Source organism: Streptococcus cuniculi (assembly GCF_001921845.1).
GTDB lineage: Bacteria > Bacillota > Bacilli > Lactobacillales > Streptococcaceae > Streptococcus > Streptococcus cuniculi.
The window spans coordinates 230,686-339,685 of the sequence record NZ_MSJM01000002.1; the positions used below are offsets into that span (position 1 = coordinate 230,686).

Consider the following 109,000-nt stretch of genomic DNA (forward strand, 5'->3'; position numbering starts at 1 on the left):
CTCTTCTGCGATACTTGTTCAGAAGAGCTTTTACTAATCGGAGTTGGTTTGATAACACCTAAAAAAGAGATGATGATGGTAATCGCTAATAAAGCCACTCCTAACCAGGTTAATCGTTTCTTGTTCACAGTTTTCTCCTATACGAAATGATAAAAAAGGGCTGAGGAAGCCTCCCCAACCCAACACATATGTTTGTCGCTTTTTAGCCGTGATTAAGACCAAATCCACTCTTAATAGCGAGGTCATTTTCTGTCATAATATCAGCAGTCTTATCAAGTTGAGTATTGATTTGTTGCATCAACTCCGCAAAGTTCTGCACTTTTGGTTTCAGCTCATTGAATTGGTTATCAAAGCCGTTAAATGCTTCACCTTCCCACTCACTACGAAGTGTATCTTGAAGACGTTGAAGATTATTCAAGATTTGAGTAATGTCATTTGAAGCTCTGCCATATTCTTTAGCACGAGTTTTTAGCGTTTCTGGTGATACACGAATTTGTCCTGACATAATAGTGTCTCCTTTAGTATTTTTATAGATAAATCACACAATTTCTTACAACTATTTCCAAGTTTTTCTTTTTTTTATTGTTTTTTCTACAAAATAGTTGCATAACAAAAATAGAGAAGCGATGTTACTTATTAAGAGAGAAGCGATTCGCCTGAAGTGCTAAAACGCCACTCGGCAACGTCTCTCCGCCACCTTGATCTCCGAAACAATCGCCTACCAATTGATTGAAATAGCTAGTCAGCTGATGGACATTTCCTAATTGTTCTGATAGCCTAGTGATGGCTTGACCTGTCATTTGACTTGAGATTGTTGTTATTACATAGTTGAATTCCTGCATGATGCGCTTGATCTGAATTTGGATTGTTTTTTGACTGGCAACAATCTCATCCAAATCAAAAGCAGTATAGACTCCTTCCTCAATAATTGCCTTTAATTGAGGCTTTAGATGTTGCATATCACTTTTGGCCGAACGTGTTATCTCGATTGCTTCTACAACCTTGTCCGTTAACGGTGGAATCTCTTGATATGCAGAGCGAATAGTTACCGACGTTATCGAACCATATAATCTCACTAATTGACCCCAATAGGTCCGTGTGACAACAGGTTCATCATCCACCATCTTTTTCTTATCTACGTAAATGTCGATGTCGAAAGAGTCTTTCACCGCGTCAACCGTCTGATTAAAGGATGTCAACTGTTCAGTCCATCTCTCTAAGGAAGCCTGAACTTGTTGAAAGGCATCTGAAAACGCAACTGCTACTTCCTTAGCATACTGATTACTCCGCTTTTCGACTTGCTGATCAAAGGCCTGTAAGACATCTTTCACATCATCAAAAATAGCAGATTCTTCCAGGTAGACTTGGTAAGAGGCTGGGACATTTTGAACAGAAAAATCTGCCATGTTACCGCCACTTGACAGTTGTCCCTGCAACCATTCATCCATTCCTTTAAAGTTATTGGCTAAACTCAAGGTTAGACGAGATACATTTTCGACCGCCGTTTGTAATTCTTTAAGATTTTTTTGCTCTACTTCCAATACTTCTGTCAGAGATTGGCTAATCCCATCCTTTTTTCCTTCCCGTAATCCCATTCCTTCAAAAATGGTTTCACTCTTCTTTTTGAGTCTTTTCGCACTTTCTTCTAAGACCGCAGAAGACTTGAGAGCCGTTGGTGTAGGATTTATCGGAAAACCATTTTGGAAACCGCTTGTTTTCTCATCTGTCAGCTGTTGTGCTAGTTGCTGACTAGTTGCCGCAAGTCGAGATAGCATGCTATTGTAGGAGGAAAGTTCCAAGTAAGCACCACTAGCAAGGTAGGCTGGATTTGAAATCGTATTGACCAATGTTTGAGGAGAAGATAGATGATCAAAGATATGCTGTTTACTCATCATCTGCCCCAGTGAATCATGAAGCCGATAGAAGACCTCCGTTAGTCTGGTTTCCTTAAAGCGCTGAACAATACTTTCTTCTACTTTTTGCTTTCGCGTGTTAAAATCCCCTGCAATCTTTGTGTTTTTCTCTTGGCACAGTTGACACACTCGTATCATGGCTGGAATCTCTATCATAGCCAAGATATTCAAATTACTCGAGAGCATTCGTAAACTATCTGGATTAATCTTGATTGTCTTACCACCCGCAAGAATGAGATTGCCACTAGAAAGGAACAAATTCCTAGGCTCTACATTTTCAGGACTTAAGTGAATATCCTCCACTCCATCTCCGTCAATATCAATGCCCGCCTGATAATTCTTCTGGTCAACAATGAAGCCATATTTGTCAATGAGATTTCCGTGAGCATCAAACTCCCACGTTGAAAGCCCATGGTAATACAAAATAGCAAATATCCCTGCATCCTTATACGAATCTACATAACGCGCTATACCTAAGGGATCTCCACCATAATTCCCGACCCAATCTCTCGTATTGCGATAATTAACAAGGATATCTGTATGGGCTTTGGCCCAAGCAATTTCTTCTTCTGTCAACATATTAGCAGGGCTCGGTCCATTAAAGACTGTTGAAGCCCATTTATTTTTTATCGCAACTAAGGTAGCGAGATAAGCTCCTAGGGAATGACCTGTCGTAGAGATAGTGGCTTGAGGATATGTTCTCTTGATGTCTGCGGCGAAATCAAGAGCCGTGTCAATTTGACTATCCGTTGATAAGCGAGGGGCTGTCTCGAAGTAATTTTGACCGCCGATAATACTATTTAAGTCCGTCTGTCTATCTTTTCCATCGCTAAAATTAGTCCCAGCATAAGCAATTGTAATCTGGGAATAATCCACTTCCCCGTTCACAACTGGCGCAACCGCCATGGCTTGCATGCCATTGGTTTGGTTGTCTGCTACTTTTAACACTCTGAATCTACCTATAGATTTATCTTTATAATTATAGTAATAGTCCTTGCCTACTTTGGGATGGTATTTAACATCGCTTCTACTACTGTCTACCCAATAACTTTGTTGTGATAAAAGGTTCAATTGTTCATCAGTTTTTGCCATACTAATCCCCTAAATACTTTATTTTAATTTGCGATAAATCAATCTCTCCTTCTAAAGCAATATCACGTTCAATTGATTGAAATCTATCAATAGGATTTAAACCGATAATTGCATCTTTTTCCTCCAGTTCTTTTAGTTGCCTTATGGAAAGAGTTGTTTCTAGACTTTCGTCTCCATTTAATTGAATATTCAGTAAATAAAAACCTGTTTTTTTATCTTTCTTAAAGTCCATAAATTCTACTGAATCAATTTCATATCCTCTTACAATCCATCTAACAACGTTATCTTGTTGTTCTTTAGTCAATGTTTCCTTTTTCATACCACACCCTCCTAATATACTGATTACCCAAACAACGAATAAAATAGATTTCAGTCATTTCTTCATGCTAGCTACCTCCTGTACTTTACGACTATTATTCAATAGTTTCAGTGAAAACACATAAAATAAAAGTGCTATAAATTATATATAAACAATTTTAAACAATGGAATTATATTGTGTTTCTCTGTCGCAAAAAGCTGAACAGAACAGTCCCCCATTAACCTGTTCATAAACTTCATATCTATCTATTCGTAAAAATAATTCAAATATAAAGAAAAAGAAATATTTTTGCTCAGAAATCAAGAATTTACTATCATTGATTACTCACTATATTTTATGCTTCCTATTCTCATGCGTTAAAAATTAAAATTTGTATACTCTATAAAAAAAGAGCGGGGTAGAAGAAAATCTGCTTCTATCCCGCTCCTGTGGACATATATTGTAAGGTATCTTGCCATTTCAAAGCTGATACTGGTATTGTCGGATGATTGTAGTTGAGATTTTACAACCACACCGACCACACATCGGCTTACTGTACTTTCTTGTACTGATGTGGATGGCGCCAGTAGCGTCTTGAACAGAGGTCACTACAAAATTGAGTTCGTCTATCTAAGGCTCCCTCGATTGTCGTAACTGTTTCATGGCATCTTTTACAAATAAATGTTCTACTTTTGTAGTAATTAATTGGTGTTATTTCTTTCATTGAGAATACCTCCAAAAGAAATTATTTTTTGTATTTTTTACCTTTGCCAATACCGATAAATGATACAAGTGCCAATCCCAAGACCATCAATCCTGAAACAAGTCCCGTATTAGCGCTTTCTCCTGTTGTAGGTAATTGCTTGTTCTCCGTTTGAGGTTGAACTTGAGGGTGCACCTGGGTCTGTGTTGGAGGTGTTGGAGGTGTTGGAGGCGTTGGTGCGTCTTCCTTTGTTCCGACTTCAATGACTTCATTCACTACTGGGCTTGTCATTTCACGTTTGACTTCTTTACGTTCGGTTTCTTTGCCATCTACGTAAATAACGCTATAGGTGATGGTTTCAACGCCATTTTGTCCTGATGTTTTGACGCGTTTTTCGCCTTTTGGTAAATCAGGATTTTCTTCATACACAGTCGTATAAGCGACTGCTTCTGTTTCGGTCTCCGTTTTAATCTCGATGACAGGAGTTACTGCCGCTTCCTTCGTCCCGACTTCAATGACTTCATCAACCGCTGGGCTCGTTACTTCGCGTTTTACTTCTGTACGACTGGTCACTTTGCCGTCTGTATAGGTAACTTGATAGGTGATTGTTTCAACACCTTCTTTACCAGGAGTTTTAATGCGTTCCACGCCTTTTGGTAAATCAGGATTTTCTTCTCTCACACTCTTATACGGAATCGAAGACATCACTGCTTCTTCTTTCACTTCTACTTTCGGCTCGGCTTTGGAATCTTCTTGAGGCTGTTCCTGCGGCTTCTCGTTCGGATCTACCTGTGGTTGTTCTTGTGGGTTCTCGTTCGGATTTACTTGAGGATTGTCTTGTGAATCATCTTTCGGGTCAACTTGAGGATTGTCTTTGGGGTCCTCTTTTGGTGTATCTTGGGGATTTTCCTTTGGATTCTCGTTCGGATTCACTTGTGGGTCTTCCTTAGGTTGTTCCTGTGGATCTTCTTTTGGTTCCTCTGGAACTACCTTTGGATCTTCTTCAGGTTTTTCCTGTGGATTTTCTTGGGGTTGTTCTTCCGCCCCTTTCTCCCGTTCCGCTCTTGCCTTTTATTCTTGATAACGTTGAATCAATGGCGCTAACATGGCTTTGCCTTCTTCACTGATGACGGTACGTAGCGCAGACTCATAAAGCTCTTGTGAGTCCTCAATTGATGCTTCAATCAATTCTGGCTCTCCTTCGTTTAAATCCTCTTCAAATTGATTCAAGGCATCTTGTAGCTTAAGAATCGCATTCTTTTCAGCAGCGCTCATAATCGCTTCATCGGGTTCTGGCTCTTCAGCTTGAGCAAATACTGCTGTTGGCTGAATCAAGGACGAACCAATCGTCGCAAGTCCCAAGCTGTTAATCATAAGAACTGCTCCACACATTTGAGCTATTTTTCTCTTTTTCATAAAAATCCCTTTCTATATCACTTTAAAGTATGGGAGGGAAATTCCCTCCTATACTTTACTAGGTTAATTGTATTTCTTTTTCCTAAGCAATAGAACTACAATGAATAGGTCAACGACCGCAAGAAGAACAATTTCTAAACGATGTGTATCCGTAGAATTTGTCCGAGGTAAAATCTTTTGTGGACTTGGTGCTGACGGCACTGGATCGCTCGGCGTTGAAGTTGGCGGCATTGAGCCTTTTGGTAGTGGTGGTTTAGGCGCTGGGGTTGATGGTTTTGGTGGTACCACTTTAACAACATTTGTCCGTTTCTTAGTCTTCGGATCATGGTTAAAGATGACATCAGCCGTATTATCAATACCGTTTGCATAAACTTTATCACTTAATGTAGATGGGTCTTTAATTGAAGAATAGATAATCAGTCTTACCTTGCTACCACGTAACACTTCTAGAATATCTACATTCTCAATATCTACTTCCACATATTGGCCATCAACAGTCACCTTGGCAATTTTAGATAGGCGTTCTTTATCAAGCTCACCTTTTTCATTGACATTCGTCAATAGTGCAATGACCTTGTCCATCTTCGCAAGTTTTGCGGTCAGCTTCTCTGCTTCTTTCTGGAGATTCACTTTATCTGCTGCAGAAGTGACTGTGCTATTATCCCGTTCAGCTTCTACTTTTTCAAGTTCCGTCTGTGCTGCTTTCAGCGCTTCTTCTAAGCTAGCAATTTCTGCTTTTAGCTTAGCTTCTTCTGCATCTTCTTCCTGTTTCGGTTTAGAAGTAGGTTCTTCTGCAGGCTGGCTGGCAGCTGGTTTCTCTTCTGAAGCCTTGTCCTCTGACTCTGCGTCTGCCTTATCCTCTACTGCTTTATCTGTAGACGGTTCTGAAACAGCATCTTCTACCTTATCTTCTTTTGTCTCTGAAGCATCAGTAGCCTGCTCTTTTTTATCTGCATTTGCAGTTTGAGCTGCTTTTGCTTCAAGCCATTTATCCAAATTCGCTTTGGCAACTTCAAGTTGTTTTGTCAAGTCTTGGACTTTTTCTTTGGCTTCTCGAACAGCATCAACCGTTCCAACATTGGTTGCCTTACCATTCAATTGATCTAATTTTTTATTCACTTCATCCAATTGTTCTTGAACAGACTGCCTGATTTGAGTGAATTTAGGCTGATCAATTTTAAGGGCAACAGCATCTACCTTCAAAAGACTATCCAAGGTATCAGTAATCATGAGACTTGTCAGCTCTGTTTTCTGATCTGCCTTATCTTCTGGGACTGTCGTCACAATATCGAATCGGAACAAATCAGTTGCTTGCCCTAATGCTAAGCGACTTGTCTGCTCTGCTCCTTCAACACGACTGACTGTCTTGTAAGGATCTCCTGGTGTTGGTGGTTGAGGAGTATCTGGTGAAGGTGGTGGAGTGACTGTTACAGGTTTCGTTTGTTTTTGCCCATCAATTCCATTACTATTCACAAAATCTAAATGAGCCACATTCGGAACCTTCATATCCGCATAAGATGTTACATCAGCATCAGCCTTAATCTTAGATAAGATATAGACTTGGATGTTACTAAATCCTTCTAAGCGTTTGAAATCTTTAACAGAAACGGTCACTTTGTTTCCTGATGTCTGAACATCTAAGATATCAGAAGCATCATAGCCATCAACATAAGCGACTGGTGTTCCTACTAGTTCCAAAGCAGCATCCAATTCATCTGATACGACAAATTCTTTATAGAATTTAATATCACTTGGAATAGCAGCCGTCACATTGTACATGTAAGTCTGTTCCCGATCGATATCCAAATGTTCCAAGGTCTCATTGATTTTCTTATCAATCTCTGGTTCTGTTGGAGTTGGTGGGACTACAGGAACTTCATTGGAATCTTTCACCACCTCTGGTTGATGAGGGAATTGTGCAACATAGGACGCAGTATTCGGCACACTTGTCTTCTCTTGCGTTGTGTAATCTGAAAGATTGGCACCATCTTTAATCTTCGCTTGGAAACTTAGGACAACTTCTTGACCACCGCTTGCCTTAACTTGTTCAGTTGCCAGTTTTGCAGTGATGGTTTGACCATCTAGGCTAATTTGACCAGCATCAAGCGCCTTACCATTGAGGGTTACTTGGGCTGAATCACCTACAACTTCAAGAACATCGACAAGAGTATCTTTTACTGAAAACTCTGTCGCATCGAGCGGAACACTTGTTTTCACATGGTAGGTGAAGACTTCGTCACGACTCGCTAGGGTTGCAGAATCTGCACCGTTGACATCCTTTTCAATTGTTGGTTCTTCTGGAGTTGGTGGGACTACAGGAACTTCATTGGAATCTTTCACCACTTCTGGTTGATGAGGGAATTGTGCAACATAAGATGCAGTATTCGGCACACTTGTACCTTTTTCAGTTGTGTAAGCTGAAAGATTGGCACCATCTTTAATCTTCGCTTGGAAACTGAGGACAACTTCTTGACCACCGCTTGCCTTAACTTGGTCTGCTGTCAACTTCGCTGTGATAGTTTGACCATCTAGGCTAATTTGATCAGCATCAAGTGCCTTACCGTTGAGAGTTACTTGGGCTGAATCACCCACTACTTCAAGAACATCGACAAGTGTATCTTTTACTGAAAACTCTGTCGCATCAAGTGGAACACTTGTTTTCACGTGGTAGGTGAAGACCTCGTCACGTGTCGCTAGGGTTGCAGAATCTGCACCATTGACATCCTTTTCAATTGTTGGTTCTTCTGGAGTTGGTGGAGTGACTGGAACTTCGTTTGAGTTTTTCACCACTTCTGGTTGGTGTGGGAATTGTGCAACATAAGACGCGGTATTTGGCACATTTGTACCTTGTTCAGTTGTGTAATCTGAGAGGTTGGCACCAGCCTTAATCTTCGCTTGGAAACTTAGGACAACTTCTTGACCACCGCTTGCCTTGACTTGTTCTGCTGTCAACTTCGCTGTGATGGTCTGGCCGTCTACAGTAATTTGACTTGCTTCAAGCGCTTGACCATTAAGCGTTAAGCTCGCTTGAGCAGTCTCTCCTGCAAATTCGAGAACCTCTACAAGCGTATCTTTTACTGAAAACTCTGTCGCATCAAGTGGAACACTTGTTTTCACGTGGTAAGTGAAGACTTCGTCACGTGTCGCGAGTGTAGCTGAATTCTCTCCATTGACATCCTTTTCAATTGTTGGTTGTTCTGGAGTCGGTGGAGTGACTGGCACTTCGTTTGATGATTCGCTTGTTTTTGGATTATGGTCAATCGTATACTTAGCTGTATTTGGAATAGACGTTTTACCTTCTACAGCATAAGCCGCTAGATTAGCTCCCTGCTTAATTTTAGCTTTAAAGGTAACGACGATTGGCTTCCCGCCATTTGCTTTGACAGTATCTTCTGGGAAATCAACTTGGAGATCTTGCCCTTTCGCTACAATCGTTGCATCTGTCTCTTTGCCATCAAGTGTTACACGAACATCTCCATTTTCACCTGCAAATTCAAGAACCTCTTTTAGTTGGTCTGTGACTGTAAATGCAGTCGCATTCAACGGCATAGAAGTTTCAATTGTATAGGTAAATGTTTCATCGCGTTTTGTAAGTGTCGCAGCATTTTCTCCATTAACCTTTTTCACAATATCTGGAGAATTTGGTGACGGGGGTGTGATCGTAACAGGCTCTGTGTCTTTTTTGGTTTTAGGATCATGGTTCATCAGGTAACTTGCTGTATTTGGAACGAGTGCCTTATCTTTTTTCTCATTCGGATAACGCTTCACTAATTCCTCTACAGATAAACCATTTGCAATCTTAGCTCCAAAGATAACTTGAACAGCCTGATTCGCATTAGCTTCAACCTGCTCTTTATTGAATGAGACTGTTAGCGTTTGTCCATCTTTTTGAACAGCCACATCTTGGATTTCCTTGCCAGCAACCTTGACCACTACATCTCCTGCGAAAGTCAACTCTTTCACAAGAGTATCCGTAATCTCAAACTGGTTAGCCAGACTTGGCACCTTCGTATCAATTGTGTAGGTAAATTGTTCCGAAAGACTTCCTAAATCCGCATGATTTTTATCATTTACTTTCTTAGCAATCGGAGGTGGTGTAACCGTAACAGGCTTACTTTCTTTCTCACCTGCTTGATTTTGCTTATTGACATACGAAAGTCTCGCTGTATTTGGAATCCCTTCAATCGCTGTACCTGACTTGATTTTTGCTGGAATCACCAATTTCACGGATTGATTGCCCAATTTCCCTGCTTTAGCCATATCCTTCATGGTTGCAGTAACGGTTTGTCCTTCTACTTTTACGTCAAAGAACTTCGCGGCGTCCCCTTCAATAGAAGGTGCTGCAGAGGTGAACTCTAAGCGGGAATCAAGTGTATCTGTGATGACATAGGATTTGTATTGATCAATATCATTTGGCAGTTTACTTGTGATACTGTAGGTATATTCTTCTTGAACTCCCACAATTGCTTCTGTCAATTTGTCTTCAATCTTCTTATCAAGAGTCGGATCCGTTGGCGGAGTGACTGTAACAGGAGGTGTTTCTTTCTCACCTGAAGCATCTGCCTTATTGGTAAATTGAATCGTAGCCGTATTTGGAATTTTAGCGGTTACGACACCTGCTTTGATTTGTGACGGAATTACTAATTCCACTTCTTTTGCTGCTAAAGCTGCTGCATCCTTGAAATCTTTCATGGTTGCAGTAATGGTCTGTCCTTCTACTTTTACGTCAAAGAACTTCGCAGCATCACCTTTAATGAATGGTTTTTTGCTGTCTGTATTGACCACTTTCAACTCATCATTCACCGTATCAGAAATGACAAATTTCTTATAAGAAGTAATATCTGTCGGAAGTACCGTCTTAATGTTATAGGTGTAGTCCTGTTCATTTGCGATATCTAAATGAGTTTCTTTCTCATTGATTCGTTTTGTCACAGGTGGCGGCGTAACAGTAGCAGGGTTACTTTCGTACTCTTTCTCAACGTCTTGTCTATTGGTCACATCAAGATGAGCTTTGTTCTCAATCGTTGCACCGCTCACACCTGATTTGATTTTGGCAGGAATCTCTAGCTCAACCAATGAAAGTTTAGCGACCTCTGCAAACTTACCTGCTTTCACAGTAGCTGTTACAGTTTGACCGTTTGTTGCTACTTCAAACAAATCGGCAGCATCTCCCTTGATGGTAGGTGTCCCATTCAATTCAAGGTTCGAATCCAATGTATCCTTAATCACAAATTTCTTATACTGCTCCATATCATTTGGAATCGAGGTTGTAACAGTATAGGTATACGGTACAGTATCAAAGGTTGTAAACTCTGTTAAGGTATCGTTAATGCGTTTTGATACCGATGGTTCTGTTGGTTTAGGCGGAGTGACAGTCACCTTATTTGAAGTAATTGGATCATGTCCATTTAAGATGACATCAGCCGTATTCGGTACCTTGATGACCCCATTTTCATTGTATTTAGAGACATCTGCCTTATCTTTAATCTTCGCCTTAAACGTTAAGACAACTTCAGGCAATTCAGATGATTTTCTTGTCACTAGACGTGTAATCGTATTGATAGCCTTGTCATCTAGTTTCACTGAGACTGTTTGGCCCTCGACCTTAGCAACCAGCCCTTGGCGGTCATACGCTTTACCAGCAATGGTCACACTTGCACTATCTGGTACAATCTCCAGCTCGTCTACGACTTTATCTTTTAGTTCAAAGGAATCAGCAATTCCTGGCCATGGACTTTTGACTGTATAGGTAAATTCTTCCCCAGGAGTACGTAAATCCTCATGCTCTTTATCGTTAACAGCTTTTGTAATTTCTGTCTCTACTGGAGGTTTCACATATACTGCATTCGAACGACGAACCGTATCACGACCATCTGGTGTCGCTTTCAAATGATTCTTTTCATCTGGATCCTTGGTGCCATTCCAAAGAATCGAAGCCTGATTCACAAGACCGAATCCTTGACTGTCTTGAAGTAATTTCAGATAGTCTTTATTTTTCTTATTTTGGTATTCTTCCTTTAGACGAACGGTGATGGTCATCGTTGCTTTTTTGAGCAACAAATGCTCATAGGACTCATTTTTAGCTGGTACATCTGCCACCACTACTGTCTGTTTGTGACCATCTGCATCTTCTTTTTCAACCGTTCTTGTCGTATAAGTCTGCCCAGTTGAATCAGATGCAACTGCATTTACCACCTCTAAACGATAGTCCAATGGATCCACAAGCATGACATTCTCTTTGAACTCATACGGTACATTGTTGTAACTATAGTTCACAGTATAGGTAAAGTTTTCGCTAGCTGCATCCAATAAAGCGCTGTAAGATGGCTTCTTACTTAACTTCAGAGGATCTTCAATCGTTCCTAAATCGTTTGTTTGATTGTCATCCTTAATCGATTTGGTAACGGTTGGATAGCAGTAAGCTAGTTCCTGCACTTCAACGGTTTGTGGCGTTTTGCTTCCGAGTTCCGCTGTCTCATACTCACCAACCTTAAATCTTCCAGTCAACTGTGGAATTTCCACTTTTTCTGTCTTAGGCTGGTAGTCAGCAGGAGGATCAACCTCATCCTCTTCAGCTACAGCTTCAGCTTTTGTAGAACGACTCAAATCGTAGTCAAACTTATTGTCTCCTGGATTGAAGACACTATCTGGTACAGAAATGGTTACCTTATTTCCATCTTGTTTGACTAGACCTTGGATTTGCTTATCAGGATCTTTCACGTCTTCTACGACCGTTTTTCCATTGATACGAACCGCATCAACGGTGTAACCGTCTGTAACCTGAAATTCTCCTTCAACATTTTCTTTCACCAAGGCTTGACCGACAGCTTTTAAGATTTTATCCGCGAAGGCTGTAGCAGATTTTTGCTCATTGACATAGTAGGTATCACTAGTTGCAACTTTCTGCAAGGCTTCATGGAAGACAGTTTGAACAGGGCGATTATCACCCGTATTCACTCCGGTATTTGCAAAGCCTTCTAAATAAGCTGTACCATAACCGCCACCTTTCGTGAAGGAAGGAACGTTCTCCCAGAAACCCACAACAACAGCACCGTCATCTTTAGGATTATTAGCTTGCCCTGCAACTAACGTCTTTAACGTATTACCAGCCTTTACTAACTCTTGAGCACGCGCCAAATAGTTTTGACCCGCTTCGGGGATATATCTATCGGATTCTTCTACCCCTCGGCTTTGGAAATAAGCTTTTAAAGCATAGTCCCTATAGTTACTTCGCTCAATAACAACTTTCCCGTCCTTGCGAACCCCATTAGCGACACCATCTGTGACGAGCAAGAAAACCGTCTTCCGATTGTTCTTCATGTCACCTTTAATCTTGTTGTATGCTGCAATGGTATCTTCAATGGCAGGCACCGTTGGCGTTCCACCATTGGTCACAAAGGCATCAATCTTTTCGTTGATGGTTTTTGTATCACTTAAAAGTTCTGATGTCTTTACCTGATATTTATCCTTCGCTTGAGTTTCTGTAGTTTCTGTAGCTAAGTAAGAAAAATTACTATCAATATAGCCAGTTCTTCGTTCCCCAGCATCAAAGTATTGGTTCCCGTCAATCCCTTGGAAGGTATTGACCATCACTCGGTCTGTTGTATCTGGATTTCCTGTAAAAATCAAGCGTGGATTTTTAGGATCATACTTATCCAAGGCTACTGGTTTCGTTAGTTCTTTCAAGGCTTTTTGGACTTCACCAATTGTATCTTTGAAGGAACCGCTCGTATCCTGTAGAATCACCAAATCAATGGGCTGACGTGGCAAACTCCATTTGACTTTTTCTGTCTTCTCTATTTTCCGCTGACAGCCGTCAGACGTAATCGTCGCATTCTCAATCTTCTCAACTTTCAGAGAAGACGATGCACCTTGCGCACTGACTGATGCAAATCGGAAAAAACCCATAGGTATTAATAAGGAAAGTCCTAATAGTAGGATTAACACCTTTTTTATTACATTTTTCATGTTTAACTTGACATACTAAGCTAGCACTCTAGCTTCTTTGTTGCCTCTCCCTTCTTTTTTCTACTCCATCAAAATTACAAGATTGTTTTGAGTTGAGCTTCCAGCGATGCTTCATCTTGGAAACGAATCACTACCTTTTTCACATTTTGTTCTTTATCGACAAAATACATCGTTGGAATAGACTGGACCTTTAAAGAGTCGGCTGCCTGTTGACCATTATCGTAGTAATAAGGAAAGCTAAAACCTTCCCGTTTAATATATTGGTCAGCCTGCTCTTTCGGTTCAATGTTAGGATCGCTTAAGTTAATCATGACAAAGTTCACTTTATCACCATATTTTTTATAAACTTCTTGAACCACTGGCAGTTGCTGTTGACAATCTGGGCACCAACTAGCCCATTCGACGATGAGCATTGGCTTATCAGAAAAATCCGCATCTGTCTTATCAAGTCCATTTTTGTCTAGTACAGTAAACTCTGGAACTCTACTTCCTTCTAATTCCAAGGCAGAATTAGAGGTAGGTGGTATCTCTTCCTGTGTTTGACTGCTATCTGGTGATATTACTAGATGATAAGATGCCCAAACTCCTGTAGCGACAAGTAAGCCGACTACTAAGAATGGTACCCACCATCTATCCTTCCATTTCATCTCATTATCCCTCCCTTGTAATAGTAATATGCGACATGTACCCACCATCCCAACCCTTATACAATGTCGCTCATCACGAGGACGTTTAAACATAGGAATACAGTTCGTTTGTGTTTCATCCTTTCCCCTCCCTTTCTAAATTTCTCGCACGAACAACTCTCTCTTTCAGATTCCCTCACAGCCATACCAGTCTCACCTTATATAGTCTGTATAACTTTCTCGCCACAATTCCTATATAAATATATGCATATATGTACATATAAACATATTAATATATGTGTAGAATTGCATGTTTTTACATACTTATCATAGGTTTTTCTGGCACTTTTTGCGCAGACTGTGAGTTGTAAGGTTTGACTTGTAGTCAAACCTTTGATATACGTAGTATATCAAAGGCATATATATTTGTGGTTTTGCCATGGTTTTTGGCATGAAAGATAAGCAAATACTGTAGAAAGCATCCTGCATATTCTTTTACCAAAAGACTCCTAAGACTTCATTTCATCAACCTTTAAAAAGCTCTTCTTAACGAAAAACAAGCCAAAGCCTGTCCTTTTAGATATAAAAGAAAAATTAAAAAATATGATTTCTAACAAATTTTTTACAGCGTACTATTATAGAAGAAAAGCATGCTGGAGAAACAGATAGAGAAATTCATATGTACTACCCTATCCCGTTCACAACCAGTTTTGACAATATGAAAATGTTTGGTCTGTGTTCCTTGACATGGACTGTCTTGAGCCCCCTTAGTGTCGTCTTTCTGCCACCCTGGCTCTTCAAACAATCCACCCTACTTAACCACGCTTTCGTATTTCTAGGCGAGGGAAAAAACAGCACACGGGGCTGACCTCGCTTTCCTATTTTCGGGCTCGGGAAAAAACAGCCCACTGGGCTTGACGCGCTTTCGTGTTTCTAGGCGCGTGAAAAAACAGCCCACTGGGCTGTTTTTTTATGCTATACTAGTCTATAGAATACTGAAGGAGGAATCTATGATAAAATTACTTGCCCTTGATATGGACGGGACTTTGCTCAATAGTCAGAAGCAATTGACGGAGCCCCAGATTAAGGCAATTCATCGGGCTGTGGAGAGCGGTGTCAAGCTGGTTCTTTGTACTGGGCGTATGTTGACAGGGGTCAAGCCCTACTTTGACCAGTTGGGACTGGATGCGGAAAATGAGTATGTCATTGTCAATAATGGCTGTTCAACCCACCAGACGAGTGATTGGAAGTTGATCGACTGGGCGGAGCTATCGCCTGATGACATTCGCTACCTGACCACTTTCATTCCAGAAAGTGAGATGCAATTGACCCTGTTTGACGAGGAGCACTACTATGTCCTTGACGATGAGCCAAATGAATACTCACGCGCGGATGCCAACCTAGTCTTTGTGGAGCCAACGATTTTAAGCATGGAGGAAGCGACCAACCAGAGTCGTCATCTCTTCCAAGCCATGTTTGTCGGCACCAAGGAAGCAACGGAGGCGTTTGAAACCAAACACGCAGCAACACTCAACCAACACTTTGACGCTGTACGCTCGCAGGATGTGCTACTAGAAATCCTGCCAACAGGCACAAATAAGGCTTCTGCCTTGAAGAAATTAGCAGAGCACCTGCAGATTTTACCAGAGGAAATCATGGCCATGGGCGATGCCAATAACGATATTGAAATGCTTGAATTTGCAGGATTGAGTATTGCCATGGGCAATGCCAACGACCATGTCAAATCACTGGCAGACGATGTCACCGATACAAATGATTGTGACGGAGTAGCCAAGGCTATCTACAAACACATTTTACATTAAAAGGAGAACAACATGAAATACCCTACTCTTTTAGACCGCTTTCTTGTCTACGTGAAAGAAAATACACGTTCAGATGAGAACTCTACGACGACACCTAGCACGCAAAATCAGGTGGAATTTGCCCAAAATATCCTGCTTCCTGAAATGGAACGCATCGGGCTTCAAAATGTCCACTATTTACCAAATGGATTTGCGATTGGGACGCTGCCTGCTAACGACCCAAGTTTGACCCGCAAGATTGGCTTTATCGCCCACATGGATACGGCAGACTTCAATGCTGAAGGTGTCAATCCGCAAATCATTGAAAACTATAATGGCACTCCAATTGCCCTTGGGACATCTGGCTTTGAATTGCATCCCAAAGATTTCCCACAGCTCAACAACTACCATGGTCAAACCTTGATTACGACTGACGGAACGACCTTGCTTGGTTCTGATGACAAGTCAGGAATCGCTGAAATCATGACAGCCATTGAATACTTGGTCGCTCATCCTGAAATCAAGCACTGCGAAATTCGGGTCGGATTTGGTCCTGACGAAGAAATCGGAGTCGGTGCAGACAAGTTTGACGTGGAAGATTTTGACGTAGACTTCGCCTACACCATGGACGGCGGACCGCTTGGCGAACTCCAATACGAAACCTTCAGCGCTGCTGGTGCCAAGATTGACTTTATCGGCCGCAACGTGCACCCAGGTTCTGCCAAGGATCAAATGATTAATGCCTTCCAATTAGCCATCGACTTCCACAATGCCCTTCCAGAAGCTGATCGTCCTGAAAAAACGGACGGCTACCAAGGCTTCTTCCACCTCATGGACATGGTAGGAAGCGTAGATCAGGCGCACACTTCTTATATCATTCGTGATTTTGAAGAAGCTGATTTTGAAGCGCGCAAACAGCTCATGCTTGATATTGCAGAGAAGATGAACCAGGCCTTTGATACCCCACGCGTCATCGTCAACCTTCATGACCAATACTACAACATGAAGAAAATCATCGAAAAAGACATGACACCGATTACCATTGCCAAAGAAGTCATGGAAAGTCTGGATATCAAACCGATTATCGAGCCCGTCCGTGGCGGAACAGATGGTTCTAAGATTTCCTTCATGGGCATTCCAACACCAAATATCTTTGCCGGTGGCGAAAACATGCACGGACGCTTTGAATTTGTCAGTCTTGAAACCATGGAAAAAGCCGTTGATGTCATCCTAGGAATTGTTGGGCATGAGTAAATGACGGACTATCCATGAGAAAACAATTCTACCACTTTATTGAGTCAGGACAAATCCATCATAAAAAGAGTAAATACTATGATTATGGGATGATTGCGATTATTCTCCTCAGCATTGTGCCTCTGCTCTTCAAGCAACAGACACCACTCCTATCTAGTATCGATACGCTGACTTTTCTTGTCTTCGTTGTGGATTATCTCTGTCGCTGGTTGACAGCCGATTTTATTCTCAAGCGAGGAAGAATGAGCTTTCTCCTCTACCCTTTTTCCCTAATGGCTATTTTGGACTTATTGTGCATTTTGCCTTATATCAGTCTTTTAAATAACAGTTTTAAACTCCTAAAAGTCATTCGGATGATTCGGGCTCTGCGTGTCATCAAGCTCTTTCGCTATTCCAAAAATATACGCATCATTACAAATGTGTTAAAACACCAAAAAGATGCCCTCTTGATTGTTGGAGTTTTAGCGACCAGTTACATTTTCGTCTCTGCTCTGATTCTCTTTAACATTGAGCCAGATACCTTTCCCAGTTTCTTTGATGCTATCTACTGGGCGACCATCTCCTTGACAACTGTCGGCTACGGAGATATCTACGCCACTTCTATCCTAGGAAAAACAATGACCATGATTTCTGCTCTAGTCGGTATCGCCATTGTCGCACTTCCTGCAGGGATTATCACAGCTGGATATATGGAAGAAATTGCCAAGACACAAAATGGCTCTCAAGAAAGAACATAACCTATTCGTTTGGAAGCTGAACTAGTATCAGGAGCATATTTCTCTCACGTTTTCCCCCTATGCAACCAATAGTAGCAAAATGTAAACGAGGCTTTCTTGGCAAATATCCTTCCATTTGCTAGATTAGGAATAAGGAGGTGACACTATGTTACTAAATGAAAAAATTCGTCTCATTCGGACCATTCATCAATTGTCACAGGAACAATTCGCCGAAACATTTGTGGTCAGTCGCCAATCTGTCTCCAAGTGGGAAAATGGTAGCGCTATTCCTGATCTTCAAATTCTCATCAAAATAGCTGACTTTGCAGACATCAGTTTGGACCAGCTAGTCAGAGAAGAGATTGATTTTCCAATTCAGCAAGAGACAGAGCAAGAAATACCAGAAGCCAAACCTCAACTAGCTCCTAGTCTTTCAATCCAAGACTATCTCGGAAAGGTCTGCGATGTCTCCCTCAATACCATCTGGTATCAGGTCCTACGGAATGTCAAAATCGTAGGCATCTACCAAAATATGGTTTGTTTTGAAAAACATCAGCGCTATGGCTACTTTAATCTCCATCGCTGTCTGGACATTCTCGTCAAGAAGAAAGAGGACTACACACCTTGCAACCATATTTCCCTCGGAAAATGCAAGGCCTACACGAATACAGAGCAATTCTGGGGTGGCAATCACTACCTCTTTAGCCAAGTCAGCGCTGTCCACGAAAACAGTCTCGAACTTCAAACAGGGACATTTACGACGACGATTGATTTTGACAAATTGGTCGTGCTGATGATGAAATAGCTAAACCAAGCACTTTAACGGTGCTTGGTTTTTATTATGTAAAAATTTTATATATAATGCTTGACATTGCTTATTGATATGTATATAATTTATATATAAAATATTTACACATAAGCGAGGTGAGCATATGTACTATCCTGTCTCCTCTGTCTTAATCGAATTTCTGATCCTGTCCATTGTCGAAAAGCAAGATTCCTACGGATATGAAATCAGTCAGACCATTAAGATTGTAGCGGATATTAAGGAGTCCACCATGTATCCTATTTTGAAAAAGTTGGAAAAAGCGGCCTTTGTGACCACCTACTCTCAAGAATTTCAGGGGCGCAAGCGCAAATATTACAAGATTACCGACCAGGGGCGCAAGCAAATTACTTTTTTGCAGAGAGAATGGACGGAATATAAAAACAATATTGACGGTATTATAGAAGGGAGCCTACGAAAATGACACGCAACGAATATCTTTCACAACTGCTAGCAGCTTTACACACATTGAACCAGCAAGAGCAAGAAGATGTCTTGGATTATTTCAATGAATATTTTGACGAATGCCCAGACGTTGATGAAGCGATTCGCCATCTAGGAACACCACAAGAAGCGGCTGAAGAAATTCTTGCCAACCTTGATATGGAAGTCGTCCAACATGTGACAGAAACAGAGCCTATCACTTCTTCGCAAATCAGTATTTGGAATCGATTGTTTGAGAAAACCCAACAGACGCTTCAAGATTCTCAACGTGAAGCAAAAAAAGCACTTTCTCCAGTTACCCTCACTCTGGAAGATATTGATACTATTCAATTGGAACTAGAAGATTTTCACCTCACCATCACAGAATCGGAAACAGAACAGATAGAATTGCGCTATTTCCAACATCAACTGAATGCGGAAAAGCCATTTCACTACAGTATTCACGGAAGAACCTTGTCACTTCAAAGCCGAGACGGAGGCATCCGTGTTCCATCTCATTTCTTCTTGCAGTTTGCTTTTACTCCCCAGGTCACACTTGCCCTTCCAAGACATATCCAGCTCAACAAAGTGACTGGAAGATTGGAAGATGCCAATCTGGAATTAAAACTACCAACTATCCAAACACTTGTCCTAGAAGTTGAAGACTCTAGCCTCTCTATAGAAGGTCTAACAATTGTTACTACATCGCTCGAATTAGAAGATGCAAACATCACGATAAAGGATAGTCACTTGCAAAAACTGTCTCTCGAGATGAGCGACAGCAACATGAGCCTCTCCCACTCCACCATTGAGCAGGCACACTTGGAACTAGAAGATGCCAATTTCTCTGCTTCTGCTGTTCGTTTCTTACAAGATGTCCGCATTTCAGCGTGTGATAGCAATCTTTCCTTGACACTAGAGAAACAGGCTGGAACTTCCTATCATTTTTCTTCTGAAGACGGCTCCATGTCCATTTCTCCGGAATTTCAGGGACAGATTCGAGTTGACGACGATTACAGCCAATTTGACTACCAAGCTCCCAATGAAGAACACCGTTTAACCATTGAAAACGAAGACGGTATGCTAACAATCAAATAAGGAGAAGCACATGACACGCAACGAATATCTCGCTCATTTGCAAAAATATCTCAATCGCCTACCGGAAGAGGATTATCAAGATGCAATGGAACATTTTAATGAATACTTCGATGAAGCTGGGGCTGAAAATGAGGCACAGGTGATTGCTGACTTAGGCAGTCCCAAGCAGGCCGCACGGGAAATTCTCGACCAACTCTATGAGAAAAAGACCGAGGCTGGCACTGCTACACCCAAAAATACCATCCTCATTGTCGCACTTAGCATCCTCGCCGCCCCAGTAGCCTTTCCCCTAGCCCTTACCCTCTTAGTCTTGTTTCTAACTGCGATTATCCTCGTTTTTAGCTTCCTTTTGGTATTAGCTTCTGTGTGGATTAGCGCCCTTGCTGTGGGCTTAGGTCTTCTGCTTGCAGCCTTTCAGAGTTTTTCCATCGGCTGGACCAGTTCGCTCCTCTTGCTCGGACTTGGAATGGTGGCAATTGCGCTCGGACTGCTTGGAACGCAGGCGACGGTTGTCCTTGGTGAAAAGGCTGTTCTTGCCCTTGTTCGCTTGATTCAAGAAAAAGTTATTAGGAGACATCGCTATGAAACCATTTAATCGCTTTACCAAAATCTGCCTCACTCTTTTGTTTATCGGACTCAGCCTAACAGGTGTCGGATTTCTACTCGGTGGCTGGAAAAATTTGGAGCAAGAAGTAACGCACAACCGTAGGCTCGAAACGGTTGACTTTGACAAGGTAGAGTCCCTCGAAATCCAAACGAGCATTATTCTTGCTCCTTCAAAAGACGACCAGTTTCATCTCAGCTACTATCACTATCTCAAAGATAAGACAGTTCCTGTTCGCTATCAGTTAAACGATAAAAAACTGACCGTTACTGACAATCAGCAGAATTCTTTCGTCAATGTCAATGGTCTCGTCGAAGCTGCTCTTCATCTCAGTCAACAGAATTGGGTCGAAGACCGTATTCCCCGCTTAGAGATTCCTAAGGGAACAAACTTGAAAGAACTGACCGGCTTTGTTGATATAGGAAATATTGACCTAGAAGATGTCAAGATTGACCATCTGCAACTCACTGTCAATGTTGGTCCTGTAAACCTAAGCAATGCGAACATTGGAAGGATCGATTTAGGGGTCGATACAGGGGACATTCGTCTGACAAACGTCCGCCTAGCTTCCAAAAGCACCAAAGAAGACACTATTTCATCTCATGAAGGTTTGATTCAGCTAAATGTTGGAAAGATTACAGCAACCAACCTCCATCTAGCTGGAAAAAACAGTATGTTTACAGACGTCGGCAGCATTGATCTCCAACTCCATCCCCAATCCGCTGTCAGCGTTGAAGCAAACGCGGACGTCGGTAGCGTGTCCAATCATTTCCAATACCCAGGCAATCCCCAAGGCCAACTCACTCTCCAGGTGGATTCGGGTGATATTCGGGTGAGATAAGCTCGACAATAAACAAGACCAATTAGTAGTTGGTCTTGTTTGCTATTGAGCTCCCTTGAAAATTCTCGCTCATTCTGCTACAATGAAGCAAGTACAAAGGAGGGATTATGAACCAACAAGCACATAATTTAAAACTGGCGGAGCGCGGGGCAATCTTATCAATCATCGCCTACGTGGTCCTCTCTGGCGCTAAGTTAGCGGCCGGCTCCCTCTTTCACTCGGATGCCCTCACAGCCGATGCCTTTAACAATATTTCAGACATTATCGGCAATATCGCAGTGCTGATTGGACTAAGAATGGCGCAGAAACCTGCGGATACCGACCATAAATTCGGCCACTGGAAAATGGAAGATTTGGCAAGTCTCATTACCTCTTTCATCATGTTTGTCGTTGGTTTTCAGGTCCTCCATGCCACGATTCAAAAGCTCCTCAGTAAGGAAGTCGTCGACATTGACATCATGGGGGCCATTGTCGGCATTGTCTCTGCCATCGTCATGTTTGCCGTCTATCTCTACAATAAACGCTTGGCAAACAAGGTCCGCTCCAAGGCTCTCGAAGCGACTGCCAAGGACAATCTATCGGATGCCCTGACCTCTATCGGAACCTCCATTGCCGTTTTTGCAGCAGCCTTTCAATTTCCGATTATTGATAAAATCGCAGCCATTATTATTACCTTCTTCATCTTGAAAACAGCCTACGGTATTTTTATGGAAAGTTTCTTTACCCTATCGGATGGTTTCGATGAGGAATTGCTCCACAAGTACGAGATGGATATTCTCAAATTGCCGAAGATTAGCGCTGTCAAGTCCCAACGCGGTCGAACCTATGGGGCAAATATCTACCTCGACATCGTCCTTGAAATGAATCCTGACCTGTCTGTCTATGAAAGCCATAAGGTGACGGAGCAGGTTGAGCAACTCTTGATTTTAAAACATGGGGTTTTTGATGTGGATATTCATGTGGAGCCATCTGAAATTCCCCACGATGAGATGTACGAACATGTCTTTGACAAGCTCTACCGCTTTGAATCAGAAATTCAAGCCCATGAAAAAGGCTATCAAGACTTGATTGAGGACAACTATCTCCTGATTGACGAGCATGGACACTCCCTGACCAAAGAACAAATGCTCCAAACACACTCTGTTCAATCCACCTATCTGACCAACTTTCAAATGGTCTCTATCAGCCAGAAATCAAAACTTGTCACCTTTGAAACAGGCGACAAGGTCCACACTTCCCTCTGGCGCCGCCACGAAATCTGGCAGGTTGTCTTTCATCAGATTACACAGAAAAGGGAGTGGGACAGAAATCGATAACTCGTAAGAGTTCGATTATCCTCACTCCTTTATTTCTAGGTTCGGGCTAAAATAATCCACTGGATTATTTTACTCCCACCCCCGCAAGGTTGACTTGCTTCCACAATCGAGAATTGTGGAAGGTTGGAAATAAGGCTAGCGAACGCTTCTTCGCTAGCCTCTTTAATAGAATATTGATTTATCAATGTTTTACAAGCCCGACAAGCCTCGCTTTCGGATTTCTAGGCTCAGGTATCAATAGTCACTCCCCTGACTATTGATATACGTCAAGCTGCTCAAATTATAAAAATAAGGAGGTTGGGTACTTTTGTCCCAACCTCTTTTACATTATTGCAAAATAGAGAATATCAAATCCACCAGTGCATAAACAAGGGAGATACCAAAGAGAAACAGCGCTAGAAGAATCAGCTTCCTAGAACGGGTGTTGCGTAACTGATACAGCCGATAGAGAATCCAGCACAGGGCAAAAATCCTGACAAAAATTAGAAAATGAAACAATCCATCAGACATGATGCACTCCTTTCGTTATCAATATTAAATTTAGGATATGTTGATATTTTCTTTGGTAGTTACGTTTTTTCAATGAAAAATTATAGCGTCTTTTGGTGATTAGTGTTTATTCTTTTGTAATAAGCTAAGATAATCACTTTTTGTATGAAAAAGATGTGAAAGATAAACTACTTTTTCCGTCTCATCAATGAAATACAACAAGACATATTGACCAATAATTTTCCCTCGTGTTACATATCTACGGTTTATCTTAACACCAACCCTCTCATCAGCATTAAATCCAGCTTCAGGAAATACTTCAAGTTCTTTTAGTCCGCTCACAATCTTAGCTACAGTATTATGAGCGGACTGTTTGGACAATAACACGGTTGCAATATAGTCATAGATACTATCAATCGCTTGACTAACTTCTTCTGAAATAAGAACCTTATAAACCATAGCGCGCGCTCATTTCTTCCAAGGAAATACCTTTTCCTGCTTCATACTCTTTCATAGCTTTTTCTGATTGTGCTTGTAACTCCGAAATCAATCGCTCACGACGCCAATCATCAGCAGTTCTGATTGGTAAATCTTGCTCTAAGACAATTTGTTCCACAAATAAAGAAATAGCATCAGTCATTGTCATCCCCTTAGCTTTGACAATCTCCCGAGCTTGTTCCATAGTCACTTCATTGAGTTTGAAATTATATTGTTTGGATAAAGAAATAGCCATAATATACCTCCCGTATATATTCTATATAGCTATTATACCTTATATGAGGTATTCATACAAGATTTTTGGTAAGGAGAAAAACATTTCAAAGCAAAAAAGAACTAGAGAAAACTGCTCTCTAGTTCTGATTCTTTTCTATCCTTCGACCGCTGCAACGATTTCCGCAACGAGGGCTGAATCGGTCACGCCTGTAACCTTTTCCACGACATTTGCAAGGGGTTCTTGGGCTAACATAGCTTGTAATTCAACAGATTGGGCATCTGTTTCATCCTTGTATTCAAAGATATAGCGAACAGTTTGCAGGAGGGCATCATAGCTCAAGCCACGCTCCCGCAATTCGCGGATGGGGCGAATAAAGCGCTCATCATAGCCGAGTTTACGGATTGGTGTGCGGGCTACACGCGCCACATCATCCACGATAAAGGGATTTTCAAAGCGGCTGATAATAATCTTGTGGTAATCTTCAAGGGCTGTTTCCTCAAAGCCCCACTTGGCAACGAGAAGGCTGCGAATTTCAGCAAGTACCGCTTCAACTTTTGCCTTGACTGTTGGATTTTCAAGGGCTTCCAAAATCGTTTGCGCTCCGAAGTGAGCTCCTATATAGGCTGATGTTGCATGCCCAGAGTTTACAGAGAATAATTTCCGCTCAATGAACGGTTCAAGGTCTGCTTCATAGTGGACTTTTGCTAGCTTCAAGTCAGGATTTTTCATGGCATGGGTTTCCACGACCCACTCATTGAAAGGCTCCACCACTACAAACAGCGGATCTTCATGACTTTGAGCAGGGACAATGCGGTCGACCGCAGCATTTGGAAATCCGATATGCGCTTCCGCAAAGGCCAAACCTGCTTCAGACAAGTGTTTCTTCACTTCTTCGTAGAGGAAGCTAGAGCCTCCAATCATGTTTTCGCAGGCAAGAACATCAAGGGGCTGGGTATTGCCTGCTGCCTGACGTGCTTCAATCCCTTGCGCTACTAGAGGTGCGATAAAAGGTAGGATATTTGGGCCAATCGCTATGGTCACCAAGTCAGCTTCTGCAATGGCAGCGACCACTTCTTCGGGATGCTGACCATTATTAATCCCACGCACACCTGATACGGCAATGTGGCGCTGGCCTTCTTCGGCAATCTCGATTTCATAGCTGCCACGTTCGTTGAGCGCATCGATAATCCGCTCATTCACATCGACAAAGGCAATATCAAAGCCATTTTCAAATAAAATTTCACCGATAAAGCCACGACCGATATTTCCTGCACCAAAATGGACTGCTTTTTTCATCTTCATACCTTCTTTCTTATCCGACGCTGTTTAAGAGAGCCATGATTTCTTCTTTTGAACCTGCATCTGCTAGTTTAACAACATTGTCTACATCAGCGCAGAAAATGGAGATTTTTTGAATGATATCCAAGTGCTCATCGCCAAGACCTGCAATTCCAAAGAGAACAGTCGCAATCTTTGAGTCTTCTTCTGTTCCAAAATTCACCCCAGCAGGGACTTGAACGATGGTAATGCCTGATGAAAGGACTTCTTTTTTGGCGGCATCTGTTCCGTGCGGAATGGCAATAAAGTTGCCCATGTAAACAGACAATTCTTCATTGCGCTCAATCATCGCCTCGATATAGGCTTCGTTGACATGTCCTGCATCTACTAGTTGACGGCCGCAGAAGCGAATCGCTTCTTCTTTTGTTGCAAATGCTTGCTTTAATTGAATCAGTTCTTGTTGAAGTTCCATGTTAATTCTCCCATTGTTTGATTTTTTCATTGAAGATTGAATTCAGGAGTTGGTAGATAATTTCCTGATTTCCTGTACGATAAATTTCTGTATAAAGGTTGTTTTCGATAATGGACTGGCTGATAGCTGTCATCAATTCTCGGATTTCTTCCTGCTCGCCTAGTTTGGTCAACATGACCAAAACCCGCTGAACGGTTTCTGGTTGATTGTTCATCGATAGGGCTGTGACAGGCTGCTGGAGAGAAACGATTTGAAATTGGCTCTGGGTCACCTGACTGGACTGGGTGTGAATCAGGGCCAGATTGGTATTTGGAATGGCAAGAGGGCTCATCTGAAAGCGTGAAATCAACTTGTTCGCCAAATAATGCCAATCCTTGACAAAGGAAAGCTGCTCGACAATCTGGGTCACCGTTTCTTCAAAGGTCCCGGAATTTTCTAAGTCATAGAGTGCGAAATGTTCCAGCAAATGACTGCTGCCTTTCAAATAGGCCTGCAAATCATAGTGCTTGTTGACCACGATTTCCTCACGAACTGCCACCGTTCGATGTTCCTGAATCGACTGCAATCTTTCCTGCAATTCCAAAATTTCCTTGGTATTGGGAAAGGTGGAGATGACATCCATATCCATCTGCGGAATCGGCTTGGTTGCAAGGCAATAATCATACTGCGCAAGGTTTAGCTGCGCAAGATTGGTCGTACTTTGCACATCCATCCAGCCCACAAAAGGTGCGACACTTTTAATCTTGGACACTAGGACACTAGTTGTCAAGGGCCGCTCATCTGTCACCAAGAGCATCCGAATTGGATAAATGTCAGGACTTCGTCTAAGGCTGGAAGCAAAGTGGAGAGTCACCAGTTCATACTCGTATTCATTGTGGATATAGCGCGGAAAAAGATCCTGCATGACTAGGCTCACAACGCTGTGCAAGAAAGGATTTTTCTGGGTTGCCAGATAGGCCACATTGGTCGTTGCGCGGTCTGGAAAAAGGACAGGCACCGCCAAACTCAAGCGAATGTGGTGAAACAATAAGGGAAAGAGCACCTTGTCTTTGACAAAGTCAATCTTGGTAAAGCGCGAAATGCTATCGACCAGTTGGGAAATGCTGTAATAAAAACCGCTATCAAAACTCTCACTAAACAAGGGCACTTCCTGCCGCTTGATAATGACCTCATCCAAAATCGTTGCAAAATAGATGATTTCCTGAATGCTGTAAAATTGCTTGGTTTCCTTGGCCAAATCTGTAAAGACCTTTTGAGCAAAATCAAGGGCCACCTTGGAGACATTGACCTGCTGGGTTAATTCTCCCTGATTGTCTGCTAGCCCTAGCAAAATCATCAGAAATTCCTTGAGTTTCGGGTCCAAATCCCCCAGCAAATGTTGATAGCGTTCAAAAACCTGACGTGCCTGCCGTATCCTAGCTACCTGTAAAATCGGAAAGTCAGCATAGTCGTCCGCCCAAAAATCCTGAATCGAAATGGTATTGGCCAGCAAAATGGCTAAAAAGCGGCGCTTCTGACTGGTCGAGCTTTCCACCCGATACCCTCGTTGACGCACCAATTGCAATTCAAAAACTGCAAGGCGTCGCTCGATTTCTGCAACGTCTTGAATCACGGTGACATTTGAGACCAAAAACTGGTCTTGCAATTGCTCATTGGTCACCAAATCCTGACTGGTCAGCAATTGATAGGCCATCAAGGTCTGGCGCTGGCTCGGAGAATAGGCCGTATCTGACTGATAATCGCTCAAGGCAGAAAGGTTTCCCGACAGGTAGTATTTCTTGCCGTCCTTAATCAATTGAATTTCTTCTTTAGAAAGGCTCTCGGTCAAGTCTGACAAGGTCCGATAAACCGTCCGTGAGGAGACCTGCAAGATATCCGCCATTTCCTTTAAGGAAAGCTTTCCTACCTGGAGGAAAGCTTTCATCAGTTGTTCTTCTCGTTTGGTTAGTAACATACTTTCATTATACTACAGTTGTTGCGAATTGTCCGTTGGAATGACGTCTGCTTAATGTTGAATGCGCGCCACCAATTTGTCATATTCTGGCGTTGTGACAAGGCTATCAACGACCAAGAGTTTCGCTTGTGGTGCTACTGCTTGGACATTTCCTTGTTCGGCTACAGTTGTTACAATCAAACTCGTTTGTACATTGTACTCTGACAAGGCTGCATAAGGCAGGCTGACAACTGGAATGTCGATGCCCTTATTTTTAAAGACTGCACTTAAGGTTGCTTGACCCATTGTCGCTGACCCTTGGGCTTCTCCATAAGCAAAGACCACTTCGTTTACCTCATTCAAGTCTGGTGTCGCATCTGCAACGGTTGCTTCTACCTGAACTGAAGCAGGTGCAGCTGTTTGATTGGTCAATTGGGCAATGATTTCATCGTATTTTGGTGAGGTAAGGAAATTATCCACCGCTACGTGAATGGCACGTGGTGTGCGTTGTGCAGCACGATCTGCCAATTCTTCTTGGGTGATAATGAGCGTATGGTCTGTATCTTGGAGATTCGCAATCGCCTTGTTTGTTACAGGGATGTTCAAGCCTGCTTTTTTCACCTTATCGCGGAGCAAGGATGCACCCATAGCAGAACTTCCCATACCTGCATCGCAGGCAAAGATGATTTGGTGTACGTTGTCTGTTGTCACATCACTTGATACAGCCACCTGTGCTTGACCTTTTGCAACAGCTTTTGCAGCTTTAGTGGCTGCTTGCGCTGATTCAAGAGAAGCTCCTTCTGACTTATCTGCTTTCAAGATGATAGAGGCAACAAGGAAGGAAGCAGCAGCTCCTGCAAAGACACCGCCCCACACAGCTAGAAGATTGGCAAAGTAGTTTCCTTCTTTTGGTACAAGAGTAGTAATGGCAATGATTGAACCTGGTGAAGATGCTCCCACAAGACCTGCATTCAACAATTGGAAGGTAAAGGTCCCAGATACACCACCTGCAATCGCAGCTAGAAAGAGGGCTGGTTTCATCATCACGTATGGGAAGTAGATTTCATGAATCCCACCGAGGAAGTGAATAACCATTGCTCCCCATGAAGAAGATTTAGCAGAGCCTTTGCCGAACAAAGCGTAGGCAAACAAGATACCAAGACCAGGTCCAGGGTTTGCTTCCAAAAGGAAGAGAACAGATTTTCCGACTTTTAAGACTTGTTCAGTTCCAAGCGGTGTAAAGATACCGTGGTTAAGAGCGTTGTTCAAGAACAAGACTTTTGCTGGCTCGATGATGATATTGGCTAATGGCAAGAGCTTCATATCGACAATCGCTTGAACACCATCTCCGATAGCCGTTGTCATGCTGGATACGAATGGTCCTACCACTTTAAAGCTAATCAACATGAGGGCAAATCCGATAAGACCTGCCGAGAAGTTGTTAACCAACATTTCAAATCCAGGACGAATCTTTTCTTGGAAGGCTTGGTCAAATTTCTTGATGACCCATGCACCAAATGGACCAACCAGCATAGCACCGATAAACATTGGTACTTCTGAACCCGCAATAACTCCCATGGTCAGGATTGCGCCGACTACACCACCGCGTTGGCCGTAGACATTGTAACCACCTGTGTATCCAATCAAGAGTGGCAACAAATAAGTAATCATTGGCGCTACAATTGTAGCAAATTCAGCGTTCGGAAGCCAACCTTTTTCAATGAAGAGCGAGGTCAAGACACCCCACGCAATAAATGCCCCAATATTTGGCATCACCATATTTGATAAGGTCGTCCCCAGTTTTTGAATCCGAACCTTTAATGAAGTATTTTCCATATTTTCCTCCTAATTCTTTCTGATTTTATTATACACTCACCTCTGACAGAAAAAAACTCAAATCTTGTCACAAAAATTTTGACAAAAAGAGACGGGAATATTTCCCGTCTCACCATACTATTTATTCTTTACCGCATCTGTTGCGACATCTTCTCCAAACCATTTGTCAGAGATTTTTTGGAAGCTACCGTCTGCATACAATTCCTTAAAGGCTGCATTGATTTTTTCGACCAAGGTCGTATCTGCCTTACGAGCTCCGACTGCAAAGGCTTCTTTTTCAAATCCTGCATCGATGATTGTGTAGTCCCCTATCAAGCCCTCTTGTTGCAAGTAGTACTTTGCATAGACACGGTCAATCAAGAGGCCATCAATCCGATCATTTTTCAAGTCAATCAAGGCTTCGTTAAAGGTTGCGTATTGGGTTGCTTCATTGTTTTTCACAAGGTCTTTTAAGATTGCAGGCTGCGCTTCAAAATTCGCATAGCCAGATGAACCCGCTTGCGCACCCAGTACCTTGTCTTTCATGCCCGCATTATCTGTAATATTCGATGATTTTTTAGTCACCAATACTTGGAGATTGGCCATGTAATCATCGGTAAATAGAACTTTTTCACGGCGCTCATCGGTTGCGGAATACCCATTCCAAATCAAATCAATGTTGCCATTGTTTAATTCTGTTTCTTTCAAGTCCCAGTCAATCGGCTGCCATTCGATGGCAATTCCGTATTTGTCAAAGACTGCTGTTGCCAAGTCAATATCAAACCCTGCATATTGACCATTTTTTTCTTCAAATCCCATTGGTACAAAGGTCTTGTCAAAGCCAATCGTGATTTTTTTGCTTTCCTCATAGCTAGACCAATTGTCTTTCTTCGCTGCTGAATCTCCTGATCCACACGCTGCAAGAGTCAGACTTGCGACCATTCCTACTAGACCGATAACGATTGATTTTACTTTCATATTTTCTTCCCTTTCGTAGATAAACTCTAATGTTTAGGCTCAATCTTGATAATCTCATCGGCAATATTTTCTGCAAATTGCATGTCATGGGTGACCACGATTTGCGTAATGCCAGTCCTGCGATTCTCAAGAATGAGATGTTCCACTTCTTTTCGTAACTCAGGGTCAAGTGCTGAGGTCGGTTCATCGTAACCAATCATCTCAGGGTCAATCATCATGGCGCGCGCCAAGGCGACACGCTGCTTTTGCCCACCTGATAAGGAATAAGGATAGGCATCTGCATGACCAGCTAGACCAAGTGTTTCAAGCAATTGACGGGCTTTGCTTTCAGCCGCTGCACGAGAAGTATTCTGTGTTTTGATGGGCGACAAGATTAGATTTTCCAACACCGATAGGTGCGGAAATAGCTGGAAATCTTGGAAAACAAAGCCCAACAAATGTCGTTTCCCTAACTCTTCTAAGGGAAGTTCTTCCCCATTATAGATTAATTGACCAGAATCAATGCTCTCAAGCCCTGCCAACATCCGTAGCAAGGTGGTTTTTCCACCGCCAGACTGCCCAACGATGGCAAGGATTTTTCCTTCTGGAATCACGAGGTCATAGTTGGAAAAAATCTGCTTATTGTCAAAACGTTTGGAAAGATTGCGTACTTCTAACATAAGACCTCCTATTTATAATAATCAAATTTTTTCTCAATCCGATTGGCAACCAAGGTCACAAGCCCAATCATCACCAAGTACAAGGCACCCGCGATAAACATAGGCGCTAGACTAACATCGCGGTTGGCCGCGGTCCGACTAGCAAGAAGCAAGTCATTGACCCCTAGCGCATAAATCAGGGACGTATCCTTGACCAAGGTTGTCACTTCGTTAAAGACGCTTGGAAGAACAATTTTCACCACCTGAGGAAGAACAATGTAGCGAATGGTCTGGACAGGTGTAAATTTCAATACTTTTGCTGCCTCATACTGGCCAGCAGGAATCGCCTCGATTCCCCCACGGAAGATTTCAGAGAAATAAGCCGCATAGTTGAGGGTAAAGGTGATAATCACCGCAGGCATTCGATCAAAGGTAATGCCCACGCTCGGTAAGACATAATAGACAAAAATCAACTGGAGCAACAAGGGCGTCCCACGCATGATGAGCACATAAAGATTCAAAAACCAGAGCAAGGGCTTAAATGGAATTTTCATCAGAAAGGCTACCAGCGCTCCTAATGGAAGAGACAGGAGCAAGACCATCACAAAGACTTGAAAAGATACCAAGGCACCATTTAACAAGCTCGGTAAAATTTCGATAATATATCCCATAATCTCCTCCAAAATAGTAATTAAACCTTAGTATAACAGAAATTTCTGAAAATTAAAAGACCTTTTTCTGCATTTTTATAAGATATAGTGAAATTTTATTCCATTCCAAGGCAGATAAGGTGCCACTGCCTTTTCATCTTCTTTATTATCATAAAAAATGAAGAATAAAAAAGCCTTCAGAAAATCTAAAGGCTAAACTTTTATCTAGTTAAAAACCCTTGTAAAATCTCAAAAACTTCTTCTTTGGAAAATAGAATATCTGCACTTTATCATGCTTTTTAATAAAATGCAATTTTATTGATAAAACAATCAATTTGCTAGTCCTATATTCTGAATATCGAAATACAGGTGCAGGTAGTCCTCACCTTATTCAAGTTCACCGGTGACAATATTCAATAGAAAATCGCCAAAACTTTCATATAATATTTCATCTGTATTAGGTTTTCCATTGGGAACGAACGCTGTCACTGTGGGTTCCCCAACAGAATTCAACTTGTCATAATTCAGACAGTACAGCTCACCATTACCTAATTCATAAATGATTACAAGATAATGAGGAAGACCAATCTCCTCTCTTTCTAACAATGTGAGCCAAACTGAATCAGGCACACTAGAATTCTCAAAGTCTTCTTTAAAAACACCGTAAATTTCTGAAGAACCAAAATTTCCAGCACCGAAACGTGAAACAAAATCACGATAATCATCTGGATACCTCACTCCTAAGGCTTCTTCAGCCAATCTAATCAGACTATCTGAACACTCTCCAAAATAATCCATCATCTCTATATTTTCGAAAATTAAAGAAATGGCTTGTTCATAATTACCCATTCTTTACCTCCATAATTTGGATTTGGGATATCATCACCTACTCCCCATCTCCAACCGTTCTATCTTAACATCTCCTAGGTTATCAAAAGAATAGCGTTGACTGCCTTTGTCAAACCAGCGTTTGAGAACGACATCATTTAGCATATAATCTGACTTTTCACGAATCCAATTGGCGTCTAGCCCATAAGGTTTTAGATACTCTAACACTTCTTTGGTATCCGTCAGCTGCAAACTCGGCAAGCCTTTGGTGGAACTGAAATGGTACATCCCTTTGAGTGTTTCAGCTAAGCTTATTCCTTCATCTGCCTCAACTATATCGTGGTACGCTACAACAAAGGATAGGGAATTATTTGAATTGGAAATCTCTACACTTTCGGTCAATTGATTATCTTTATAATACCAATTTATATAGATATATTGGTCTGGAGATAATTCCTTCGTATATTTAAGTACCATGATATCCTTAAGTCCTACATAAACTACTATGCTTTCATCTTCTTGTAGTAATGTATTTTTTATTGGTAAGCCTTTAATTCTATCTGGCTTTCTATATGCTTGACTACTGTCTAAAACATTGTTTAAATGAGGAAGTTTCACAGGTCCATCTGGATAGACCTCCGCATAATTCATCTCTTTAAAAACATTATCCAGTGATTTATATTCTACGTGTCGGTATACTTGATAGGAGAGAATAAGCAGAATCGGAATGGCAACTATATAAAGCAGTCTTCTTATCGTTTTCTTTTTCATTTGTGCGACCTCCTTCTCTCATCGTCTCTAGTATACTCTATTTTCCCGATTTTGACCATAAAATCATTGCAAACAAAAATCCCCGCAGCAGATCTGCGAGGAAAAGGGGTTATACATCTTATTCAACCGTAACGGCTTTGGCCAAGTTACGTGGTTTATCAACGTCTAGTCCACGTTGAAGGGATGCGTAATAGGCAATCAATTGCGTTGGAATGACCATTGAGATGCTAGAGAGGAATGGATGAACCTTGTTGACCACGATGTCGTCATCTTCACGATCCAAGCCTTCTTCGACAATAGTCAAGATGTGCGCACCACGAGAAACGACTTCTGCAATATTTCCACGGGTATGCGCCGCAACTTTCTCACTAGCTGAAATCAAGGCAATCACGGGGGTACCGTCTTCAATCAGGGAGATGGTTCCGTGTTTCAACTCACCAGCCGCAAATCCCTCACATTGAATATAAGAGATTTCTTTTAATTTGAGCGCAGCTTCAATCGTTACATAGTAGTCATTGCCACGTCCGATATAAAAGGCATTGCGGGTGGTTGCAAGCAACTTCTCAACCTTTTCAGCAATCACATCTTTTTCAGACAAGGTTGCCTCAATCGATTGAGCTACAAGGGACAATTCATGTACCAAGTCAAACTCGCGCGCTTCTTTCTTGCCATTTGCTTCTCCGACTGCTTTTGATAGGAAAGCAAGGGCCGCAACTTGAGCAGTATAAGCCTTGGTAGAAGCTACCGCAATTTCAGGCCCTGCGTGAAGGAGCATGGTATAAGTTGCTTCACGTGAAAGGGTAGAACCTGGTACATTAGTAATAGTCAAACTTGGAATGCCCATTTCATTGGCCTTAACGAGAACCTGACGGCTATCAGCGGTTTCTCCAGACTGGGTCAAGAGGATAAAGAGCGGTTTCTTGCTCAAGAGTGGCATGTGGTAACCCCATTCAGAAGCCACACCCAATTCAACTGGCGTATCAGTTAAGGCTTCAATCATATTCTTAGAAGCATAACCTGCATTGTAAGATGTTCCTGCTGCAAGAATGTAGATGCGGTCTGCTTCCTGAACAGCTTTGACAATGGCTGGATCAACCGTCATCTGACCGTCCGCATCAGAGTATGCGCTAATCAACTTACGCATCACGGTTGGTTGCTCATCGATTTCTTTTAGCATATAGAACGGATAAGTGCCTTTTCCGATGTCTGACAAGTCAAGCTCTGCTGTGTAGCTGCCACGTTCGATAGGATTGCCATCATAGTCCATCACTTCTACGCTCTCTTTTGTCACAATGACCAACTCTTTATCGTGAATTTCCATGTACTCGCTGGTTTCACGAATCATGGCCATGGCGTCTGAACAGACCATATTGTAGCCCTCTCCAAGACCGATGAGAAGCGGAGATTTATTCTTTGCCACATAAATCGTGTCAGGATTAGCAGCATCAATCAAGGCAAAGGCATAAGACCCTTGGATGATGTGAAGGGCTTTTTTGAAGGCTTCAAGGACAGACAAGTCCTCTTCCTCAACAAATTTCCCAATCAAATGCACTGCAATTTCTGTATCTGTCTGCCCCTTGAAATCATGCCCTGCCAAGTAAGTGTTTTTCATTTCAAGATAGTTTTCAATCACACCGTTGTGAACAAGGACGAAACGTCCTGTTTGCGAGGTATGAGGGTGGGCATTGTCTTCCGTTGGTTTTCCATGAGTGGCCCAACGTGTATGACCGATTCCAATCGTCCCTTCTACAGCATCTCCCACCTTAGCGGATAAGTCTGCAATACGGCCCACCGATTTGACCAAGTGTCCTCTTGCCCCACCTGTCACAAAAATTCCCGCTGAATCATAGCCACGGTATTCTAATTTTTCAAGTCCTTGAATTAAAATATCAGTTGCGTTTGTATTTCCTACAACACCAACGATTCCACACATACAATCTACCTTCCGTTTCTAGTAATCTTTTATTGAATACTTAACAAATTCCAACATTCATCCTTTTTGATAATTTCTTAGATAGTGCGGACACAAGCAACTCTCTTCGAGATTTAATTGCTATTTTTTGAACCTAGGGTCTCAAAAAATGCCGTTTCTGGCAAACACTTTGTCTTTGCTAGGAATTCCACTCCAGCGAAAATATCAGATTTGGACTCACTTCGTTCGCCACTCTTTCAACCCCAGTATCAACCAGTCGTTCTGTAGACTGTTGCTACCCGATGTTAGAGAGGAAAACAATATAATGCTGTTTTTTATTTTTATTAAGAAAATTGGTATAGTCATCTATCCGGTAAACAAAACCAATAAAATTAGTATATAGCAAAGATTATTATTTGTCAAATTTAAAATTGGTCTAGTCTAATTTGTGAAGAAAAAAACTAACCCTACTTCTGGGTTAGTCCGATATCGATAAAGCCAAATTCACCGATTGGGCTGACGCGGAAAGTCAGACGCCCGATGACTTGTTTGGATGAAATCAAACCGAGTGTGCGGCTATCTTCGTGGTTGGTGCGAATGTCATTGAGAATCCAATAATTCTTTTTCTCAAGCCGAGGGACAATGACATCTTCTGTATAGTAGTCTTGATGATTGGCTGATTTACTAAGATAGGTTTCCTCGACAATTTCATTGTTGCGGTACAAGACATCGTCCATATAGGTCACGCTATCACCCTCCTTGGCAATAATCCGACCGACATGTTCTGCTCCATCTACTTGATATAAGACAAAATCACCGTATTCGAGTTCCTTGCCTTTTACTGCAATGATGATATCATCTTCTTTGAGGTACTGGTTGGCCATTTCCTTGGTGATGGTGACTGGTTCAAAGACCCAGATACGCAGTGCGATAAGCCCCAAGACCAACAAACCAATAATAATAATGCGATGAATAAAATCCCTTTTTGCCATACTTCTCTCCATTTCTCTATTACTAGTATAGCATATTTTCTCAAAAATTACCTAGGACTTTCTCCCATGATTGCGGCATACACCCTATCTGCTACTAGCTGATTGCCTAGCGGGGTCAAATGCAGCCCGTCGCTATAATACTCTAGATGCCTTTCTGTCAAGGGATAAAAATTAATCCACTCTAGTCCGCGTTCTTCAGCGATTCTAGGAATAATCTCCTGCAACTCGGTGCGTACAATGTCATTATTCAGTCCAAATCGGCTGGTCGGAACATACGGGGGTACTAGGAGATAGACATCTGGTTGACTGGGCATTTTCAGGTAACGATCGACCAGCTCGCCATATTCCTTGATAAAACGCTCTTTATTCCAATAAGGGCCACGACTATCATTGCTTCCAATCATGATGATGACAATATCTGCCTCACTCTCAAGCGACAACTGGGCATTTTTTTCCTGCAAATAAGGATAATCCGAGGTGGACTGTAAAGAACGACCGCTTAAACCAAAATTAGAAACCTGATAATGATGTCCTAATTTGTCAGCCAAGATACTGGGATAGGCATCGCGTTCTCGATTTTCTAAGCCATAACCATAGGTCAAACTATCACCAACAGTCGCAACCTTGATTGCTCCATTTCCAATCGTTAGGACTTCTGGGTACATTACATCCGACATATCTTCTCCTTTTTTTCTATTCTATCATTTTCCAAAAAATAAAGAAACCTTCCTGTCTTTGTGCTATACTAGAGATATGAAACAAAAGAGAATAATCATTATCGGTGGGGGAATCGTTGGCTCTACTGCTGCCTTTTACCTCTCTCAAGACCCAGAAATGCACGTCACACTTATCGATGAAGGAAGAGGCAATGCAACACGGGCTGCTGCTGGTATTATTTGTCCTTGGCTCTCGCAGCGCCGCAACAAAACCTGGTATCACCTAGTGGATAGGGGAGCAGCCTTTTATCTGGAGCTGATGCAGGATTTGCAAAAAGCGGGTATGCCCCAGCTCCCCTACAAGCAAACGGGAACCTTGGTCTTTAAGAAAAAAGACTCCTTGCTGGAGAAATTGGCGACCATGGCACAAGAGAGACGGAACCAGTCTCCCATGATTGGCCAACTCGAAGTGCTAAAAGGGCAAAAGTTAAGAGAACAAGTTCCTCCTCTTGTGACAGACCAGGGAGCTGTTCTCACCCATGGTGGCGGACGGGTCGATGGTGGGCAACTCTTAGACCAACTGCAAGGTCTCTTTCAGCAACAAGGTGGACAATTGCTCAAAGGAAAAGCCCAGCTACTAGCAAACCAACAGGTCCAAGTAGGTGCTGACCTGTATGACTATGACGAAATCATCTTGGCAGCAGGTGCCTGGTTGCCAGGGCTTCTCACGCCTCTTGGCTACGAGGTCGATATTGCCCCGCAAAAAGGACAGCTGCTTGAGCTAGAGACCACCTTTGATACGGATACTTGGCCAGGCTGTATGCTCCATGGAGAAATTGACATTCTGCCATTTGAAGGGGGAAAACTGGTCATCGGAGCGACCCATGAAAATGATCAAGGCTATGATTTATCACTTGATAGGAAGCAAATCCAACAGATGAAAGACATTGCTACTTCTTTTATCCCTGACTTGGCACAATGCGAAATCAGCCAGACCCGCGTTGGAACTCGTGCCTATACCTCGGATTTTCTGCCCTTCTACGGACGACTATCCCAGCAACCTGCTATCCTAGTAGCGAGTGGTCTCGGCTCTTCTGGGCTGACCTGCGGTCCTTTTATCGGCTGGCAATTAGCCCAATCCATCCTCGGACAAAAGACAGGGTTTGATGCAACCCCCTATTCCCCTGATGCTTATATCACCGTCAGATAAAGCGACTAATACCCAAAATCCCTCTTCCGAATGGAAGAGGGATTTTAGAACGTAGATAAACAATTTTCTATTTAAACAAGTTCAAAAGCTCTGCTAACTGAACACTCGATTTCCGATTTTCGCGAGCGGAGCGAGCCCCATCAGATACTTTTCGCTGTGGTAAAAGTAGGGAGTGGGCAAAGATCGTGATTTCGTAGAAATCGATTATCCTCGCTCCTTTGTTTCTGGGCTCGGGCTAAAATAATCCACTGGATTATTTTACTCCGCAGGAAGTCGCTACCGTCCGCACCACCTAAGAAAAGTATCATAAAAGAACTTTTTCTTCAATCTGTATCTCTTTCCATTCGGAAGAGGGATTTTAGAAGGTTTGAATGTGATACTATTCTACAATCAACATAGATTTGATAACCTTGCGGTCTGCCATGTCTTGGTAGGCTTGGTTGACATCGTCCAAGGAGTAAGTTTGGGTAAAGACACGACCTGGATTGATGTCGCCGTCGAGAACGGCTTTGAGCAAGACTTGCTTGTTATAGGTCGTTACAGAGGCTGAACCGCCTGCAACGGAGATATTTTGGGCAAAGGTTGAGCCGAGTGGGCGGCTGTTGTAATGCGGTACACCAACAAAACCAACGCGTCCCCCATTGTGAAGTACACCGAGAGCTTGCTCGATGGCAGCTTCTGTTCCCACACATTCAAGGGCTGCGTCTGCTCCACCGCCTAAAATTTCACGAACTTTGGCAATCCCCTCTTCACCGCGTTCTGCTACGACGGCTGTCGCACCTGATTCCAGGGCCATAGCCTGACGATCGGCATGGCGGCTCATCAAGACAATCTGTGAAGCACCCATCATTTTAGCCGCAATGACCGCACATTGACCAACCGCACCGTCGCCAATCACGACTACCTTGTCTCCGCGTTGAACATGTGCCACCCGCGCTGCATGGTAGCCTGTCGGCATAACATCTGCCAAGGTAAGAAGAGACTTGAGCATGCCTTCTGAATAGTCAGACGGCTGTCCAGGTACCTTCACCAAGGCCCAATTTCCGTAGTGGAAACGGAGGTATTCAGACTGGAAGCCACCGCCCCAGTTGGTCGGCGCTGGGTGATTGTCACAAGTGCCGTCAAATCCTGCCCGACAGGCGTCACAATGCCCGCAACCGTGTGTAAATGGTACGATTACAAAATCGCCCGGTTTGACCGTGGTAATCTCACTTCCGACTTCTTCTACAATCCCCAAGGCCTCATGACCAGAATTGATAGAATGCGCTGCCTTATCATCCCCATGCGAATAAGACCAAAGGTCTGACCCACAGACACAGGCCCGCACAATCTTAATAATGACATCATCCTTTTCTTGAATCTGAGGCTTGTCCACCTCACCGATAATCATAGAGCCAGCCTTTTCAAAAATCGCTGTTTTCATGTACTTTCCTCACTTTCTTTACTTTACTATAGTGGATTGAGCAAGGCATAGGACAAGGCAGGGAGCTACAGATAGAATTGACGTTCATCAAAGCGACTGAACGATGTCCTAACCTTTATTCAATTCACTATAAACTGTTTCTAGTATAGCACTTGAAGTAAACTCCAAGTCAAGGATTTTTACAGAAAATCATCTATTTTTTATCTTGACCAATCCATATGCCAGCAGGCAGGCGATAACCATCAGGCCACTACTGATGTAAAACGGAGTGATGAAGGTTTCAATCTGGAGTTTTTCTAGTAATTTGGTCAGTAAGACAGGTGTTAGAACGACACCGATATTTCCGCCGGTAATCGCAAGACTAGTCACAAAATGAACTTGTTCTTTCGGAAAGTGCTTGGAAATGTAGTAAAAATTAAAGGACATGATGCCGACAAAACTCATCCCCACTAAAATACTAGCCAATACAAAGAGTGGTAAATTGAAAGGGAGGGTAAAGAGAAGATTGCCAAGTCCCATTGCCATCAGGACAGCAAAGAGGGTTCTATCTCCTAATTTCTTTACAATCGGTCCAAAGAAACAGCCTGTGATAATCCCGCTAAAAGCCAAGATGGTAAGCAACTGACTGGACAGGGTGGTGGAAAGACCGTACTGGGTCACGAGTAAACTTGGAATTTTAATGGTCGCACCGATATAACTAATCCCCACTAGGAAGGTGAGACAGACCACCAAGCCCACCTTGCGGTTCCAGACAAGGGCTTCTTTGACAGCTACCTGCGCTTGATGTGTTTCAGGAACGTTGAGATAAAAGAGCACCAAGACCGGGAAGGCTAGCAGATACACTAAAAAGGTATAGTTCACCCCGATGAGCAAGGCATAGCCTGCGACAAAGGTAGTCAAGGCCTTTCCGATATTTAAAAAAGCCGTCCGCAAGCCAATCATCTGTGCTCGCACATCTCCCTCGTAAAAGTCGCTAATTAGGCTGATAGACAGCGAATTGTAGAGTCCAATTCCCACTCCTAACAACAAGCGACAGACAACGATGAGTGGAAAGGAAGTCAAAAACGTTGGCAGGGCACCAAAGATACCAATCAAGCCCAATCCTAGCAAGACGGTTCGCTTGGTACCGAGCCAAGATACGACCAAGTTGCTCAATAAGACCGTAATGGTAATCATCATAGCAGGCACCGTCACCAAACTTTCTACCGAAGCAAGACCAATACTGGTATTCCTTGCGTGGTAGTAGTCATACAATTTGGGAATGGCGGGCGCAATTGCCAAGTGAGACATTAAAAAGATGGAAATCACCAAGAGTGAGAATCGCATCATGGATTTCGTTTTCATGTTTTCTCCTTTCGTTTTACACTATAAAACAAAACATGTAACATTATACACCGAAATAAGTCGAGATACAAGTTTCTACTTGGCCTCTTTGACACATTAAAAAACTCGCTCAACCACTATCGATTCAGCGAGTTTTTTTCATTTTTCAATTGATAGGATTACAAGAAGAATGATAGAATCAATCCTCCGATAAGTCCTCCTACTAATGCGGCTGCTAGATTTGGCATGGCCTTATTTAGTTTTCCGCCACGTGTTAGTGTTGCGACAAACACCCCAACACCTGCTGCAAGCCCCATGTCAATCCAGACAGAACCTGCTTGCGTAATCATTGGTTTTGGAATCCCATGATTCATTGCCCAGACTGTTCCAACGATGAAAGCTGCTGCAATCCAACCACCGATTGCCCCCCAATGTTCGACCATTTTTCCCCAAATCATTTGAATGACAAAAGGAAATACAAAACCACCTACTATTGTCGCAATTGCTTGTTGAATCGTCATACTGTGTTCTCCTCCCTATTTTGCATCCCGTTCCATATCATCTAGAATCTTTGCAGAAACAAAGCCTCCTAGAGCAGCTCCAAGCGCTACTAACAAGAGAGTAGGTACAGAACTAGCGACTTCATTCCAACCGAGTAAAAAAGCATCGCGACAAATACCACAAATGGCAATACCAAGCCCCATATCTACAAAGGCTGCATCATCATCTTGCTTAATCAAGCCAACATAATGATTCATGAACCACATGGGACCGATGATAATAAAGGCTGCAAAATAGCCACCAACAATCCCGTAGGCATTCCCAAATGCTCCCCAAACACTCATTACAATCATACCTGCAATCATGTAACCCAGCGTTGATCGTAAAAATTTCATATCATCTCTCCTTCAATCTAGCCTAACTTCTTCACAAAGCATTCAAATAGTTTCCACGAAGATTCTGCACCTGGATCCCGATGGCCGATAGCTCGTTCACCTAAGCGAAGAGCACGCCCTTTTTTAGCGACAATGTTATCTGTACTTTCTGCACCTTGTTTCATCACAACTAGCGCTTCTTGCATGATTGCTGCTACATCGTCTGCTTCTTGATGCTGTGTCAAATAGTCCATTGCAGGAAGCATGGCATCAATCATAGTCTTATCACCAAGCTCTGCTTTTCCGCGATTTTGTACCGCAGTAACTCCTGCCCGATACATCTCTACAAACTCTGCAAAAGAAACCGCTTGTTTGTTCTGCGCAGCTACCCCCATTTTAAGAAAGAAACTGCCGTATAAGGGACCTGAAGCTCCACCGACTTTTCCTAGAAGAGACATACCTACTTTTTTAAACAAGGTAGAGATATTCTCAGCTGCCGTATCAAATTGTTCTAGTTGCTTGCTGACATCACGAAATCCAATGCTCAAATTGATGCCGTGATCGCCGTCTCCAATACTTGAATCTAAGGAGGTGAGGTAATCCCGTTCTACTTCAATCATTGCAGCCATTTCTTCAATGACAGCTTTAAAATATCCTATATCGAATGTTGTCATTATCATCACTCCTACGCTTTATAGTAAGGGGTATCACATGGCAAATCGAGCAATTCTTTCAATTCTGCGTCCACTCGAAGCAGAGTGATAGACATACCAACCATATCCATTGAAGTGGCAAAGTTGCCTACCAATGATTTATGGATGGCAATTTGATCAGTTGTCAACAATTCGTTCAACTTGCGGTAGCAGATGTATTGATCCATGAGTGGTAAGCCACCTAGGCCATTTACTAATACAGCAACTTCATCTCCAACAGCCAAATCTGTATGTTCTTTGATATAGCTGTAGATTTCTTCTACTACCTCATCAGCTGGACGTAATTTCTCACGACGGATACCTGGTTCTCCATGCAAGCCCATCCCCACTTCCATGTCTCCATCTTCCATTTCGAAAATTTCTTTTCCAGTCACTGGCAAGGTTGCAGACGACAAGGCAACACCCATTGAGAAGGTATTTTCATTCGCCCGTTCAGCTACAGCTTTTACCGCGTCTAAGTCATATCCTTTGGCAGCAGCGGCCGCAGCTACTTTAAATACAAACAAGTCACCTGCAACTCCACGACGATCTTCAAAGTTTTCAGATGAAATCAAATCATCTTTTACAGTAACGGTTTCTACTCGGATACCATCATCTGCTGCTAATTCAGCTCCCATATCGAAGTTCAAGACATCTCCTGCATAGTTACCATAGAGATATAAGCATCCCTTACCACTATCAACGGCTTTTACGGCATTGTAGCATGGTTCTGGAGATGGTGAAGTGTTGACATTGCCGACTACAGCAGCATCAGCAAAATCTTTTCCAACATAGCCCAAGAATAAAGGTTCGTGGCCTGATCCTCCACCGATGATAATCCGCACCCGTGGTTCTTCACTTAGCTGCTGACTAACCACTACACGGTCATCATGCTCTAATAGTTTTACATACTGAGGATTAGCTGCTGCATAGCCTGCTAGCATTTCTTCTACCACATTGTAGCCGTCGTTAATGAGTCTTCTCATGAGTTGTTCCTCCAAAAATTATTTATTTAAAGATATTTCTTCCAATATGTCCTCGGTACAAGCGCCAATCGATGCTTGTACTGCTCCTATAAAAGCTCCTTCAATCAAAGGGGCATCAAATAGGGTCACTTTCTGTCTATCTTCTTCTAAATCCAGCATCTCTATAGCTGTCTCCGAACTGAGGATAGAACTTCCAATGTCTGCAAAAATATAGATTTCTTCGCATTCACAACAGGCGTTCAGATGTTCGTAGATGGTAATGGCATTGGTTCCTAAACGACCATCGCCAGTTCCGCCTGCTGAAATAATTCGTACAGCTGTAGAATCTATCATTTCCTCCAGCATTTCCTTCAACCCCTCTGATATTTTTTCAGAATGGGATACTAAAATGATTGCTTTCACCTACTCACCTTCCTGCCTTTTTATCTGATGAACGAGTCGAATAATCTCTGCAAAATGATGCGGATTATGACCGAAACGTCCGACAAAGACTCCGTCCACGTTTTCATCTTTCACTAGCGTCTTCGTATTTTCTTTACTCACAGATCCACCGTAAATAATCCTGACAGAAGCTGCAACCTCTGTTCCATAGTCACGAGCGAGAATCTCACGAATGATGCGATGGGAGGCCCATACATAGGCATCATCTGCGGCCTCTGCTTGACCAATCGCCCAAACAGGCTCATAGGCAATGACTAGACGCTTGAGGTCATGACTGCTGATACCAGCTACTGCTGTCGATAGTTGCTGCATAAAATAGTCTTGCCTTACTTCTTCTGTGCACCGAACAGAATCGCCGATGCAAAGAACAGGAGTCAAATCTGCCTCAAAGGCTAGCTGCAACTTCTGATGGATGAGCTCATCTGTCTCACCAAAGTATTTCCGACGTTCAGCATGACCCAGCTCTACATAAGAGCCTCCCATATCGATTAATGATTCGATAGAAAACTCGCCCGTCATTGCTCCATTCGCAATGGGAGCGATATTTTGAGCACCGTAGCCTACCCCACTGCCTCGCAACATAGTCGCTGTTTGATGTAGAACCCCTAGGCTTGGAAAATAAAATAAGTCAACATCGGCATCTGCTAACGAGTCTAGTTCCTTCAAGAAACCTGCTAGGTACTCTTTTTCTAATGCCATCGTATTGCGATAATTTTTCTGGCTCAAACCCACAATCGGTCTACGTGTGTTTTTTCTGTCCTCTAGCATCTATTTTCCAACTCCATCACTTGCGCAATTTTTTTAGAAGAAGGACTTTCCACAAAGTGTTGTCCCAAGAAGGTAAGGACTAGTTCAGCGGCTAAATCTTGACCCACAACCTTGGAGCCGATGGTGATAATGTGAGCATTATTACTCAATTCCGCACGTTTCGCAGAGTAGACATCATGTACCTGTGCCGCACGAATCCCTTTGATCTTATTTGCAGCCATCGCCATTCCGATTCCTGTCCCGCATAATAAGATTCCCTTTTGTACTTCACCTGCTAAAATGCCATTCGATACTTTTTCTGCAATCCCTGGATAGTCAATACTGTCTTCGGAATAGCAACCATAATCTTCTACGTCATATCCATGACTTGCAAGCACTGTTTTAATAAACTCTTTTAATACGTAAGCATTATTATCTGCTCCAATTCCAACTTTCATATAGCACACCTCTCTTAAAATTTACTATCACAATGATACCGCTTTCTTTTCTTTTTGTCAATATTTTTTTGTTTTTTAGGATAAAAAGATAAATAAAAAGAAAGAAAAGAAAATAATTAGAAAGTATAAAACATTAAAATCTTCACAATACTTACTTTATATATGCTTTTACTTGACATTTTCCACTATTTTCGCTATGATAACGTATTGATAACCGTAAGAAAGATCGAATCGGAGAATGACCATGTATCAGGAAGAAAGACATAGAAAAATACTTGATATTTTATCTCAAAAAAAAAGTATACGTGTCAAAGATTTAAGCGAAGAGTTAGGGGTATCCCTTGTAACCATTCGGAATGATTTGGCGATACTTTCCCAGAAAAAACTAGTGGATCGAAGTCATGGAAAAGTGAGTGTCATCGATTCTTTAAACTTCCCAGCGCACACTTCCTATAATTTTAGAAGTAAGAAAAACGATGTCTTAAAACAACAAATCGCTCAAAAAGCATTTGACTTGCTTCAAACAAATGAGTGTATCCTCATCGATGCAAGCTCTACTGCTTACGAGTTGAGCAAATTGATTAGCCAGTCCTCTCTTCGCCTCACGGTGTTAACGAATGGAATGATGACTGCCGAGCTCTTAAAAGATGTTCCTAATATCACTACGATTCTCATCGGAGGGATTCTCAGAGGACGCTCCAACGCTATTGAGAGCACCTTGGGAGCAGAGATGTTGGTCAAGATGAACATCAATAAATTATTTGTCTCTGCGCATTCTTTCAATTTGGCAGATGGCTTGTCAGACTTTAACATTTACGAGGTTGAACTAAAGAAGATGATGGTCAAGCACTCGGAAAAAGTCATTGCCTTGATCGATTCTTCAAAACTAGAAAATTCTTCTGTTGCAACCTTTCTAAGCGCTGATCAGATTGATACCTTCATTACTGACAATCATATTCCCGCTGACCTGTTAGAAAAATACCGACATTCTGGTTTGCATATCGTATAATCGCACCAAAAAAGCCTTAGTGATGTTCACTAGGCTTTTATCTTGCTTTTATTTTACAGTACGGACACGCATGGTGTTTGTTGAACCAGCAACACCAACTGGCACACCTGCTACGATAACAATATCGTCGCCTGATTGAACGAGACCTGCTTTAATCGCTTCGCGTTCTGCCAATTCAAACATGTCATCTGTAGAAGCTGGTTTGTCTGTCACGATTGGAATAACTCCCCAGTTAATCATCAATGATTTTTGCACTTCTTCTGTAAAGGTTACAGCCAAGATGTCTGCATCTGGACGGTATTTAGAGATAGAACGGGCTGAAAATCCAGTTTCTGTTACTGTAACGACCAACTTGATATCCATTGAGTGACACGCATCACGAACTGCTGACGCAATCACTTCTGTCTTACTTGTACGCTCAAAGTTAGAAGCATCCAAACGACCGTATTCGTTCAAGAGAGTTTGGGCATTTTTAGCGATGGTTGCCATTGTACGAACGGACTCAACTGGGTATTTACCGTTTGCTGACTCACCTGAAAGCATGGTTGCGTCTGTTCCGTCGATGACCGCGTTGAATACGTCTGATACTTCTGAACGAGTCGCACGTGGTTTTTCAGTCATGGTTTCAAGCATGTTGGTTGCTGTGATAACGGCTTTACCTGCTGCGTTGACTTTAGTGATGATCATTTTTTGGTAAACTGGAACCATTTCAAATGGTACTTCAATCCCCATGTCACCACGCGCAATCATGATACCGTCTGCTGCTTCGATGATTTCGTCAATGTTGTCAATCCCTTGTTGGTTTTCGATTTTCGCAAACAATTTCACGTGAGTATTTCCAGTTTCTTCACAGATTGCACGTACTTCGTTGACATCTTTTGCAGTACGAACGAATGAAATTGCGATAAAGTTCAAGCCTTGCTCAAGACCGAAACGGATGTCTGCGTTATCACGCTCAGCAAGCGCTGGGAAAGGAATTTTAGTGTAAGGAATGTTTACACCTTTTTGTTTTGCAATAACACCGTCATTTTCAACCGTTACTTCAAATTCACGTTTTTCATCGTCTTTGGCAAAGACACGAAGACCAAGTTTGCCATCGTCCACAAGGATTTGTTTGCCGACTTCAACGTCATCATAGATGTCAAGACCACCAGCAACGTTCAAGGCAATCACTTCACGAGTTGATTTGATTCCTTGTTTGGTAGCAACACGAAGCGTTTCACCAGTTGTGTACTCGTATTCTTTTGCATCGCCTTCAAACAATTCTGTACGGATTTCAGGACCTTTTGTATCAAGCAAGAAACCAACTTTTTGACCAGCGATTTCTTCAGCACGACGTACTGTTGCCATACGGTCACCTTGCTCTTGGTGGTCACCGTGTGAGAAGTTGAAACGGAATACGTTTGCGCCTTCTTTAATCAATTCAGCGATTTTCTGAGCAGATGCTTCAACATCTAATTTTTCACCCCAGTAACCATCTTCACCGAATTTTTTACCACCACGGATTTCAACCGCAGGACCTAATGTAGCAACAAGTTTTACGCGTTTATTCATGATTTGTTTTCTCTCCTTCTGTTGTATCAAGTTTATACAAGCATCATCGATTTAGTAACGAGACAAGCTACGAGCGAGTCCAGCTAACTTAGCATCCCCTTTATGAGGGTTGTTGACAATAATCTTACCGTCTTCACCGAGGCAGAAAAGGGCATTTTCTTCTTTTGTACCAAGGATTGGGTTGGCAACGAGGTCATCTTTATGAACACCAACAGCAAGACCACCGCGGCCTTCTTTTAGAAGTTCCACAGCATAAGCCCCCAAGCGAGATGCAAGAACGCGGTCACGAACCGTTGGACGACCACCACGTTGGATGTGACCAAGTTCGATGGCACGAAGGTCGCTGGTATCGCCAGCTTCTTTCAATTTCTTCGCAAATTCATGAGCGGACATCACTCCTTCAGCAAGCATGACGATGTTGTGGTTTTTCCCTTTTTCGTAGCCCTTGCGGATGCTTGCAACCACCTCTTCAATCTGGAAGTCTTCCTCTGGGACGATGATTTCGTCTGCACCGATGGCAATACCAGTCCAAAGAGCGATGTCACCAGCGTGGCGACCCATCACTTCCACAACGAAAGTACGGCGGTGGCTCATGGCTGTGTCACGAATTTTATCAACCGCATCCATTACTGTCATACATGCTGTGTCAAAACCGATTGTAAAGTCTGTACCTGGAATGTCGTTATCAATTGTACCTGGGATACCGATAGCTGGGAAACCATGCTCTGTCAAGCGCATCGCTCCGTGGTAAGAACCATCTCCACCGATTACCACGACACCTTCGATGCCATGTTTTTTCAATTGCTCAATCCCTTTTAATTGACCTTCTAATTGAGCAAACTCTGGGTAGCGGGCAGAATACAACATGGTACCACCAGTACCGAGAATCCCGCTAACGCCTTCTTTTGTCAATGGAAAAATGTCTCCAGCAACCATTCCGGCATAACCATAGTTAATCCCGAAGACTTCCATTCCTTCTGAAATTGCTTTACGAACGACCGCACGAACGGCAGCATTCATACCAGGGGCGTCACCGCCACTAGTTAAAACAGCAATACGTTTCATTTAACTAATGCTCCTTTTTTCATTTTTAACTGTATCATTATACCACATTTACCCGCAGTATGCTTGACTTTTTACTAATTTTTACCGAAAAACCGTTTTCATTGAAACTTTCTGTAAGCGACTTTGCAAATGGGCTGATTTTTCGACAAATATCCGTTCTAATTGGACGGTCTGATTGCTATCTTGGTAGTGCAAAATGACTGGAATCGTTCCTGGATACTCGGCCAAAATTGCAGCAATATTCTGGTCATGCTCTCGATTTTCCAGCAAAATCCAAAATTTTTCAGTGCTTGGTTGCTCCAGCCTATCCAAGACCAACTGCAATTGACCATCTCTGTCTTGAACCTTGCCTGTCAGATAGAACATCTCGCCTTCTTTCAAGAGATTCTGATAGCGCTGGTAGATGTCTGGAAAGAGGGTCACATCGAGTTTTTTCTTGGTATCGGTCACTTGGACAAAGGCCATTTGTTGCCCCGTTTTTTTGGTACGGATAACCCGAACCGACTGAACTTGTCCTAGAACTGTAGCTCCACTTCCTGCCACCAATTCCGCAAATGGGGTATGAGGCTTGCTAGAAGATTTCGCTAATAATACCAAGGGGTGGGGACTGATGCCGACCCCGATAATGGACTGCTCCAAACTAAATTTTTCACTGTCACTATAGTCTTCGGCATCCAGCCAACTATAGGTCTCTTCCGAAAAGAAGGTTCCAAAGGTATCCGCAAAGACAAAGAGATTGTCCAAGTTTTCCAAAATCTTCTTACGATTGGGCTCAAAGTCATCGAACAAACCAAGCTGAATCAAGGGTTTCAGGGTCTCCTGCTTTTTAAACGGAGCAGGCAGGCGCAGGATAAAATCCTCCACACTCTTAAACGGGCGCTCCTCAATCATCCAAAAGGCCAATTCTTTGGGCAATCCCTTGATATTTTTCAAGCCCATGTAAATCTTTTTCTCATCAAATTTATCGTGGTAGGGAATGCTGTTAATCGTGACAGGCGCAACTTGGAAATCAAACTGCAGGGTATCTGAAATGTAATCACTGCTTGAGTAGTTGAGCATGATGTCAAAAAAGACATCGGGATAATGGGTTTTAAAGTAGGCCAACTGAAAGGCAAGAGCCGAATAAGCATAGGCGTGGCTACGGTTGAAACCATATCCTGCAAATTTTGCCATCATGGCAAAAATCCTTCTTGCCTTGTCCTCCTCATGTCTATTTTGAATGGCTCCTGCAAGGAAGTCCGCTTCCATGCTCTGCATTTCTGCCTTGTTTTTCTTAGACATGGCGCGGCGCAACAAGTCGGCTTTCCCAAGAGTAAAGCCTGCAAAGCGCTGGGCAATCTGCATGACCTGCTCCTGATAGAGCATGATGCCATAGGTCGGCTGCAAAATATCAGCAATCGAATCATCCAATAGGTCAACGGTTTCCTGACCGTGCTTGCGCTTGACAAAGTTATCCGAGTAATCACTAGCTCCTGGACGATTGAGACTGGTGGTTGCTACAACGTCCTCAAATCGGCTTGGTTGAACCCGCTTGAGCAGGTGAATGGCTCCTGGCTGCTCAAATTGGAAAATCCCCTTGGTCTGCCCCTTGGCAAAGAGTTCTAGGGTGGCCTTATCTTCCAAGTCGATGTCTGAAATCACCATCTTCTTGCCGTATTTTTCCTCCACAGCTGCTGCCATTTTCTGGACGAAGGTCAGATTGCGCAAACCGAGGAAATCCATTTTTAATAAACCATTAGCTTCTACAGCATGAGCATCATACTGGGTAATCAGCATGTCCTCACCTGCCTTTAAGGGAATGGTATCGGTCAACTCCTCATCGCTCATCACGACCCCCGCTGCATGAATGGAGGTCTGGCGTGGTTGTCCCTCAATCTGCTGGGCGATGGCATAGGCTTTTTGGTATTCGATTTTACTATTGATGACCTGACGAAAAGACGCGTTTCGTTCATAGGCAGTAGCTAGCGTATCACGGAAAGAAATCTTCTTCGTGATTGCGCTGACTTCATATTCTGGTGTTCCATAGCGCTTTAAGACATCCCGCAGGGCCTGCTTGGCTCCAAAGGTAGAGTAGGTCACAATCTGCGCCGCATGGAAAGTCCCGTAGCGCTCCCGCACATAGCGGATAAAATCCCCGCGGTGAATATCTGGAATGTCAATATCAATATCAGGCATACTGTAGCGTTCGACATTTAAAAACCGCTCAAAGAGAAGCGCATGCTTGACGGGGTCAATCCCTGTAATGTAGAGGGCATAGGCTACCAGACTTCCAACCGCAGAGCCACGTCCCATACCCATGTAGTAGCCCTGACTGCGACCAAAACGCAACAAATCCCAGACAATTAAGAAATAGTCATCAAAGCCCATCTGGTGAATGACCGCTAGCTCCTGTTCTAGACGCTCCTGATATACAGGACTAGTCAGGCCTCTACTTCGCAGGCCTTCTTCCGCCTTTTCACGGAGTTCTTCCACTGCTAGGCGCTCCCGATTAAAACGTGGCAACTTCAAGGTCTTATCCAGTTCATAGGAAATGCCAGAAACCAAGCGGTTCAATTCGTCTAACGCTTCTGGAAAACGTTGTCCAAACATCGCTGCAAGACTTTCTGGGCTGACAAAAGACTGATGATGAACCAACTGCGACACTTGATTGAGAGGGACATTTTCCTGAATCGCATGGAGAACCTGCAAGACCTCTACTTGACTTTCCTCAAAATACCGCACGGTGTGAAGTGGAATCAAGGGACGACTAGATGGTACAACTGGCGTCGTCTCACAGACCCCAATGTAAAAATCAATCCCTAAATCATAGTCCTCAATCCCATCAAAATAGGGGATAATCAGAGCAATCCCTGTCAAGTACGGTCGAATAGACTCAAATTCTCTCTGCCCTGTCATCTTGGCCGTTGAGATTTTCAAGAGATTTTGGTAGCCTGCTGTATTTTGGGCAATCAATTGAACCACCAAGGTCTCATCTTGTGAGAGATATAGCTCCATCTCACAGCCAATAATCGGCTGGATTCCTGCTTTCTCACAAGCCTCCATAAAGGAATAGGCCGCGTACAGATTATCACGATCCATGATGCCTAGATGCGTGTAGCCCATTTCCTTGGCACGCGCAACATAGCGCTCGATGGTCATCATACTATCCATAAAGCTATAGACGGTCTTGGTATCCAACTGTGCTAGCATATATCCCCTCATTTTCTTTCTATTTCTATGTCCTTTTTTTCTTATCTACTATTATACACGAAAAATAGCCCCCTTGCTACTCTTGGCTTTGGCATCCTTGTAGGCAATCCTATTTTAAAAAAGATGGATTTTTTAGAATAAAATAAGAAATAATACTTGCAATCTTAAACAGAAAATTGTATTATATATATAAGACAAAGATACAGAGTGGCAGATGACTGTCTGTCACCTTATAAAATATCATTGAAAGGAGCTATCATGGCTTGGAAATTCGATAACAACTTCCCAATCTATATACAGATTGCCAATACCATTAAGTTGCAAATTGTGACGCACCAACTCAATTCTGGAGATAAACTCCCGACCGTGCGTGATTTAGCAGAAATTGCTGGGGTCAATCCCAATACCGTTCAACGGGCCTTGTCTGATCTCGAAAGCGAAGGATTTGTTTATTCAGTCCGCACAACAGGACGCTTCGTGACAGATAATCTCGACCTGATTCAGCAGACCCGGGTCAGTTTGGCCAAAGACGAGTTAGAGAACTTTGTGACCAATATGTTAGACCTGGGATTTGAGCAAGAAGAGCTCGTTCAGCAATTGGAAAATTATCTACAAGGAGAATAGGATATGGAAAAGAATTTTACCCTCGTTGAAATCCAGCAAGTATCAAAAGCATACGGCGGATTGGTAGCCTTAAATAATATCAATCTCAAACTGTCAGCTGGAAAAATTATCGGTCTCTTGGGACCAAATGGCTCTGGTAAGACGACCTTAATCAAATTGCTCAACGGTCTACTCCAACCCGAATACGGTCAAATTTTAATCAACGGTCGCAGACCATCTCCTGAAACCAAGCAAATCGTGTCTTATCTACCCGATACGACTTACTTGGATGAACACATGCGAATCACCGAAGCCATTGATTTCTTCAAGGATTTCTACGCTGATTTCGATGAGGCACGTGCGCTTCACCTGCTTCAAGACCTCAACATTGAGCTCAACAGTCGCATCAAGCACTTATCAAAAGGAAACAAGGAAAAAGTTCAGTTGATTTTGGTCATGAGCCGGCAAGCCCTCCTCTATATCCTCGATGAACCGATTGGTAGTGTGGACCCTGCTGCCCGTGACTATATCTTGCGAACCATCATCAACAACTATTCTCCAACCTCTTCTGTCTTGATTTCAACCCACTTGATTTCAGATGTCGAACAGATTCTCGATGAAGTCATCTTCCTCCAGTACGGCAGTGTCATTCGCCACAGTGATGTCGATGATTTGCGCATCGAAAGCGGAGAATCCATTGACGAACTTTTCCGCCGTGAGTTTAAGGCTTAGTAAAGGAGATGACTATGTTTGGAAAGTTATTAAAATATGAATTTAAGGCAGTCGGCAAATGGTATCTTGGCCTCTATGCCGCAGCTGGACTACTCTCTGTCATTATTGGTTTGTGGATTCAAAATATCATGAGTAGGGCAAGTATTGAAGGCATCTCTAATTATTCAAATGGCTATCAGTTTGCACAAAGTGTAGAGGCTATCTTCTTTGTAGCGATTATGGTTGGTCTTGCTCTTATTATCGCAGGTCTCTTCCTCTCAACCTTCTTTCTCATTGTCAATCGTTTCCGTAAAAACGTCTACGGCCGTCAGGGCTACTTGACCATGACCCTTCCTGTCACCAATCACCAGATTATCCTTAGTAAGTTGACTGCAGGCTTTGTTTGGAGTTGTTTATCGTCGATTGCAACTGTCCTCTGCCTCTTCATTATTACCTTTATCGCCGTCGTTCCCAATACAGAGTTATCAATGGGTGAGGTATTTCTTGCGATAAACGAAGCCTTTAAAGAATTGACAGGTCTCAACTTCTTCATTTATTATGGGTTCCTCCTCATGATTAGTACCGTTCACTCAATTCTCTTAATTTACTTTGCGATTTCACTCGGCCAACTCTTCAAGGACCACCGTACCTTGCTTGCTGTTGTCTTCTATTTTGGGATAAACTTTGTAGAAGGTATTCTCACATCCATTCTCCTTGCAACATCCGGCACTTTCTCTACTCTAGGGAATATCTATAATGGCGGAACCTTTGACGCCTATTATATTTACTCTCTAATCCTTAGTATTCTCCTAGCAAGCGGCTACTACTTCGGTACCCACTACATCATGACAAAAAAATTGAATCTTCAATAATCACAAAAATCTCTGAAACACGATTGTTTCAGAGATTTTTTAGTAAGAACGCATTACTCGCTCTTCTTATTTTTTCTAACCATGGCTAGTCCTGCTGCAAGCGATAGAATACCTAGCCAGAAGCCTGCCGTTGAGAACTCGCTACCTGTTTTTGGTAAGCCTTTCCGATTCTTTCTTACTGGCGCTCTTGGCTCATCTTGCGACTGTGACTGGTCACTCACCTTTGGTGGCTCTGATCCAGAACTTGGCGGTGGTGTTTTCTGATCATCCGTCTTAGAAGTAAGGGTGACAGGAACAACCAACTCGTCCCTACTATTATCAGGATAGGTCACAATAACTGAAATACCATATTCACCTGCCTTAGTGGGTAACTCTGTACCCGGGGCAAGCTGAACTGTTCCTTGACCCATCTCTGCTACTGCCCCTATAATGTCTTCTGCTGTTAACTCACCTTCTGGTTTCGTCACATGAGAAACCGTCGGGCTGGTCTTATCCGCATCAGACTTCGCAATAATCTTAACTGGGACTTCAAGCTCATCAGTACTATTATCTGGATAAGTCACCATGACTGGAACAGTATGTTCGCCCACTATGCTTGGCAACTGCGTGCCGTCTTTGAGAGTAACTGTACCGTTGCCCTTATCTTTGACTGCGCCTGTGACGTCAGCCACCGTCAACTCGCCCTCTTTTCTTTCTACTGTATCAGCAGTCGGAGTGGTCTTATCCGCATCTGTCTGTGGTGTTGGTTGCGGATTGTCTGGTGTGTCTGATGGAGCTGGAACTTCTTGGTAGACATAGGTCACAATCAAAGTAGTATTTCCTACCACCCGACCAGCCGTAGGTGCTGATGAGACTAAATGACTATGTTCATCTACCTCTCCAACCTTGTAAGTTCCTGCTGGAGCTAATTTGTAAGTTTTTCCATCGTAGCCCACAATCGTCTGTGTTTTGTGCTTAGATTCCTCCGCATTATAGGCAGTATCGACCGCTGCATTATAGTGAACAAGGGCATTGTCTTTCAATATGCGATCGTTGATGTCGCGATATTCAATAATCACCGAACCTTTGACCATCTTGTCTCCACTCGGTGGTGTCTGCGCATCTTCTTTTGCAATCCGTAAAACCGTTGCAGTCAGTGGCGCAAGGGTCAAGCTGTTTTCGGTGAGCTGGACCCCCTCTGGCGTTTTAATCGCTTCTGTACCTGCTTGTTTTCCATCTGCTAGTACGGCTGCATTCTTCAGAGATTGTTCAACTGTGAACTGGCGCTCCTTGGTATCGGCATTGACAAAGACCAGATAGACATCACCATTGCTTGCGACAGTCTGGTAGCCCAAAACAAGGTCTTCTTTTTCAACACCGTCTTTGCCTGCTGTCGTCAGCAAGGTCACGCGTTTGTCAACTTCTTCTTTAGAGGCTAATTTGAAAGCATCTGTGGATTTACGCAGAGCCACCAAGCCTGCCGTATAGGCACGGCTTTTTGTATGTTCAGGATAGGCTGCGCTGTCTGTCGCCTTGCTCCAGTCAAAATGATTGACCGCATCACTCGAATCATAGGAATCATGGATAAAATACGGATAGTCAAATGGACTACCATCTTCATTGGTCAACAGATGAGACTTGTTCGGCACCTTATCGTTTGAGACGGGCGTGCGATAGTCTGGGTGGCGGAATTGCTTGGTCCGACCGTATTCTTGACCCGAATGGATAAATGGTGTCCCTTGAGAAGTCAAAATCATGAGGTTCCCCAGACGGAGACGACGATGAATCTCCTTTTCATTTTCTGGCTTGCCAGGGTCTTTTTTAATCGACTGGGCGATGATGTCTGCTAATGGCAAATTATCATGAGCTGCGATGTACTGGACGACATCACCTGGATCATCTGCTACAAAGTTTGTTGGCTGCGCCTTGATATTGCGGAAAACTTTTTCAATATCCTGTTTTCCATTGGTGATAAAGGCAGGTGTGCCTTCATTTGGATAGCCTGATTTCAGCGTATTGCGAATATCATCTGAAAATACCGCCGCAGAATCGGTGGAGGCCATCCAAGACTGATCCGCTGGCTGAACAGGTTTGTTTTCATCACCTGAGTAGGTCGCCCAACCTTCTCCTAGCATCACGAGATTGGGATTGAGCTTTCTTGCTTCATCGTAAGCCTTTTGAATGGTTTCGGCATCATGGTCCCCCATCAAGTCAAAGCGGAAGCCATCCACCTTGTATTCGTCAGTCAAATACTTGATAGAGTCCACCAAAACCCGACGGCTCATATGGTGCGTTGTTCCCAAACGACCGCCACCGTAGCTGGTTCGCGGAGTACCATCTGCGTCCATAAAATGATAATAATTGGGCTCTAAATCTTCGAAAAGATCCGTTTTCGCTGTGTGGTTATAGACGACATCCAAGATGACCCCCATACCACGCTTGTGAATTTCATTGACCAGCTCCTTAAATTCTGCGATGCGCGCACTCGGATTGGTCGGATCGCTCGAATACATACCTGTTAGGGAGAAATAATTCTGCGGGTCATAGCCCCAGTTATAGTTGCTGTTGCTAGAAGCGTACTCGTCCATCCGCTCTGCATTTTTGAGTTCATTGACATAGTAATAACTAAGGACAGGCAGCAACTGAATATGGGTCACACCCAACTCTTTTAGATAATCCAGTTTCTCCACAAAAGCTGAGAAGGTTCCAAACTGTGCCTTCAAGTCATTTGCAATCGCCTGATCAGACGTAAAATCACGGACATGGGCTTCGTAAATCACCGCATCTTTCCGATCTTTAAAGCCTGGAATCCTAGCATAAGTCAAGTCTTTTGGTCCGACTTCTGCCGGGTCTACAAAGGCTGCTTTAGCTACTTTATAAGAGGGGTCTGTCTCTGCCAAATCGCTGTTCCAGGCAGCTAAAGACTTGGCATACGGATCCAAGGTTAAGACAGATTGATCACCCCGCTTGATTTCGTAGTGGTAATAGTAGCCACGGTAGTCCCTAATCCCCAAGTCACTATCTGCTGTCAAGTCTGCATGCCAGGTTCCTTTTTCCCCTTTGGTCATGGCAACTCTGCCAATCACCTTCTCTTGATTTTCTTTATCATAGACCACTAGTGACACCTGATCTGCACTTGGTGACCATAGGGTCACGGCAACTTTTTGACCATTTTCTGTCACACAGGCCCCCAGCTCACCATCATATTGATACAGGCTATCTTTCAACTGCCAATTCATACCTGTCTTAAATTGCTCACTTCCATAACTTACTGTATAAGGAGATTGCTCCCCACCAAACTCTCCTTGAATCATGACTTTTTTCGCAGCTTCATCCAAGACAATATCCTTGATTTCTACAGGTTGATTGTCCTTATTTTTCACCTGTATGTTCTTTAACAGCTCTTCTTTTGTAGCATTTTCCAAAGTGGTAAAGGTTGCTTCAATTTCAGTTGGACTAATCTGTTGTGCTCCTGTCAATCGAATGTTATTGACAAAATAAGGATTGGTATAAATCGTAGGATCGGCATCTCTCACGAAAAGCTGGCGATGTTTTTTCAGATCTGTAAAACGGTAATCATTTGGCTGGATCTTCACATCATCGCCTGACTTGCTCTCATCTAGTAACAAAAAGCCGATTGATTTAGCCACATCAGTCAATTTGACATCAACATAGGCTCCATACTTGCCCTGCTTATCAAAATCAACCCCATCAGGCCAATTCGTCGTAGGCTGTTCCACATCTCCCCACAACCACAAGGACTTGCGGTCATAGTTGTTGTCTGAACGCAGATAATTGATCCGCACCATGCCTTCAGCGATTGGCTCATAGGTATAGGAGTTATATTTTTCATCAAACCAGACCTCGTTCATCTTAGGACTAATCAACTCCACGCTCTTATCTTCTGTCAGATTACGACCTGCTATGTCATTGATTAAGAAGCTGATTTTTTCCCGTTTTGTTGCAGATAAGGGCACATCCAGATAATAGCCGTACTCATCTTGCTTCGCTTCTGAAAACTTAGTGGCTCCCACGGGCCAGGCACCATTCTGACTAGAGGGTTTCTCCACATCATCCCAAGTCCACAAGCCAATATTAGCAAGGTTATCCGAAGGCAGTTTTTTGAAGTGCAGACGGATAGAGCCTTCTTTGATTTCATCCACTTTCCCTACAGTTGCTGACCGAAATACAGAGGCTGTCGCTTCCGTATCAGCTTGTCCTGTCGCCTTGTCCGAATCGGCTGGCTCTGATGCACTAGCTTGACTGGTTTCCCCAAGACTCTTATCTGGTGTTTCCTGACTGTCTTCTGTCTGCTCCTTGTCTTTTATCCCATCTTCTTTTGGTGTTGCAGAATCCACCTGCACCTTTGCTATATCTGAACTTGCCTCTTCTGCTTGGACCATCATATTACCCACGACACAAAAACTCGCTGATAACAGGACCGAGGCAGTACCATATGTTAACGTACGCAAGCTAAAGTGCTGGCGCTCCTTGCCAACTGTTTCTTTTTTCATTCAGAATCCTCCTAGAAATGAATTAAACGCAAACGTTTGCTTTACTCATTCAGTATATCCCCTCCCCATCACGATGTAAAGGCTTTCACAGTAATTTGTAGATATTCTTTACATCTGATACAGAAAAACATCACGAGCTGGGCTTGTCGTGATGTTCTGCTGATTTTAGTTAGTTTTGATAGGCGTGTTCCAATTTTTTCAAGAGCTTCTCTTTTTCTGTTTCACTTGTGAAACTAGCTCGAATGGCGTTCTGGTTAAAGCGATAAAAGTCTGCCTTACTGGTTCCAAAATGCTGGACAAACAGGGCATATTCTTTGGTCAAATTGGTGTTTGATACCGTGCGATTATCCGTGTTAATCGTGATATTGGCACCCAAATCATAGAGAGCCTGATAAGGGAAGTCTGCCAAGGTTGGAGCTGCTCCCGTCTGCAAGTTGCTGGTCAGACACATCTCAATCGTTGTACCAGATTGGATAACTTCCTCCATCGTTTTACGGTCTTTCAATAGAGCCGTGCCATGACCAATCCGAGAAATACCGAGTTGGATGGCATGCGCGACATTGGCGACACAGCCACATTCTCCTGCGTGAAAGGTTAGGGGTAAGCCTAGGGCTTGCGTTTCTTTGATTGCCTCTTCCAATGCCTGCGTCGGAAAATCTGCTTCATTTCCTGCAAAGTCAAATCCTGCCAGACCCTTTTGGACTAGGCTTACAACTTCTGCAAAAATATCCTGAGTTTGTTCTGGTGGAGTTTGCTTCAAGCCGCAGACCAAGACTTTAGCGACAATTCCAAATTCGGCTTCTGCTTCCTTGATGCCTTCCAAAACGGCTTCAACAGTCTCTAAGGCAGTTAAGCCTTGGTCCATGGACAACTCCGGTGCAAAGCGAATTTCCATATAGAGGACATTTTCTTGTGCTGCTTGCGCTGCAACATCATAGGCAGCAAGTCGAAGAGCTTCCTTGGTCTGGAGCAAGGGGCGAATCACATCAAACACAGTCAGATAATCCAGCAAAGATTCCGTCTGCTCTGGTGCTGTCACTAGCGTCCGTAGTTCCTCATCATGAAGAGGCAAAGAAATCTGGGCCATCCCTGCCAACTGTCGAATAGTCCCCAGAGATAAGGAACCATCCAAATGGCAATGAAGCTCTGTTTTCGCTAATGTCTGGAGAATTTTTTCCTGCATTTGTCACCTCTTCGTTCGTTTATTGTTATCCATCATACCATATTTAGACTAAATTTCAATAAAAACGGAGAAAAAACAGAATATTTTCATAAAAAACAACTACAGCTGTAAAGAAAAACAAAAAGGCTCCACTAGGGAACCTTGTAAAACGGAAGACATGGGATTCGAACCCACGCACGCTGTTACACGCCTACCGCGTTTCCAACACGGCCTCTTAAGCCTCTTGAGTAATCTTCCATAATCTTCATGGAGCCGGTGGGAGTCGAACCCACGTCCAAACACCTGCTAACTTATTCGTCTACAACCATAGGTTATGTCTTGATTTAACTGGGAGACGGCACATAACTCAAGCCCCATCCAAGCGATTCAGTCCATCTCTTTTAGAACTTACTGACACAATTCTAACGTAGCTTGCTCATTTAAGACCAGACAGCAGACACAAGCAATCCGCTACTAGTCACGCAGGCAGGTTATTAAGCTGCTAATGCGTAAGAATTTGTATTTTTTGCAGTTATATTTAACTGGCGTTTTACATCCGCTAGATGAGTTGCAGAACAAGCCTCATAATGCCTGTCGAATCCGTAACGACCCCTTCATCAGAGTACCATATTAGTATACCAAATTAGAAAAAAAATAGCAACAGATTTTGGTTTTCTATTTTCAGAAATGCAACAATGTATGGTAAAATAGTAGCATGTATAAATTTTGGCAAAAAACTTTTCAGATTCTCAGTATTCTCACACTCATTGCTAGTGTCTTTCTCGTCATCTGGCTCTATAAAATTGGAATTTTAAACGATCAAAATATCCTAGCCGATACCATTAAGGGCCATGGAGCATTTGGAAGTCTCACCTATGTTTTCATTCAAATCATTCAAGTAGTCTTCCCGATTATCCCTGGTGGTGTAACGACCGTTGTCGGCTTTTTGGTCTTCGGACATTGGTGGGGCTTCGTTGTCAATTATGTTGGGATTTCTATCGGCAGCATCATCCTGTTTTGGCTGGCCCGAACATACGGCAAGGCCTTCTGTCTGCTCTTTATGACTGAAGAAACCTTTTACAAGTATGAAAGTAAGATTGACAATAAGAAAAGCTATGAAATCTTCTTCATCCTCTGCATGCTGTCTCCTGTGTCGCCTGCTGATATTGTCGTAATGATTACTGGTTTGACCAGCATGAGTTACCGCAAGTTCACCACCATTATTCTCCTATGTCGTCCCATTTCCATTGTGGCCTACAGCTTCTTTTGGATTTATGGGGGACAGTGGCTACAACATTTTATCAAATAAAAAGACTTCGTTAGAAACTATTCTGACGAAGTTTTGTTTTTTACTTAATTCCTAGAGCAATGCGCGCATAGCGACTCATTTTTTGGACTGTCCAAGCTGGTGACCAAACTAGACGGACGTCTACCTCTGTCACTTCTGGAACGGTACTAAGCACGTCATAAATCTGATCGGTAATCAAATCAGCCAGCGGGCAACCCATAGTGGTTAAGGTCATATCAATCTCTGTTTTGCCATCCATGAAGCGGATTTCGTAAATCAAGCCAAGATTGATAATGTCAATTCCTAATTCAGGATCAATGACTTCTTCTAAGGCATGAAAAATCCGTTCCTGAATTTCTTTTACTTGTTCTTCTGTATAAGCCATTGATAGTGTCTCCTACTCTTGTATTTTCTGTCAGATAACGCTGATACTGACTAGCACGCTATCGTGTTTCTAGGTGGGCGCTGATACTGACTAGCCAGGGCCTGCTCTTCTGTTTCTAGGCAGGCGTTAAAACGGTTCCCCAAAACTGCCCGCTTTCATGTTTTCAGGCGGGCGTTAAAAACCTCCACTGGAATGGACCCGCTTTCCAATTTCTGGGCGGGCGTTAAAACGGTTCCCCAAAACTGCCCGCTTTCCAGTTTTCGGGCAGGCGTTAGAAAAGTCCCCCGGACTGGACCGCTTTCGTATTTCTAGGTGGGCGCTGATACTGACTAGTCAGGGCCTGCTCTTCTGTTTCTAGGCAGGCGTTAAAACGGTTCCCCCGGACTAGCCCGCTTTCGTGTTTTCAAGCGGGCGCTGATACTGACTAGCCAGGGCCTGCTCTTCTGTTTCTAGGCAGGCGTTAAAACGGTTCCCCCGGACTGGACCGCTTTCGTGTTTTCAAGCGGGCGCTGATACTGCCTATCCGTAGGCAGTATCAGTCCTCAATAAAGTCGCGCAAGGGTTTGCTTCGGCTTGGGTGGCGGAGTTTGCGGAGGGCTTTGGCTTCGATTTGGCGGATGCGTTCGCGGGTAACGTTAAAGACTTTGCCGACATCTTCTAGGGTACGCATTTTTCCGTCATCAAGTCCGAAGCGGAGGCGAAGGACGTTTTCTTCGCGGTCTGTAAGAGTGTCTAAGACTTCATCCAATTGTTCTCGTAAGACAACGCGTGTGGTGTAGTCCACTGGATTTTCAATCACTTCGTCTTCGATAAAATCACCAAGGTGGCTATCATCTTCTTCCCCGATTGGTGTTTCAAGGGAGACAGGTTCTTGGGCAATCTTCAAGATTTCACGCACCTTGTCTGGTGTCATGTCCATGCGTTCTGCGATTTGTTCTGGTGTTGGATCTTGTCCCAATTCTTGGAGCAAATTACGCTGTTCACGGACTAATTTATTGATTGTTTCAACCATGTGAACTGGAATCCGAATGGTGCGAGCCTGATCCGCAATAGCACGGGTAATGGCTTGGCGAATCCACCATGTCGCATAAGTGGAGAACTTGAAACCTTTTGAATAGTCAAACTTGTCAACGGCTTTCATCAAGCCCATGTTTCCTTCTTGAATCAAGTCTAAGAACTGCATGCCACGGCCGACATAGCGTTTGGCAATGGAAACCACCAAACGGAGATTGGCTTCTGCAAGACGTTGCTTCGCCTCTGGGTCACCAGCTTCTACAGCAAGGGCCAATTCCTGCTCTTCTTCATTGGTTAAGAGGGGCACAACCCCAATTTCTTTCAAGTACATGCGCACAGGGTCATTGACTTTAGCAGAATTACTACCGAGTAACTCTTCATCTGTTAATTCAGGCTCTTCTTCTACTTGAAGGACGCGCGCGCTCGGATTTCCATCCTTGTCAACAATCGCAATCCCTGCATCCTGAATCCGTTGCAAGAGGTCATCAATCCCGTCTGCATCAAGAGTGAAAGGAATGACCAATTGATCATTGATTGCATCGTCTGTTGCAGTTCCCTCTTTTTTATGGTTACGAATAAAATCCGCAACTTGAACATCAAAAGTTGTTACTTCTTGTTTTTTATCTTTTTTCGCTGTCATAGTTACTCCATATTTCTTTTATGTGCAATGAGTTGTGCTAATTCATCTAGTGCTGCTTCGGTATTGCCAATGTGGACGTGTTCCCGAATGACACGTGATTTCTGCTGATTTTCTCGCTTCAGCTGTTCCTGTTGCCGCCGCCTTTCTAGCTCTTCTAGCTCGCTATCGCCTATCTCCTCTGGCAATTTTTCCTCCAAGACCTGATACCAAGCTCGCTGGACTTGCTCTGTCTGCTGGGCCAAATCATAGGCTGTCACCTCCCCGTGCTCTTTTAAGAGACCAAACAAGACTTGCAATTCTGGTGTAAAGAAGAAAAAGTCCTCTTTCAATCGATAGTCATTCAAGATATAAGGGTGGGTCATCATGCGGTTGAGCAAATGATTTTCCGTGCGAACCAGTCGTGATAAGCGCATTTTTTGAGGTAATTCGGTGATTGGCTGTCTCTGTATATCGCCTCGACCTTGCGCTGTCTGACTGCGTTCTGCCCGCTCGTGTAAACGCAAATGATTGACCGCTGTTTCTACCTGACCATAGTCAAAATCGGGCAAGACATCCGCTACCTTATATATATACGAATTTTGCGCGGTAATTGACTTATTTTTTGCAATAATCGGTGCAATTTTTTCAACAAACTCAATCTGCATCTGTAAATTATCGGGATTTGCAGGCTTGAGATACTGAATCAAAAACTCCACGTCGCTAATCCGACTAGTCGTCAAGACCTGATAGAGCATTTCCTTTGAATGCTTGGCTAAAAATTCATCCGGGTCCAAATTGTCTGGCAGGCTAACAATCTCAACTTGAAAGTCCTGCAATTCGTCAAGTGCTTTTGCTGTCGCTGCCTGTCCCGCCGCATCTCCGTCATAGGTCACAATCACCTTTTTACAGAATTTAGCTAAATGCTGGACATGTTCTCTGGTCAAGGCTGTTCCCATTGAGGCAACGGCATTGTCAAGTCCAGCCCGATGAGCTGCAATAACATCCATAAACCCCTCCATGAGATAGACCTCATGGCTTTTTTTAATCACAGCCTTCGCCTGATCCAGATGATAGAGTTCATAGCTCTTATTAAAAATCGCAGTGCTTCTACTATTTTTGTACTTGGCCAGCTGTTTATTCTCCAAATCTCGTGGCTGCCAAATACGCCCTGAAAACGCCAAGATACGCCCATACTCATCGGTCAGAGGAAACATAATCCTCCCCTGAAAGGCATCGTAGATAAGGTTGTTATCAGCAGGATTAAACAAGCCTGATTCGAGCAAGGCCTGCTCCTCAAACTTAGCAGACAAATGCCTATAGAGGTAATTCTGCTCCTGCGGTGCCAGACCAATCTGAAAATGCTTGATGACCTCATCGGTCAAGCCACGGTGATGCAGATAAGCTCGCGCTTCTTCGCCCATTTTTGTCGTCATCAGAAGGGCATGGTAAAACTTCCCAGCTTCCGTATGAATATCAAAGAGCACTTGATGCGGATGCACACGGCGTTCCTGAACGGCTACTCTCTGCTGCTCTAGCTGAATCCCAGCCTTTTCAGCCACTACCTGAACGCTGTCTGTAAAGGAGATGCCACGGTATTCCTCGATAAATTTAAACACATCGCCTGACTTGCCACAACCAAAACAATGGAAGAATTGCTTATCTTCGACCACGTTAAAGGAAGGCGTCTTTTCACCATGGAAAGGACACAGCCCTAAAAAATTGCGCCCTGCCTTGGTCAGAGAGATGGTTTCACCAATCACATCAACAATATTGACTGCTTGTTTAATCTCATTGATCTTCTCTTTTGAAATCACGCGGTCACCTCCTTCCAGTGCAGGGTATCAGCTATTATAACATGTTCTATTTTATACTAAAAATGTAAAAATGTAAAATTTCCAAGCTAGAATACTTGTAAAAAAAATCATTTCGGCATATAATAAAAACTGTTAATTTTTTATGAAAGGACATATTTGGGATATGTTAAAAGATTTAAAAGCGTTTTTACTTCGTGGTAATGTTGTTGACTTGGCAATCGGTGTGATTATCGCTGGTGCCTTTGGTGCTATCGTCCAATCACTTGTTCAAGATGTGATTACCCCTCTTTTCTTGACACCTGCTTTGAAAGCTGCTGGTGCAGATAAGATTGCTGAACTTAGCTGGAATGGGATTGCTTACGGTAACTTCTTGAGCGCTGTTATCAACTTTGTCATTGTGGGTACTGTTCTCTTCTTCATCGTAAAAGGTATGGAAAAAGCACAAAGCCTTGCTAAAAAACAAGAAGCCGCTGAAGAAGCTGCTGCTGAAGTTGCTGGACCAACTCAAGAAGAATTGCTCGCTGAAATCCGCGATTTGTTGAAAAACAAATAATACTAAAAAAGACAGGTGGCCTGTCTTTTTTGTTATTTCTCATACCCGTTCGGGTTCTTGGATTGCCAATTCCATGTGTCACGGCACATGTCTTCAATGGTCTTTTCAGTCTTCCAGTTGAGTTCAGCTAAAGCCTTGTCGCTATTTGCAAAGCAGGTAGCTATGTCGCCAGGACGGCGGTCCACAATCTTGTATGGGACAGGAACGCCATTTACTTTTTCAAAAGCCTGTACCAGCTCCAGCACACTCGTTCCCTGACCTGATCCAAGGTTATAAGTATAGACACCTGTTGTATCTGCAATCTTCTCCAAGGCCTTGATATGACCGAGTGCCAAATCAACAACATGGATATAGTCACGGACACCTGTTCCGTCTACTGTGTCATAATCATCACCAAATACGCTCAATTCAGGACGTTTCCCAACAGCTACCTGAGCAATAAAGGGCATGAGATTATTGGGAATCCCTGCAGGATCTTCCCCAATCAAGCCTGATTCGTGCGCTCCGATTGGATTGAAATAGCGAAGCAGGGCAATGCTCCATTCAGAGTCCGCTACTTCCACATCACGCAGGATTTGCTCCAGCATCACCTTGGTATAGCCATACGGGTTGGTCGCACTCGTTGGCATCGTTTCAACCAGCGGAGATGGATTGTGAAGGCCATATACAGTCGCACTAGAGCTAAAGACCACTTTTTTCACGCCAAACTCAGCCATGACTTCCACCAAGGCTAGGGTGCTCATAATGTTGTTTTCATAATACATGACAGGCTTTGCCACCGACTCACCAACTGCCTTGTAGCCTGCAAAGTGAATGGCGGAGTCAATCTCTTCTTTTTCAAATACAGTACGAAGAGCATCCTTATCTGCCACATCCAACTCATAGAAGGTAGGCCGCTTGCCAGTTATTTCTTCGATGCGATCTAAGACGAGTAAACTTGAATTGGACAAATTATCAACAATGACCACTTCTTTTCCTAATTTCAACAATTCAACCACGGTATGGCTACCGATGTAGCCTGCACCACCTGTTACTAAAATACTCATGAAAAACTCCTTTATATAAGTATAGATAGGACAAAAAAACAGCTTAACAGCTGTTTTTTACATGTTAGAATTTTTTACGCTTACGAGCTGCTTCTGATTTGCGTTTACGTTTTACAGATGGTTTTTCGTAGAATTCGCGTTTGCGTGTTTCTTGAAGAGTACCAGCTTTGGTAACCGCACGTTTGAAACGACGAAGAGCATCATCAAGTGATTCGTTCTTGCGTACAACTGTTTTTGACATTATTTTCACTCCCCTCAATTTCAAAGTCTATACCATTATACTTCTATCCACTCGTTTTGTCAAGATATTTCCTGAAATTGTTTGTGTCTATTTTTTTGAGAATCATCAAAATTCCCTGAAAAGTGTGAAAAAAGGACTGAACAATCTACTTACCCTGAAATTTTCTCGGGATTTACCTCGCCTTTCTTTTGGACTGACACCAAAATACCATTCCGAGACACAGGCCTTCATATAAGACGAAAAAGAGCAGGAAAGAGTGTAGGAAAAATTCAGCTGGTAAGATGTAGATTACAGGATCAGTATTGGGGTTAAAGAGCCAGCTACTATCCCCTACAAAGAGAATCTGATGAAAGAGGGTAAAAAAACTGTCAAACCCAATGATGACACCAAAGATACCAATCAGAACTGGCAAGACTGCGGCCGTCACAAAAACAGGACGATACAAGTTCCCGTATCCTTTTTTCACAACATGTTTCCAAAAAGATAGAAAGCCCGGCAGACTTACCAACACAACAGCTTGAGCAAGGTGAAAGAGCCACTTGACTTGCTGAAAATGGTGTAGACCGTCTGCTGATGAGGGAAAATTGGGCATAGAGAGGGTCTGCTCCCACGGTAGGGTCAGATAGCGCAGGAGGATATTGAAATTATAGCTGATATCTGCACTCTTCATGTAAACGACTTGTTCCAATCTCAACCACTTGATTTCTAGAGGATAGAAAAGCCACGCGCCATAAATCGTTGCCACAATGGCCACCGATAAGAGAAAGAGGAGGCTCATAACTACTGAGAATTTAGTTTTCATCGAAGCTCCATTCATCTAGGCTATTCAGCACATGGGTCGGTGCTACTGGGAGTGTCGCTATCTCTTCAGGCTTGGTGAAGCCTGTTAAGACAAGAAGCGTTGGAAAATCATTGTCAATTCCTGCCCGAATGTCCGTCAAATAATTATCCCCAACCATGAGGGTCTCGCTCCGCTCCGTTCCCAAAATGGACAGAGCATTGTCCATGATAATGGCTTGAGGTTTGCCGATAAAGGTTGCCTTAACCCGCGTCGCTGCTTCTAGCAAGGCAATCAAGGAGCCTGCTCCTGGCAGGAGTCCTCGTTCAGTTGGGATATTTAGGTCTGGATTGGTCCCGATAAAGACCGCTCCTTTTTGAATCGCCAGGGTCGCAATGGTCAATTTTTCATAAGTTAAATCGGTGTCAAGTCCGACCACGACATAGGCAGGATTGTCCGTTTCCTCTACATAACCTGCTTCAAGAATCGCTGATTTCAGCCCCTCTTCTCCAATCACATAAGCTGTCTTTGCCTTGCCCAGCTGATTCATATAATCAACGGTCGCAAGACTGGCAGTATAAATGGTCTCAAGCGGGGTGTCGATGTTAAACTGCTCCTGCAACATGGTCTGAACGGATTCTGGTCTGCGGGTAGTATTATTCGTCACAAAGAGATAGGGGAGCTTACGCTCCTGCAAGGCATGAACAAAGCGTTCCCCTGCTGGAATGCGGTTCTTTCCCTTGTAAATGGTCCCATCCAAATCAATTAAATATCCTTTATAACTCATCTCATCTCCTCATTCAAATCGTGCTTCCCAGTGCTCTGCCTGATGCGCTTCAAAGCAGAGGGCTATCTGTTCTGCTGTATTTTTCCCAACGGACAGGGCAGGCAAGTCCTCCAAGGCGAAATAGGCGCTCGCAACCGTCTCTGAATTGGCTTGAAATGCCCCACCGAGCGCTCGGCATAGGTAAAAGACCTTGGTCACATGGTGGGCTGACCTGCTAGGATTGCTCTTTGCCTTGTCCAAAATGGCAACCAGGCGCAACACTTCGACTTCAAGTCCCGCCTCTTCTCGCACTTCCTTGATGACATTTTCCATGGTCGAGCAATCGACATCACACCAGCCACCCGGCAAGGACCACAAGCCGTCATTTTCCTGAACCAAGAGAATTTTTTTGTCTTGGATAATGGCTGCGCGGGTATCAAGTTTGGGTGTTTGATAGCCTGTTTCGTTACAAAACAATTCTTCTACTTGCTCTAGCGGTAAGCCCGACGGCTCCACCAGCATTTTCGCTGCTATCTGGCGAATTTCTTCAAATCGTTCTATATCATAGACATCCTTACCATAGGCAAGACCCGTCTGCGCCAAGGCCTGCAGACGAACAGCCCACTTGAGCCAATTATTGTTTGCTGTCATCTCGGCTTCCCCATTTGATCATTCCTTGGGCATTGAGCTGGCCGTTAGACCAGATTTCATGCTGACTGACACCATTTTCCACTACGACCTTGGTCGTTACAAGCGCTTCTGGTGCCACCTCCTTGATATACTTGAGTTGGAAATAAGTTGGTCGGTGAGTGATGAGAAATTCATACTCCAAACTCTCGTACATCCATTCCAGATACTTGCTATTATTGACATGTCCATTGAGGTCAATGTCGAAATACCGCACCTCTCGCTCCTGCTCGAGGGCTTCTTCTAAGGTGTCATATTTGGGAGCCCGCGCTACTTTTTTGACCCTTTCAGATTGGTAGGGCGCAATCAATTCCTCTGGAACTGGGCTGACCTTTCTGGTCTCAAAATCAATCAGGACAAAGTAGGCTAAAATCTTGATGAGCAACTCCCCTGCTTCATCATAAATATGAAAGGTCCGATAGCAGAAAAACTTATTGTAAGAAATCGCTTCTGTCTCAATCGTGACCGTTTCCTGATAGCGCGGCAAACGAGTAATGTCCACCTCATAATCTGTCACCACCCAGACAAGGCCATACTGCTCAAAGATTTCCTTATCCCCGCGCCCTAGAAGATCCGATTGGCGACCAGATAAGGCTAAGCAATACGCTAAAAAGCCTGGAATTTTTAATTCTTGCTTGACATCTACCATATCAAAGGGTAGCGTGAGTGTTTCCTGATAACGTAGTCCCATTATTCCTCTCCTATGATAAATCGTTCTGCAACTGTGTCTCCGAGAAAGAGCCCTTTTTTGGTCATTCGGATAAAGCCATTTTCTTCCTGAAGGAGACCCTCATTCTTCAACTCTGCCACCACATGACCATAGCGTTCTTTAAAGGATGTTGCAAATTTTTCCTCAAAACGAGCAATCGAAACGCCTGTTTTCTTCCGCAATCCTAAAAACATTTCTTCTTCCATTTGCTCTGCCTGCGATAGTTGCTCTTCGTGGAGCCTCGCATGACCCTTTTCCCGGATGGACTTCAGATAATGCTGGATAGGTCCTCGATTGCGGTAGCGCATGCCAGACAGATAACCAGAAGCCCCCGCTCCCAGGCCAAAGTATTCTGCATTGTCCCAATACATGAGATTGTGTCTGCTTTCAAAACCTGGCTTGGTAAAGTTGGAAATCTCGTAGTGTTCAAAGCCATTTTTTTCCAATTCCTGTAAGATGTATTCAAACATGTCAGACTCGACATCTTCATTTGGCAGGTGTAGATTGCCCCTGCGCTGGCGATTCATAAAGACCGTATGATTTTCCAAAATCAAACTATAGAGGCTCATGTGGGGAATATCGAGCGAAAGAGCCCGCGCTACATTATCTTTGACCTGCTCCATGGTCTGCCCAGGCAGGGCATAGATTAAGTCAATCGAGATATTGTGGAAACCCGCAACTTTTAAGGCACTAATCGTTTCATAAATCTGAGCTTGATTGTGGGAACGCCCGATTTTCTTGAGCATGCGGTCATCAAAGGTCTGTACACCAAGCGAGACCCGATTGCACTTGGATTTTCGTAAAACAGCAATCTTATCTGCTGTCAAATCCCCAGGATTGGCCTCAATGGTAAATTCTTCTACTTGAGACAAGTCGAGCAAGTTCTCCAAATTGGTCAGCAAGTAGTCCAACTGCTCCGCCGACAAGGCAGAAGGTGTCCCACCGCCAATATAGAGCGTTTTTAAAGGAGGCAAGTCATAGAACCGCACCTCCTCCATCAGAGCTGCTAAATACTCGTCCACAGGCTGGTTTTGAATAAATACCTTTGAAAAATCACAATAGTAGCAAATCTGCGTACAAAAGGGAATGTGAATATAGGCTGAAGTCGGTCTTTTTGTCATGAAGTTATTATACCACACTCCCACCTTTTCGTCAGAAAGAGGGCATGAAAAAGGGAGTGAGACAGAAAGCAACTTCTGTTCTTCTCCTCCTCTTATAACATAGCACTCACTTATTGCGCTTCTAGCATTTCTTGAGCGCAAGATAAAAAGGTCCACCGGACCTTTTTATTCCTCCAAATGCCAAATGTCTTCGTTGTACTGCTCAATTGTGCGGTCGCTTGAGAAGAATCCTGCTTTGGCAATGTTGACAATGACTTTTTCAAGCCAAGCATCGCGGTCTTCATAGTCTGCTAGCATGCGTTCCTTGGTTGCAATGTATTCTTCCAAGTCAAGCAGGGTCATAAAGTGGTCATTGTGCTTGAGATTGTTTTGCAGTCTCCACAAACGCTCATCGATTCCTCCAAATTGACGCACCAGATCGCTCGTGATAAAGTCAATCAGCGGACGGATGGCATCTTTTTCGTAGAAGCTGTATGGATGGTAGCTACCATGAGCATAGTGATCAATCACCGTCTGGCTGTCTTGACCAAAGATATAAATATTCTCATCTCCTACCAGCTCATGAATTTCCACATTGGCACCGTCATCTGTACCGATGGTCAAGGCACCATTGAGCATGAATTTCATATTTCCTGTACCAGATGCTTCTTTTGAAGCCAGAGAAATTTGCTCTGAAATATCCGCAGCTGGAATGATGAAGCTCGCTTCCGTCACATTGTAGTTTTCAATCATGACCAATTGCAAGTGCGGACTTACTTCAGGATCATGCTGAATCACCTGCGACAAGACCAAAATCAAGTGAATAATATCTTGGGCAATGGTATAGGCTGGCGCTGCTTTTCCACCGAAGAAAACGGTCAAAGGACGCGCTGGGATATTCCCCGCCTTGATGTCCAAATACTTATGAATCACGTACAAGACATTCATCTGTTGACGTTTGTACTCGTGCATCCGCTTGATTTGTACATCAAAAATCGAATCTGGATTGACCTCTACTCCTTGCGTTTTCGCAATATGTCGTTGCAATTTGCGCTTGTTGTGACGTTTGATGTTTTCTAATTCCTGTTTAAAGGCTGCGTCATCCTTATAACCAAGCAAGTCCTCCAAGGCTTCCGCACGGCGGTGGTAATCACGACCAATCAAGTCATCCAGATAATGCGCCAAACGTGGGTTGGCATGCATGAGCCAGCGACGGAAGGTGATACCATTGGTCTTATTGTTGAATTTATCAGGGTACAAGTCATAGAAGGCCTTGAGCTCTGATGATTTCAAAATCTCCGTATGAAGGGCTGCCACACCATTGATCGAATAACCATAATGAATGTCCATGTGGGCCATGTGAACACGACCATGCTCATCGATGATATTGACTGCTGGATTATCCTCAATCGCTTTAGCACGACGGTCCAATTCCTCGATAAATGGCACCAAGTGCGGTACAACCTTGTTCAAGAAGTCAAGTGGCCATTTTTCCAAGGCTTCCGATAAGATGGTATGGTTGGTATAGGCTGTCATGCTCTTGACAATCTCAACGGCCTCATCAAAGGAGATACCACGGAGTTCCAAAAGGCGAATCAATTCAGGAATCACGAGCGATGGGTGGGTGTCATTGATTTGCACGACCGCATAGTCTGCCAAGTCATGCAGGTTCGATCCCTTAGCAACCGCTTCGTCAATCAAGAGTTGCGCAGCATTTGATACCATGAAATACTGCTGGAAAATCCGCAAGATTTTTCCTTGATCTGTGGAATCATCAGGATAAAGGAAGAGGGTCAAGTTACGGAAAATATCCTCCTTATCAAAGTCAATACCATCATCGATGATATTGTCATCAACAGAGGCCAAGTCAAAGAGACGCAGACGATTTTTCTTTTCGGTCTTATAGCCCGGTACATCAATGTCATAGAGTTTTGAGGTCAGGGTAAAATTCGCAAATGGTACGTGGTAGGAAATCGGAGACTCTGTCAACCAAGAACGCGGCGTAATCCACTCATTGGGCACGGCTGATTGTTGGTGATATTGGAAGAGCTGACGGAAAAGTCCAAAGTGATAGTTGAGACCAACACCGTCCCCATTCAAACCAAGACTGGCAATCGAATCAAGGAAGCAGGCTGCCAAACGGCCCAAGCCACCATTTCCGAGCGACGGCTCCATTTCCACTTCTTCAATGGCAATCAAGTCTTTCCCTGCTTCTGCTAGCTGGTGCTTGACTTCGTCATACAAGCCTAAGTTGATGAGATTATTGGACAAGAGTTTTCCAATCAAAAATTCGGCTGAAATGTAGTAGACCTTCTTCTTCTGGTCGTTAGTACACTTGGCTTCACTGCGCTGTTTCGTAAATGCAAGCAAGGCATAGTACAACTCTTGATCAGAGCAATCCTCGATTCGTTTGGCATACATGGTTTGAACAAAATTTTGTAAATTAATCATGTTCTAGTAACTCCTCTTGTTTTCATTTTTAGTTAGAAATAAATATGCAAGTTTTCCGATTTTTTTGGAAACGCTTTCTAATAATATTATACTACATTTTATCAAAAAAGGCAAGAACCTCGCCAAAAAAAATTCACACCCCGTAGGGTGCAAATCTTCTTCTGATTTATTTTGAAATCAAGGTTTCCAATCCCACCTTCATCATGTCGGTAAAGGTTGTTTGGCGTTCTTCTGCTGTCGTGTCCTCATCTGGATTGACCAAGCTGTCTGAAATGGTCATGATACCAAGTGCTTCGACACCGTGTTGAGCTGCTAGGTAGTAAAGAGCTGCAGCTTCCATCTCAACGGCGTGAACCCCCATGGTGCCCAATTTCACATTTTGCTCATAGAAGTTTGAGTAAAAGACATCAGATGACAAGACCGAGCCGACATGCGTGGTCATGCCCATGTCCTTAGCAATATGGTAGGCCTTGTCCAACAGATTAAAGCTCGCAATCTGCGGGAAGTCATACATCGGCCAATCGTTTCTGATGATGTTTGAGTTGGTCGCTGCAGCCTGTGCCAAGACCAATTCACGCACGTGAACATCAGGATTGAGAGAGCCTGCTGTTCCCACACGAATCAGGCGTTTCACTCCATAGTCCACAATCAACTCACGCGCATAGATAGAAATGGAAGGCATTCCCATACCAGTCCCCATGACGCTGACCCGCTCTCCTTTATAGGTTCCTGTATAGCCATACATGCCACGAATTTCGTTAAAGAGCACTGCATCTTCTAAAAAGTTTTCAGCGATGAATTTTGCCCGCAAGGGGTCACCTGGTAGTAAAATCTTGTCCGCAATCTCGCCGACTTTTGCTCCAATATGAATTGACATTGTTTTCTCCTCTTATAATCCTGCCAAGATTGCTTTGACCAAGCCCTTGAAATCTTCCTTGATACGAGTGGTTACTTCCACCACTTCTTCATGATTGAGCGAGCTTTGGAAACCTGCTGCATAGTTGGTAATGGCTGAAATTCCTAGCACCTTCATGCCTGAATGCACCGCTACAATCACTTCTGGTACTGTTGACATGCCGACTGCAGATGCTCCCATGGTCTGGTAAGCACGGATTTCTGCTGGTGTTTCGTAGGTTGGACCAGACACACCGAGATAGACACCTTCTTCAACCTTAACTCCAATGCTATCTGCAATTTCCTTGGCCTTGGCACGGTAGTCCTTACTGTAAGCATCTGACATATCTGGAAAACGTGGCCCAAATTCGTCCAAGTTTTCACCGATGAGTGGATTGGTGCCAATCATATTGATATGGTCGTTAATCATCATAAGAGTTCCTGGACCGTAGCCAATTCCCCCTGCTGCATTGGTCACGATGATGCTGTGGCAACCAAGAGCCTTCATCACACGAACAGGGAAGGTCACGACTTCCATCGGATTACCTTCATAGTAGTGGAAACGTCCTTGAAGTGCCAAGACTTTCTTACCAGCCAAGTCTCCGTAGACCAATTTCCCAGCGTGACCAACGACTGTTGACTGCCCCCAGTTTGGAATATCAGCATAGTCGATGACAATGGCATTTTCCACCTCATCTGCTAATTCTCCCAAGCCTGAGCCCAAAATCAAGCCAAATTCTGGCGCTGTAAGACCTTTTGCTTCCAAAAAGCTCTTTGTTTCTTGAATTTTTTCAATTAGTGACATCTTTTCTATTCTCCTTTTTATTTCACAAAGCTGCGTTTATACAGTCTGTGACTTTCGATATTTGCTTCTGCGTCTTTCTCATCCCAAATTTGTAGTTCCCAGGGATAGTAAAAATTGCTCTGATTTTTAAAGTAGATATGAATACCTACGTAGCCGTCCCTATCTCTGATATACCAATTTTTTAGGCCATACATCTCTTTCCAATCATCCAAACGATTCAAAATCTCCCGAACCTCTTCTGATGACAGAATCATTCGTGCCCCAAAAATATCATTTAGAATATTATTGACAGGATATTTCGTATCTCTTTTTTTATAGGAATCAATCTTATACAGAATGCTTTCCGTCGTTTTGACACGATAAAAATAATGAATATCTTTTACATCTGCGCGATATAAATAGTCATTGATCGATTCATGTAAATTCAAACGATAGGACAAGATATGTTCAATCGGCACTTTACTAAAGGTATGAGAAAGATTGACTTTTTCCACTTTCCCTGTTTCAAAATAGTCTTTTGAATATAGATGATGAATGCGATTGATTTCCGCAATCAAGCGTTCTACTTTTTCAATCATAGGACCACCCTATTGTGTTTCTTAACGTGTTGCATGCACCTTCTTCCACTTCCGAATCTTTGTTCGAAAGCTGGTAAAGGGGGCAACGGTATTGATATGAATCCATTTCCAGACAGGCCACTTGCTGGGCGTTGAGCTAGCCCATTTGCGCTGATTCGGTAAAAAGAGCTCCTCATCTGTATAGCTGTTCACCTGCTGGACAATCGCGCAAACTTGCTCTTGAAACTGCACCATCAAATCGTGCAAAGACAAGTCCGCAACCGCTTCATAAAATGCCTGATAGAGTCCGCCCAGCTGATTCCACTTGAAATCGGGATGGGGGGGTATGACCAGACGCCCTGCCTGCTCCTCTCGCTCCCAGCCTTACACGAGTTTCAGCCAGCCTAATTGATAGGCAATCATCTGCGCTGGACTTCGGTCCACTCCATCTAGGAGCAGGTCCTTATCCTGTTCAGAAATCTCCGAAAACTCCCCAATAAAGAGGGCTGCTTTCTTCTCTATTTCTGCTATGAGGGCTACCTTGGATTCATATTCTCTCATCTTATACCAACTTATCTAAGAAACTTTCTCCAATCTGGCTCTTTTCAACGCCAAAGTTCTCTGCAATAGTCGCTGAAATATCCGCAAAGTGTCCTACAGGGATGTGACCCGCGCCTTTGAGGGATTTTCCAAAGATGAGCAATGGCACATACTCACGCGTATGGTCTGTTCCGACATAGGTCGGGTCATTTCCATGGTCTGCGGTAATCATGAGCAAGTCGTCCTCGCGCATATTGTCGATGATTTCTGGCAAGCGCGCATCAAATTCTTCCAAGCAATCGCGGTAGCCTTCGGTGTCACGACGGTGTCCATACACCGCATCAAAGTCCACTAAATTGGTGAACGAAAGCCCTTCTGTAAAGTCTTGATTTTGCAAGACCTTGATAAAGTTGTCCACACCGTGGTTGTTTGATTTGTTATGCCCCATATCATGAGAAATGCCTGCGCTGTTGAAAATGTCATTGATTTTTCCAACTCCGTAGGTATCAATTCCTGCTGCTTTCAAGTTATCAAGTACAGTTGGAGCAAATGGAGAAACGGCATAGTCATGACGGTTGGAAGTACGTGAGAAATTGCCCGGAGTTCCTACGTATGGACGCGCAATGATACGCCCCAATAAAGATGGACGTTCAAGGGTGATGGAACGCGCGTATTCACAGATTTTATAGAGTTCTTCTAGCGGAATCACCTCTTCGTGCGCTGCGATTTGTAGCACAGGGTCCGCAGAAGTATAGACAATCAACTCGCCTGTTTCCATTTGACGTGGGCCGAAGTCATCAATGACGGCTGTCCCAGAATACGGTTTGTTGGCCTCACGAATGATTTTCCGTCCTGAAAATGCTTCGATTTTTTGAAGAAGCTCTTCTGGAAATCCGTCCCAGAAAGTATCAAACGGGTCTGTGATGTTGAGCCCCATGATTTCCCAGTGGCCTGTCATGGTATCTTTTCCGCGCGATACCTCTTCTAATTTTGTGACATAACCTGTCGGATTTTCTTCAGCAGCAACCGTTTTGAGCGGTGTGTCGCGTTCAATATTTCCCAGACCGATTTTGGCCATATTTGGTACTGTCAAACCTGCGGTTTCCGAGATGTGTCCCAAGGTGTCGGACGTTGTGTCTGGCTCGCCTGCATTGAAGAACTGATCTGCGTCAGGCGCAGCACCAATTCCTACTGAATCTAATACAACAACGTGCATGCGTTTAAATTTTGCCATTTCTTTCTCCTTTAAATGAATGATTATTTCTATTATAACACAAAAACGCTTTCCTAGTCATTTCTAGGCAAAGCGCTTATTGAGACTTAATGTTTTTCAAGGAAGCGTGGACCATCTGGATAGCCCACAATGACTTTGGATACCAGCTGGATAAAGAGACCGTGTTCTACAACTCCTACTGTATGGTCTAATTCATTCGCCAAGGCATCGGCATCTGGAATTTCTCTTAAGTCTAAGTCAATAATATAGTTTTTCATATCGGTCACGAGTTTTTCGCCATCTTTCATACGGAAACTTGGACGATAGCCTTTTTCTTCAAAGGCTCTAAATAAATTCTCTGCCCCATATTGAACGACTTCAACTGGTAATTTAAAGGCACCTAGGGTTTCCACAACCTTTGATTCATCGACAATCCAGATACAATCCTTGCTGTTCACCGCTACAATCTTTTCCATGAGGAGAGCTGCCCCACCACCTTTAATGCCGTTGAAAGCTCCGTCTACTTCATCAGCACCATCCACGGTGACATCCACATACGGCACTTCATCGATGGATTTTAAGGGAATTCCTAGAGAGGCTGCATGCTCTGATGTCGCATTGGACGTTGTCACACCAACGATGGATAGTCCTTCTTCTTGGACGCGACGCCCCAACTCTTGAACAAAATAGTAGGCTGTCGAGCCTGTTCCAAGACCAACAATCATGCCATCTTTTACAAATTCAGCAGCTTTCAGCCCCACTTGTTCTTTCAAATTTACCATGACCATACTCCTTTTTAAAACGTTTTCCCTTACAGTATACCATTTTACTATCCGTATTGGAAATGAAAATCGCATTTTGGCGGGGCAAAAAAACACCCTCTGCTATCACTAGAGAGAGGTGTCTGATTTTCCTATTTATCCTTCAAATTGACACTTGGAACAGTTGTTGCAGCGTCAGATGTGGCTTGGAACAAGTCAACTTTTTCATAGCCAAAGATTCCTGCGTAGATGCTTGTTGGGAATCGTTTGATTTTTTTATTGTAGGCTGTCGCAATGGTATTGTAATCCTTACGAGCAACCAAGAGGCGATTTTCTGTCCCCTCAAGCTCTGTAATCAAGTCAGAAACTTGTTGGTTAGAATTGAGTTGCGGATAATTTTCTGTCAAGACCAAGAGACGAGAGACTGCTGAATCCAGTTGGCTTTGCCCCTCATTGTATTCGGCAGATCCTTGCTTGCTAGATCCGATTTTGGCCCGCGCATCAGCAATAGCTGTAAAGACTTCTGTCTCATGCTCCATAGCGCCCTTAACAGAAGCGACAACGTTTGGAATCAAGTCATAGCGTCGTTGCAACTGTGTATCCACATTAGACTGGGCATTTTCAACCTCAGCATAGCTATCGACTAGACCATTGTATTGACCAATGGCTCCCATCGCGATAAAGACAATCGCTAAAACAGGGATTAAAATATAGAGTAATTTTTTATTCATATCTTTTCCTTTCTTTCCTACCAACCAGATGAGGCTCCTCCGCCTCCTCCGCCGCCACCAGACCAGCCACCGCCTCCGAATCCAGATGATCCTGAGGAATGAGAATGGTCATTGGAGCTACCAGATGAACTATTGAGCAACATCCATAGCAGGGTATCACCACCGCCACGGCCTCCTCTGCCGCCACGACCACCTCTACCACCATAGTCTAGTACGAAGCCGATGATAATACATGCGAGAACAATAAACCAGAAGGAAAGACCATTATCCTCACCATGCTCTTCTTCAAACTCCTCCATGCGTGCCTGGGCTCGATCGGTGCCATAGAAGCTATCACCTATCGCATCCACAATATAGCGGACACCACCATCGTAATCTCCCTCTCGGAAGAAGCTACGCGCGTCCTCTAAGATGCGCCTTGATTCGACATCGGTCAGCACTGTTGCGGCATTATCTGATGTCTCTATCCGAAACTTGCGATCTTCAAGAGCAATGACTACTAGCACCCCATTATTGGTGCCTGCAAAGCCGACCTGCCATTTTCGAAAGACTTCATTTGCCAAGGATTCAATATCGCCTGACAGTTGAGTCGTCATGTACACCCCGACTTGGAGCTGTTCACTCGTTGATTTCCAGGCTCGATTCTCACTATCAATGGCTTGAATCGTGTCTTGCGACAGGGAATTGGTCTCGTCTAGCACCGTTGATTCCTGCGGTCTGTCAGGGACTTGAGCAGAAACAGGAGGGCTGACCATTAGTAGCATCAGAGGGACCAACAAAAGTCCGACAATCCATCGTAAACCTTTCTTCATAGGACGACCTCCTTTTGACTATTATACCATGTTTTCCTTATTTATCTAAGATTTGACTCACTTTTTCTTGCAATTTTGGCACTAAATTGGTCCGAAACCAAGGATTTTTCGCCTGCCAGATATTGTTGCGTGGAGAGGGATGGACAAGGGGCAAATACTGCGGTAGATACTCCTCATAGGCTTGGACTGTCTCGGTCAAGGTCCGTTTTCGCCTGTCTTTTAAGTAATATTCCTGTGCATACTGCCCAATCAGCAAGGTCAATTCCAACTGGGGCAGATTGGCTAATAGCTGCGAATGCCATCTTTGTGCAAATCCCTTTCTCGGAGGTAAGTCGCCTGATTTTCCTTTTCCTGGATAGTAAAAATCCATGGGCAAAATCGCTAGTTGATTGGCATCGTAAAAGGTCTCTGTATCAACACCCAACCATGCCCGCAGATTATCCCCGCTCGGATCAGCAAATAAGCGCGCTTTCTCCTGCGCTTTCAAGCCCGGAGCTTGACCGATAATTACAATCTTTGCCCCGCTACCTGCCTGAAACAGGGGCTGAATACCTTGCTCTGTATAGGCTTGATTGGCAGGGTCTGCTATAATGGCAGTCCGTATCTCTTCGATGCTGGACATCTTGACACCTCTCTTATCTAAAAGGAACTGGACATTCGCCCAGCTCCTCTTCACTATGTTTGAAACTGCTTATTTGACCAATTCGTAAATGGCTTCTGCGTAAATCGCTGCCGCTCTCATCAGGTCTTCGACATCCGCAAATTCATTGGCTTGGTGCATAGTGTCTGTATAGCCTGGGAACATGGCACCGTAAGCCACACCGCGTTTCAAGAGGCGACCAAAGGTTCCACCACCGATAACTTGTTCATGACCACGCAAGCCTGTTTGGCGTTCGTAGACATCTAAAAGTGTCGCAACAAGCGGATCTTCCATCGGTACATAGTGCGGTGTGTGCCCGTGTTCTGACAAGGTCACATCCGCTACCGCAAGTTGTTTCAAGACGGCCTGAATCTCTTCTGGTGTCGTGCCTTTTGGATAACGGAAATTGAGGGCAATGGTGTTGTCAGCTGCTGTTTCTTCAAAGCGGAAAACACCTGCATTCATGGACAAGGCCCCCATCTTCTCATCGGTGTGAGCCACACCCAGCGCTTCACCCTTATGGTCTTCAAACAAGATGTCGCCTGCAATGGCAAGGTAATCCTTGGCTGGTCCTGCAAAGTCAAACTGGTTCAAGAAACGAGCGAGATAAGTCGCACCATTGATACCAGACTGCGGAGAGGCTCCGTGGGCTGATTTTCCGATGATAGTGACCTTGTATGTACCATCTTCTTCTAAAAGCTCAAAGCGCACTTGATGTTCTGCGGCAAAGGCTGCTAATTTGTCTGCAAGTTCTGGTAATTCACCTGATACGAGAGCTGTTGCAGATTCTGGCACCATATTTTCCCGCAAACCGCCTGTAAAGCTGTGCAAGCGTGCTGCGCCGCTATTTCCCCCAGCAAAATGGAGATACGCGGTGATATTTCCTTTCTCACCATTGATAATTGGGAACTCCGCATCTGGTGAGAAGCCAAAATCAGGCTCTTTGACACCGCTGTGCTCGAAGTAATAATCCATGTCTGCCCAGCCAGATTCTTCGTCTGTTCCGACAACAAAACGGACTTTCTTGGAAATAGGCAAGCCCAATTCCTTGATAATCTTGAGACCGTAGTAGCAAGCCATAGTAGGCCCCTTGTCATCACTTGAGCCACGCGCATAGAGTTTGCCGTCTTTAATGGTCGGAGTGTAAGGGTCTGTGTTCCAACCACTTCCTGCTGGCACCACATCCATGTGGGCGAAAATTCCAAGCACTTCATCACCGTCACCGTATTCAAAGTGACCTGCGTAGTTGTCTACGTTCTTAGTTGGATAGCCGTCACGCTCTGCAATTTCTAAGAATTTGTGCAAAGCCTTGACAGGGCCAGGGCCAAATGGATGCTCCGCATCTGCCAAGCTATCATCACGCTCTGAGTTGATTTCAAGCAAGCTGAACAAGTCAGCCAGCAAATCTTCACGGCGTTTTTCTACTTCTGCCTTAAAATCAATTGTCATTTTTTCTCCTTTTCAAGTATGAATTGATACTATTCTATCACAAAATGAAAGAGATTTCATACATTTGGTAAAGAAAAAAGCCAACCAGTGGCTTTTTTACTATTCAACTTACATCTCGTTGAAATCCCAGACATCATCTACCCAGCCTTGGTAGAAATCAGGCTCGTGGCAGACCATAAGAATGGAACCTTTATAGGTTTGCAGAGCCCGCTTCAATTCGTCCTTGGCATCGACGTCTAAGTGGTTGGTCGGCTCGTCTAAAATCAGGACATTGTTCTCCCGGTTCATCAAGAGGCAGAAACGAACCTTGGCCTGCTCCCCTCCTGATAAGACCTGAATCTGACTTTCAATATGCTTAGAAGTCAAGCCACAACGCGCCAAGGCAGCACGAATCTCTGCTTGATTCAGGGCAGGAAAGGCATCCCATACCGCTTCAAGCGGGGTCTTTCGATTACCACCTGCCACTTCCTGCTCGAAGTAGCCGATTTCCAGATACTCCCCTTGCTCGACTTGGCCACTCAAAGATGGAATCAAGCCTAGTAGACTTTTGAGCAGGGTTGATTTTCCAATCCCGTTGGCCCCGATAATGGCAATTTTCTTGTTGCGTTCAAAGGTAAGGTTTAACGGCTTACGGTTGAGAACGCGGTCATAGCCGATTTCCAAGTCCTTGGTTTGGAAGATAAAGCGACTCGGTGTTCGTGCCATCTTGAAATCAAAAGATGGTTTTGGCTTTTCAGCCTGTAGTTCAATGATTTCCATTTTATCCAGCTTTTTCTGGCGGGACATGGCCATATTACGGGTTGCGACCCGGGCCTTGTTGCGGTTCACAAAGTCCTGTAAATCAGCGATTTCTTTTTGCTGACGCTCATAGGCGGCTTCTAGCTGGGCACGCTTCATAGCATGGACTTCTTGGAACTGGTAATAGTCTCCCGTATAGCGGGTCAATTGCTGGTTTTCCACATGGTAGACAATGTTAATCACATCATTTAAAAAAGGAATATCGTGGGAAATCAGAACAAAGGCATTTTCGTAATTTTGCAAATACCGCTTGAGCCACTCGATATGCTCGGCATCCAGATAGTTGGTTGGCTCGTCAAGGAGCAAGATGTCAGGCTTTTCCAGCAAGAGCTTGGCGAGGAGAATCTTGGTGCGTTGCCCACCTGAAAGCTCGGTCACATCGCTATCCATCCCAAAATCCATGACACCCAAGGCGCGCGCCACCTCGTCAATCTTGGCATCTAGGGTATAAAAATCACGGCTCTCTAGACGGTCTTGAAGCTCTCCCACTTCTTCCATGAGGGCATCCATATCCGCTCCCTCATCTGCCATGGACATGTAAATCTCGTTAATCCGCTCCTCGGTCTTAAACAGCTCATCAAAGGCAGTCCGCAAGACATCACGGACAGATTGCCCTTTTTCTAGCTTGGCATGCTGGTCAAGGTAGCCTGCTGTCACATAGCGGGACCACTCGACTTTCCCCTCATCGGGCAGCATTTGCCCTGTCACAATCGACATAAAGGTGGATTTCCCCTCACCGTTTGCCCCGACTAGTCCGATATGCTCTCCCTTGAGCAGGCGAAAGGACACATTTTCAAAAATCGCACGGTCCCCAAAGCCATGGCTTAAATTTTTTACTTCTAAAATACTCACGTTTTTCTCCTATGTTCAGTTCATCAACCTTACACTAAAGAAAGTTTGAGACGGTGATGGGGTCCCAAACTTCCTATTCTTTTCATCTGTCTAGACAACTTAGTCCAAGCCAATCTCCGCTCTCACCACATCTGCAATGGTGTCCACGTAGTAGTCCACTTCTGCATGGGTTGGCGCTTCTGCCATGACGCGTAGCAAGGGCTCTGTGCCACTTGGACGAACGAGAATACGGCCATTCCCAGCCATTTCAGTCTCCATTTTGTCAATGATAGCAGCAATAGCTTCCACTTCCATGGCCTTATCTTTCATGCTATTTTCTACACGAATATTGACCAATTTTTGTGGGTAGATGGTTACTTCACTTGCCAATTCTGAAAGTGTCTTGCCTGTTTCTTTCATGATTTTGGTCAATTGCACGGCGGTCAACTGTCCATCTCCTGTGGTGTTGTAGTCCATCAGAATCACGTGACCAGATTGCTCCCCACCAACATTGTAGCCTGACTTGCGCATTTCTTCGACCACATAGCGGTCTCCAACAGCTGTGACGGCTTTGTCGATGTCTTCACGTTCCAAGGCCTTGTGGAAACCAAGATTGGACATGACGGTGGTCACAATGGTATTTTGTGCCAGTAGTCCGCGGTCAGCAAGGTACTTACCGATGATGTACATAATGCGGTCGCCATCGACCAACTCGCCCTTTTCATCGACTGCAATCAAGCGATCGCTATCTCCATCAAAGGCCAGACCGATTTGGCTGCCTGTTTCTTTGACCAATTCCTGCAAGGCTTCGGGGTGGGTCGATCCCACGCCCTCGTTGATATTCAAGCCATCCGGATTTTCTGCCATGACAGCCAGTTGCGCACCCAAGTCGGCAAATACGTGACGGGCAGAGGTGCTGGCTGCACCATTTGCCGTATCAAGGGCAACTTTCATGCCCTCCAAATCAAAGCCTGTTGAGACGAGGAATTGTTGGTATTTGCGCAAGCCCTCTGGATAATCGACCACATCTCCAAGACCTTGAGCAGATGGACGTGGCAGGGTGTCTTCTTCGGCATCAAGAAGGGCTTCAATCTCTGCTTCTAACGCATCATCTAACTTAAATCCGTCACCTGCAAAGAATTTAATCCCGTTATCTTGGGCAGGATTATGGCTGGCTGAAATCATGACCCCTGCGCTTGCTTTTTCTGTCCGAACCAGATAGGCCACCCCAGGAGTAGCAATCACACCTAGCTTGTAGACATGAATCCCCGCAGAAAGAAGACCTGCAACCAAGGCAGCTTCTAACATTTGACCTGAAATCCGTGTATCACGTCCGACAAATACGCGCGGCGTTTCTGTCTCGTGCTGACTGAGGACATAGCCCCCAAAGCGTCCTAATTTAAAGGCAAGTTCTGGTGTCAGCTCAATATTTGCTTCACCACGAACACCATCTGTTCCAAAATATTTTCCCATTATTTCCTAACTCTCTTTCTTATTTTTTTGTCTTGGTAATCGTCGCTTGCAAGGTCGCTCCGTCCTGTGATAGGACAACTGGCAAGACATTTCCTTGATTATCCACTGCTTGCAAGGTCGCTTCTCCGCTATAATCGTCATCTAAGTTACTCGCATCAGGTACTATGGCTTCCACACGATCGATACGAGACAGGGTATCTTCATCTGTTGTAACTTTGACCGAGGAAACATTTACGGTGACTTTGCCTAGGCTGTAGCCGTCTGCTAACTGACTATTGGTAATGACACCTTGAACGCTGTAACTCTTGCTCACTTTCTTACCGATTTTCACGGTGACGGCATCAGGAACCAATTTAGCCTTGACCCCCGTTGGGAGGTTGGACACAACGAGCTCAATCGTATGTGTGCCCTTTTCAAACCCTTTTAAATCTGCTGTCACTTCAAAGGTCCGCGTCGCTTCATCTGTTTCCCTTTGTAAAATCACTCGATTGGAAGCGGTTAGGGAGACGGTTGTCGTAGGTGAAAAACCTGATATAAAGTAGTTTTCATTGTCATACTTGATGTCAATCGGTACGCTGGTAATCGTATGCGTATAGGTTTCCGATTCGGTGACCTTCTTGGTTGTATTAGCCGTTGTAATCGAATTTTTATAATTGGTCGTTGTGGCATAAAAGAAGAGGACAAGGGCAATGAAGGCTGAAAGAAGTAAATGCCCTACTTTTTTGAGTTTATCGTGCATGTTTGCTACCTCCTAAGCGTTCTAACCAACTTCTCTTTTTCACGTCATCAGGAGTAAATACGCTCCGCAATTCGCTTTCAAATTCATCTAGGCTAAGACCATGCTTGAACAGTCCGTTGTAGGCAACCGAGATACTACCTGTTTCTTCTGAAACGATAAAGACAAAGGCATCGGACACTTCTGCTAGACCAATCGCTGCCCGGTGTCTGGTTCCAAATTCTTTTGAAATCCCCGCACTTTCTGTCAGCGGGAAATAAGCACACGATACCGCAATCTTATCTTCTTGAATAATCACCGCACCATCATGAAGCGGTGTATTGGGAATAAAAATGTTAATCAATAACTCGCTTGAAATATCAGCGTCAAGTGGAATACCAGTTGAGCAATATTCGCGCAAGGTCTGGGTCCGCTCAACTGCGACTAAAGCTCCGATTTTCCGAGGAGCCATATAGGCTGCTGCCTTGATAAAGGCTTGGATGAGGGCCTCTTCTGCGCTCAATTCCACCCGTGCAAATAACTGCGTTGTCCGACCGAGTTTTTCGAGGCTGGTCCGAATCTCAGGCGCAAAAATCACCACTCCTGCGATAACTCCGTAGGTGATGACCTGATTCATCAACCAGGAAATGGTCTGTAATCCCAGTAAGCTGGCCAAAATTTGGAAAAACAAGAAGAGAAAAACGCCACGAACCAAGGTCATAATCTTGGTGCCTGCCAAGGCCTTACTAAAACGATAAATCAAATAACTAACCAGTGTAATATCGACTAAGTGCATCAAGGCAGTCCAAGGACTCGCCGACAAACTGGACCAGTAATTGGCATCAAATAATTGACTATAATTGAGCATCCGCTTCACATACTTTCTAATTCTTACTGCTCACATTATACCATACTTTTAGGTAATTTTTCTTAAAAGACCCCTAAAAATCCGCTCCTTCATTTGAGCACACTTCCTCACCGTCAGCAGACTTTCCCCAAAACGTCCTTTCAAAATGCTAGAGCTGTCTATCACGAGATTTTTAATGGAGTTCGGCTTTCCGTCCTAGAAAAAGCGATGGCTTTATGATAAAATAAGCCTATGATAAAACTAAATACAGCTTTAGGGCTTCTTGCAGGAAAAACATCCCAGGCCATTCTCAATCGCTTGGGCCGTGGAACCACCCTGCCAGGAAAAATCGCCCTTCAATTTGACAAACAGATTTTAGATAGCCTCGCAAAAGACTATGAGATTGTCGTGATTACGGGAACCAATGGCAAGACGCTGACGACTGCCTTAACGGTGGGCATTTTAGAAGAAGCCTTTGGATCGGTGACGACCAATACCAGCGGAGCCAATATGCTAACGGGGATTACCGCAACCTTTTTGTCTGCTAAGAAAAACAAGAATGGCAAAAAGATTGCTGTGCTGGAAATCGACGAAGCAAGCCTTGCCAAAGTCACTGAATTTATCAAGCCGAGCCTCATCGTCTTTACCAATATCTTCCGCGACCAGATGGACCGCTACGGTGAGATTTACACGACCTACCAGATGATTGTAGACGGTGCTGCGAAAGCTCCGACAGCGACCATTCTTGCAAATGGTGACAGTCCGCTCTTTCATTCGACAAAATTGGTTAACCCCATCCGCTACTATGGGTTTGCGACAGAAGAACACGCGCCAGAGCTTGCCCACTATAATACAGAGGGAGTTCTCTGCCCACACTGCCACCACATTTTGCAATACAAGATGAACACCTATGCAAATCTGGGCAGCTACATCTGTCTTTCTTGCGGATTTGCTCGTCCCGAGTTGGACTACAAGCTCACCGAACTCAAAGAGATTACCCATGTATCTTCAAGTTTTGTGATTGACGGACAGGAATACAAGATTAACATCGGCGGGCTCTACAATATCTACAATGCCCTTGCCGCAGTCAGCGTTGCTGAATTTCTAGGCGTATCACCTGAAATCATCAAGGCTGGCTTTGACAAGAGCAAGGCCGTCTTTGGTCGTCAGGAAACCTTTACAGTAGGAGATAAGGACTGCACCTTGGTTTTGATTAAAAATCCAGTCGGTGCTACACAGGCGCTTGAAATGATTCAATTGGCACCTTACGAATTTAACCTGGCTGTCCTGCTCAACGCCAACTACGCAGACGGTATCGATACCAGCTGGATCTGGGATGCGGACTTTGAGCGGATAAACCAGATGCAGATTCCACATGTATTTGCAGGCGGGGTTCGTGCTTCTGAAATTGCCCGCAGACTGCGGGTGGCTGGGGCTTCTCCTCAAGATATGACGCAGGACCCGTCCATTGAAAAGGTTTTGGAGTTGATAGCAGCGCATGAGACCAAGCATACCTATATTCTTGCGACCTATACTGCCATGCTGGAACTCCGCGAGATTCTTGCACAGCGCCAAATCGTTGGAAGGGAGATGAAATAAGATGGTCTATACATCACTTTTAAGTCCCGCTAAGGACTACACCTATCAGCTCCGCATTGCTCATCTCTACGGGGATTTGATGAATACCTACGGAGACAATGGCAATGTCCTCATGCTCAAATACGTTGCTGAAAAGCTAGGAGCGGGAGTTCAGGTAGACATCGTATCCCTAGAAGATTCATTTGATAAGGATTTCTATGATATTGCCTTTTTCGGTGGTGGGCAGGACTTTGAACAGTCCATTCTTGCAAAAGACTTGCCGACTAAAAAAGAAGATCTCTCATCCTTTATTGAAAATGATGGCGTTATGCTTGCCATCTGTGGCGGCTTCCAACTGCTGGGTCAATACTATATTGAAGCAGGCGGACGCAAGATTGACGGTCTAGGCATTCTCGGTCACTATACGCTCAATCAGGCCAAGAACCGCTTCATCGGTGATATTAAAATTCACAACGAAGAATTTAATGAGACCTACTATGGCTTTGAAAACCATCAAGGACGAACTTTTCTAGCGGATAACCAAAAACCACTTGGAAAAACCATCTACGGACACGGCAACAATAACGAGGATAAGGGTGAAGGTATGCACTACAAAAATACCTTTGGCAGCTATTTTCACGGCCCTATCCTCTCGCGCAATGCCAACCTTGCCTATCGCCTCGTAACCACGGCTCTTCGCAATAAATACGGTCAAGACCTCCAACTGCCTGCCTACGAGGAAGTGCTTGCTCTTGAAAGACCAGAAGAATATGGCGATGTAAAGAGCAAGGCGCGTTTTGAAGAAGAATAGGAGAATGCGATGAAAACAAAACTTCACTATATTGCTATTCTGCTCTTGGTTTTACTGATTGCAGGATTGTCGCTCGCCAACATGGAAACGGTCAAGGTTAGCTATTTGTTCGGCCATTTCCAACTGCCCTTGATTATTCTGATTTTAGTCTCCGTCCTACTCGGTGCAATTGTGGCAAGCCTGCTCGGTCTGAGCAAGCAATTTTCGATCAAAGCTGAACTCAAGCAGGCTAAGAAAGAATTGGAAAACCAAAAACAACGACTTGAAGAAAAAGTCGCACAGGTCCAGCTGGAATTGAACCAGCAAAAACAGCTACTAGCTAATCAGACCACACAAGAAGAACAAATAATCGAATAAGAACATCAACAAATCCCCCTATCGTTCATGATAGGGGGATTTGTTGATTAGGAAAAGATTGCTCTTCTATTTGTTACTCCACTTATTTTTTCACCATGGTCTTACGAATATCCAGTGCGACTGCGACCACAATGACAACCCCTTGGATGACATTGGTCATGTCTGGTGTAACTCCCAAGTAAGTCAAACATACTTTTAACAGCTCAAAGACGAATACCCCTAACAGAATACCTGGAACCGTTCCTTGACCTCCTGCTGTTGAGACACCACCAATCGTCGCTGAAGCAATGGCGTCTAGTTCATACCCCATACCAGCTCCTGCTCCGGCAGAACCTGTCTTAGCAGATAGCAAGAAGCCTGCCAAACCGTATAACAAGCCAGCCAGAAGGAAAATTTTAATTTTAGAAAAACCTACATTGACCCCTGATACTTCTGCTGCATGCTCATTTCCACCAATGGCGTACATGTATTTTCCATAGCGTGTCTTGTTGTATAGGACCCACATGGCTAGGCCGATGATGGCTGCTACGATGGTAATATAAGGAAGAAAGCCAAATAATTTTCCTTGACCAAAGGCGACAAATTCGTCCTTAAAGGTTCCAATGGGCTTACTTTGAGAATAAATCAAGACAAAGCCATAGGTCATAATTTGCGTACCGAGTGTTGCTAAAAAGGGCGGTACATTTAAAAAGGAAACAATGGCACCATTTATCAAGCCCAAGAGAGCTCCAACAAGCAAGGCTGCTAGCAAGGGAACAACAAGCGGTAAGTCTGGTAAATTTGGGAAAAACTTGCCAGCAAAATCTGGCTGCTGCACCAAGGTTGCGGTAATAATAGCAGTCAATCCAACAATCCGTCCAGCAGACAAGTCTGTCCCCCTGATAATCAAACAGCCTGATACTCCTAGCGCGATGATAAAGCGCACAGAGGTATTGGCCATGATATTGGCTGCATTTCCTACTGTAAAGAAATTATCCTGCGTCATCCCTGTATATAAAATCATGACAGCAACAACGATATACATGGAGTTCTTTGTTAAAAAGTCTCCTAGATTAAATGGTTTTGCTGCTGTTTGCTTCTGTACTTTAAACACTTTCCATTCCTCCTTCATGGGCTCCCATAAATTTTGTAGCTAAGGTCATCACAGATTCTTGGGTCGCGACATCACGATTTAAGAATCCTGCTACTCGCCCTTCACACATGACCATAATCCGATCCGACACACCCAGTAATTCAGACATTTCTGAAGTAATCATGATAATGGATTTGCCTTCGGCTGCTAGGTCATTGATAATCTGATAAATTTCGTATTTGGCACCAACGTCAATACCACGCGTTGGTTCATCTAAAATCAAGATATCTGGATTGTTTGCAAGCCATCTAGCTAGAATCACTTTCTGCTGGTTCCCACCAGATAAACTTTCAATCTTCGTCTTATTATTCGGCGTTTTGACCCGTAAACGATCCACATTGCCTTCAACGACCTGATTGATTTTTCGTTCATCCAGCAAGCCCATGCGACCGACATATTCTTTCAGGGCTGCTACAGAAGCATTATCCGTGATGGACAAGACCCCAAAAATCCCATTGTAGCGACGGTCTTCTGTGACCAAGGCGATTCGATTTTTAATCGCATCTGCTGGGCGTTTAATGCTGACTTCTTGCCCTTTGATGAGAATTTTCCCTTGTTCCAAGACCCGCATACCATATAAGGCTTCCATCAATTCTGTCCGCTGCGCTCCAACCAAGCCACCGATTCCTAGCACCTCGCCTTTTCGCAGGGTAAAACTAGCATGTTTGAAAGAAAGAGGATTTGGAGAGGTTACATCCTGTAACTCCAATACCACTTCTTCTGAAATCTGATTGGTTTTTTCAGGAAATAGACTGGTCAATTCACGACCGACCATGGCTTGGATAATCTTTGCGGTGGTCATTTCTTTGGCTGGCCAGGTTCCGACATATTGCCCGTCCCGCATGACGGTAATATCATCAGAAATCCGCAAAATCTCATCCATCTTATGAGAGATATAGATAATGCCAATGTTCTTGGCTTTCAACTTGTCAATGATTTCAAATAATTTTTCCACTTCTGATGTGGTTAAAGATGAAGTTGGCTCATCCATAATCACCACTTTTGCATGATGCGAAATCGCCTTTGCAATTTCAACTGATTGCATTTGCGATACTGTCAAATCATTCAGCAAGGTAGTCGGGTCTAGGTAGAGCCCTACCTCTTCTAGCAAACTCTTTGTTTCCTCATTCATCTTTCCATGGTTGACCAGGTTAAATTTGCCCAGAGGATAGTTTCCTAGAAAGACATTTTCAGCAATCGTCATCATCCGAATGGGCTGTAATTCTTGATGAATCATCGAAATTCCTGCATCAATTGACTCTTTTGAATCCTTAAAATCGACTTCTTGTCCATTAAATACAATCGAGCCTGCATCCCGATGGTAAATTCCAAACAAGCATTTCATCAAGGTGGACTTGCCAGCACCATTTTCTCCCATTAGGGCATGAACAGTACCAGGTCGTAATCGAAAGGTGACATTATCTAGTGCTTTTACTCCAGGAAAGGTTTTGGTGATATTCTTCATCTCTAAAATATAATCACTCATTTTCCATTTGACCTACTTTCTTTTTCAACATTAAAAAATCTGCCCCACAATCCTTTCACCGTGGTGTCTTAGTCCGTGGGACAGAAGAAATCATTTTCTAATTTGGTTATCTATGTTGCTTGGTTTATTTGTCACGTTTAGCGTAACGTTCTTTCGCTTCTTTTGTTGTTTCAGTCTTTGGTTTCGCTTCTTTCAACTGAGAATCTTCTTTCTTAGTGACTTTCACGTAGTCCACCCAGTAATAAGACTCCACATCTTTACCATTCATTAAATCAACTGCAACATTGGCTGCTGTGTGAGATTGGTTAAAGTGGTCATTCAAGACAGTACCTGTTAATTCACCTTTTGTGAGCAGTTCCATGGCATCTGGAATCGCATCTACACCGACAACAAGGATATCTTTACCAACAGTTCGTTTGGCAGCTTTAATCGCGGTTACCGCACCAACTGCCATACCATCGTTGTTTGCAAATACAACTTCTAGCTTATCACCAAATTGCTCTAAGGCAGAAGCGGTTACCTCTTGACCTTTTGCTGTATCCCAGTTAGCGAGATATGGTTCAGCAAGGGCCTTGCGTTTAATACCAGCATCATCGAGTGCTTTTACAGAATAGGCTGTCCGTTGTTGGGCATCCACATTGGCTGGATCTCCAAATAGGGTAATGTAATTGACCACACCGTCCCCATTCAAATCCCCTTTAGAATCTGTTGCAGCGATGATTTCCCCTTGGAAAGTTCCTGATTGTGTCGCATCTGCTCCCACATAGGTTGTTTTGCCTGGCCAGATTTCTAGTTCAGACACTTCTGGTTCGCGGTTGATTAAGACAACAGGAATATCTGCTGATTTTGCTGAATTGATAATGCTACCAGCAGCTGTTGGGTCAACGAGATTTGCCAAAATAACATCTTTTCCTTGAGCGATAAAGTTATTGATTTGTTCCGTCTGGGTCGCTTGATCTTGCTTCCCATCTTGAATATCAAGGACATATTTATTGCCTGTTTTCTTGCTCAATTCTCCAAAATACCGTTCTAATTCTTCCCGATATAAGGTCATAAAATTGTCATCAAACTTATAAATAGCAACGCCGACATTATAGGTCTTACCAGACCCAGATTCACCACCGCCTTTTGCACCACAAGCTACTAGCAGTACAGCGACAAAGGCAACAGCGACATACTTCAAGAATTTTTTCATCCTAAAAATTTCCTTTCTATAAACGATAGACAACCGTTATGGATTTGAAAGCGATTTCTTTTTATATATCAATATTATATTTTTACCTCTACTTTGTCAACTAATTTTTACTAAATATTTTTATATTTTCACTAAAAATATAGTTTTTTTAACAAAAAAAAGATCCTCTTAAAAATAAGAGGTCTCTTTTCAGATGGAAGAAAAGGTTTTTTGTAATCCTGTTCTTAGGTAGTGCAAACGCTAGCGACTTCCTGCGGCATTCCATACCTAAATGTTGAGTGAGCTGAACTTTTTAACTTGTTTAAATACATCTTGGGTTTGTCTACGTTCTGGGATTTCTTTTACTGTTTTTCAACCATACACACCGAGCAACTATCTGTAGACTACAGCCTTTCAAGTTGCTCTGCCAAGTCTTCCCATTCTTCCATGAGCTGGTCTTGCTGGTGCGAAAGATGGTCGATTTCTTTTTGGAGGTCGGTCAACTGGTCCACGTCATTGGTGGAAAGCATAGCTTCTTGCAGTTCATTTAATCGGCTCTCGATGTCGTCAATATCGCCTTCAATCTGTTCAATCCTGCGGGCGATTTTGCGTTGTTCTTTTTGGTTTTCTTTTTGCGCTTGGTAGTCCGTTGCCCCGCTCGAACTGGCTGTACTTTCGACTTCTACTGCCTGCTCTACACTAGCTAACTGCTCTGCCTTTTTCTCCAAATAATAATCGTAATCGCCCAAGTAGAGGGTGCTACCTGTCTCCGATAATTCGAGGACTTTGGTCGCAACTCGATTGATGAAATAGCGGTCGTGACTGACAAAGAGCAGGGTGCCATCATACTCAATTAGGGCATTTTCCAAGACTTCCTTGCTATCAATATCCAAGTGGTTGGTCGGCTCGTCCAGAATCAGAAAATTATTGTTTTCCATGGACAATTTCGCTAACAAGACTCGCGCTTTTTCCCCACCAGAGAGCATGGCGATGGATTTTTTGACATCATCTCCTGAAAAGAGAAAGGCGCCCAGACGGTTGCGGATGTCGACCTCTGGAGTCGTTGGAAAGCCTGACCACAATTCTTCCAAGACCGAATTAGACGGCGTCAAGGCTGACTGGGTCTGGTCGTAATAACCGACTTCCACATTGGCACCGAATTTGGCCTCCCCCTTGATAAATGGTAGTTGACCGATGATGGACTTGAGCAAGGTTGTCTTTCCAATTCCATTTGGTCCGACGATGGCAATGGCATCGAGCTTTCGTTGGTCAATGCTAATCGGCTCTGAAAGAATTGCGCCATCGTAGCCTACCGCCGCTTGCTCGACTGTCAGGACAATATTCCCCGAGGTCTTGTCCGAATGAAAGGCCATATTAGCAGATTTTTGTCCTAGACTAGGCTTGTCCAGACGCTCCATTTTCTCCAGTTGCTTGCGCCTTGCTTGAGCCCGCTTGGTGGTGGATGCTCGAACGATATTCTTCTGGACAAAGTCTTCTAGCTTGGCAATTTCTTTTTGCTGCTTTTCATAGTTTTGCCATTCGGTCAGCAACTTCTGCTCCTTTAACTCGACAAAGGTCGAATAATTGCCCACGTAGCGGTCCAAGGATGTCGCTGTTAAGTCCAAGGTCACGGTTGCCACCTTATCCAAGAAATAGCGGTCATGGCTGACAATGATGAGCGCTCCCTTGTAATGAACCAAGTAGTTTTCCAACCAAGCAATGGTCTCGATATCTAGGTGGTTGGTCGGCTCGTCAAGGACTAGCAATTCTGGCTTTTCAAGCAGCATTTTGGCCAAGGCCAGGCGGGTATTTTGCCCACCTGAAAGAGCTGAAATTTTCATCTGCCACATGGATTCGTCAAATTTGAAACCATTTAAAATAGTACGAATATCGGCTTCATAGGTGAAGCCGCCCGCCACACGAAAAGTTTCTGACAAACTGTCGTAGGTCTGAATCAACTGGTCCAGCTCAATTCCTGTCAATTCTCCCATTTGCAATTCCATCTCCCGCAAGCGTTTTTCAGTCTTCCGAAGCTCCGCAAAGACTTGCAGCATTTCTTCATAGATGGTATTTTCAGACTCAAAACGGCTATTTTGCGCCAGATAGGAGAGGGACAAATCTTTCTTGCGGTTGATCTCTCCGCTGGTCGGAGCTTCTTCGCCCACTAAAATTTTCAGCAAGGTCGACTTGCCAGCACCATTTTTCCCGACAAGGGCAATCCGATCCCGCTCGTCCACCTGCAAATTGATATTTTCAAAGAGCACCTCCCCAGCAAAGGAGCGCTCAATCTTATTTCCTTGTAATATAATCATCGTTCTCGTTTATCATCAAATGTCCTAAGGACTTACTCTGTCTGCAATCATTTTCAGCTCTAGACTAGTAGCCATACCTACGGTAGAGTCTTACAACGTCCTCAAACTGGTCTAAATCAACTTCCAGCTGATAGGTTTTTGCAAGCAAAAGTGCTTCTTGTCTAACGGCCTCAGTCAGGTCTTCAATATCCTTGTTTTCTACTGGATACTTGCTACAAAGAGAAATCACTTCCGCATCAAGTTGCGATTTTTGCCCCTCATACTTACTCCAATCTCCAAGACTATTGGGTAATAGAGACTGATTGAGATAGGAAAGGCTTGCCAAAATGTGGCGCATTCCTAAAAGACAATGGAGGGCATACGTCTTCTCAGCTCGTTTTGTCCGCCTCACCCATTCATGTAAGTAGGCATAATACTTAGAAAGATAAGCATCTAATTGGTCTTGCTCAACCGTGAACTCAAGGGCTTGAGAGGCTTCTTTTATGGTCTGTAACCAATCCCCTTCATCTCGGAGAATCGCTATATCTTTCAACCATAAAGAGGGCTGGACCTGCTTTTTCTGATAAATAAAGAGATCCAACTTCACAAATTGTCTAAAATGTACCACTACAAACTGAGCATACTGCTCTTCAATAAATAAACAGTCTGTCAATTCCTTGAGGCAATAAGCTAGCACATCTGAGGGATTGATCTCATCATCTACCACAATCCGAAAATCAATATCAGAATAGGCATTAGCTGTCTGGTTGGCAAGGGAACCTCCTAGGAATATTCCCCTTACACCTTCTAACTGTTCTGCTATTGCTCGTATTTCTGCTAATTTTTCCTGCCGATAGGTCACCAATTCTTCCATCGCAAACTCCTCTATCTTACTTAAGACAACCGCTCTTCTAGCTGAAAGTCAATGGGCAACCAAGACAATACCACCTCTAACTGCTTGTCCCAGTAGTACCACTCATGTCGACCAGGCGCAGTCTGATAGTCAACCTCATAGCCTAATTCCTTAAAGGCTTGCGCCGCAAAGTTATTCGCAGGCAAGAGAAAGTCCTGCTCACCACACCAGATATACATTTTGGTCGTTTTGTCTGCTTTTTTAGCCAGATTGATGAGAGAGTGAGGATTTTCTGGACTTTCCCAGTCTGTAATCTCACCGAAAGTTCCCGTCCAATAGGCAGGACTCCCCAAACTTTCTTTTCTTGGGTCAAAACCCTTAAAGCTCAAGGCTCCTGATAGGCTAGCGACATGCGAAAAACAGTTGGTTGCTAGAGCCAAGCGCATCGCTCCGTAACCACCCATAGACAAGCCTGCAATAAAGGTTTTCTCCCGCTTGTCCGTCATATTAGGAAAGAAACGTTTCAACACATCCGGCATTTCAATTGCTAGCGCATCAAAATACGGATAGCCATACTGGGTATTGACATACCAACCATTGTGGGTATCTGGCATGACCACGATGAGATTGGTCTTTCTCACGAGGCGTTCTAAAGACGTCAAACGCAACCAGGTCGTATCTCGTCCACCCATGCCGTGAAGCAGATACAAGACAGGGATATCTGTATCATCGGGATTGTCCACCCGCCCCTTATCTGGGTACAAGACCTGCACGGACAAGTCCAAATCCATTACTTGGGAATAATAGGTAATACTCATGAGGGCCATCTTTTTTCTCCTTTTCAATAGAAAAAGGTGCTGCCCTGTTCAAGCAGCTGCCACCTTTTTTCTTGTTATTCTTGTATCCTTTTAACTAGCCACTAGCCATTCCGTTTTGATTTAGTGCTAGGCAAGACGCGTTAACGATATAATCATTTAAAACTGGAAGGCTATATTATTTTACTTCCATAATTACTGGCAAAATAGCTGGCCGTCTCTTGGTTTGGTCAAAGAGGTATTTTGCGAGTTCGTCGCGGACAGACGACTTGAGCTCTGCCCAGTCAAAACTATCCTTGGTAAAGTAATTCTCCACAGTCGTATTGACCAATTCAGACGCCTCACGCAGAATATCACGGCTCTTCTTGACATAGACAAATCCGCGCGTATTGACCTTGGCTTTTGAGATGATGCGTTTTTCACGACGGTTAACCGTAATCGCTACGATAAAGATACCATCTTCTGACAAAATCTTGCGGTCACGCAGAACAATATTACCAACATCGCCGATGGCATTTCCGTCAATCATGACATCACCTGCTGGAACAGAACCATTATGGACAAATTCACCCTGTTCATAACTCATGATGTCGCCACGCTTGACGATGAAAATATTTTCTGGATAAAGACCGATTTCAAGCGCTGCTCGTGCATGGGCATCAAGCTGGCGGTACTCTCCTTGGACGGGGAACAAATACTTGGGGCGTAGGATATTGAGCATCAGCTGCAAATCACGCGCATTTCCGTGACCCGATACCCGCAAGTTCTTGGTGATGGATTTGACCACACCACCTGCTTGGTAGATCATATTTTCCACCCGCGCCACCACTGCTTCTTTTGAAATAGTTGGCGTTGTGACAATATACACTAAGTCTCCGTCCTTGATTTCCACATAACGGTGACGGCCGATGGACATCTTGCGCAAGCCATTCAACGGCTCACCCATGCGGCCTGTTTCCAAGATAATCAGCTCGTTGTCATCAAACTTATTCATTTCTTTTGGCTTAATCAACAAGCGTTCGCTGACCAAGCGCAATTTTTTCAACTGAATAGCCGTGCGGACGATATTTTCCACATCGTGCCCTGTCAGCACAACACGGCGACCCGTCGCCTCAGCCGCATCAAAGATTTGCTGGATACGGACGATGTTGCTGGCAACCGCAGCCACAATGACCCGCCCTTCCCAATCGGCAATGGTGTTGAGAATTTCTTCAGCTTCTTCGTGCATGCTGGCCACTTGGATATTGCTATCAGCGTTAGCGGAATCAGATAAAAGTGCAAGCACTCCTTCGTTTCCAATTTCAGCTAAGCGCCCAAAATCGGTCTTGTAAAATGGGTCAGCAGCCTGATCGAATTTGAAATCACCTGTATAGACAATATTGCCTTCGTCCGTCTTAATGACCACACCCAGACTTTCTGGAATTGAGTGGGTCGTTTTGAAGAAGGACACGACAGAAGCCCCAAAATCAATTTCAGAACTCGCATTGATGACGTGGAAATCCTTGAATTTCTTGGTCGCATTGTAATTTTTAACGACCAGTTTGGCCAATTCAATAGTCAAATGAGAGCCAAAAACAGGCACCCGTACATTTTCGAGCAGGTAAGGCAGGGCCCCAATCGCATCGGCATGCCCGTGGGTCAAGAATACCCCCGCTACACGCTCCTTATTTTCCACCAAATATTCAAAATTCGGTACGATGACATCGACACCGAGCTGTTCATTTTCTGGATATTTCAGCCCGGCATCCAAGACGAAAATCGTATCCTTGACTTCAGCGATGTAGAGATTTTTTCCATTCTCACGGACACCGCCCAAAGCCATAATGTTTATATCACTCATGATAACTCCTTTGTTTATAATTGTTACTAACGGTCCTTGGAGTTCCAAGTCGAATTACAGTCTTGCAATTTCTTGCATATCCATACTATTATACCCTTTTTTCAGTATTTTTTCAAAATATAGCTCAAAAAAATCCCCAGTCTATCGTCTAACTGGGGATAATCGTTTATTCAAACAAATGGTAGTAATCTTCCAAGGTCATTGCTTCTTTTTCTGCCTTATTCAAATCTTTGATAATTTGTCCATCTTTCATGACGAGAAGACGATTGCCGTACTTGAGGGCATCTTCCATTTGATGGGTAATCATAAGGGCTGTCAACTGATCCTTGGTGACAAAGCGGTCTGTCAAGTCCATGAGAGCCACACTCGTTTTAGGATCAAGAGCCGCCGTATGCTCGTCCAAGAGCAATAATTCTGGGCGTTTCAAGGTTGCCATCAAGAGGCTCAAGGCTTGGCGTTGACCACCTGAAAGAAATTCAATCGGTGTGTCCAAGTGCTTCTCAAGTCCGTTGCCAATCTGGTCAATGGTCGCTTGAAATTCTTCCTTATGGCTGTTTAGCTTACGAGGCACCAGCCCTCGCCCTTCGCCACGGAACTTGGCAATTAAAAGATTTTCTGCGACCGTCATTCGAGGTGCTGTTCCCATTTTAGGATCTTGAAAGACTCGTGCTAGGTACTTGGCCCGCTTTTCAGGTGAGAGGTTGGTCACATCTTCACCCATGATGCGAATGGTTCCGCTCGTAAGAGGCAAGGTTCCTGCAATCACGTTGAAAAGTGTTGATTTTCCTGCCCCATTTCCCCCTAAAATCGTGATAAAATCATGCTCATGAATGGTCAAAGAAACTTGATTTAAGATGACCTTTTCTTCATCAAAGCCATTATTGACCACTTTGGTGGCATTTTCTAATTCTACAATTGCTGTCATTTGCTAATGGTCACTCCTTTGAAGAATTTTGCTTTTAGAGTTGGAATCATGAGGCAGATTGCCAAGATTACAGCGCTATAAATGCGGAGATAGCTCGTGTTAAAGCCAAGCGCAATCACTGCCCAGATGAGAAATTGATAGGCAATCGCACCCACGACAATGGTCATCAAGCGCTCCGCCAGGGTCAGACTCTTAAAGAGAACTTCTCCGATAATCAAACTGGCAAGACCAATAACGATAACACCGATTCCGCGTGAGACATCTGCGTAGCCTTCTTGTTGCGCAATCAGAGCCCCTGCTAGAGCAATCACGCCGTTTGACAAGACCAAGCCCATTAGCTCCATGCTGTCCGTATTGATACCAAAACTCCGTGCCATATCGGGATTGTCCCCTGTTGCGATATAGGCTTGTCCTAGCTTGGTATCAAGGAAAAAGAGAAGAGCGACAATGACGAATACCACAAAAATCAAGCCTGCAACCAAGTTATTGACCGCGTTGCTAAAAGGGAGATAATCCTGAATCTGCTTCGTTCCTAACAGCCCAAGATTGGCCCGCCCCATAATCATCAACATAATGGAATGGCAAGAGGTCATGACCAAGATTCCTGAAAGGAGGGTCGGAATTTTCCCCTTGGTATAAAGAAGCCCCGTTGCCAAGCCTGCTACACAACCTGCAAGAACAGCTAAGAGGGTGGCAAGAAAGGGATTGACGCCACTACTAATCAGAGTGACCGCTACCGCACCTCCCAAGGGGAAACTTCCTTCTGCTGTCATATCTGGAAAATTCAAAATCCGAAAGGTCATGTAAATGCCAAGCCCCAAGATAGACCAGACGAGACCTTGTGATACTGTTGATACAATCATATTTTCTTCCTATTATTTGTAAGAAAAGAGCGAGCCATTTGAGGCGATAGCCCATCCTCACTCTCTTCTCTCCTTTTTGTATTTACTCGACAATTTCGCCAGCAGCTTTTTCCACTTCTTCTGGAATAGTAATGCCTAGTTCTGCTGCCACTTTTTTGTTAATGATTGGTGCACCTTGATCCACCACATCAACTGGGGTCTCCGCAGGTTTTGCACCTTTCAAAATCTTCGCTACCATTTTTCCTGTTGAAACTCCAAGACCGTGTTGACTGACCACAACAGATGCCAAACCACCTTCTTTGACCATGGTGTCCGCACTTGGGAAGATTGGCACTTTTGCTTCTTTGTTGCTAGCAACTACTGTCTTAAAGGCTGAAGCAATCGTATTGTCTTGTGGAATCCAGATGGCATCGACCTTGCTGGTCATGACAGACATGGTTGAAGCAATTTCATTACTAGACGGTACCGGATAGGCAAGTACAGTATAGCCTTCTTTTTCTGCTAGCTCGGTGAATGTTTCCACATTCAATTTTGAATTGTCTTCATTGCTTGAATAGAGAACACCGATTGTTTTTGCATTTGGGGTGATTGTTTTAATCAAATCAAGTTGTTGAGCAATCGGTTCCGGGCAGGCAACCCCTGTCACATTGGCACCTGGTTGTTCAAGACTTTTAACTAATTTCGCACCAACTGGATCCGTGATAGCTCCCATTACAACTGGCAGATTACTGGTTGCGTTGGCAAGACCTTGAGCTGCTGGTGTAGCGATTCCGACTAAGACTTGGTTGCCGTTTGAGACCAATTGCTTACTCATGGTCGCAATTTTCCCTTGGTCACCTTCAGCATTCATAAAGTCAATCTTAATCTTATCACCTTTGTAGCCCTCTTCTGCAAGACCGTCTTGAATCCCACGGTAAATCTCATCCAGCGCTTCGTGGGTTACAAACTGAAGCACCCCAACCTTAACCGTCTCACCCTCGGTCTGCGGCTTCTTGTCATCCTTTTTGTTGGTGAGGAAAATTCCCCCAACAACAACGGCTACTAAAGCTACAATCGTTAACAATAAATTTTTGTTTTTCATATCCAATCTCCCTTTGGTTTACAAACTCTTTATATCTGTTTATGCTCTATTTACCTTTTTGATATTTTGGTAAGTATAGGGAATTATGAAAGATAGAACTAGTAACACTAGTGCCCTCTAAGCTGCATCACTTACAGACTATCCATAATTCTAAAAAGTAATTTTTGACACATACTACCAACGCCATCGCTTGTTCATGATATATACCTCCTCATACAGTGCTATGTCATCCATAACACTATAGAAAAAGCCCCCGCATACAACAACTGTATGCGAGGGCGTCAATGACACGGTGCCACCTCACTTATGGAACTTGTCTAGAATCGTCCCATCTCTCATTCTCCTCTAGCAAGGAGCTGCACGGTAAGGGGTGCCAACCGAATTCTCATTGTTTTGAATTCACTATAGAACATCAGCCCATTTCATAAACGTCCGCTGCTTGTTCGCAATACCCACAAGCTCCCTGAAAACTTCTCGTCTACTACTTCTTCTGATTAGTAAACATTATAGGGCTTATTTTTTACTTTGTCAATAGTTTTTTGTAAATTTTCTAAAAAATGTTATAATGGTGAGGCAAAGCAGGGACAAAAGTCCCTAACCTTATGAAGTTTTATAGTTAGAATAACGAGGAATCGACATGTCTTTTGACGGATTTTTTTTACATCACATGACGGCTGAATTGCAAGAAGCACTTGAGGGGGGGCGCATTCAGAAGATTAACCAGCCTTTTGAGCAGGAAATCGTCCTCCATATCCGCAGCAATCGGACCAGCCACAAACTGCTACTCTCTGCCCATCCAGTCTTTGGTCGCGCCCAGCTGACCCAGACCGAATTTACCAATCCCAAGGTTCCCAACACCTTTACCATGATTTTACGGAAATATTTGCAGGGCGCCATCATCGAGTCAATCCGCCAATGGGACAACGACCGTATCTTGGAATTTGTCGTGTCAAACAAGGACGAGATTGGCGACCATATCAAGGTCAGCTTGACTATTGAAATCATGGGCAAGCACAGCAATATTCTCCTCATCGACAAAGCCGAGGAGCGGATTATCGAAGCCATTAAACACGTTGGCTTTTCGCAAAATTCCTATCGGACCATTCTACCGGGGTCGAGCTATGTCCGCCCACCTGAAACCAACAGCCACAATCCCTTTACCATCGGTGATGAGAAATTATTTGAACTCTTGAGTACAGAAGAACTTGTACCCAAACGGCTTCAAGTTCTTTTTCAGGGCTTGGGTCGCGATACCGCAACGGAATTGGCAGAGCGTTTGACAACAGACAAACTCAAGACCTTCCGCAACTTTTTTGGACAAACCTGTAAGCCAACGATAACGAAAAAATCCTATTCTGCCGTGCCGTTTGCAGACAGTCAGGAAGCATTTTCTAGCCTTTCCCAACTCCTTGACTACTACTATCAGGACAAGGCCGAACGTGACCGCGTAGCCCAGCAGGCGCAGGAATTGATTAAGCGGGTGACGAGTGAATTAGAGAAAAATCGCAAGAAACTTCTCAAGCAGGAACAGGAACTCCTTGACACCGAAGGTGCCGAACTCTTCCGTCAAAAAGGGGAATTACTGACGACCTATCTCCACCAAGTGCCCAACGACCAAGCAAGTGTCACCTTAGATAATTACTATACCGGTGAGGCCTTGACTATTGAGCTAGATGTCGCCCTGACCCCTAGCCAAAATGCCCAACGTTATTTTAAAAAATATCAAAAATTAAAGGAAGCAGTCAAGCACTTAAACAACCTGATTGAGGAGACCAAGTCAACGATTGGTTACCTTGAAAGTGTGGATACCATGTTGGGACAGGCGAGTCTTTCTGAAATTGAAGAAATCAGAGAAGAACTGATTGAGACAGGGTATCTCAAGCGCCGTCATCGGGAAAAAATTGCCAAACGCCAAAAGCCTGAACGCTATCTGGCAACAGACGGCAAAACCATCATTCTCGTTGGAAAAAACAATCTCCAAAATGATGAATTGACCTTTAAAATGGCCAAAAAAGGCGAGTTATGGTTCCATGCCAAGGACATTCCAGGAAGCCATGTCATCATCACGGACAATCTTGAGCCGAGCGACGAAGTCAAGACTGATGCCGCAGAATTAGCGGCCTACTTTTCCAAGGCTCGCTACTCCAATCTGGTACAGGTTGACATGATTGAAGCCAAGAAATTGCACAAACCAACTGGCGGAAAACCTGGCTTTGTCACCTACCGAGGGCAAAAAACACTCCGAGTGACACCAGATGAAGCCAAGATTAAGTCGATGAAGCAGTAACTTCTAATCACGACAGAAAAGAGGACACTATGCGCGAAACGATTAAAAACTATGTCAATGTCTGTATCAAAAAAGGCCAGCAAGTCCTGCTCTTAGACCGTCAACATGATGATTTCAAGGGCTGGATTCAGCCCGGTGGCAAGGTGGAATTTCCCGAAAGTTTCTTTGAAGCAGCAGTCCGTGAGGTCAGGGAAGAGACAGGCCTAACGGTTCTCAACCTGCAGCTAAAGGGCATTTCAGGCTTTACCAATCCAATCGGAAATGAACGCTACGTCTACTACGACTTTCTCTGTGAGGATTTTGAGGGGGAAATTTTGAGCGAGTCTCCCGAAGGTACTCCTAAGTGGTGGCTGATTGACCAACTCAATCAGCTTGACATGCAAGATGATATCCGTGACCGACTGCCCCTTTACTGGCGCAAAGGCTCATTTGAGCGCATCCACTACTGGGACGAAGAAAACCACTGCATCTCCCATACGAAAGAAATATTGTATGATTAAAAAAGAGGCGACAGCGCCTCTTTTTGTATGCTTTTTACTCCGCCTTATCAATATCCTCACGCACTTCTTTGGCATTGAATTTGGCAAAGAGAAATTGGCGGTCTTGGACAGGGAAACGTTGGTCTAGCTGATCAACCGCTCCCACTTCGACAAAGCCTTGACTGATGACATAGTCCATGACATGCCCGCCAAAGCGATGGTCATCAGAGATAAAGTGCAAATGATAACCCGCTACACTCACCCCATGGAAAATTTCAGGAGTCCAGATTCCCACAATGGTTCCTGAAATATCTTCTGCGGTGTACTCTGGCTGGTGCGTGGCGACTTCCGCAAACTTCATATCTGACGTGGATTTTGGAATCATCCGAACATGCATCTTTGAAAAATGACCGCGGATTTTAATCGAACGAAAGAGGTTTTCCCCGTCATAGTAAGACTCAATCCGCGCCTGCAATTCCTTGTCAGTCATTTCAAAACGTTGCTTGAAAATCACCTCTGCCTGATGGAAAATGACCGCCGCATACGGCACCTTGACATCGTGCGATACTTCTACCACCTCGGGCCTATCACCAGAACCCTTGGCCTGATAGGCTTTGCCGTCTAGCACAATCAATTCTCCGTCAATCGAATCAAGCGTTCCTAGACCCAAATCACCGTGTTCTAACAATTCTCCGACTGTCAGAGAACCACCGTACAGACCTGCCATCAAGGCACCGAGTGTGTTATACTGAAATAATTTATTTGCTTCCATTCCTTATCCTTGATTATAAAATTCTTGCATGAGGAGATCATCTGGCACCAATTGCAGGTAACGACTGGCCAAATCTTTAGCCTCTTGCACTCGACCTAGCTGTCGCAATAACTCGATATAATCTGCCAAAAATTCAGGATTTTCCGCCAAATCTTGCTGCAAATGCTCAAAGAGAGCAAGTGCCTCCTCATCTCGTTCCAAGGCCTGATAGGCTTTGGCGATATTCCAAATAGCTAGGACATGGTCCAACTCTTCCGAATAAAGAGCAATCGCCTCTTCATACCGTTCCTGCTCCAAGTAAAGATTGGTCAAGCGTAGAACGACTTCATTTTCATCGTCCACATCAGGCTTAGCCTGTAAGAGATAGGCTTCTGCCGCTTCCACATCATGGTCCTCATAGGCATATTGAGAGGCGAGAAATAGCAGGGCTGGATCGTATTCATTTTTGGCAAGACCTTTTGCTACCATCTCCCGTGCTTCCGTCAACTTATGCTCTCCATGCAGCGCCTGGGCATAGGCATATTCATAGCCTTCAAATTCTGGATTCATGGTGTCTAATTGCTTGAAATAAAGGGCTGATTTTTGATAGTCTTCTCGGTCAAGCAAGAGTGTCGCAAGCTCAAAGACCGTCTGATCATCGTAGGCCAGCTCAACTGATTTTCCCAAAAATTCAATCGCCACTTCAAACTTTCCAAGGCTGGCATAGGCAAGACCAATCCGCTGATAGGTCGACACCCCTGTCCATTCATGAATTTCCCGATTGTCCAACTGGGCATAATACTGAATGGCTTCCTTGTACTCCTGCAACTCCATGTCTAGCTCGGCTAGACCAAACAAAATCACCGGATCATCCGATAAGCGACTAGCTTCCAAGAGTTTTTCTCTAGCAACATCAGCCAAGCCCTCTGACTGATACAAGTCTGCCTTGACCACCAAGGCTTCCAGATAGGCTGGATGGTCTGGCTGAATCGTTTCCAAATACCCAAATGCTTCTTCTGTCAAACCGTCTTCATTGGCAATTTGGGCAAGCTGAATCGCAAGTTCAGGATAGCTGTCCTGCAAACGCAGGTAGATTTCCTTTGCCTGTGGCAGAAAACCAATGCTTTCTAGATAAGCTGCCAAGTCTAGCAAGAGCTCATCGGAGTCCGTCTCCAAGGCACGCTGAAAATATTTCATGGCCTTTGGTAAGTCTTGCTGTTCTAAGCAGACCAGCATTTTTTCACTATTGTTCATCGAGACCCTCAACTACTTCCTGTTCTGGCTCATACAAGCCGCTGTAATCCTTGTACCATTCAAAGATAGCCTTTAAGACCACCTTGATAGAGGCATAAATCGGAATCCCAAGCAGCACTCCCACCACGCCAAACATCTGACCAGCTGTCAAGAGGACAAAGAGAATGGTAATCGGATGGATATTCAAGGAACTACCGATAATCAACGGCGTCACAAACCGTCCCTCAATCGTCTGCTCCACCGCAAAGACAATGACGACCTTAATCAGCATAAATGGCCCTGCAATAGCTCCCAAGATGAGCGCTGGAATCATGGCAAGGAAAGACCCCAGATAGGGAATCAGGTTCAAGAAACCAGCCACAATCCCTAAAGTAATCGGGTAGCTCAACCCAATCACTGAAAACATGATTGAAAACATCAAGGCCACAATCGCTGCGACCGTCACCTGACCACGAACATAGTTAGACAGTTGGCTATTGACATCGGTCAAGACATCACCGATAGATGCGCGCCATTGGGTTGGGAGATATTTGGTGATATGTGCTTTCAGGTATTGCCCGTCCCGCAAGAGGTAAAAGAGGATAAAGGGCATAATCAAGACCGCTACCACCACCTGTGAGGTCGCACTAATCAAGTTTTTAGCCCAATCGACTGCACTTGACGACAATTTTTGCGCAAAGGAAATAATGTAGCTATTAACATTGTTTAACACTTCCAAGGCGGTTGGTCGGAACTGCTCAAAGCGATCGTCCTGTAAGAGCGACGTCACCTGTAGTTCAATTTCTTGAATATAGGTCGGGAGATTACGAGCAAAGCTGACGACCTGCTTTTGAATACTTGGAATGGCAACCGCTAAGCCCCATACCAAGAGAAAGGCAATCACCACAAAGAGAATACCAATCGCAACGGTTCGTGACACCTTATATTTTTCCAGCAAATCAACCATGGGATTGAGCAAATAGTAGAGCAAGCCCGTCAAGAGCATCGGCAAAAGAATAATCTCAAAGAAACTAACAATCGGGCTGAAAATAAAACTAATCTTGGTCAAGACCAGTATGGTCAGCAAGACCAAGAGCGTCACGAGAAAAAATGTCACTGCCTGATTGTTGACAAACCATTTGAAAAGCCAAGACCTGTAGAACTTTTGTTGCTTATCGTCCATATCAAACCTCTTTCTTGTATAATCGTTTCATTTTGATCTAGTATTAGGTAACGAACTCGGAATTAGACAAGACGCGTTACAAGGTACTAGATTAAAACGAAACGACTATATTTTTTTCTATTATACCACGTATCCCTCATTTTCGGGTGATAGAAATCATTGGTTCAAGGGACTTTCTCCACAAAATATGGTATAATTCTTTAAATACTAGAATGTGAGGAATTGATATGACACTTTATTTTGGAACCTATACTCGAAGAGATTCAAAAGGTATCTACGCAGCGGACTTTGATCCAACAACAGGTGAGTTGTCCAACCGTCGTTTGGTAGCAGCAGAGCCAAATCCGACCTATCTTGCCTTTGCAGACGACCATGCTCTTTATTCTGTAGGAGCTAAGGAGAGTCAAGGAGGACTAGCTGCCTTTTCGCCAACCTTTGACCTCATTAACCACGCCGTCGCAGAAGGTGCGCCGCACTGCTACGTATCTGTCGATGAAGAACGCGGTCTTGTCTACGGCGCCAACTACCACAAGGGGCAAGTCTTGGTCTACAAACGCTTAGAAAATGGCGGACTAGAACAAACAGATATGCAGCAACATGAAGGTTCAGGTCCCCATGAAAATCAGGCTGGACCACACGTGCATTTCGCTGATTTGACCCCTGACAAATACCTCGTAACCTGCGATTTAGGAACGGATGAGGTGGTGACTTACAAGGTATCCGACCAAGGCAAGCTAGCACCACTCGCCCGCTACCATGCCACACCAGGAGCTGGTCCTCGTCATATCACTTTCCACCCAACCGCTAAAATCGCCTACCTTATCTGCGAGTTAAATTCCACCATTGAAGTGCTGATTTATGATGGCCTAGGAGAATTTGAACTCATGCAGACCATCTCAACCTTACCAAGTGACTACACAGACTTTAATGGCACCGCAGCCATCCGCCTGTCAAACGATGGAAAATTCCTCTATGGTTCAAACCGCGGTCATGATTCGATTGCCGTTTACAAGGTGTTAGGAGATGCCAGTCTTGAACTGGTGGAAATCGTTCCAAGTCTTGGCAAGACCCCGCGCGACTTCACCCTTAGCCCTGACAATCGCTTCCTGATTGTGGCTCACCAAGACTCAGACAACGTCAGCGTCTTTAGTCGCGATGCAGAAACAGGCAAACTGACCAACCTATCTTCTGACTTTATTGTCCCTGAAGCCGTCTGCGTCACATTTGCATAAGAAAAACGCTTGAAGCTCACTATTGGCTTCAAGCGTTTTTTATAATTATGTGGCTTTAAGCCCAGTCTCGCTCCGATAGGTGCGAGACAAATCAACCACCCGCTATGCGGGTGCGCATCGACTGTTATACAAAAAATCTCCAAACGCGATACAATAAAGGTGTTCAAGCCTACTGTAAAGCGAAAGGAGATACTAATATGGCACAAAAGGCACATAGTTTATCGCACACAAAATGGATGTGTAAATATCACATTGTGTTTACCCCTAAGTATAGA

The 109,000-nt window shown here is 43.9% G+C and carries 95 protein-coding genes, 1 tRNA gene, 1 other RNA gene and 4 pseudogenes (1 of these 101 cut by a window edge); 23 read left to right on the plus strand and 78 right to left on the minus strand.

Features of this window, described 5'->3' with window-relative positions:
- The 8 genes from esaA to BU202_RS02870 form a co-directional block, all read right to left on the minus strand.
- On the minus strand, nucleotides 1–128 hold the beginning of the coding sequence (gene esaA, locus BU202_RS02835; protein WP_075104292.1) for a type VII secretion protein EsaA. Its footprint begins 2,950 nt before the window's first position; only the first 128 of its 3,078 coding nucleotides appear in the window; it begins with the start codon at nucleotides 126–128; its stop codon lies beyond the left edge, outside the window.
- 74 nt (nucleotides 129–202) lie between these two features.
- Entirely contained in the window at nucleotides 203–505 is a 303-nt protein-coding gene (locus tag BU202_RS02840; protein WP_075104293.1) for a WXG100 family type VII secretion target, read from the minus strand.
- Nucleotides 506–629: 124 nt separating this feature from the next.
- Complete coding sequence (locus BU202_RS02845; RefSeq protein ID WP_075104294.1) at nucleotides 630–3,005, minus strand: SA1320 family protein; 2,376 nt, start codon at nucleotides 3,003–3,005, stop codon at nucleotides 630–632.
- 1 nt (nucleotide 3,006) lies between these two features.
- Nucleotides 3,007–3,324 carry a hypothetical protein gene (locus BU202_RS02850; RefSeq protein ID WP_075104295.1) on the minus strand — a complete coding sequence of 106 codons (318 nt, stop codon included), beginning with the start codon at nucleotides 3,322–3,324 and terminating at the stop codon, nucleotides 3,007–3,009.
- 725 nt (nucleotides 3,325–4,049) lie between these two features.
- Nucleotides 4,050–4,940: a G5 domain-containing protein gene (locus BU202_RS02855; RefSeq protein ID WP_075104296.1), complete on the minus strand. Its 891-nt coding sequence runs from the start codon at nucleotides 4,938–4,940 to the stop codon at nucleotides 4,050–4,052.
- Nucleotides 4,941–5,078: 138 nt separating this feature from the next.
- On the minus strand, nucleotides 5,079–5,423 hold the full coding sequence (locus BU202_RS02860) for a hypothetical protein (RefSeq protein ID WP_142354759.1): 345 nt from the start codon (nucleotides 5,421–5,423) through the stop codon (nucleotides 5,079–5,081).
- 63 nt (nucleotides 5,424–5,486) lie between these two features.
- Nucleotides 5,487–13,331, minus strand: coding sequence for an isopeptide-forming domain-containing fimbrial protein (locus BU202_RS02865; RefSeq protein ID WP_279626011.1), 7,845 nt, complete (start codon nucleotides 13,329–13,331; stop codon nucleotides 5,487–5,489).
- Between the two features lie 134 nt (nucleotides 13,332–13,465).
- The gene (locus BU202_RS02870; RefSeq protein WP_075104299.1) at nucleotides 13,466–14,038 is read right to left on the minus strand and encodes a TlpA family protein disulfide reductase; all 573 of its coding nucleotides are present in this window, start codon (nucleotides 14,036–14,038) and stop codon (nucleotides 13,466–13,468) included.
- Nucleotides 14,039–15,027: 989 nt separating this feature from the next.
- Between BU202_RS02870 and BU202_RS02875 the strand changes: the two genes are divergently transcribed.
- The 9 genes from BU202_RS02875 (at nucleotide 15,028) to BU202_RS02915 (ending at nucleotide 22,897) form a co-directional block, all read left to right on the plus strand.
- Entirely contained in the window at nucleotides 15,028–15,840 is an 813-nt protein-coding gene (locus BU202_RS02875; RefSeq protein ID WP_075104300.1) for a Cof-type HAD-IIB family hydrolase, read from the plus strand.
- A 12-nt stretch (nucleotides 15,841–15,852) separates the two neighbouring features.
- Nucleotides 15,853–17,073 carry a peptidase T gene (gene pepT / locus BU202_RS02880; RefSeq protein ID WP_075104301.1) on the plus strand — a complete coding sequence of 407 codons (1,221 nt, stop codon included), beginning with the start codon at nucleotides 15,853–15,855 and terminating at the stop codon, nucleotides 17,071–17,073.
- A 14-nt stretch (nucleotides 17,074–17,087) separates the two neighbouring features.
- Nucleotides 17,088–17,810, plus strand: a complete 723-nt coding sequence (locus BU202_RS02885) for an ion transporter (protein ID WP_075104302.1) — start codon at nucleotides 17,088–17,090, stop codon at nucleotides 17,808–17,810.
- Between the two features lie 145 nt (nucleotides 17,811–17,955).
- Nucleotides 17,956–18,594, plus strand: a complete 639-nt coding sequence (locus BU202_RS02890) for a helix-turn-helix domain-containing protein (protein ID WP_075104303.1) — start codon at nucleotides 17,956–17,958, stop codon at nucleotides 18,592–18,594.
- A 127-nt stretch (nucleotides 18,595–18,721) separates the two neighbouring features.
- Nucleotides 18,722–19,039, plus strand: a complete 318-nt coding sequence (locus BU202_RS02895; RefSeq protein ID WP_075104304.1) for a PadR family transcriptional regulator — start codon at nucleotides 18,722–18,724, stop codon at nucleotides 19,037–19,039.
- The gene (locus BU202_RS02900) at nucleotides 19,036–20,136 is read left to right on the plus strand and encodes a DUF4097 family beta strand repeat-containing protein (RefSeq protein ID WP_075104305.1); all 1,101 of its coding nucleotides are present in this window, start codon (nucleotides 19,036–19,038) and stop codon (nucleotides 20,134–20,136) included. Before BU202_RS02895 ends, BU202_RS02900 begins: the two co-directional genes overlap by 4 nt.
- A 10-nt stretch (nucleotides 20,137–20,146) precedes the next feature.
- The gene (locus BU202_RS02905; protein WP_075104306.1) at nucleotides 20,147–20,731 is read left to right on the plus strand and encodes a DUF1700 domain-containing protein; all 585 of its coding nucleotides are present in this window, start codon (nucleotides 20,147–20,149) and stop codon (nucleotides 20,729–20,731) included.
- Entirely contained in the window at nucleotides 20,718–21,581 is an 864-nt protein-coding gene (locus BU202_RS02910) for a DUF4097 family beta strand repeat-containing protein (RefSeq protein ID WP_075104307.1), read from the plus strand. The genes BU202_RS02905 and BU202_RS02910 overlap by 14 nt, the downstream gene beginning before the upstream one ends.
- 107 nt (nucleotides 21,582–21,688) lie before the next feature.
- Nucleotides 21,689–22,897, plus strand: coding sequence for a cation diffusion facilitator family transporter (locus BU202_RS02915; protein ID WP_075104308.1), 1,209 nt, complete (start codon nucleotides 21,689–21,691; stop codon nucleotides 22,895–22,897).
- 327 nt (nucleotides 22,898–23,224) lie between these two features.
- On the opposite strand, the gene BU202_RS02920 is transcribed toward BU202_RS02915, so the two are convergent.
- From BU202_RS02920 to BU202_RS02990, 15 genes are all read right to left on the minus strand, one after another.
- Complete coding sequence (locus BU202_RS02920; RefSeq protein ID WP_075104309.1) at nucleotides 23,225–23,407, minus strand: hypothetical protein; 183 nt, start codon at nucleotides 23,405–23,407, stop codon at nucleotides 23,225–23,227.
- A gap of 99 nt (nucleotides 23,408–23,506) precedes the next feature.
- Nucleotides 23,507–23,845, minus strand: coding sequence for a type II toxin-antitoxin system RelE/ParE family toxin (locus BU202_RS02925; RefSeq protein WP_075104310.1), 339 nt, complete (start codon nucleotides 23,843–23,845; stop codon nucleotides 23,507–23,509).
- Nucleotides 23,835–24,119, minus strand: coding sequence for a type II toxin-antitoxin system RelB/ParD family antitoxin (gene relB, locus BU202_RS02930; protein WP_075104311.1), 285 nt, complete (start codon nucleotides 24,117–24,119; stop codon nucleotides 23,835–23,837). The genes BU202_RS02925 and relB overlap by 11 nt, the downstream gene beginning before the upstream one ends.
- A 135-nt stretch (nucleotides 24,120–24,254) precedes the next feature.
- Nucleotides 24,255–25,397 carry a mannitol-1-phosphate 5-dehydrogenase gene (locus BU202_RS02935; RefSeq protein ID WP_075104393.1) on the minus strand — a complete coding sequence of 381 codons (1,143 nt, stop codon included), beginning with the start codon at nucleotides 25,395–25,397 and terminating at the stop codon, nucleotides 24,255–24,257.
- A gap of 16 nt (nucleotides 25,398–25,413) precedes the next feature.
- On the minus strand, nucleotides 25,414–25,851 hold the full coding sequence (locus tag BU202_RS02940) for a PTS mannitol transporter subunit IIA (RefSeq protein ID WP_075104312.1): 438 nt from the start codon (nucleotides 25,849–25,851) through the stop codon (nucleotides 25,414–25,416).
- 1 nt (nucleotide 25,852) lies between these two features.
- Entirely contained in the window at nucleotides 25,853–27,805 is a 1,953-nt protein-coding gene (locus BU202_RS02945) for a BglG family transcription antiterminator (protein ID WP_075104313.1), read from the minus strand.
- A 51-nt stretch (nucleotides 27,806–27,856) separates the two neighbouring features.
- On the minus strand, nucleotides 27,857–29,620 hold the full coding sequence (locus BU202_RS02950) for a PTS mannitol transporter subunit IIBC (protein ID WP_075104314.1): 1,764 nt from the start codon (nucleotides 29,618–29,620) through the stop codon (nucleotides 27,857–27,859).
- Between the two features lie 117 nt (nucleotides 29,621–29,737).
- Nucleotides 29,738–30,577 carry an amino acid ABC transporter substrate-binding protein gene (locus BU202_RS02955; RefSeq protein ID WP_075104315.1) on the minus strand — a complete coding sequence of 280 codons (840 nt, stop codon included), beginning with the start codon at nucleotides 30,575–30,577 and terminating at the stop codon, nucleotides 29,738–29,740.
- A gap of 26 nt (nucleotides 30,578–30,603) precedes the next feature.
- A complete protein-coding gene (locus tag BU202_RS02960) occupies nucleotides 30,604–31,236 on the minus strand; it encodes an amino acid ABC transporter ATP-binding protein (RefSeq protein WP_075104316.1) in 633 nt (210 codons plus the stop codon).
- An 8-nt stretch (nucleotides 31,237–31,244) separates the two neighbouring features.
- Nucleotides 31,245–31,886, minus strand: a complete 642-nt coding sequence (locus BU202_RS02965) for an amino acid ABC transporter permease (protein WP_075104317.1) — start codon at nucleotides 31,884–31,886, stop codon at nucleotides 31,245–31,247.
- Nucleotides 31,887–32,252: 366 nt separating this feature from the next.
- A complete protein-coding gene (locus BU202_RS02970) occupies nucleotides 32,253–32,714 on the minus strand; it encodes an SMI1/KNR4 family protein (RefSeq protein ID WP_075104318.1) in 462 nt (153 codons plus the stop codon).
- A gap of 33 nt (nucleotides 32,715–32,747) precedes the next feature.
- Nucleotides 32,748–33,464, minus strand: a complete 717-nt coding sequence (locus BU202_RS02975) for a TipC family immunity protein (RefSeq protein ID WP_075104319.1) — start codon at nucleotides 33,462–33,464, stop codon at nucleotides 32,748–32,750.
- Nucleotides 33,465–33,582: 118 nt separating this feature from the next.
- On the minus strand, nucleotides 33,583–35,397 hold the full coding sequence (glmS, locus tag BU202_RS02980) for a glutamine--fructose-6-phosphate transaminase (isomerizing) (RefSeq protein ID WP_075104320.1): 1,815 nt from the start codon (nucleotides 35,395–35,397) through the stop codon (nucleotides 33,583–33,585).
- 446 nt (nucleotides 35,398–35,843) lie between these two features.
- The gene (gene lepB / locus BU202_RS02985) at nucleotides 35,844–36,368 is read right to left on the minus strand and encodes a signal peptidase I (protein WP_075104321.1); all 525 of its coding nucleotides are present in this window, start codon (nucleotides 36,366–36,368) and stop codon (nucleotides 35,844–35,846) included.
- Between the two features lie 47 nt (nucleotides 36,369–36,415).
- Complete coding sequence (locus BU202_RS02990) at nucleotides 36,416–37,045, minus strand: GDSL-type esterase/lipase family protein (RefSeq protein WP_075104322.1); 630 nt, start codon at nucleotides 37,043–37,045, stop codon at nucleotides 36,416–36,418.
- Nucleotides 37,046–37,121: 76 nt separating this feature from the next.
- Between BU202_RS02990 and BU202_RS02995 the strand changes: the two genes are divergently transcribed.
- Nucleotides 37,122–38,234: an NAD(P)/FAD-dependent oxidoreductase gene (locus tag BU202_RS02995; RefSeq protein ID WP_075104323.1), complete on the plus strand. Its 1,113-nt coding sequence runs from the start codon at nucleotides 37,122–37,124 to the stop codon at nucleotides 38,232–38,234.
- A 379-nt stretch (nucleotides 38,235–38,613) separates the two neighbouring features.
- Here BU202_RS02995 and BU202_RS03000 read toward each other — a convergent pair whose 3' ends face one another.
- The 9 genes from BU202_RS03000 to BU202_RS03040 all read right to left on the minus strand — a co-directional run bounded on the left by BU202_RS03000 (nucleotide 38,614) and on the right by BU202_RS03040 (nucleotide 45,179).
- The gene (locus BU202_RS03000; protein ID WP_075104324.1) at nucleotides 38,614–39,657 is read right to left on the minus strand and encodes a zinc-binding dehydrogenase; all 1,044 of its coding nucleotides are present in this window, start codon (nucleotides 39,655–39,657) and stop codon (nucleotides 38,614–38,616) included.
- A 189-nt stretch (nucleotides 39,658–39,846) separates the two neighbouring features.
- Complete coding sequence (locus BU202_RS03005; RefSeq protein WP_075104325.1) at nucleotides 39,847–41,001, minus strand: MFS transporter; 1,155 nt, start codon at nucleotides 40,999–41,001, stop codon at nucleotides 39,847–39,849.
- 158 nt (nucleotides 41,002–41,159) lie between these two features.
- Nucleotides 41,160–41,501: a Lin0368 family putative glycerol transporter subunit gene (locus BU202_RS03010; RefSeq protein WP_075104326.1), complete on the minus strand. Its 342-nt coding sequence runs from the start codon at nucleotides 41,499–41,501 to the stop codon at nucleotides 41,160–41,162.
- A 15-nt stretch (nucleotides 41,502–41,516) separates the two neighbouring features.
- Nucleotides 41,517–41,876: a Lin0368 family putative glycerol transporter subunit gene (locus tag BU202_RS03015; RefSeq protein ID WP_075104327.1), complete on the minus strand. Its 360-nt coding sequence runs from the start codon at nucleotides 41,874–41,876 to the stop codon at nucleotides 41,517–41,519.
- Between the two features lie 17 nt (nucleotides 41,877–41,893).
- Nucleotides 41,894–42,535, minus strand: a complete 642-nt coding sequence (dhaL, locus tag BU202_RS03020; RefSeq protein ID WP_075104328.1) for a dihydroxyacetone kinase subunit DhaL — start codon at nucleotides 42,533–42,535, stop codon at nucleotides 41,894–41,896.
- Between the two features lie 5 nt (nucleotides 42,536–42,540).
- A complete protein-coding gene (locus tag BU202_RS03025) occupies nucleotides 42,541–43,533 on the minus strand; it encodes a dihydroxyacetone kinase subunit DhaK (protein WP_075104329.1) in 993 nt (330 codons plus the stop codon).
- 18 nt (nucleotides 43,534–43,551) lie between these two features.
- Nucleotides 43,552–43,935 (minus strand): dihydroxyacetone kinase phosphoryl donor subunit DhaM, encoded by a 384-nt coding sequence (gene dhaM, locus BU202_RS03030; RefSeq protein ID WP_075104330.1) that lies wholly within the window; start codon nucleotides 43,933–43,935, stop codon nucleotides 43,552–43,554.
- The gene (locus tag BU202_RS03035; protein WP_075104331.1) at nucleotides 43,936–44,742 is read right to left on the minus strand and encodes a triose-phosphate isomerase family protein; all 807 of its coding nucleotides are present in this window, start codon (nucleotides 44,740–44,742) and stop codon (nucleotides 43,936–43,938) included. It abuts the gene before it with no gap.
- Complete coding sequence (locus BU202_RS03040) at nucleotides 44,736–45,179, minus strand: RpiB/LacA/LacB family sugar-phosphate isomerase (RefSeq protein ID WP_075104332.1); 444 nt, start codon at nucleotides 45,177–45,179, stop codon at nucleotides 44,736–44,738. Before BU202_RS03040 ends, BU202_RS03035 begins: the two co-directional genes overlap by 7 nt.
- 244 nt (nucleotides 45,180–45,423) lie before the next feature.
- On the opposite strand from BU202_RS03040, the gene BU202_RS03045 reads away from it, so the two are divergent.
- A complete protein-coding gene (locus BU202_RS03045) occupies nucleotides 45,424–46,188 on the plus strand; it encodes a DeoR/GlpR family DNA-binding transcription regulator (RefSeq protein WP_075104333.1) in 765 nt (254 codons plus the stop codon).
- A gap of 48 nt (nucleotides 46,189–46,236) precedes the next feature.
- Here the strand turns inward: BU202_RS03045 and pyk are convergent, their stop codons facing one another.
- The 3 genes from pyk to BU202_RS03060 all read right to left on the minus strand — a co-directional run bounded on the left by pyk (nucleotide 46,237) and on the right by BU202_RS03060 (nucleotide 51,996).
- Entirely contained in the window at nucleotides 46,237–47,742 is a 1,506-nt protein-coding gene (pyk, locus tag BU202_RS03050) for a pyruvate kinase (protein ID WP_075104334.1), read from the minus strand.
- A 51-nt stretch (nucleotides 47,743–47,793) separates the two neighbouring features.
- Nucleotides 47,794–48,807 (minus strand): 6-phosphofructokinase, encoded by a 1,014-nt coding sequence (gene pfkA, locus BU202_RS03055; RefSeq protein ID WP_075104335.1) that lies wholly within the window; start codon nucleotides 48,805–48,807, stop codon nucleotides 47,794–47,796.
- A gap of 81 nt (nucleotides 48,808–48,888) precedes the next feature.
- Entirely contained in the window at nucleotides 48,889–51,996 is a 3,108-nt protein-coding gene (locus tag BU202_RS03060; protein WP_075104336.1) for a DNA polymerase III subunit alpha, read from the minus strand.
- 258 nt (nucleotides 51,997–52,254) lie between these two features.
- On the opposite strand from BU202_RS03060, the gene BU202_RS03065 reads away from it, so the two are divergent.
- The 3 genes from BU202_RS03065 to BU202_RS03075 are packed head-to-tail and all read left to right on the plus strand — an operon-like array spanning nucleotide 52,255 to nucleotide 54,182.
- A complete protein-coding gene (locus tag BU202_RS03065; protein ID WP_075104337.1) occupies nucleotides 52,255–52,620 on the plus strand; it encodes a GntR family transcriptional regulator in 366 nt (121 codons plus the stop codon).
- Nucleotides 52,621–52,623: 3 nt separating this feature from the next.
- On the plus strand, nucleotides 52,624–53,331 hold the full coding sequence (locus tag BU202_RS03070; RefSeq protein ID WP_075104338.1) for an ABC transporter ATP-binding protein: 708 nt from the start codon (nucleotides 52,624–52,626) through the stop codon (nucleotides 53,329–53,331).
- A gap of 14 nt (nucleotides 53,332–53,345) precedes the next feature.
- Nucleotides 53,346–54,182: a hypothetical protein gene (locus BU202_RS03075; protein ID WP_075104339.1), complete on the plus strand. Its 837-nt coding sequence runs from the start codon at nucleotides 53,346–53,348 to the stop codon at nucleotides 54,180–54,182.
- 53 nt (nucleotides 54,183–54,235) lie between these two features.
- Here BU202_RS03075 and BU202_RS10690 read toward each other — a convergent pair whose 3' ends face one another.
- The 5 genes and pseudogenes from BU202_RS10690 to ssrA all read right to left on the minus strand — a co-directional run bounded on the left by BU202_RS10690 (nucleotide 54,236) and on the right by ssrA (nucleotide 60,450).
- Entirely contained in the window at nucleotides 54,236–54,403 is a 168-nt protein-coding gene (locus tag BU202_RS10690; protein ID WP_279626012.1) for an LPXTG cell wall anchor domain-containing protein, read from the minus strand.
- A gap of 69 nt (nucleotides 54,404–54,472) precedes the next feature.
- Nucleotides 54,473–58,675: pseudogene (locus BU202_RS03085) on the minus strand (pullulanase); the annotation flags it as partial.
- Nucleotides 58,676–58,844: 169 nt separating this feature from the next.
- Nucleotides 58,845–59,858, minus strand: coding sequence for an adenosine deaminase (add, locus tag BU202_RS03090; RefSeq protein WP_075104340.1), 1,014 nt, complete (start codon nucleotides 59,856–59,858; stop codon nucleotides 58,845–58,847).
- Nucleotides 59,859–60,007: 149 nt separating this feature from the next.
- Nucleotides 60,008–60,095: transfer RNA gene (locus BU202_RS03095), tRNA-Ser, on the minus strand.
- Nucleotides 60,096–60,102: 7 nt separating this feature from the next.
- Nucleotides 60,103–60,450: a transfer-messenger RNA gene (gene ssrA / locus BU202_RS03100) on the minus strand.
- A 102-nt stretch (nucleotides 60,451–60,552) separates the two neighbouring features.
- Here ssrA and BU202_RS03105 point away from each other — a divergent pair.
- The gene (locus BU202_RS03105) at nucleotides 60,553–61,146 is read left to right on the plus strand and encodes a TVP38/TMEM64 family protein (protein WP_075104341.1); all 594 of its coding nucleotides are present in this window, start codon (nucleotides 60,553–60,555) and stop codon (nucleotides 61,144–61,146) included.
- Nucleotides 61,147–61,186: 40 nt separating this feature from the next.
- Here the strand turns inward: BU202_RS03105 and BU202_RS03110 are convergent, their stop codons facing one another.
- From BU202_RS03110 to dnaG, 3 genes are all read right to left on the minus strand, one after another.
- Nucleotides 61,187–61,510: a metal-sulfur cluster assembly factor gene (locus BU202_RS03110; RefSeq protein WP_075104342.1), complete on the minus strand. Its 324-nt coding sequence runs from the start codon at nucleotides 61,508–61,510 to the stop codon at nucleotides 61,187–61,189.
- A gap of 535 nt (nucleotides 61,511–62,045) precedes the next feature.
- On the minus strand, nucleotides 62,046–63,164 hold the full coding sequence (gene rpoD / locus BU202_RS03115) for an RNA polymerase sigma factor RpoD (protein ID WP_075104343.1): 1,119 nt from the start codon (nucleotides 63,162–63,164) through the stop codon (nucleotides 62,046–62,048).
- Between the two features lie 2 nt (nucleotides 63,165–63,166).
- Nucleotides 63,167–64,957: a DNA primase gene (gene dnaG, locus BU202_RS03120; protein ID WP_075104344.1), complete on the minus strand. Its 1,791-nt coding sequence runs from the start codon at nucleotides 64,955–64,957 to the stop codon at nucleotides 63,167–63,169.
- Between the two features lie 163 nt (nucleotides 64,958–65,120).
- Between dnaG and mscL the strand changes: the two genes are divergently transcribed.
- On the plus strand, nucleotides 65,121–65,510 hold the full coding sequence (gene mscL / locus BU202_RS03125) for a large conductance mechanosensitive channel protein MscL (protein ID WP_075104345.1): 390 nt from the start codon (nucleotides 65,121–65,123) through the stop codon (nucleotides 65,508–65,510).
- A 32-nt stretch (nucleotides 65,511–65,542) separates the two neighbouring features.
- On the opposite strand, the gene galE is transcribed toward mscL, so the two are convergent.
- The 22 genes and pseudogenes from galE to cdaA form a co-directional block, all read right to left on the minus strand.
- A complete protein-coding gene (gene galE, locus BU202_RS03130) occupies nucleotides 65,543–66,556 on the minus strand; it encodes a UDP-glucose 4-epimerase GalE (protein WP_075104346.1) in 1,014 nt (337 codons plus the stop codon).
- Nucleotides 66,557–66,620: 64 nt separating this feature from the next.
- Entirely contained in the window at nucleotides 66,621–66,797 is a 177-nt protein-coding gene (gene rpsU, locus BU202_RS03135; RefSeq protein ID WP_000048054.1) for a 30S ribosomal protein S21, read from the minus strand.
- A gap of 172 nt (nucleotides 66,798–66,969) precedes the next feature.
- A complete protein-coding gene (locus BU202_RS03140; RefSeq protein ID WP_075104347.1) occupies nucleotides 66,970–67,599 on the minus strand; it encodes a TIGR01906 family membrane protein in 630 nt (209 codons plus the stop codon).
- The gene (locus tag BU202_RS03145) at nucleotides 67,589–68,362 is read right to left on the minus strand and encodes a TIGR01457 family HAD-type hydrolase (protein WP_075104348.1); all 774 of its coding nucleotides are present in this window, start codon (nucleotides 68,360–68,362) and stop codon (nucleotides 67,589–67,591) included. Before BU202_RS03145 ends, BU202_RS03140 begins: the two co-directional genes overlap by 11 nt.
- Nucleotides 68,363–68,371: 9 nt before the next feature.
- Nucleotides 68,372–68,992: an NUDIX hydrolase N-terminal domain-containing protein gene (locus BU202_RS03150; protein WP_075104349.1), complete on the minus strand. Its 621-nt coding sequence runs from the start codon at nucleotides 68,990–68,992 to the stop codon at nucleotides 68,372–68,374.
- A complete protein-coding gene (locus BU202_RS03155) occupies nucleotides 68,976–69,719 on the minus strand; it encodes an acyl-ACP thioesterase domain-containing protein (protein WP_075104350.1) in 744 nt (247 codons plus the stop codon). Before BU202_RS03155 ends, BU202_RS03150 begins: the two co-directional genes overlap by 17 nt.
- Nucleotides 69,719–70,858, minus strand: coding sequence for a radical SAM family heme chaperone HemW (gene hemW, locus BU202_RS03160; RefSeq protein WP_075104351.1), 1,140 nt, complete (start codon nucleotides 70,856–70,858; stop codon nucleotides 69,719–69,721). The genes BU202_RS03155 and hemW overlap by 1 nt, the downstream gene beginning before the upstream one ends.
- A gap of 165 nt (nucleotides 70,859–71,023) precedes the next feature.
- On the minus strand, nucleotides 71,024–73,288 hold the full coding sequence (locus BU202_RS03165) for a glycogen/starch/alpha-glucan phosphorylase (protein ID WP_075104352.1): 2,265 nt from the start codon (nucleotides 73,286–73,288) through the stop codon (nucleotides 71,024–71,026).
- Between the two features lie 166 nt (nucleotides 73,289–73,454).
- A complete protein-coding gene (gene deoD / locus BU202_RS03170) occupies nucleotides 73,455–74,165 on the minus strand; it encodes a purine-nucleoside phosphorylase (protein ID WP_075104353.1) in 711 nt (236 codons plus the stop codon).
- A 12-nt stretch (nucleotides 74,166–74,177) separates the two neighbouring features.
- On the minus strand, nucleotides 74,178–74,987 hold the full coding sequence (locus BU202_RS03175; RefSeq protein WP_075104354.1) for a purine-nucleoside phosphorylase: 810 nt from the start codon (nucleotides 74,985–74,987) through the stop codon (nucleotides 74,178–74,180).
- Nucleotides 74,988–75,004: 17 nt separating this feature from the next.
- On the minus strand, nucleotides 75,005–75,565 hold the full coding sequence (locus tag BU202_RS03180) for a nucleotidyltransferase family protein (protein ID WP_075104355.1): 561 nt from the start codon (nucleotides 75,563–75,565) through the stop codon (nucleotides 75,005–75,007).
- A gap of 21 nt (nucleotides 75,566–75,586) precedes the next feature.
- A pseudogene (locus BU202_RS03185) lies at nucleotides 75,587–76,105 on the minus strand (ClbS/DfsB family four-helix bundle protein).
- 1 nt (nucleotide 76,106) lies between these two features.
- Nucleotides 76,107–77,318 (minus strand): phosphopentomutase, encoded by a 1,212-nt coding sequence (locus BU202_RS03190; RefSeq protein ID WP_075104356.1) that lies wholly within the window; start codon nucleotides 77,316–77,318, stop codon nucleotides 76,107–76,109.
- Between the two features lie 86 nt (nucleotides 77,319–77,404).
- Nucleotides 77,405–78,079: a ribose-5-phosphate isomerase RpiA gene (gene rpiA / locus BU202_RS03195; protein ID WP_075104357.1), complete on the minus strand. Its 675-nt coding sequence runs from the start codon at nucleotides 78,077–78,079 to the stop codon at nucleotides 77,405–77,407.
- A 131-nt stretch (nucleotides 78,080–78,210) separates the two neighbouring features.
- A complete protein-coding gene (locus BU202_RS03200) occupies nucleotides 78,211–78,789 on the minus strand; it encodes a LemA family protein (RefSeq protein ID WP_075104394.1) in 579 nt (192 codons plus the stop codon).
- A 17-nt stretch (nucleotides 78,790–78,806) separates the two neighbouring features.
- Entirely contained in the window at nucleotides 78,807–79,601 is a 795-nt protein-coding gene (locus tag BU202_RS03205; RefSeq protein ID WP_075104358.1) for a TPM domain-containing protein, read from the minus strand.
- A gap of 37 nt (nucleotides 79,602–79,638) precedes the next feature.
- Nucleotides 79,639–80,223 carry a uracil-DNA glycosylase family protein gene (locus BU202_RS03210; protein WP_075104359.1) on the minus strand — a complete coding sequence of 195 codons (585 nt, stop codon included), beginning with the start codon at nucleotides 80,221–80,223 and terminating at the stop codon, nucleotides 79,639–79,641.
- Nucleotides 80,224–80,292: 69 nt separating this feature from the next.
- Nucleotides 80,293–81,690, minus strand: a complete 1,398-nt coding sequence (pepV, locus tag BU202_RS03215; RefSeq protein ID WP_075104360.1) for a dipeptidase PepV — start codon at nucleotides 81,688–81,690, stop codon at nucleotides 80,293–80,295.
- A 108-nt stretch (nucleotides 81,691–81,798) separates the two neighbouring features.
- A complete protein-coding gene (locus BU202_RS03220) occupies nucleotides 81,799–83,340 on the minus strand; it encodes an ABC-F family ATP-binding cassette domain-containing protein (protein WP_075104361.1) in 1,542 nt (513 codons plus the stop codon).
- A 99-nt stretch (nucleotides 83,341–83,439) separates the two neighbouring features.
- Nucleotides 83,440–84,792 (minus strand): phosphoglucosamine mutase, encoded by a 1,353-nt coding sequence (glmM, locus tag BU202_RS03225; RefSeq protein ID WP_075104362.1) that lies wholly within the window; start codon nucleotides 84,790–84,792, stop codon nucleotides 83,440–83,442.
- A 19-nt stretch (nucleotides 84,793–84,811) separates the two neighbouring features.
- On the minus strand, nucleotides 84,812–85,531 hold the full coding sequence (locus BU202_RS03230) for a CdaR family protein (RefSeq protein WP_075104363.1): 720 nt from the start codon (nucleotides 85,529–85,531) through the stop codon (nucleotides 84,812–84,814).
- The gene (cdaA, locus tag BU202_RS03235) at nucleotides 85,521–86,375 is read right to left on the minus strand and encodes a diadenylate cyclase CdaA (protein ID WP_075104364.1); all 855 of its coding nucleotides are present in this window, start codon (nucleotides 86,373–86,375) and stop codon (nucleotides 85,521–85,523) included. Before cdaA ends, BU202_RS03230 begins: the two co-directional genes overlap by 11 nt.
- A 234-nt stretch (nucleotides 86,376–86,609) precedes the next feature.
- On the opposite strand from cdaA, the gene murT reads away from it, so the two are divergent.
- The 3 genes and pseudogenes from murT to BU202_RS03250 form a co-directional block, all read left to right on the plus strand.
- Entirely contained in the window at nucleotides 86,610–87,953 is a 1,344-nt protein-coding gene (gene murT, locus BU202_RS03240; protein ID WP_075104395.1) for a lipid II isoglutaminyl synthase subunit MurT, read from the plus strand.
- A gap of 1 nt (nucleotide 87,954) precedes the next feature.
- Nucleotides 87,955–88,743, plus strand: a complete 789-nt coding sequence (gene gatD / locus BU202_RS03245) for a lipid II isoglutaminyl synthase subunit GatD (protein ID WP_075104365.1) — start codon at nucleotides 87,955–87,957, stop codon at nucleotides 88,741–88,743.
- 9 nt (nucleotides 88,744–88,752) lie between these two features.
- Nucleotides 88,753–89,001 (plus strand): annotated as a pseudogene (locus BU202_RS03250) (LapA family protein); the annotation flags it as partial.
- Between the two features lie 181 nt (nucleotides 89,002–89,182).
- On the opposite strand, the gene BU202_RS03255 reads toward BU202_RS03250, so the two are convergent.
- The 10 genes from BU202_RS03255 to trpX all read right to left on the minus strand — a co-directional run bounded on the left by BU202_RS03255 (nucleotide 89,183) and on the right by trpX (nucleotide 101,560).
- A complete protein-coding gene (locus tag BU202_RS03255; protein ID WP_075104367.1) occupies nucleotides 89,183–90,193 on the minus strand; it encodes an ABC transporter permease subunit in 1,011 nt (336 codons plus the stop codon).
- On the minus strand, nucleotides 90,186–91,718 hold the full coding sequence (locus tag BU202_RS03260; RefSeq protein ID WP_075104368.1) for a sugar ABC transporter ATP-binding protein: 1,533 nt from the start codon (nucleotides 91,716–91,718) through the stop codon (nucleotides 90,186–90,188). Before BU202_RS03260 ends, BU202_RS03255 begins: the two co-directional genes overlap by 8 nt.
- 124 nt (nucleotides 91,719–91,842) lie before the next feature.
- Entirely contained in the window at nucleotides 91,843–92,913 is a 1,071-nt protein-coding gene (locus BU202_RS03265) for a galactose ABC transporter substrate-binding protein (RefSeq protein ID WP_075104369.1), read from the minus strand.
- 383 nt (nucleotides 92,914–93,296) lie between these two features.
- A complete protein-coding gene (locus BU202_RS03270; RefSeq protein ID WP_075104370.1) occupies nucleotides 93,297–95,204 on the minus strand; it encodes an ABC-F family ATP-binding cassette domain-containing protein in 1,908 nt (635 codons plus the stop codon).
- Between the two features lie 64 nt (nucleotides 95,205–95,268).
- Nucleotides 95,269–96,057, minus strand: a complete 789-nt coding sequence (locus tag BU202_RS03275; RefSeq protein ID WP_075104371.1) for a nucleotidyltransferase domain-containing protein — start codon at nucleotides 96,055–96,057, stop codon at nucleotides 95,269–95,271.
- 20 nt (nucleotides 96,058–96,077) lie between these two features.
- The gene (locus tag BU202_RS03280) at nucleotides 96,078–96,863 is read right to left on the minus strand and encodes an alpha/beta hydrolase (RefSeq protein ID WP_075104372.1); all 786 of its coding nucleotides are present in this window, start codon (nucleotides 96,861–96,863) and stop codon (nucleotides 96,078–96,080) included.
- Nucleotides 96,864–97,029: 166 nt separating this feature from the next.
- Complete coding sequence (locus BU202_RS03285; protein ID WP_075104373.1) at nucleotides 97,030–98,691, minus strand: ribonuclease J; 1,662 nt, start codon at nucleotides 98,689–98,691, stop codon at nucleotides 97,030–97,032.
- A gap of 166 nt (nucleotides 98,692–98,857) precedes the next feature.
- Nucleotides 98,858–99,616 carry an ABC transporter ATP-binding protein gene (locus BU202_RS03290; protein ID WP_075104374.1) on the minus strand — a complete coding sequence of 253 codons (759 nt, stop codon included), beginning with the start codon at nucleotides 99,614–99,616 and terminating at the stop codon, nucleotides 98,858–98,860.
- Entirely contained in the window at nucleotides 99,613–100,479 is an 867-nt protein-coding gene (locus BU202_RS03295; RefSeq protein WP_075104375.1) for an ABC transporter permease, read from the minus strand. Before BU202_RS03295 ends, BU202_RS03290 begins: the two co-directional genes overlap by 4 nt.
- An 82-nt stretch (nucleotides 100,480–100,561) precedes the next feature.
- Nucleotides 100,562–101,560: a tryptophan ABC transporter substrate-binding protein gene (gene trpX, locus BU202_RS03300; RefSeq protein WP_075104376.1), complete on the minus strand. Its 999-nt coding sequence runs from the start codon at nucleotides 101,558–101,560 to the stop codon at nucleotides 100,562–100,564.
- A 637-nt stretch (nucleotides 101,561–102,197) separates the two neighbouring features.
- Between trpX and BU202_RS03305 the strand changes: the two genes are divergently transcribed.
- Together BU202_RS03305 and BU202_RS03310 are read left to right on the plus strand one after the other, a co-directional pair.
- Nucleotides 102,198–103,847: an Rqc2 family fibronectin-binding protein gene (locus BU202_RS03305; protein WP_075104377.1), complete on the plus strand. Its 1,650-nt coding sequence runs from the start codon at nucleotides 102,198–102,200 to the stop codon at nucleotides 103,845–103,847.
- Nucleotides 103,848–103,876: 29 nt separating this feature from the next.
- On the plus strand, nucleotides 103,877–104,347 hold the full coding sequence (locus BU202_RS03310) for an 8-oxo-dGTP diphosphatase (protein WP_075104378.1): 471 nt from the start codon (nucleotides 103,877–103,879) through the stop codon (nucleotides 104,345–104,347).
- 34 nt (nucleotides 104,348–104,381) lie between these two features.
- Here BU202_RS03310 and budA read toward each other — a convergent pair whose 3' ends face one another.
- The 3 genes from budA to BU202_RS03325 are packed head-to-tail and all read right to left on the minus strand — an operon-like array spanning nucleotide 104,382 to nucleotide 107,493.
- The gene (budA, locus tag BU202_RS03315; protein ID WP_075104379.1) at nucleotides 104,382–105,098 is read right to left on the minus strand and encodes an acetolactate decarboxylase; all 717 of its coding nucleotides are present in this window, start codon (nucleotides 105,096–105,098) and stop codon (nucleotides 104,382–104,384) included.
- Nucleotides 105,099–105,101: 3 nt separating this feature from the next.
- Nucleotides 105,102–106,331, minus strand: a complete 1,230-nt coding sequence (locus BU202_RS03320) for a tetratricopeptide repeat protein (protein WP_075104380.1) — start codon at nucleotides 106,329–106,331, stop codon at nucleotides 105,102–105,104.
- Nucleotides 106,321–107,493 carry an AI-2E family transporter gene (locus BU202_RS03325; RefSeq protein ID WP_075104381.1) on the minus strand — a complete coding sequence of 391 codons (1,173 nt, stop codon included), beginning with the start codon at nucleotides 107,491–107,493 and terminating at the stop codon, nucleotides 106,321–106,323. The genes BU202_RS03320 and BU202_RS03325 overlap by 11 nt, the downstream gene beginning before the upstream one ends.
- 227 nt (nucleotides 107,494–107,720) lie before the next feature.
- Between BU202_RS03325 and BU202_RS03330 the strand changes: the two genes are divergently transcribed.
- Both BU202_RS03330 and BU202_RS10360 read left to right on the plus strand, forming a co-directional pair.
- Nucleotides 107,721–108,725, plus strand: a complete 1,005-nt coding sequence (locus tag BU202_RS03330) for a lactonase family protein (RefSeq protein WP_075104382.1) — start codon at nucleotides 107,721–107,723, stop codon at nucleotides 108,723–108,725.
- A gap of 197 nt (nucleotides 108,726–108,922) precedes the next feature.
- Nucleotides 108,923–109,000 (plus strand): annotated as a pseudogene (locus tag BU202_RS10360) (IS200/IS605 family transposase); the annotation flags it as partial.

Bases quoted from the DNA above. Each gene is read 5' to 3' on its own strand.
- BU202_RS03320 (WP_075104380.1), bottom strand. From the start codon at position 106,331: ATGAACAATAGTGAAAAAATGCTGGTCTGCTTAGAACAGCAAGACTTA.
- BU202_RS02865 (WP_279626011.1), bottom strand. From the start codon at position 13,331: ATGGGTTTTTTCCGATTTGCATCAGTCAGTGCGCAAGGTGCATCGTCT.
- BU202_RS03150 (WP_075104349.1), bottom strand. From the start codon at position 68,992: ATGACAGCAAACAATAATTGGCTCAAGTGGGCTGTTCGTCTGCAGGCC.
- BU202_RS02935 (WP_075104393.1), bottom strand. From the start codon at position 25,397: ATGAAAAAAGCAGTCCATTTTGGTGCAGGAAATATCGGTCGTGGCTTT.
- BU202_RS02905 (WP_075104306.1), top strand. From the start codon at position 20,147: ATGACACGCAACGAATATCTCGCTCATTTGCAAAAATATCTCAATCGC.
- gatD (WP_075104365.1), top strand. From the start codon at position 87,955: ATGGTCTATACATCACTTTTAAGTCCCGCTAAGGACTACACCTATCAG.
- pfkA (WP_075104335.1), bottom strand. From the start codon at position 48,807: ATGAAACGTATTGCTGTTTTAACTAGTGGCGGTGACGCCCCTGGTATG.
- BU202_RS03015 (WP_075104327.1), bottom strand. From the start codon at position 41,876: ATGAAATTTTTACGATCAACGCTGGGTTACATGATTGCAGGTATGATT.
- cdaA (WP_075104364.1), bottom strand. From the start codon at position 86,375: ATGCTCAATTATAGTCAATTATTTGATGCCAATTACTGGTCCAGTTTG.
- BU202_RS03045 (WP_075104333.1), top strand. From the start codon at position 45,424: ATGTATCAGGAAGAAAGACATAGAAAAATACTTGATATTTTATCTCAA.
- add (WP_075104340.1), bottom strand. From the start codon at position 59,858: ATGCAGGAAAAAATTCTCCAGACATTAGCGAAAACAGAGCTTCATTGC.
- hemW (WP_075104351.1), bottom strand. From the start codon at position 70,858: ATGACAAAAAGACCGACTTCAGCCTATATTCACATTCCCTTTTGTACG.
- budA (WP_075104379.1), bottom strand. From the start codon at position 105,098: ATGGAAGCAAATAAATTATTTCAGTATAACACACTCGGTGCCTTGATG.
- BU202_RS02875 (WP_075104300.1), top strand. From the start codon at position 15,028: ATGATAAAATTACTTGCCCTTGATATGGACGGGACTTTGCTCAATAGT.
- BU202_RS02890 (WP_075104303.1), top strand. From the start codon at position 17,956: ATGTTACTAAATGAAAAAATTCGTCTCATTCGGACCATTCATCAATTG.
- BU202_RS03075 (WP_075104339.1), top strand. From the start codon at position 53,346: ATGTTTGGAAAGTTATTAAAATATGAATTTAAGGCAGTCGGCAAATGG.
- BU202_RS03285 (WP_075104373.1), bottom strand. From the start codon at position 98,691: ATGAGTGATATAAACATTATGGCTTTGGGCGGTGTCCGTGAGAATGGA.
- BU202_RS03190 (WP_075104356.1), bottom strand. From the start codon at position 77,318: ATGGCAAAATTTAAACGCATGCACGTTGTTGTATTAGATTCAGTAGGA.
- BU202_RS02870 (WP_075104299.1), bottom strand. From the start codon at position 14,038: ATGAAATGGAAGGATAGATGGTGGGTACCATTCTTAGTAGTCGGCTTA.
- BU202_RS02955 (WP_075104315.1), bottom strand. From the start codon at position 30,577: ATGAAAGTAAAATCAATCGTTATCGGTCTAGTAGGAATGGTCGCAAGT.
- BU202_RS03305 (WP_075104377.1), top strand. From the start codon at position 102,198: ATGTCTTTTGACGGATTTTTTTTACATCACATGACGGCTGAATTGCAA.
- rpoD (WP_075104343.1), bottom strand. From the start codon at position 63,164: ATGACAGCGAAAAAAGATAAAAAACAAGAAGTAACAACTTTTGATGTT.
- BU202_RS02965 (WP_075104317.1), bottom strand. From the start codon at position 31,886: ATGGGATATATTATCGAAATTTTACCGAGCTTGTTAAATGGTGCCTTG.
- BU202_RS03165 (WP_075104352.1), bottom strand. From the start codon at position 73,288: ATGATTAATTTACAAAATTTTGTTCAAACCATGTATGCCAAACGAATC.
- BU202_RS02995 (WP_075104323.1), top strand. From the start codon at position 37,122: ATGAAACAAAAGAGAATAATCATTATCGGTGGGGGAATCGTTGGCTCT.
- BU202_RS02850 (WP_075104295.1), bottom strand. From the start codon at position 3,324: ATGAAAAAGGAAACATTGACTAAAGAACAACAAGATAACGTTGTTAGA.
- BU202_RS03270 (WP_075104370.1), bottom strand. From the start codon at position 95,204: ATGATTATATTACAAGGAAATAAGATTGAGCGCTCCTTTGCTGGGGAG.
- BU202_RS03065 (WP_075104337.1), top strand. From the start codon at position 52,255: ATGGCTTGGAAATTCGATAACAACTTCCCAATCTATATACAGATTGCC.
- BU202_RS02840 (WP_075104293.1), bottom strand. From the start codon at position 505: ATGTCAGGACAAATTCGTGTATCACCAGAAACGCTAAAAACTCGTGCT.
- BU202_RS03145 (WP_075104348.1), bottom strand. From the start codon at position 68,362: ATGAGTTATAAAGGATATTTAATTGATTTGGATGGGACCATTTACAAG.
- BU202_RS03010 (WP_075104326.1), bottom strand. From the start codon at position 41,501: ATGACGATTCAACAAGCAATTGCGACAATAGTAGGTGGTTTTGTATTT.
- BU202_RS03110 (WP_075104342.1), bottom strand. From the start codon at position 61,510: ATGGCTTATACAGAAGAACAAGTAAAAGAAATTCAGGAACGGATTTTT.
- BU202_RS03230 (WP_075104363.1), bottom strand. From the start codon at position 85,531: ATGCACGATAAACTCAAAAAAGTAGGGCATTTACTTCTTTCAGCCTTC.
- BU202_RS02950 (WP_075104314.1), bottom strand. From the start codon at position 29,620: ATGGAAAATACTTCATTAAAGGTTCGGATTCAAAAACTGGGGACGACC.
- pyk (WP_075104334.1), bottom strand. From the start codon at position 47,742: ATGAATAAACGCGTAAAACTTGTTGCTACATTAGGTCCTGCGGTTGAA.
- pepV (WP_075104360.1), bottom strand. From the start codon at position 81,690: ATGACAATTGATTTTAAGGCAGAAGTAGAAAAACGCCGTGAAGATTTG.
- BU202_RS03205 (WP_075104358.1), bottom strand. From the start codon at position 79,601: ATGAAGAAAGGTTTACGATGGATTGTCGGACTTTTGTTGGTCCCTCTG.
- rpsU (WP_000048054.1), bottom strand. From the start codon at position 66,797: ATGTCAAAAACAGTTGTACGCAAGAACGAATCACTTGATGATGCTCTT.
- BU202_RS02920 (WP_075104309.1), bottom strand. From the start codon at position 23,407: ATGTCTGATGGATTGTTTCATTTTCTAATTTTTGTCAGGATTTTTGCC.
- BU202_RS03325 (WP_075104381.1), bottom strand. From the start codon at position 107,493: ATGGACGATAAGCAACAAAAGTTCTACAGGTCTTGGCTTTTCAAATGG.
- deoD (WP_075104353.1), bottom strand. From the start codon at position 74,165: ATGTCAATTCATATTGGAGCAAAAGTCGGCGAGATTGCGGACAAGATT.
- BU202_RS03040 (WP_075104332.1), bottom strand. From the start codon at position 45,179: ATGAAAGTTGGAATTGGAGCAGATAATAATGCTTACGTATTAAAAGAG.
- BU202_RS03200 (WP_075104394.1), bottom strand. From the start codon at position 78,789: ATGAATAAAAAATTACTCTATATTTTAATCCCTGTTTTAGCGATTGTC.
- BU202_RS02910 (WP_075104307.1), top strand. From the start codon at position 20,718: ATGAAACCATTTAATCGCTTTACCAAAATCTGCCTCACTCTTTTGTTT.
- galE (WP_075104346.1), bottom strand. From the start codon at position 66,556: ATGAGTATTTTAGTAACAGGTGGTGCAGGCTACATCGGTAGCCATACC.
- BU202_RS02895 (WP_075104304.1), top strand. From the start codon at position 18,722: ATGTACTATCCTGTCTCCTCTGTCTTAATCGAATTTCTGATCCTGTCC.
- glmS (WP_075104320.1), bottom strand. From the start codon at position 35,397: ATGTGTGGAATCGTTGGTGTTGTAGGAAATACAAACGCAACTGATATT.
- BU202_RS02925 (WP_075104310.1), bottom strand. From the start codon at position 23,845: ATGGTTTATAAGGTTCTTATTTCAGAAGAAGTTAGTCAAGCGATTGAT.
- BU202_RS03265 (WP_075104369.1), bottom strand. From the start codon at position 92,913: ATGAAAAAATTCTTGAAGTATGTCGCTGTTGCCTTTGTCGCTGTACTG.
- BU202_RS02940 (WP_075104312.1), bottom strand. From the start codon at position 25,851: ATGGAACTTCAACAAGAACTGATTCAATTAAAGCAAGCATTTGCAACA.
- relB (WP_075104311.1), bottom strand. From the start codon at position 24,119: ATGGCTATTTCTTTATCCAAACAATATAATTTCAAACTCAATGAAGTG.
- lepB (WP_075104321.1), bottom strand. From the start codon at position 36,368: ATGGCAAAAAGGGATTTTATTCATCGCATTATTATTATTGGTTTGTTG.
- BU202_RS03310 (WP_075104378.1), top strand. From the start codon at position 103,877: ATGCGCGAAACGATTAAAAACTATGTCAATGTCTGTATCAAAAAAGGC.
- BU202_RS03025 (WP_075104329.1), bottom strand. From the start codon at position 43,533: ATGAGAAGACTCATTAACGACGGCTACAATGTGGTAGAAGAAATGCTA.
- BU202_RS02915 (WP_075104308.1), top strand. From the start codon at position 21,689: ATGAACCAACAAGCACATAATTTAAAACTGGCGGAGCGCGGGGCAATC.
- BU202_RS03140 (WP_075104347.1), bottom strand. From the start codon at position 67,599: ATGAAAACTAAATTCTCAGTAGTTATGAGCCTCCTCTTTCTCTTATCG.
- pepT (WP_075104301.1), top strand. From the start codon at position 15,853: ATGAAATACCCTACTCTTTTAGACCGCTTTCTTGTCTACGTGAAAGAA.
- BU202_RS03295 (WP_075104375.1), bottom strand. From the start codon at position 100,479: ATGATTGTATCAACAGTATCACAAGGTCTCGTCTGGTCTATCTTGGGG.
- BU202_RS03035 (WP_075104331.1), bottom strand. From the start codon at position 44,742: ATGCTAGAGGACAGAAAAAACACACGTAGACCGATTGTGGGTTTGAGC.
- BU202_RS03000 (WP_075104324.1), bottom strand. From the start codon at position 39,657: ATGAAAACAGCGATTTTTGAAAAGGCTGGCTCTATGATTATCGGTGAG.
- BU202_RS02970 (WP_075104318.1), bottom strand. From the start codon at position 32,714: ATGGGTAATTATGAACAAGCCATTTCTTTAATTTTCGAAAATATAGAG.
- BU202_RS03330 (WP_075104382.1), top strand. From the start codon at position 107,721: ATGACACTTTATTTTGGAACCTATACTCGAAGAGATTCAAAAGGTATC.
- BU202_RS03155 (WP_075104350.1), bottom strand. From the start codon at position 69,719: ATGGGACTACGTTATCAGGAAACACTCACGCTACCCTTTGATATGGTA.
- glmM (WP_075104362.1), bottom strand. From the start codon at position 84,792: ATGGGAAAATATTTTGGAACAGATGGTGTTCGTGGTGAAGCAAATATT.
- BU202_RS03260 (WP_075104368.1), bottom strand. From the start codon at position 91,718: ATGAGTGATTATATTTTAGAGATGAAGAATATCACCAAAACCTTTCCT.
- BU202_RS03280 (WP_075104372.1), bottom strand. From the start codon at position 96,863: ATGGCCCTCATGAGTATTACCTATTATTCCCAAGTAATGGATTTGGAC.
- BU202_RS03175 (WP_075104354.1), bottom strand. From the start codon at position 74,987: ATGTCACTAATTGAAAAAATTCAAGAAACAAAGAGCTTTTTGGAAGCA.
- BU202_RS02945 (WP_075104313.1), bottom strand. From the start codon at position 27,805: ATGTTACTAACCAAACGAGAAGAACAACTGATGAAAGCTTTCCTCCAG.
- BU202_RS03060 (WP_075104336.1), bottom strand. From the start codon at position 51,996: ATGCTAGCACAGTTGGATACCAAGACCGTCTATAGCTTTATGGATAGT.
- mscL (WP_075104345.1), top strand. From the start codon at position 65,121: ATGTTAAAAGATTTAAAAGCGTTTTTACTTCGTGGTAATGTTGTTGAC.
- BU202_RS02845 (WP_075104294.1), bottom strand. From the start codon at position 3,005: ATGGCAAAAACTGATGAACAATTGAACCTTTTATCACAACAAAGTTAT.
- BU202_RS02990 (WP_075104322.1), bottom strand. From the start codon at position 37,045: ATGTCGGATGTAATGTACCCAGAAGTCCTAACGATTGGAAATGGAGCA.
- BU202_RS02960 (WP_075104316.1), bottom strand. From the start codon at position 31,236: ATGTTAGAAGTACGCAATCTTTCCAAACGTTTTGACAATAAGCAGATT.
- BU202_RS02975 (WP_075104319.1), bottom strand. From the start codon at position 33,464: ATGAAAAAGAAAACGATAAGAAGACTGCTTTATATAGTTGCCATTCCG.
- BU202_RS03180 (WP_075104355.1), bottom strand. From the start codon at position 75,565: ATGATTGAAAAAGTAGAACGCTTGATTGCGGAAATCAATCGCATTCAT.
- BU202_RS03210 (WP_075104359.1), bottom strand. From the start codon at position 80,223: ATGTCCAGCATCGAAGAGATACGGACTGCCATTATAGCAGACCCTGCC.
- BU202_RS03275 (WP_075104371.1), bottom strand. From the start codon at position 96,057: ATGGAAGAATTGGTGACCTATCGGCAGGAAAAATTAGCAGAAATACGA.
- BU202_RS02860 (WP_142354759.1), bottom strand. From the start codon at position 5,423: ATGAAAAAGAGAAAAATAGCTCAAATGTGTGGAGCAGTTCTTATGATT.
- BU202_RS02900 (WP_075104305.1), top strand. From the start codon at position 19,036: ATGACACGCAACGAATATCTTTCACAACTGCTAGCAGCTTTACACACA.
- BU202_RS03105 (WP_075104341.1), top strand. From the start codon at position 60,553: ATGTATAAATTTTGGCAAAAAACTTTTCAGATTCTCAGTATTCTCACA.
- BU202_RS03005 (WP_075104325.1), bottom strand. From the start codon at position 41,001: ATGAAAACGAAATCCATGATGCGATTCTCACTCTTGGTGATTTCCATC.
- rpiA (WP_075104357.1), bottom strand. From the start codon at position 78,079: ATGGTAAATTTGAAAGAACAAGTGGGGCTGAAAGCTGCTGAATTTGTA.
- BU202_RS03290 (WP_075104374.1), bottom strand. From the start codon at position 99,616: ATGACAGCAATTGTAGAATTAGAAAATGCCACCAAAGTGGTCAATAAT.
- BU202_RS02885 (WP_075104302.1), top strand. From the start codon at position 17,088: ATGAGAAAACAATTCTACCACTTTATTGAGTCAGGACAAATCCATCAT.
- BU202_RS03070 (WP_075104338.1), top strand. From the start codon at position 52,624: ATGGAAAAGAATTTTACCCTCGTTGAAATCCAGCAAGTATCAAAAGCA.
- trpX (WP_075104376.1), bottom strand. From the start codon at position 101,560: ATGAAAAACAAAAATTTATTGTTAACGATTGTAGCTTTAGTAGCCGTT.
- dhaL (WP_075104328.1), bottom strand. From the start codon at position 42,535: ATGATAATGACAACATTCGATATAGGATATTTTAAAGCTGTCATTGAA.